The organism is Sporosarcina sp. SG10008 (assembly GCF_044569405.1).
Lineage (GTDB): Bacteria > Bacillota > Bacilli > Bacillales_A > Planococcaceae > Sporosarcina > Sporosarcina psychrophila.
The window spans coordinates 4,200,343-4,315,685 of record NZ_CP172607.1 but is presented as its reverse complement, the minus strand read 5'-3'; the positions used below and the strand labels follow the sequence as shown (position 1 = coordinate 4,315,685).

Annotated in this window: 109 protein-coding genes and 2 pseudogenes (2 of these 111 only partly in view); 38 read left to right on the top strand and 73 right to left on the bottom strand. The window is 38.9% G+C overall.

Features of this window, described 5'->3' with window-relative positions; genetic code table 11:
• Positions 1-1,028, bottom strand: the 5' portion of a protein-coding gene (locus ACGLYD_RS20280) for an SNF2 helicase associated domain-containing protein (RefSeq protein ID WP_399630254.1). The gene continues 2,194 nt to the left of window position 1, outside the view; only the first 1,028 of its 3,222 coding nucleotides appear in the window; the start codon lies at positions 1,026-1,028; its stop codon lies beyond the left edge, outside the window.
• A gap of 594 nt (positions 1,029-1,622) precedes the next feature.
• Between ACGLYD_RS20280 and pgeF the strand changes: the two genes are divergently transcribed.
• The 8 genes from pgeF (at position 1,623) to ACGLYD_RS20240 (ending at position 8,375) form a co-directional block, all read left to right on the top strand.
• Entirely contained in the window at positions 1,623-2,405 is a 783-nt protein-coding gene (gene pgeF, locus ACGLYD_RS20275; RefSeq protein ID WP_187046412.1) for a peptidoglycan editing factor PgeF, read from the top strand.
• 791 nt (positions 2,406-3,196) lie between these two features.
• Positions 3,197-3,556 (top strand): hypothetical protein, encoded by a 360-nt coding sequence (locus tag ACGLYD_RS20270; protein ID WP_340741226.1) that lies wholly within the window; start codon positions 3,197-3,199, stop codon positions 3,554-3,556.
• Between the two features lie 1,115 nt (positions 3,557-4,671).
• The gene (locus ACGLYD_RS20265; RefSeq protein WP_340741223.1) at positions 4,672-4,995 is read left to right on the top strand and encodes a hypothetical protein; all 324 of its coding nucleotides are present in this window, start codon (positions 4,672-4,674) and stop codon (positions 4,993-4,995) included.
• Positions 4,996-5,445: 450 nt separating this feature from the next.
• Complete coding sequence (locus ACGLYD_RS20260; protein WP_399630250.1) at positions 5,446-6,123, top strand: helix-turn-helix transcriptional regulator; 678 nt, start codon at positions 5,446-5,448, stop codon at positions 6,121-6,123.
• Between the two features lie 232 nt (positions 6,124-6,355).
• Positions 6,356-6,589: a hypothetical protein gene (locus ACGLYD_RS20255; protein ID WP_067206596.1), complete on the top strand. Its 234-nt coding sequence runs from the start codon at positions 6,356-6,358 to the stop codon at positions 6,587-6,589.
• Between the two features lie 233 nt (positions 6,590-6,822).
• Entirely contained in the window at positions 6,823-7,386 is a 564-nt protein-coding gene (locus tag ACGLYD_RS20250; protein WP_399630246.1) for a recombinase family protein, read from the top strand.
• Between the two features lie 118 nt (positions 7,387-7,504).
• Positions 7,505-7,822 carry a toxin C-terminal domain-containing protein gene (locus tag ACGLYD_RS20245; protein WP_399630243.1) on the top strand — a complete coding sequence of 106 codons (318 nt, stop codon included), beginning with the start codon at positions 7,505-7,507 and terminating at the stop codon, positions 7,820-7,822.
• 52 nt (positions 7,823-7,874) lie between these two features.
• Positions 7,875-8,375, top strand: a complete 501-nt coding sequence (locus tag ACGLYD_RS20240; RefSeq protein WP_399630240.1) for a hypothetical protein — start codon at positions 7,875-7,877, stop codon at positions 8,373-8,375.
• A 1,301-nt stretch (positions 8,376-9,676) separates the two neighbouring features.
• On the opposite strand, the gene ACGLYD_RS20235 is transcribed toward ACGLYD_RS20240, so the two are convergent.
• Positions 9,677-10,366 (bottom strand): type 1 glutamine amidotransferase domain-containing protein, encoded by a 690-nt coding sequence (locus ACGLYD_RS20235; RefSeq protein ID WP_399630237.1) that lies wholly within the window; start codon positions 10,364-10,366, stop codon positions 9,677-9,679.
• A 74-nt stretch (positions 10,367-10,440) separates the two neighbouring features.
• Between ACGLYD_RS20235 and ACGLYD_RS20230 the strand changes: the two genes are divergently transcribed.
• Positions 10,441-10,776 (top strand): MerR family transcriptional regulator, encoded by a 336-nt coding sequence (locus tag ACGLYD_RS20230; protein ID WP_342539423.1) that lies wholly within the window; start codon positions 10,441-10,443, stop codon positions 10,774-10,776.
• Between the two features lie 405 nt (positions 10,777-11,181).
• Here the strand turns inward: ACGLYD_RS20230 and ACGLYD_RS20225 are convergent, their stop codons facing one another.
• The 3 genes from ACGLYD_RS20225 to ACGLYD_RS20215 form a co-directional block, all read right to left on the bottom strand.
• Positions 11,182-13,230 carry a histidine kinase dimerization/phospho-acceptor domain-containing protein gene (locus ACGLYD_RS20225; protein WP_399630234.1) on the bottom strand — a complete coding sequence of 683 codons (2,049 nt, stop codon included), beginning with the start codon at positions 13,228-13,230 and terminating at the stop codon, positions 11,182-11,184.
• Complete coding sequence (locus ACGLYD_RS20220; RefSeq protein ID WP_067204501.1) at positions 13,217-13,903, bottom strand: response regulator transcription factor; 687 nt, start codon at positions 13,901-13,903, stop codon at positions 13,217-13,219. Before ACGLYD_RS20220 ends, ACGLYD_RS20225 begins: the two co-directional genes overlap by 14 nt.
• A gap of 439 nt (positions 13,904-14,342) precedes the next feature.
• Positions 14,343-15,101: an SDR family oxidoreductase gene (locus ACGLYD_RS20215; RefSeq protein ID WP_067204498.1), complete on the bottom strand. Its 759-nt coding sequence runs from the start codon at positions 15,099-15,101 to the stop codon at positions 14,343-14,345.
• A gap of 191 nt (positions 15,102-15,292) precedes the next feature.
• On the opposite strand from ACGLYD_RS20215, the gene ACGLYD_RS20210 reads away from it, so the two are divergent.
• The gene (locus ACGLYD_RS20210) at positions 15,293-15,892 is read left to right on the top strand and encodes a TetR-like C-terminal domain-containing protein (RefSeq protein ID WP_399630229.1); all 600 of its coding nucleotides are present in this window, start codon (positions 15,293-15,295) and stop codon (positions 15,890-15,892) included.
• A 406-nt stretch (positions 15,893-16,298) separates the two neighbouring features.
• Here the strand turns inward: ACGLYD_RS20210 and ACGLYD_RS20205 are convergent, their stop codons facing one another.
• The 6 genes from ACGLYD_RS20205 to ACGLYD_RS20180 are packed head-to-tail and all read right to left on the bottom strand — an operon-like array spanning position 16,299 to position 23,146.
• Positions 16,299-17,123, bottom strand: a complete 825-nt coding sequence (locus ACGLYD_RS20205) for a sugar phosphate isomerase/epimerase family protein (protein ID WP_399630226.1) — start codon at positions 17,121-17,123, stop codon at positions 16,299-16,301.
• Positions 17,120-18,094 carry a DUF6005 family protein gene (locus ACGLYD_RS20200; RefSeq protein WP_354313368.1) on the bottom strand — a complete coding sequence of 325 codons (975 nt, stop codon included), beginning with the start codon at positions 18,092-18,094 and terminating at the stop codon, positions 17,120-17,122. Before ACGLYD_RS20200 ends, ACGLYD_RS20205 begins: the two co-directional genes overlap by 4 nt.
• Positions 18,095-18,107: 13 nt before the next feature.
• Complete coding sequence (asbD, locus tag ACGLYD_RS20195; protein ID WP_354313370.1) at positions 18,108-18,365, bottom strand: petrobactin biosynthesis protein AsbD; 258 nt, start codon at positions 18,363-18,365, stop codon at positions 18,108-18,110.
• Positions 18,362-19,600, bottom strand: a complete 1,239-nt coding sequence (locus ACGLYD_RS20190) for an AMP-binding protein (RefSeq protein ID WP_399630224.1) — start codon at positions 19,598-19,600, stop codon at positions 18,362-18,364. Before ACGLYD_RS20190 ends, asbD begins: the two co-directional genes overlap by 4 nt.
• On the bottom strand, positions 19,597-21,351 hold the full coding sequence (locus ACGLYD_RS20185) for an IucA/IucC family protein (RefSeq protein ID WP_399630222.1): 1,755 nt from the start codon (positions 21,349-21,351) through the stop codon (positions 19,597-19,599). The genes ACGLYD_RS20190 and ACGLYD_RS20185 overlap by 4 nt, the downstream gene beginning before the upstream one ends.
• Complete coding sequence (locus ACGLYD_RS20180; protein ID WP_399630219.1) at positions 21,323-23,146, bottom strand: IucA/IucC family protein; 1,824 nt, start codon at positions 23,144-23,146, stop codon at positions 21,323-21,325. The genes ACGLYD_RS20185 and ACGLYD_RS20180 overlap by 29 nt, the downstream gene beginning before the upstream one ends.
• A gap of 756 nt (positions 23,147-23,902) precedes the next feature.
• Here ACGLYD_RS20180 and ACGLYD_RS20175 point away from each other — a divergent pair.
• Positions 23,903-24,056, top strand: a pseudogene (locus ACGLYD_RS20175) (IS3 family transposase); the annotation flags it as partial.
• Positions 24,057-24,397: 341 nt separating this feature from the next.
• Here ACGLYD_RS20175 and ACGLYD_RS20170 read toward each other — a convergent pair.
• Together ACGLYD_RS20170 and ACGLYD_RS20165 are read right to left on the bottom strand one after the other, a co-directional pair.
• Positions 24,398-25,522 (bottom strand): plasmid pRiA4b ORF-3 family protein, encoded by a 1,125-nt coding sequence (locus ACGLYD_RS20170; RefSeq protein WP_399630216.1) that lies wholly within the window; start codon positions 25,520-25,522, stop codon positions 24,398-24,400.
• A 126-nt stretch (positions 25,523-25,648) separates the two neighbouring features.
• A complete protein-coding gene (locus ACGLYD_RS20165; protein ID WP_399630213.1) occupies positions 25,649-26,836 on the bottom strand; it encodes a DUF4317 domain-containing protein in 1,188 nt (395 codons plus the stop codon).
• A gap of 256 nt (positions 26,837-27,092) precedes the next feature.
• Here ACGLYD_RS20165 and ACGLYD_RS20160 point away from each other — a divergent pair, with 256 nt between their 5' ends.
• Together ACGLYD_RS20160 and ACGLYD_RS20155 are read left to right on the top strand one after the other, a co-directional pair.
• Positions 27,093-27,401 (top strand): hypothetical protein, encoded by a 309-nt coding sequence (locus tag ACGLYD_RS20160; protein ID WP_067204488.1) that lies wholly within the window; start codon positions 27,093-27,095, stop codon positions 27,399-27,401.
• Between the two features lie 320 nt (positions 27,402-27,721).
• A complete protein-coding gene (locus tag ACGLYD_RS20155; RefSeq protein WP_399630210.1) occupies positions 27,722-28,510 on the top strand; it encodes a helix-turn-helix domain-containing protein in 789 nt (262 codons plus the stop codon).
• Positions 28,511-28,684: 174 nt separating this feature from the next.
• Here the strand turns inward: ACGLYD_RS20155 and ACGLYD_RS20150 are convergent, their stop codons facing one another.
• Both ACGLYD_RS20150 and ACGLYD_RS20145 read right to left on the bottom strand, forming a co-directional pair.
• The gene (locus ACGLYD_RS20150; protein ID WP_399630207.1) at positions 28,685-30,379 is read right to left on the bottom strand and encodes an alpha-keto acid decarboxylase family protein; all 1,695 of its coding nucleotides are present in this window, start codon (positions 30,377-30,379) and stop codon (positions 28,685-28,687) included.
• 300 nt (positions 30,380-30,679) lie between these two features.
• Positions 30,680-30,958: a hypothetical protein gene (locus ACGLYD_RS20145; RefSeq protein ID WP_187046395.1), complete on the bottom strand. Its 279-nt coding sequence runs from the start codon at positions 30,956-30,958 to the stop codon at positions 30,680-30,682.
• 184 nt (positions 30,959-31,142) lie between these two features.
• Between ACGLYD_RS20145 and ACGLYD_RS20140 the strand changes: the two genes are divergently transcribed.
• A complete protein-coding gene (locus ACGLYD_RS20140) occupies positions 31,143-31,502 on the top strand; it encodes a carboxymuconolactone decarboxylase family protein (protein ID WP_338654159.1) in 360 nt (119 codons plus the stop codon).
• Positions 31,503-31,623: 121 nt separating this feature from the next.
• On the opposite strand, the gene splB is transcribed toward ACGLYD_RS20140, so the two are convergent.
• The 3 genes from splB to ACGLYD_RS20125 form a co-directional block, all read right to left on the bottom strand.
• Positions 31,624-32,652 (bottom strand): spore photoproduct lyase, encoded by a 1,029-nt coding sequence (gene splB / locus ACGLYD_RS20135; RefSeq protein ID WP_399630203.1) that lies wholly within the window; start codon positions 32,650-32,652, stop codon positions 31,624-31,626.
• Positions 32,653-32,887: 235 nt separating this feature from the next.
• Positions 32,888-34,714: a hypothetical protein gene (locus ACGLYD_RS20130; RefSeq protein WP_399630200.1), complete on the bottom strand. Its 1,827-nt coding sequence runs from the start codon at positions 34,712-34,714 to the stop codon at positions 32,888-32,890.
• A 287-nt stretch (positions 34,715-35,001) separates the two neighbouring features.
• Complete coding sequence (locus ACGLYD_RS20125) at positions 35,002-35,619, bottom strand: CoA pyrophosphatase (RefSeq protein ID WP_187046391.1); 618 nt, start codon at positions 35,617-35,619, stop codon at positions 35,002-35,004.
• A gap of 118 nt (positions 35,620-35,737) precedes the next feature.
• On the opposite strand from ACGLYD_RS20125, the gene ACGLYD_RS20120 reads away from it, so the two are divergent.
• The 5 genes and pseudogenes from ACGLYD_RS20120 to ACGLYD_RS20100 all read left to right on the top strand — a co-directional run bounded on the left by ACGLYD_RS20120 (position 35,738) and on the right by ACGLYD_RS20100 (position 39,752).
• Positions 35,738-36,256: a TetR-like C-terminal domain-containing protein gene (locus ACGLYD_RS20120; RefSeq protein ID WP_338654168.1), complete on the top strand. Its 519-nt coding sequence runs from the start codon at positions 35,738-35,740 to the stop codon at positions 36,254-36,256.
• Between the two features lie 131 nt (positions 36,257-36,387).
• A complete protein-coding gene (locus ACGLYD_RS20115) occupies positions 36,388-37,017 on the top strand; it encodes a TetR/AcrR family transcriptional regulator (protein WP_187046390.1) in 630 nt (209 codons plus the stop codon).
• 109 nt (positions 37,018-37,126) lie between these two features.
• Positions 37,127-37,861, top strand: a complete 735-nt coding sequence (locus ACGLYD_RS20110) for a glucose 1-dehydrogenase (protein ID WP_399630196.1) — start codon at positions 37,127-37,129, stop codon at positions 37,859-37,861.
• Positions 37,862-38,329: 468 nt separating this feature from the next.
• Positions 38,330-38,439: pseudogene (locus tag ACGLYD_RS20105) on the top strand (helix-turn-helix domain-containing protein); the annotation flags it as partial.
• Between the two features lie 65 nt (positions 38,440-38,504).
• Positions 38,505-39,752: a DUF4153 domain-containing protein gene (locus ACGLYD_RS20100; protein WP_399630193.1), complete on the top strand. Its 1,248-nt coding sequence runs from the start codon at positions 38,505-38,507 to the stop codon at positions 39,750-39,752.
• Positions 39,753-39,930: 178 nt separating this feature from the next.
• Here the strand turns inward: ACGLYD_RS20100 and ACGLYD_RS20095 are convergent, their stop codons facing one another.
• Complete coding sequence (locus ACGLYD_RS20095) at positions 39,931-41,007, bottom strand: helix-turn-helix transcriptional regulator (protein ID WP_399630191.1); 1,077 nt, start codon at positions 41,005-41,007, stop codon at positions 39,931-39,933.
• 182 nt (positions 41,008-41,189) lie between these two features.
• Between ACGLYD_RS20095 and ACGLYD_RS20090 the strand changes: the two genes are divergently transcribed.
• Positions 41,190-42,356 carry a solute carrier family 23 protein gene (locus tag ACGLYD_RS20090; protein WP_082786452.1) on the top strand — a complete coding sequence of 389 codons (1,167 nt, stop codon included), beginning with the start codon at positions 41,190-41,192 and terminating at the stop codon, positions 42,354-42,356.
• Positions 42,357-42,550: 194 nt separating this feature from the next.
• Here the strand turns inward: ACGLYD_RS20090 and ACGLYD_RS20085 are convergent, their stop codons facing one another.
• From ACGLYD_RS20085 to ACGLYD_RS20055, 7 genes are all read right to left on the bottom strand, one after another.
• Positions 42,551-44,008, bottom strand: coding sequence for a sodium:solute symporter (locus ACGLYD_RS20085; RefSeq protein WP_399630188.1), 1,458 nt, complete (start codon positions 44,006-44,008; stop codon positions 42,551-42,553).
• A complete protein-coding gene (locus ACGLYD_RS20080; protein ID WP_399630185.1) occupies positions 44,005-44,202 on the bottom strand; it encodes a DUF3311 domain-containing protein in 198 nt (65 codons plus the stop codon). Before ACGLYD_RS20080 ends, ACGLYD_RS20085 begins: the two co-directional genes overlap by 4 nt.
• 99 nt (positions 44,203-44,301) lie before the next feature.
• Positions 44,302-45,663, bottom strand: coding sequence for a dihydroorotase family protein (locus ACGLYD_RS20075; RefSeq protein WP_399630183.1), 1,362 nt, complete (start codon positions 45,661-45,663; stop codon positions 44,302-44,304).
• A 14-nt stretch (positions 45,664-45,677) separates the two neighbouring features.
• Positions 45,678-46,409 (bottom strand): IclR family transcriptional regulator, encoded by a 732-nt coding sequence (locus ACGLYD_RS20070; RefSeq protein WP_399630182.1) that lies wholly within the window; start codon positions 46,407-46,409, stop codon positions 45,678-45,680.
• A gap of 212 nt (positions 46,410-46,621) precedes the next feature.
• The gene (locus ACGLYD_RS20065; RefSeq protein WP_399630179.1) at positions 46,622-47,863 is read right to left on the bottom strand and encodes a M20 family metallo-hydrolase; all 1,242 of its coding nucleotides are present in this window, start codon (positions 47,861-47,863) and stop codon (positions 46,622-46,624) included.
• 114 nt (positions 47,864-47,977) lie between these two features.
• A complete protein-coding gene (locus ACGLYD_RS20060; RefSeq protein ID WP_399630176.1) occupies positions 47,978-48,634 on the bottom strand; it encodes an AroM family protein in 657 nt (218 codons plus the stop codon).
• Between the two features lie 569 nt (positions 48,635-49,203).
• Positions 49,204-51,108, bottom strand: coding sequence for an endonuclease MutS2 (locus ACGLYD_RS20055; protein ID WP_399630173.1), 1,905 nt, complete (start codon positions 51,106-51,108; stop codon positions 49,204-49,206).
• Positions 51,109-51,657: 549 nt separating this feature from the next.
• Between ACGLYD_RS20055 and ACGLYD_RS20050 the strand changes: the two genes are divergently transcribed.
• Complete coding sequence (locus tag ACGLYD_RS20050; protein ID WP_399630170.1) at positions 51,658-51,939, top strand: FAD-dependent oxidoreductase; 282 nt, start codon at positions 51,658-51,660, stop codon at positions 51,937-51,939.
• Positions 51,940-52,374: 435 nt separating this feature from the next.
• On the opposite strand, the gene ACGLYD_RS20045 is transcribed toward ACGLYD_RS20050, so the two are convergent.
• From ACGLYD_RS20045 to ACGLYD_RS20025, 5 genes are all read right to left on the bottom strand, one after another.
• Complete coding sequence (locus ACGLYD_RS20045) at positions 52,375-52,992, bottom strand: NUDIX hydrolase (protein ID WP_399630168.1); 618 nt, start codon at positions 52,990-52,992, stop codon at positions 52,375-52,377.
• 126 nt (positions 52,993-53,118) lie between these two features.
• On the bottom strand, positions 53,119-53,565 hold the full coding sequence (locus tag ACGLYD_RS20040; RefSeq protein WP_399630165.1) for an ATP-binding protein: 447 nt from the start codon (positions 53,563-53,565) through the stop codon (positions 53,119-53,121).
• A 426-nt stretch (positions 53,566-53,991) separates the two neighbouring features.
• On the bottom strand, positions 53,992-55,212 hold the full coding sequence (locus tag ACGLYD_RS20035) for an MFS transporter (RefSeq protein ID WP_399630162.1): 1,221 nt from the start codon (positions 55,210-55,212) through the stop codon (positions 53,992-53,994).
• A gap of 796 nt (positions 55,213-56,008) precedes the next feature.
• Entirely contained in the window at positions 56,009-57,109 is a 1,101-nt protein-coding gene (locus ACGLYD_RS20030) for a hypothetical protein (RefSeq protein WP_399630159.1), read from the bottom strand.
• Positions 57,110-59,590 carry an AAA family ATPase gene (locus tag ACGLYD_RS20025; RefSeq protein WP_399630157.1) on the bottom strand — a complete coding sequence of 827 codons (2,481 nt, stop codon included), beginning with the start codon at positions 59,588-59,590 and terminating at the stop codon, positions 57,110-57,112. It abuts the gene before it with no gap.
• 609 nt (positions 59,591-60,199) lie between these two features.
• Between ACGLYD_RS20025 and ACGLYD_RS20020 the strand changes: the two genes are divergently transcribed.
• Entirely contained in the window at positions 60,200-63,100 is a 2,901-nt protein-coding gene (locus ACGLYD_RS20020) for a DUF3427 domain-containing protein (RefSeq protein ID WP_399633324.1), read from the top strand.
• Here ACGLYD_RS20020 and mutT read toward each other — a convergent pair.
• From mutT to ACGLYD_RS19995, 5 genes are all read right to left on the bottom strand, one after another.
• Complete coding sequence (gene mutT / locus ACGLYD_RS20015; protein ID WP_399633323.1) at positions 63,077-63,481, bottom strand: 8-oxo-dGTP diphosphatase MutT; 405 nt, start codon at positions 63,479-63,481, stop codon at positions 63,077-63,079. The two genes, ACGLYD_RS20020 and mutT, sit on opposite strands and share 24 nt — an antisense overlap.
• A gap of 13 nt (positions 63,482-63,494) precedes the next feature.
• Complete coding sequence (locus tag ACGLYD_RS20010; protein ID WP_399630154.1) at positions 63,495-63,863, bottom strand: HNH endonuclease; 369 nt, start codon at positions 63,861-63,863, stop codon at positions 63,495-63,497.
• Between the two features lie 56 nt (positions 63,864-63,919).
• Positions 63,920-64,249, bottom strand: coding sequence for a hypothetical protein (locus ACGLYD_RS20005; protein ID WP_399630152.1), 330 nt, complete (start codon positions 64,247-64,249; stop codon positions 63,920-63,922).
• Between the two features lie 325 nt (positions 64,250-64,574).
• Positions 64,575-64,886: a hypothetical protein gene (locus ACGLYD_RS20000; RefSeq protein WP_399630149.1), complete on the bottom strand. Its 312-nt coding sequence runs from the start codon at positions 64,884-64,886 to the stop codon at positions 64,575-64,577.
• An 18-nt stretch (positions 64,887-64,904) separates the two neighbouring features.
• Entirely contained in the window at positions 64,905-65,294 is a 390-nt protein-coding gene (locus tag ACGLYD_RS19995) for a hypothetical protein (protein WP_399630147.1), read from the bottom strand.
• Between the two features lie 239 nt (positions 65,295-65,533).
• Here ACGLYD_RS19995 and ACGLYD_RS19990 point away from each other — a divergent pair, with 239 nt between their 5' ends.
• Positions 65,534-65,674: a hypothetical protein gene (locus ACGLYD_RS19990; protein WP_399630145.1), complete on the top strand. Its 141-nt coding sequence runs from the start codon at positions 65,534-65,536 to the stop codon at positions 65,672-65,674.
• Positions 65,675-65,807: 133 nt separating this feature from the next.
• On the opposite strand, the gene ACGLYD_RS19985 is transcribed toward ACGLYD_RS19990, so the two are convergent.
• The 3 genes from ACGLYD_RS19985 to ACGLYD_RS19975 form a co-directional block, all read right to left on the bottom strand.
• Positions 65,808-67,118, bottom strand: a complete 1,311-nt coding sequence (locus tag ACGLYD_RS19985) for a serine hydrolase (RefSeq protein ID WP_399630142.1) — start codon at positions 67,116-67,118, stop codon at positions 65,808-65,810.
• A 64-nt stretch (positions 67,119-67,182) separates the two neighbouring features.
• The gene (locus ACGLYD_RS19980) at positions 67,183-67,485 is read right to left on the bottom strand and encodes a hypothetical protein (RefSeq protein WP_187046368.1); all 303 of its coding nucleotides are present in this window, start codon (positions 67,483-67,485) and stop codon (positions 67,183-67,185) included.
• Between the two features lie 6 nt (positions 67,486-67,491).
• On the bottom strand, positions 67,492-67,719 hold the full coding sequence (locus tag ACGLYD_RS19975) for a helix-turn-helix transcriptional regulator (protein WP_149581802.1): 228 nt from the start codon (positions 67,717-67,719) through the stop codon (positions 67,492-67,494).
• A gap of 305 nt (positions 67,720-68,024) precedes the next feature.
• On the opposite strand from ACGLYD_RS19975, the gene ACGLYD_RS19970 reads away from it, so the two are divergent.
• Positions 68,025-69,389: an FAD-dependent oxidoreductase gene (locus ACGLYD_RS19970; protein WP_399630138.1), complete on the top strand. Its 1,365-nt coding sequence runs from the start codon at positions 68,025-68,027 to the stop codon at positions 69,387-69,389.
• A gap of 182 nt (positions 69,390-69,571) precedes the next feature.
• On the opposite strand, the gene ACGLYD_RS19965 is transcribed toward ACGLYD_RS19970, so the two are convergent.
• Both ACGLYD_RS19965 and ACGLYD_RS19960 read right to left on the bottom strand, forming a co-directional pair.
• Positions 69,572-69,892, bottom strand: coding sequence for a DUF4183 domain-containing protein (locus tag ACGLYD_RS19965; protein ID WP_067204413.1), 321 nt, complete (start codon positions 69,890-69,892; stop codon positions 69,572-69,574).
• Positions 69,893-69,981: 89 nt separating this feature from the next.
• Complete coding sequence (locus ACGLYD_RS19960) at positions 69,982-70,395, bottom strand: DUF4183 domain-containing protein (protein ID WP_187046366.1); 414 nt, start codon at positions 70,393-70,395, stop codon at positions 69,982-69,984.
• Between the two features lie 276 nt (positions 70,396-70,671).
• Between ACGLYD_RS19960 and ACGLYD_RS19955 the strand changes: the two genes are divergently transcribed.
• Positions 70,672-71,298 carry a flavodoxin family protein gene (locus tag ACGLYD_RS19955; protein ID WP_067204408.1) on the top strand — a complete coding sequence of 209 codons (627 nt, stop codon included), beginning with the start codon at positions 70,672-70,674 and terminating at the stop codon, positions 71,296-71,298.
• 123 nt (positions 71,299-71,421) lie between these two features.
• On the opposite strand, the gene ACGLYD_RS19950 is transcribed toward ACGLYD_RS19955, so the two are convergent.
• On the bottom strand, positions 71,422-72,273 hold the full coding sequence (locus tag ACGLYD_RS19950; protein WP_399630133.1) for a dimethylarginine dimethylaminohydrolase family protein: 852 nt from the start codon (positions 72,271-72,273) through the stop codon (positions 71,422-71,424).
• A 132-nt stretch (positions 72,274-72,405) separates the two neighbouring features.
• On the opposite strand from ACGLYD_RS19950, the gene ACGLYD_RS19945 reads away from it, so the two are divergent.
• Entirely contained in the window at positions 72,406-73,143 is a 738-nt protein-coding gene (locus tag ACGLYD_RS19945) for a YqcI/YcgG family protein (protein WP_067204404.1), read from the top strand.
• Positions 73,144-73,244: 101 nt separating this feature from the next.
• Here the strand turns inward: ACGLYD_RS19945 and ACGLYD_RS19940 are convergent, their stop codons facing one another.
• The 3 genes from ACGLYD_RS19940 to ACGLYD_RS19930 form a co-directional block, all read right to left on the bottom strand.
• Positions 73,245-74,555: a D-serine ammonia-lyase gene (locus ACGLYD_RS19940; RefSeq protein ID WP_399633320.1), complete on the bottom strand. Its 1,311-nt coding sequence runs from the start codon at positions 74,553-74,555 to the stop codon at positions 73,245-73,247.
• Between the two features lie 66 nt (positions 74,556-74,621).
• The gene (locus ACGLYD_RS19935; RefSeq protein ID WP_399630130.1) at positions 74,622-75,509 is read right to left on the bottom strand and encodes a D-alanyl-D-alanine carboxypeptidase family protein; all 888 of its coding nucleotides are present in this window, start codon (positions 75,507-75,509) and stop codon (positions 74,622-74,624) included.
• Positions 75,510-75,619: 110 nt separating this feature from the next.
• Positions 75,620-75,790 carry a hypothetical protein gene (locus ACGLYD_RS19930; RefSeq protein WP_156475935.1) on the bottom strand — a complete coding sequence of 57 codons (171 nt, stop codon included), beginning with the start codon at positions 75,788-75,790 and terminating at the stop codon, positions 75,620-75,622.
• A gap of 296 nt (positions 75,791-76,086) precedes the next feature.
• On the opposite strand from ACGLYD_RS19930, the gene ACGLYD_RS19925 reads away from it, so the two are divergent.
• A complete protein-coding gene (locus tag ACGLYD_RS19925; protein ID WP_399630128.1) occupies positions 76,087-76,458 on the top strand; it encodes a hypothetical protein in 372 nt (123 codons plus the stop codon).
• 80 nt (positions 76,459-76,538) lie between these two features.
• Here the strand turns inward: ACGLYD_RS19925 and ACGLYD_RS19920 are convergent, their stop codons facing one another.
• The 6 genes from ACGLYD_RS19920 to ACGLYD_RS19895 all read right to left on the bottom strand — a co-directional run bounded on the left by ACGLYD_RS19920 (position 76,539) and on the right by ACGLYD_RS19895 (position 83,293).
• The gene (locus tag ACGLYD_RS19920) at positions 76,539-78,155 is read right to left on the bottom strand and encodes a BCCT family transporter (RefSeq protein WP_399630125.1); all 1,617 of its coding nucleotides are present in this window, start codon (positions 78,153-78,155) and stop codon (positions 76,539-76,541) included.
• 129 nt (positions 78,156-78,284) lie between these two features.
• Positions 78,285-79,367 (bottom strand): tartrate dehydrogenase, encoded by a 1,083-nt coding sequence (locus tag ACGLYD_RS19915; RefSeq protein WP_399633318.1) that lies wholly within the window; start codon positions 79,365-79,367, stop codon positions 78,285-78,287.
• Positions 79,368-79,378: 11 nt separating this feature from the next.
• Positions 79,379-80,830: an aldehyde dehydrogenase family protein gene (locus ACGLYD_RS19910; RefSeq protein WP_399630123.1), complete on the bottom strand. Its 1,452-nt coding sequence runs from the start codon at positions 80,828-80,830 to the stop codon at positions 79,379-79,381.
• Positions 80,823-81,914, bottom strand: coding sequence for an aromatic ring-hydroxylating dioxygenase subunit alpha (locus ACGLYD_RS19905; protein WP_399630121.1), 1,092 nt, complete (start codon positions 81,912-81,914; stop codon positions 80,823-80,825). Before ACGLYD_RS19905 ends, ACGLYD_RS19910 begins: the two co-directional genes overlap by 8 nt.
• A 73-nt stretch (positions 81,915-81,987) precedes the next feature.
• Positions 81,988-82,236, bottom strand: a complete 249-nt coding sequence (locus ACGLYD_RS19900) for a ferredoxin (RefSeq protein WP_399630118.1) — start codon at positions 82,234-82,236, stop codon at positions 81,988-81,990.
• Positions 82,237-82,258: 22 nt separating this feature from the next.
• On the bottom strand, positions 82,259-83,293 hold the full coding sequence (locus ACGLYD_RS19895) for an NAD(P)/FAD-dependent oxidoreductase (RefSeq protein WP_399630115.1): 1,035 nt from the start codon (positions 83,291-83,293) through the stop codon (positions 82,259-82,261).
• Between the two features lie 402 nt (positions 83,294-83,695).
• On the opposite strand from ACGLYD_RS19895, the gene ACGLYD_RS19890 reads away from it, so the two are divergent.
• On the top strand, positions 83,696-85,048 hold the full coding sequence (locus tag ACGLYD_RS19890; protein ID WP_399630112.1) for a sigma-54 interaction domain-containing protein: 1,353 nt from the start codon (positions 83,696-83,698) through the stop codon (positions 85,046-85,048).
• Positions 85,049-85,537: 489 nt separating this feature from the next.
• On the opposite strand, the gene kynA is transcribed toward ACGLYD_RS19890, so the two are convergent.
• The 6 genes from kynA to ACGLYD_RS19860 all read right to left on the bottom strand — a co-directional run bounded on the left by kynA (position 85,538) and on the right by ACGLYD_RS19860 (position 91,735).
• Positions 85,538-86,356, bottom strand: coding sequence for a tryptophan 2,3-dioxygenase (gene kynA, locus ACGLYD_RS19885; RefSeq protein WP_187046360.1), 819 nt, complete (start codon positions 86,354-86,356; stop codon positions 85,538-85,540).
• Positions 86,353-87,000, bottom strand: a complete 648-nt coding sequence (gene kynB, locus ACGLYD_RS19880) for an arylformamidase (protein WP_399630109.1) — start codon at positions 86,998-87,000, stop codon at positions 86,353-86,355. Before kynB ends, kynA begins: the two co-directional genes overlap by 4 nt.
• Positions 86,997-88,262, bottom strand: a complete 1,266-nt coding sequence (kynU, locus tag ACGLYD_RS19875) for a kynureninase (protein ID WP_399630106.1) — start codon at positions 88,260-88,262, stop codon at positions 86,997-86,999. Before kynU ends, kynB begins: the two co-directional genes overlap by 4 nt.
• Positions 88,263-88,844: 582 nt before the next feature.
• Positions 88,845-89,456, bottom strand: coding sequence for a response regulator transcription factor (locus ACGLYD_RS19870; protein WP_067204387.1), 612 nt, complete (start codon positions 89,454-89,456; stop codon positions 88,845-88,847).
• Between the two features lies 1 nt (position 89,457).
• A complete protein-coding gene (locus ACGLYD_RS19865; RefSeq protein WP_187046357.1) occupies positions 89,458-90,588 on the bottom strand; it encodes a sensor histidine kinase in 1,131 nt (376 codons plus the stop codon).
• A gap of 94 nt (positions 90,589-90,682) precedes the next feature.
• Positions 90,683-91,735, bottom strand: a complete 1,053-nt coding sequence (locus ACGLYD_RS19860; protein ID WP_187046356.1) for a fatty acid desaturase — start codon at positions 91,733-91,735, stop codon at positions 90,683-90,685.
• Between the two features lie 428 nt (positions 91,736-92,163).
• Here ACGLYD_RS19860 and ACGLYD_RS19855 point away from each other — a divergent pair, with 428 nt between their 5' ends.
• From ACGLYD_RS19855 to ACGLYD_RS19835, 5 genes are all read left to right on the top strand, one after another.
• Positions 92,164-92,709, top strand: a complete 546-nt coding sequence (locus ACGLYD_RS19855; RefSeq protein ID WP_399630100.1) for a helix-turn-helix domain-containing protein — start codon at positions 92,164-92,166, stop codon at positions 92,707-92,709.
• Positions 92,710-92,733: 24 nt separating this feature from the next.
• Positions 92,734-94,776 (top strand): hydantoinase/oxoprolinase family protein, encoded by a 2,043-nt coding sequence (locus ACGLYD_RS19850; protein WP_399630097.1) that lies wholly within the window; start codon positions 92,734-92,736, stop codon positions 94,774-94,776.
• Position 94,777: 1 nt separating this feature from the next.
• Positions 94,778-96,514, top strand: a complete 1,737-nt coding sequence (locus tag ACGLYD_RS19845) for a hydantoinase B/oxoprolinase family protein (protein ID WP_399630094.1) — start codon at positions 94,778-94,780, stop codon at positions 96,512-96,514.
• Positions 96,515-96,530: 16 nt separating this feature from the next.
• Positions 96,531-96,845, top strand: a complete 315-nt coding sequence (locus ACGLYD_RS19840; RefSeq protein WP_399630091.1) for a cupin domain-containing protein — start codon at positions 96,531-96,533, stop codon at positions 96,843-96,845.
• An 81-nt stretch (positions 96,846-96,926) separates the two neighbouring features.
• Positions 96,927-98,255, top strand: coding sequence for a purine-cytosine permease family protein (locus ACGLYD_RS19835; RefSeq protein ID WP_399630088.1), 1,329 nt, complete (start codon positions 96,927-96,929; stop codon positions 98,253-98,255).
• Between the two features lie 80 nt (positions 98,256-98,335).
• On the opposite strand, the gene ACGLYD_RS19830 is transcribed toward ACGLYD_RS19835, so the two are convergent.
• The 5 genes from ACGLYD_RS19830 to ACGLYD_RS19810 form a co-directional block, all read right to left on the bottom strand.
• The gene (locus ACGLYD_RS19830; RefSeq protein ID WP_399630086.1) at positions 98,336-99,589 is read right to left on the bottom strand and encodes a GGDEF domain-containing protein; all 1,254 of its coding nucleotides are present in this window, start codon (positions 99,587-99,589) and stop codon (positions 98,336-98,338) included.
• A complete protein-coding gene (gene fabG / locus ACGLYD_RS19825; RefSeq protein ID WP_187046355.1) occupies positions 99,586-100,326 on the bottom strand; it encodes a 3-oxoacyl-ACP reductase FabG in 741 nt (246 codons plus the stop codon). The genes ACGLYD_RS19830 and fabG overlap by 4 nt, the downstream gene beginning before the upstream one ends.
• 241 nt (positions 100,327-100,567) lie before the next feature.
• Complete coding sequence (gene ytxJ, locus ACGLYD_RS19820) at positions 100,568-100,897, bottom strand: bacillithiol system redox-active protein YtxJ (RefSeq protein WP_399630083.1); 330 nt, start codon at positions 100,895-100,897, stop codon at positions 100,568-100,570.
• A 19-nt stretch (positions 100,898-100,916) separates the two neighbouring features.
• Entirely contained in the window at positions 100,917-102,530 is a 1,614-nt protein-coding gene (locus ACGLYD_RS19815) for an aminotransferase class V-fold PLP-dependent enzyme (protein WP_399630080.1), read from the bottom strand.
• Positions 102,531-102,534: 4 nt separating this feature from the next.
• On the bottom strand, positions 102,535-103,107 hold the full coding sequence (locus tag ACGLYD_RS19810; protein ID WP_399630078.1) for a glycerol-3-phosphate acyltransferase: 573 nt from the start codon (positions 103,105-103,107) through the stop codon (positions 102,535-102,537).
• 154 nt (positions 103,108-103,261) lie between these two features.
• Between ACGLYD_RS19810 and ACGLYD_RS19805 the strand changes: the two genes are divergently transcribed.
• Positions 103,262-103,921: a phosphatase PAP2 family protein gene (locus ACGLYD_RS19805; RefSeq protein WP_399630075.1), complete on the top strand. Its 660-nt coding sequence runs from the start codon at positions 103,262-103,264 to the stop codon at positions 103,919-103,921.
• A gap of 95 nt (positions 103,922-104,016) precedes the next feature.
• On the opposite strand, the gene ACGLYD_RS19800 is transcribed toward ACGLYD_RS19805, so the two are convergent.
• Together ACGLYD_RS19800 and ACGLYD_RS19795 are read right to left on the bottom strand one after the other, a co-directional pair.
• Positions 104,017-104,298 carry a hypothetical protein gene (locus tag ACGLYD_RS19800; protein WP_399630073.1) on the bottom strand — a complete coding sequence of 94 codons (282 nt, stop codon included), beginning with the start codon at positions 104,296-104,298 and terminating at the stop codon, positions 104,017-104,019.
• Positions 104,299-104,360: 62 nt separating this feature from the next.
• Positions 104,361-104,858 carry a hypothetical protein gene (locus ACGLYD_RS19795; RefSeq protein WP_399630070.1) on the bottom strand — a complete coding sequence of 166 codons (498 nt, stop codon included), beginning with the start codon at positions 104,856-104,858 and terminating at the stop codon, positions 104,361-104,363.
• Between the two features lie 113 nt (positions 104,859-104,971).
• Here ACGLYD_RS19795 and ACGLYD_RS19790 point away from each other — a divergent pair, with 113 nt between their 5' ends.
• Positions 104,972-105,301: an MGMT family protein gene (locus ACGLYD_RS19790; RefSeq protein WP_340741184.1), complete on the top strand. Its 330-nt coding sequence runs from the start codon at positions 104,972-104,974 to the stop codon at positions 105,299-105,301.
• Between the two features lie 189 nt (positions 105,302-105,490).
• Positions 105,491-105,877: a large conductance mechanosensitive channel protein MscL gene (gene mscL, locus ACGLYD_RS19785; protein ID WP_340741183.1), complete on the top strand. Its 387-nt coding sequence runs from the start codon at positions 105,491-105,493 to the stop codon at positions 105,875-105,877.
• Positions 105,878-106,984: 1,107 nt separating this feature from the next.
• On the opposite strand, the gene ACGLYD_RS19780 is transcribed toward mscL, so the two are convergent.
• The 7 genes from ACGLYD_RS19780 to ACGLYD_RS19750 form a co-directional block, all read right to left on the bottom strand.
• A complete protein-coding gene (locus ACGLYD_RS19780) occupies positions 106,985-107,935 on the bottom strand; it encodes an ABC transporter permease (RefSeq protein ID WP_340741182.1) in 951 nt (316 codons plus the stop codon).
• Positions 107,904-108,827, bottom strand: a complete 924-nt coding sequence (locus tag ACGLYD_RS19775) for an ABC transporter ATP-binding protein (protein ID WP_399630065.1) — start codon at positions 108,825-108,827, stop codon at positions 107,904-107,906. The genes ACGLYD_RS19780 and ACGLYD_RS19775 overlap by 32 nt, the downstream gene beginning before the upstream one ends.
• Position 108,828: 1 nt before the next feature.
• Positions 108,829-109,527, bottom strand: coding sequence for an ABC transporter ATP-binding protein (locus tag ACGLYD_RS19770; RefSeq protein ID WP_187046346.1), 699 nt, complete (start codon positions 109,525-109,527; stop codon positions 108,829-108,831).
• A complete protein-coding gene (locus ACGLYD_RS19765; protein WP_187047744.1) occupies positions 109,520-109,888 on the bottom strand; it encodes a GntR family transcriptional regulator in 369 nt (122 codons plus the stop codon). Before ACGLYD_RS19765 ends, ACGLYD_RS19770 begins: the two co-directional genes overlap by 8 nt.
• 2 nt (positions 109,889-109,890) lie before the next feature.
• Positions 109,891-110,661, bottom strand: a complete 771-nt coding sequence (locus ACGLYD_RS19760; RefSeq protein WP_399630063.1) for a hypothetical protein — start codon at positions 110,659-110,661, stop codon at positions 109,891-109,893.
• Positions 110,662-110,666: 5 nt separating this feature from the next.
• A complete protein-coding gene (locus ACGLYD_RS19755) occupies positions 110,667-111,449 on the bottom strand; it encodes a hypothetical protein (RefSeq protein WP_187046344.1) in 783 nt (260 codons plus the stop codon).
• Positions 111,450-111,584: 135 nt separating this feature from the next.
• Positions 111,585-112,319 (bottom strand): sulfite exporter TauE/SafE family protein, encoded by a 735-nt coding sequence (locus tag ACGLYD_RS19750; RefSeq protein WP_342539368.1) that lies wholly within the window; start codon positions 112,317-112,319, stop codon positions 111,585-111,587.
• Positions 112,320-112,491: 172 nt separating this feature from the next.
• Between ACGLYD_RS19750 and ACGLYD_RS19745 the strand changes: the two genes are divergently transcribed.
• On the top strand, positions 112,492-112,860 hold the full coding sequence (locus ACGLYD_RS19745; protein ID WP_067204336.1) for a VOC family protein: 369 nt from the start codon (positions 112,492-112,494) through the stop codon (positions 112,858-112,860).
• A 327-nt stretch (positions 112,861-113,187) separates the two neighbouring features.
• Here the strand turns inward: ACGLYD_RS19745 and ACGLYD_RS19740 are convergent, their stop codons facing one another.
• Positions 113,188-114,138, bottom strand: a complete 951-nt coding sequence (locus ACGLYD_RS19740) for a hypothetical protein (RefSeq protein ID WP_399630058.1) — start codon at positions 114,136-114,138, stop codon at positions 113,188-113,190.
• 190 nt (positions 114,139-114,328) lie between these two features.
• On the opposite strand from ACGLYD_RS19740, the gene ACGLYD_RS19735 reads away from it, so the two are divergent.
• Entirely contained in the window at positions 114,329-114,808 is a 480-nt protein-coding gene (locus tag ACGLYD_RS19735) for an immunoglobulin-like domain-containing protein (protein ID WP_399630055.1), read from the top strand.
• A 47-nt stretch (positions 114,809-114,855) separates the two neighbouring features.
• Here the strand turns inward: ACGLYD_RS19735 and ACGLYD_RS19730 are convergent, their stop codons facing one another.
• Positions 114,856-115,343: the 3' portion of a 5-methyltetrahydropteroyltriglutamate--homocysteine S-methyltransferase gene (locus tag ACGLYD_RS19730; RefSeq protein ID WP_399630053.1), read on the bottom strand. 625 nt of this gene lie beyond the right edge of the window; the window shows 488 of its 1,113 coding nt (coding positions 626-1,113); its start codon lies off the right edge, out of view — the gene reads right to left on this strand; the stop codon is at positions 114,856-114,858.

The following is a 115,343-nucleotide window of genomic DNA, read 5'->3' as shown; positions in this document are numbered from 1 at the left end:
TGATTCGTTCCTGAACCATCAAGCAACTCCTTTAGGTCCGAGAGACGTTTACAATCCTCACTTTTCAGCTGGATTAGTTTCCCTTCAGATAAGACAGAGCTGTATGAATTCAGCACAACCATTTGATTCAACCCTTTGATCTTCAGTTGATAGCCTTTGCCCTCAGCTTCAGCAAAGTCAAACTGTAAAGAAAGTGGTTCGTTCGATACACGAAGACCGGCATACATATTCCCGCCATATTCCAATTTAATCGATGGTACTCTCTCAAGTATGGGAAATAGCCTGTCCCAAGAAGATGGAGGAATCAGTAGTGTATGATGATCGCTGACATAATTTGATTTCCCCAACAATTCATCAACATATACATCTTCATCATGAATTACTTGGATAAGCTGCTGGATCAAAGCATTTGTTTCTTTTTGAAAGCAATGAAGATTAGGGTTAAACGTGAATGAATTAGAAAGCACGCTAGTATGTCCGTCTTTCACATGCTTCAGAAAGTCCCTGATATTCTGCACATTAGTCGGACCAATCCTCACCTTTATTCCAAATATATGCCGCCCCTCTCCTAGGGTAACGGCTTTGCACGTAAATTCCACATCAAGCACTTGCCTGTTTTCAAAGTGAAGCTGATGACCGCTAGAGCGTTTAGGTTGGGCATTGAAAAGTGTCAGTAAGCCTTCCGTTAGTTCTTGATTTGTTAATGAATCAGACTGGAATCCACTTAGACTATTGGGGATTTCCTGACGCTGAAGTGCATTAATCGATAGTAAAACGGCTGCAATATGCTGACAATCCATTTGAAAGGAAGCTAGTGCAGGACAGCTACATTTCGTAAGTAAACCACCTTTTTCATCCTTTTTAATGGTGACATGGAAATCATCCATTCCTGCAACTGTTGCTTCACAACCATTAGGACCGTAGTTTTTAACTGTCACTTTATTAGCCCGATAAAAAGCTTCACCTCTTTTGAAGGAGACTGTACCGCACTTGTCTTTAATTAACTCTCGGTTTAATTTTATATTCATTGGTCTGCCTCCTCCCTCGTTTCGGATTCCAGGTTCTCGCTTATTACCTTGAGTATACCAAACAAGCTTTCGGTAATGTAGGGGTTCTGGAACAGTTTGAAGTTTAATGAGAACTCGTCACCAATATAGGTGATTTAACTGAGATTCACCTTTAAAGACAACCAGATAGCGCAAGGTAAACAGACATCCATTTGAAGGACAATTATATCCTTTAATGGGTGACCATATTTTCACATTCTTGCAACTAGATACTCGGTACTTAACAAAATGGAAGCAAGTTGTTTTTTTGTGCTTAATACTAGGGAGCATTTTCCAATACCGCTTCGTCGCTTGGTGATGGCCTCCCGTAATGAGCCCGCCAGAAGATCACTGTCAGTCTCATTACTTCGGCTCACACTTGTCGCTCCTTCGCTAGAATCATTCGTCGTACAAGGAGATTATTAAAGTTTCTATTGAATTCTAATTATAAATTTAAAGTGCCTAGTCTATAGCGGTAAGCCGCAACATAAAATTCGTGAATTTCTTCATCAACATTATCGATAGCCATGATTTTTTTTGAATAGATAGTAAGGTATAGTAAAGCTAGGTGATGATATGAAAACAAAGATTTACGTAAACAATGACAAATTTATAGCAGGGATGACCATGAAAGATGGAGCCGAACTTGAACACAACAACATGGCGCTCCATGCCTGCAAAAAAACCGATAATATAATCGAAAATCGCAAAAGATTAGCCGTTTCCTTACAACTCGAGCTGAGTGACTTCGTTTGTGCCACTCAAACACACAGCGCCAATTTCTATCGCGTGACGCTCAACGATAAAGGACAAGGTGCCGAGCGAATGGACACCGCCATTGCGGACACAGACGCCCTGTATACCTATGAGCCCAATCTTGTATTGTGCAGCTTTACTGCTGATTGTGTACCCGTGATTTTTTACAATGAAGTGAACGGCCTCATCGGCGTGATCCATTCTGGATGGCAAGGCACAGTCAAAGAAATCACGTCGAAACTATTCGAACATTTAACACAAGTTGAACGCTGTAATCCGAGCGATTTTCACGTCCAGATTGGTGCAGCGCTAAGCCAGGAAAAGTTTGAAGTCGATGAAGATGTCTATTTAAAATTTAAAGCGCTTGGCTATGCGGATGATTTTATGTATTACAATGACGACACTCACAAATATCACATCGATAATCAGCTCGTCGTGAAAAGGCAATGTGAGTTGGCGGGAATTCCAGCTGAGCGGATTGCGATTGATCGAACTTGCACGTATGTAGATCCAGATGGTTTTTCTTATCGAGAGGATAGACAATGTGGGAGGCATTTGGGGTTCGTTGTAAAAAAGGACATTGACCAAATGGAGATAGAGTAACAATCAATTACATCAATGCAAGCTATCCGAAAAAGCACATCAGCTTTATACGTTGATGTGCTTTTTCGGATATTACTGTTTTCTCAAATAGCGAAACTTCCCCCTTGCGGCAGGGTCCACCCTAAACTCGCAAAACCTTGTGGCTCTAGGTTCATGAGTCTGTTAAAGGTTACTAAGTCTATTAAGTCTTTAAATAAAATCATTATATAGAATTCGCTAATTAACATGCATTTCTCTTTTTCTATAAAAAATCAAGACGAATTATTACACTTAGACACAAAAGGATCTTACTAGAAAAAAAGAGGATAAATCCTCAAAAAGGACAAGTCCTACTCTCTCAGACTATCAAATATAGCCACGGAAACGCACAGGTTGCTCATAGACAAATGATAAATGGAAATAGGTGTATGTTTTACCTCTTCTTTTACGGATGATTCTAGACTATCTGTGAGCGTTTTTAGAAAACCGAAGAAGATCAGCGGAAATGGCGAAAGGATTTTGTATAATTATTCGTTTAGACACGTCTAGCGTCCACCAGAAAGCCCGTTAATTCAACGATGTATAAAAATTTGATGCATAAAAAAGGGAAGGGCTATAGGAGAGAAACTGAGGCATGACAAGGGGTTGCCTGTTGGAAACAACTGCCGAGAATTGGTGTTATGTCAACCTGCTGTGTATGGCGCATGCAAGATTGTTCAGCGATCAATTCGAAGGTTTGCAGATTGATCTCATGTAGCGAATCCAATTTCTTGTTCAACAATCGGGCCATTTTATCGAAAAGAGGTAGTAAGATGACAAATTATTATTATTTAGCCTCAGATAAAATAATGAGGTTAGGCAATGGTTCAGTTGACTTTACTGAGACACATGCAGGTGTAATCCCAGGTTTTGATTATCCAATTCAGTTGGAAATTTATAATGGCATTGAAAAAGAACGGGAATCGCGGGAGCTATTGCAATATATTCGTAACCACACCGCACCTTATAAAGCGTGTACAGTGCAAGTAGCTAATTTATTAAACTCAAATAAAGTGGAGCTGAGAGTACAGAAGAAACATAAATTACTGCTACACGAAATTATTGATCCAAAACAACTTTTATTGCAAGAAGGGCATTTGTTGACTATTGAAAAAGTGCCAGTTACCCAATGATTTTTATAGAAGTTTTTAGAAATAGTCTTTACTCTATCTAACGGGCGCGATTGTTTAATATGCGTCTCTTTTTTTTTCTTCAACTAACGGGTGATTTAGTTCAAGTATTGGCTGCCTTTCATGGCAGCTGTTTTTATTGCGTATTGAGTCCCTAAATTTTCTACGGGATTAAAATCTGTCTTCCTCTCCCAACTTGCAAGCAATCGTCTAGTGTGAAAAGCGTCAAGGATAAAGTCAAGTAAATAAGGTCAAAAGATATATATACCAAACATGTAGAGTATAGGGGGGCGTAAGAAAAGAATGTAAGTATCTTATTTATTGCATTGCAGCTGGGACTCAATGTTTCCACTATTAGGTGGCATATCGAAAATGAATCCAAAAGTGAACTGGAAAATGAATTGGTGAGTATAACGAGGGGGTAAACGAAGAATAACGGTATGATAATGGAAATTATTCCACCGTTTTCGTAACATAATTTCGATAACCTCTACAACTGAAGTGAGCATTCCCAAAAAAGGTTTGGATTTCCCCACCGAAAAAATTATTTTTTTAATGGCTGCTATTGAATATTGAAATTGAAAGTATACCCTTCCTTCTATTTAGCGGTTAGATGGGTAGGACATCGAGAAGTCGTTCCTATATTGACTGTAGGTATGCTGTTTGTGGTGTTTATGTAGTATTAATCCCCCGACGAGGTTCTCAAATTTACTATGTATGCAAAAAGTACAGGAGACAGCCACCCCCCAGACAAGGTACCTCGGTGGGTATCCATTCCGACTATGACAGTGATTACTAATCTAATGGTAGTGGTTAATCGTTAATCGTCGAATCCGTAGCATTGGCCCCCCCTACATTAGACATAGACTTTAGATAGTACTGGAACCGCGTAGGTAGTGGGTTCTTGTTTGACCGTCATATGTGTTGGGTTGTGACAATCTCAGCCTCGCGGATCTCGCGTTCTCTCTCGCTGCTGCTGTTGGTTTGGTGGGCTGTCATCGTCTTACTGTCTAGCTGTCTGCCTTTCCATCTATCCGTGGTGTGGTGGTGCTAGTGGTGTCGCCGCAATTATGGTATAATAAGGAAAAAGATAATCGAACAAAAACGGAGGTGGAAAAATGAGTTTGAAAAGAAAGCCAGTAATTTTCTTTTTAACGTGTTTTGTTATAGGATCTGCACTATTTTGGTATTCACAAAAAGAGTCATATAGTGCAGAGAACGTTGTTGTGTCTGCAATGGACAGATATGAAGTGCAAAGTATCCAAGTTGGTGAAGAAGGTGTAATTGATGAAGTTGATAAAACGAGATTCGTAATTCGGATAGATGTTTACGATAAAAATGATATACCTAAAGTTGAATCATACTTACAAAAAAAATTATCTAAAGTAGATTTAGCACAATATGATATACAAGTGTTTTCTAATAAAGGGATAACTTATTAAACAGGACTGTCAATAGACCGTCTTTTTTTTATTCTCTTTAGGTGTCGTAACTTTTGAGTTTCGACACCTTATTTTCGTAAGTGCTGAATCTTTGAATACTATTTAAAATAATCAGAAAGTCATGTTAAAATGAAGGGTATTACGAATAAACCTTGTTCAACTAACGGGGCAGGTTAGCTTAATAAGAGAATCGAATTAAGGACGGTTTTTTAATTGAAAATAATTTGATACAACAATTAAATGTTAGTTTCTTTTGGTGGAGAAAATCATTAAAAATATAGCAATTATATGCAAGAAATAATTTTAATAATTTATTTTATTAAAGGTTAAAAAAACGTTGATATATCAACGATGACAAAAATCTTGGCGTTGGAAAACTAAGATGTGAAAAAGCTTATCTAGTTATTTAAATGGATCTGAAATATCCTAATTTTAGACAGGAGACGAGTTATGAATTTATCTGGAAAAATTAAAAAACTGAGAACAGAAAACAATTTAACTCAAGAGCAATTAGCTGAAAAATTGCAGGTATCAAGATCAACTATATCAAGTTGGGAAACGGGGAGGAGTTATCCTGATTTAGAAATGGTAATTGAAATTTGTGACTGTTTTGATGTTTCTTTAGATTTTTTACTAAGAGAGGACGAAAAAATGGTGCGAAAATTGAATTTTGGAGTCAAACAAAAAAGAATTTTAATAGGGCTAATAATTATTTTGGATGTATTGTTAATCAATATATTTGTAAGTGCAACAGCATTCCAAGCTAATCCAAATAGTTTGAAAATTAGTGACGTTAATATGATTCGAGATTTAAGTTATAACGGAGAAGATCCAAACAGAGATTGGAATTCAACAATTAATTTGAATGTAAAATCTAAAAATATATTCTTTAAACCTATAGGGGACGATTTATTAGTGTTCAATGACAATGGAAATTTAACAGTACAAACAAATTGGTCATTTAGCATTTTTAATATTTTTGATACGCAGCGAACTGTTAATGTTGACCAGTCTGTTTTTATTGATGAAAATGTGTCAAATGAAGATATTACGTTGAAATTGCATAAAGACGAATCGGATAATATAATTCCTTTTGAAATTTATAATTTAAATAATGGTAATAAATAACGGTAAAATTTAACGTAATTAATTTGTTGTCCTTATTCAACTAACGGGTGCTTTACTTGAAGATCGTTGAGATGCTTAGACGGCTCTTTTTTCTTCTTGAACTAACGGGGCAGGTTAGTTGAATAAAGTACATTAGGATGAATATGGTAAAATGAAAATAAACAATAACTCAAATGTTTTTGTTCAGCTTCCTCTATTGAGCTAAGAACGTTACATTTTAGGGGGATTTTAAATGGAGAAAATCTTAGTGAAAACAGGGATATATTCATTGGTTTTATCTTTCTTCTTATTCGTAGTCTTTATGAAAAGAGAAGTAAGCACAACTGATTTTGAGGGGATGACTTCATTTGTTGTAACGCCTTATCCAGAGTTTTTCTTTCAAATTATTAGATATTCTATTATCACTTCAATCATTGCAGTAATATGCGTATTGCTATATATACTGTTAAATAAGGAAAAAGAGTAACAAACTCAACAGGTGTATTACTACTTTATAGATATTGTGAAGGTTTGTACTTAAACTAACGGGTGCTTTAGTTGAACAAGAAGGCCGACCCTTTTATCGGCTATTTTTACACCATAACGGAGTCATAACTTCTAAGTATTGACACCAAAATCAGGATGCAGTAATATCAAGGCATCAATCGGTGTCGTAACTAAGTGTCATAAATAGACCGCAAAAAAGGGGGGCAAATACATATGAAATATGGTTATGGTCGCGTAAGTACAGCATCACAAGATTTACAGTTACAGCTACAGACATTGAAAAGTGAAGGTTGTGACAAAATTTATTCCGAGAAATTCACTGGAACTAAAGCGGATCGCCCCCAATTTGTAGAGTTACTTTCATTGCTGAAAAAAGGGGATACATTGGTAGTTACGAAGCTAGACCGTTTCGCAAGATCGGCAGAAGATGGGGTAAATCTAATCAAAGAATTGCTTTCAAAAGGAATCAAGGTTCACATATTAAATATGGGACTTGTAGAAGATACATCAATGGGCAGATTAATTTTAAGAATGTTATCAGCCATTGCGGAATTTGACAGGGATATGATAGTTGAACGATTAGCAGAGGGTAAAGCAATTGCGAAGCAGAATCCTGATTTTCGTGAAGGTAGACCGAAGAAATTCACTAAAAAGCAAGTAGCACACGCTTTACAGCTATTAGAAACAAATTCCTATACGCAAGTAGAAGAAATTACAGGGATTTCTAAAAGCACACTAATCCGTGCCAAAAGAGAAGTAACAAAAGGGTTGCTTTAGTTTAAGTATCGGCTGCCTTTACAGGGCAGCTTTATCTTATTGAGTAATGAAGTTAACTACTTCCGAGAAGAACAGTTATGGTACTTGTAACAGGTGCTGTTATTATTGGAGATGTGATGTGGGAAGCCACTACTTCAGTTGCAAAGAATACATAAATTTACTTTTTTCTAAAAATGATCCTGTATACAAGACAGATAAGGAAGCAGAAGCAGCTGCAAAAAAACTTGGTTATAAAAAAATTAGTGAGAAATGTGGTAAAGCCGCGATTTTTGATAAGGTGAAAAAATCCACAAAAGGGCCTGGTTATATATCTCGTGATATAGATAATCATAGCGGTAAGGCTGCTTGGAAAGGTGGCACTTCGCCGCAAAATCTCTGTTCAAAAGATAGAAGGAGTGGTACGTATGATACGAAACTCGACAGGGTCGCCGACTAAATCCATTAATACTAAGTCCGGGGTTCTCCTAACTGAACCGTGGAGTTCTTCTATGTATTTTGATGCACCCGTGGAGAATCGTGTTAGATTCTCCACGGATTTTTTTAGTGAAGTTCGAGTAAAAGGTATTCAAAAGTTTATTAACGACCTCACGTTGGGTGAGCCAACTATCGATCTATTCATTTCCCTAGAATACAATAGGAGAAAGAAATATATTGCTAAAAACTTATCAAAGCGTATATGTTTAGTTAATTGGAAAGAATATAAACTAACAAGTGAAGAGTTTGATCTTGACGATGGGTTTGGTAAGATTGCATCAATAAAAGATGTACCAGTAAGTGAGGCAATCTTATATACAATAGATGTACTTCTCAATAAAAACACTTGTGCTTTCAATGCTTTATTTATTATTGTTACGAGTAAGTATCTAATCCATTTCGGAGCGAGCGGAGACGTAATCAATATCCTTTCTAAAGACCCTAAGAATATTGATTATATAAAAATGGGTTATAAGGGTATTTTTGATACTGTTCACGATGAACCTTTAAGCTGAAATCAAAGTCAAGATGATTTGTTAAAAAGCGACCTATCCATATATCTGAACGGAAGTGCTAATTGTCTCACAAGTTATCTGTATTTACATTCTTACAAACTCCATTACTCAATAGTAATGGAGTTAACTACTTCCGTGAACGGGTGTTATGTCAACCGCATCTATATGAGAGTTAAAAGGTAACAAAAACAGGGTCGCTGTTATATTTCAAAACAATTCAATATAGCAATTGAAAACTTCGAAATGAAATGATAAACTTATTGCATATCAACTTACTTTAACTTTTAATACCGAACCCATGCGGGATCGGTGATGACTAATAGAGGTCTTTGGACCGATTGAGACACAGTTCTTTTTTTGCTGTGATTAAAAATCGGACCAGGGGCTTTTTTCATTCGATTCATGGCGAGTTATCAAAATTCGCAAGACGGAGTATCATACAAAAATCAAGAAGGATGTTCTCAACTAATTTTTAAACGTTCATTTCATAAATAGGGAACGTTTAAGTAGGAATAAATATTACTGCTTCTTTTATTTCTAAAATTATGTATAATAGAGGTAGTTATTTAATTTTTTGAGAGTCCTTATAAATCCCACGTAGAGACGTGAGCAGATTAAAAAGGGCATGAAGTATTTTGCATTGCCTATTCCCGTATTCATACGAGCAGAACAGGCATACTGAAAAGTTTTTTTAAGGCGAATCCAAAGGCACACTTGCGCATTTTTACAATGCACTTGGAGTGTATTTTTATATACAATATTAAACAGGAACCGATCGTAAAGAAACCTTTACGGTTTGTTGTGAAGCCATTCCTGGATAAAAAAGAGAGCATGAAGGAACGATATCTCTGCAAATCCCGTCTTTTGACGAGCAGATTTAAGTAGAGTTTCACCACAGTGATCAGTGTATCAAAAAAACTAAACAGGTAAGAATCCAAAAGACGTTTCATGCGCAAAATTGCGCCATAGATGCGTCTTTTTTGATTATAAAAAAGTGTATATTGGGAAGAAGTTGCTCATTTCCACAATACACTCGGAGTGTATTTTTATATATGAAAATTAAATGAAAGCAACCGTAAAGAAACCTCGGATTTTTATTGTTTTCTATTAATCAGTTACTGGAAAACACATCACACCAACTACTTAGAATATAATCCAATTAAAGCATCTACTATTACAGTCGAGGACCCTAGCTTTCATTAAACCGAAGTATTTTAGCGCCGTTTCGAAAGCAAAAAAAAGCACTTCCTTGATCAATAAATGATCAAGGAAGTGCTTTTTTCAGAAGCTCGAGTGTTATATTATCGTGCTGATTTCAATAATTTTAATACCCCTTTGGCAACTGCACCACCTGATGCTGGATTTTGTCCAGTGACAACACGGTCATCAACTACAGCGAACGCTGCCCAGTCTTCGCCTTTCACGTAATTGGCTCCTCTGTTAACAAGTTCATCTTCTGTTAAAAATGGAACTATTTTATCTAATCCAAGTGCGATTTCTTCAGTGTTTGCAAAACCTGCAACCTTTTTGTCGGCAATTAAATAGTTACCTACCGCATTTTTAATATTTAATAAACCAACAGTACCATGACAAACAGCAGAGACAATCCCGCCATTTTCATATATTTTACTAGCAATGTTTTGTAACTTTTCATCATTAGGGAAATCCCACATTACACCGTGTCCACCTGTGTAATAGATGGCATCATAATCTTCAGGATTAACATCTTCTACCGATAAAGTAGCACCTAGCTTATTTAAAAAATCATCGTTTGAATAATATTGCCAATCTAATTCAGTCATTTGATCTGGTTGTAAGCTGTGTGGATCAATCGATGTATATCCACCTTTAGGGCTAACGTAAACTATTTTATATCCCTCTTTTTCCATCTCATCTACAAAGTGAACAGCTTCTCCTAACCATAATCCTGTTGCACGTTCCAGATTTGGATATTTAGAAATATTAGTTACAACTACTAAAATGTTTTTCATTATACATGCTCCTTTTTGTTTGATACTATGAACCTTAAAGGTTAAACCATACTTTAAGTCAAGGAGGACGTGCTGTGTATTCTATTCAAAAAGCTAGCCTATTAGCTCAAATTCCTTCAAGCACGATCAGATATTATGAAAAAATAAATTTAATTCCTCCAATAAAAAGAAATAAACAAGAACATCGTACATTTGATGATAAAGACATTGAAATTCTTAATTTAATAAGATGTTTCCGACATCTAGGAATGTCGATTGAAGATATAAGAGTAAGCATTTCAAACATAAATTTAGAATATGAAGATATGAATACTAAAGCAATTTTATTTCAGCATAAGAAAAAATTAGAAGAGCAAATTGGTATTTTAAATTCATACATCCATGAAATCGAAGAAAAAATAGTTATATAAAAATTTCAAAAGTTGATTCCATTTGAGCTGCCCCTGTCAAATAGACAGTGTGAATGTCTTCAATCAAGTGACGGCCAAATGAAATGGGTAATTTTTTAATTATCTTACTTATGATACGGCTCTCCATGATGTGGCTAAGTGCGGTTTTTCATGAAAAAAAGTACCTTGTCCATTTCACATGAATAAGATACTTTTACAATTTGATTATTATTTTCGATTTGCACATCAATACTTACCTTCAGTATTCTTTCTAAATATCCGCAATCCTCTAATTCTCTAGCATAAGCATGTTTTTTAAACTTGAAGAACGTTGAAATTCTTTAACAACATCTCTATCACTTTTATTAGCTACATCTATACACAGAAAAAGAATAGGACACTCACATATCCTATTCCCTTGCTACGTTATTCATTTGGAAATTTCGGTAGATAAATCATCGACTTAAATAAATCGCCATCTACTTGAACTAAGAACCGTCCGAGCTGGATGTGAATCAGGCTTTCAGCAATCGACAACCCTAATCCGCTACCTTGACTTGATCTAGATTCATCCCCTCGTTTAAAGCGTTCCATTAGTTCATCGACTGAAATATTTAATTCATATGCTGAAATATTTTTAAATGTCACGAGTATTTCATTCCCTAAATCTTCAACATCAATATAGACCCTTGATGCAGGCTGTGCGTATTTAAAAATATTCGAGAATAAGTTTTCGACGGAGCGCCATAGGAGTTTACCATCAGCCTTCACATACACCTTTTCTGTTGGGTGAGCTAACTTAAAATCTAATGACGACGCTTCAATTTTTTCATCCATTTCTCCTATTCCTTGCGTTAGTAATGATACGATGTCAATCCGTTCTAACTGAACAGGCATACTTCCGCTTGACGCTTTAGCCGCTTCAAATAAATCATCCGTTAAGATCTTAAGTCTTTTCGATTTTTGATCCAACACGTCTACATATTCTGCAATTATTTCAGGGTCGTTTTCTATTTTTAATAAATCGACATACGTAATGATTGACGTTAATGGCGTTCTGATATCATGCGAAACATTTGTAATGAGCTCTGTTTTTAAACGCTCGCTCTTGATCTCACTATCCACTGACTTTTTTAACCCATCGTTAATACTATTAATATTCGCTGCGAGTCGGCTAAACTCCCCTTTTCCGTCTACTTCAATTCGATGATGAATATCCCCATTCTTAATTTGCTCTACGCCCTCTTTAATGCGGTTAAATGACTTCACCTTTTTCATCGCAAACCAGGCAGCTAGACCAATGGTAACGGGAAACATGAAAAACGTTGCTGCAACTACTATTGGATAACCGATGACAAGCAGCACAGTTTTTACACCTATACTGCCACTATCAAATACATTTTTCACCGAAAGAAAAACCTTTTTGAGAATTTGATAGATGAGTGTATGCTGAAGTAATGATCTATTTTTGATATGCTTTACGAGCGATAAAATCATCAGTAAGGCAATGATAAAAATAGGTGCCGTGAGAAGCGTGTGCATATCGTGCAACACTTCAACAATCATCGCTATCCACATCGCTGTTAAAGAAACGACTATCACAATATTGAGATCATTATATAGTTTGTCAATGACATGAAAATGAATTTCTTTATCTTTAAATGACGTTCTTCCAATAACCATGATTAGATAAACAAAAGATAAAATAAATCCTGCTAGAAATACAATTAATTCATTAAGAAAACTTTTGGCAATCGCTTTGTCTTTTTCCCATCCCTGCATTTTTTGTTGTAAGAAAGATTCTTTAAACGCCACAAAAATGACGTCTTTTTGTGGATTCAACTTTTCAACATTGTGTGTAAAGTAATCGAGGTATTGACTTTCTTTCACTTCATTTGGATAAAGCTTTTGTTGATAATCCTCAAATAGCATATATGCACCAAATGATTCAAATTGCTCTTTCTTATTTAGTTCACTATTGGAGAATACATGTTCACCATCACTCGCATAATACACGCTTCCTTCATATGCTTCTAGTGTGCTGAGTAACCGATAAAATTCTCTTACCTGTTCTTTCATGCGTTCATCTTTTTTACGATTGATGTCATCTGCATATTCTTCTTTAAAGATGCGCTTATTGTCCGCTTCACTTAAGTCGTAATCATATCCGTTGTAATGAAATTCATTGAATAACTCGTTTTCAATTCCTCGTCTATCTTCTTTAGTCAGTGCCTTACCACCTAAAATATATTCTTCACTTTTATACTTTCCGATTAATTGCGTTAAAGAGGTAATAAGATCGTAACTTTCATCAGCAAATACTCGGCTCTCAAAATAATTATCTTGATTTATACTACTAAGATGAACCTCATTAAATTCCATGTTGATAATTGCCTTCGCTGCACCAGTTAAACAAACGATGGCAATCAGAAACACAACCACTTTCGTAATGAGTGCATGACTAATATTTCTCAACTTTATACCCAACTCCCCATACAACTTTTAAATACTTCGGCTCTTTCGGATTAATTTCAATTTTTTCTCGAATCTTTCGAATATGAACCGAAACCGTATTTTCTGGATTAATGGCCCTTTCATTCCATACCTTTTCATAAATCTCTTCAATCGTGAATACTCTCCCAGCATTTGCTGTGAGAAGCTTTAAAATTTTATACTGCACTGGTGTCAAATAGACCTCTTGTTTATCAACGGTAATGATTTTCTGTTCATCATCAATCATGAGCCCGCCCGTTTGAAGTACATAACTACTCGCCTCAAGACTCCCGAATGTCGTATACCTTCTTAGCTGCGATTTCACTCTAGCCACAAGTTCTAATGGATTAAACGGCTTGGCCATATAATCATCTGCTCCGATATTTAATCCAAGTATTTTATCATAATCCTCAGACTTGGCAGAAAGCATAATTACCGGAATCATATTATCTTGTCGAATCTTCATCGTCGCCGTAATCCCATCCATTTTTGGCATCATAATATCCATAATAATTAGGTGAATAACGTGATCTCGAATAAGATCGATTGCCTCTATCCCATTGTAAGCTTTGAATACTTGATAACCCTCATTTTCCAAATAAACGCTAATCGCTCTTACAATTTCTTTATCATCATCACAAATCAAAATGTTCAACTACATTCATTCCTCCATCTCTTTAGGCTCATGTGATCACCCCTATAGGATCTGTATAAGGATATGATACTATTTAAATCTTAACAAACATGCACACCAATTCTTAAGACTTTCTTAGTTTTTTTCCTAAGTAAATATAATTATGCCGAATAGACGATTCTGTGTTTCCTGATTCAATATAAAATCTTAGAAAATTATATAACTTGAAGTACATGAAAAAATCCGTAAACGATTTGTAAAAGCCGATTTTCTGTTTGCTCAGAAAATCGGCTTTATTTTTGTATTCATATCTAATTTGAAAAATTTAAAGCAAAAATATCACTTACTTATGGTACGACTCCCTGCACCTGAAATTTAGTCTCCATAAACCGCTACTAATAAAAATACCTGGATCCGAAACGGTTTAGAGTCGTTTCAGATCCAGGTACCTATATTTTATTTAATAAGCGGTCCATCCTGCATCTGCCGTTATGACCGTACCATTGACGAAGCTCGAATCGTCTGAAGCTAGGAACAATGCCACCTTCGCAATCTCTTCAGATTTGCCCGTACGTGGATTAATGGCAAGTCCCGGTTGAATACGTCCCATCCCAAACGCATTGATGGATGTCATCGAAGCTCCGATGTTCGTTTCTACTCCCCCCGGTGCAATGGCATTACAACGAATGCCTTGCTTAGCGTACATAAAGCCCGTATTTTTTGTAAAGCCAACAACAGCATGCTTAGAAGCCGTGTATGCTGCACCCGCACGAGCACCGTATAATCCTCCTGCTGAAGCTATATTAATAATCACACCTTGCTCTTTCGCCAAAAAGATTGGCAATACTTTACGAGTTGAACGCATAACACTCGTCGTATTTATCGCAAAAATCCGATCCCATTTGTCATCTTCAATATCACCCGCGGCTTCAAAATTGTCCATGATACCCGCATTATTCACCAACACATCAACCGTGCCATACGTGCTGACAGCTGTGTCTATTAGATTTTGAATGTCCTCTTCTTTAGCAACATTCGCAACGACACCAATGGCTTCCCCACCATTTGATTTAATTTCTTCTACCACCGTATTAGCAGAATCACCGTTAATATCGGACACAACCACTTTTGCCCCTTCTTGCGCATAGAGCATAGCTATTGCTTTCCCCATGCCTGAACCAGCTCCTGTTACAACTGCTACTTTGTCTTGAAGTTTCATTTTATTCCCTCCTATTTTTAACTGAATGTGCTTACACAATTACGATAATGAACAGATGTTTAATATCTTTCAATTATAGTATAATCAATTCAAGCTACTTCATTCAATCAGCAAATCAACATCGACTTGTTGACTACTAGACAATCTATCCGAATTTTGTTCGTTTATTAAAAAAATGAGGGGGTTTACTAATGTCTACTACACCACCAAGCGTGGATAGAAGAATTCGAAAATCAAAAGTAGCACTAAAAAACGCGCTTTTAACCTTAATGCAATCAAAAGACTTCAAACATATTTCAATTACAGATATTGTCCAACTTGCCGATCTTAATCGGGGAACATTTTACAAACACTACCCAGACAAAGAAGAACTGTTGGAAGAAATAATCGATGAAGTCATGAAGGATTTAATCACATCATACCGTGCACCTTATGAAAGTCTGACTGTTTTCGAAGTCAGCAAGCTTACTGCTTCAGCCATTAAAATATTCGAACACGTGGCTACTAACGCCAATTTTTATACATTACTAGGAAAGTCAAATATATTAACAGGTCTACAAGCCCGTATATGCAACGAATTATCACAACTTGTCCTTCAAGACATAACCAATAGAACCCTACACACAAATATCAACATCAAGATGTTAGCCAATTACCAGGCATACGCAATTTGGGGGATGATTACTGTTTGGATAGACAGCGAATTCTTATATTCACCGGATTATATGGCCGAACAATTACTCGCAATTCTCCATCAAAACTCGTTCAATGATACGGAATCGCGGGGCTAAAATAACAAAGAAAAAACGTACCTTGTGCTTTTCGAACTCTTTGGGAAGGCTTTGCTTAGTGTTATTTTTCTGGAGTACCATATATCGAGGGGTTATTGGCGATAGGATAGAGATGATAAATCGAGTGGATAGAATCATTCATTCTTCTAATTTATAAAGCAACCCTGCCACAAAATCGGACAACGTTGCTTTATATGTAACTGTCTACACAGAGTTTGTTAGATAAACTTCCATATTACGCAAAAGACCATCCATCTATTATCTCGTTAGACTCCTAAACCCTTTTGTTAATCTCAACAAAAGGGATCTTTTTAGCAAACATTCATGAATATTTCTTACATAGGTACCAAAAACTAAATTTAGATTGAATCAAGCGATTCTCATATATGTTTTAAACAAACTTACGTTATACTTGCACCAACTGCAACGCCTTCTTAACCTCCTGAACATCTTTTGCTAATACGCTCTTCACATTTGATCCGAACCATTCCAATGACGCATCTACCTCCTTCAGTGATAGTACTCCTGCTAGGAATTCATCATAATCAATTGCACCTTCAAACAATGGGACCATCCCTTCTCTAGACCCTGATGCAGCATAAACATTGTTTGGAGAAAAAACACCAAGTTGTGCACGTGAGGCAATATTTTTAAAGTGGAAATGTGAGATATAAGGACGAAGTTGCTTCATGGCGACAATAGGGTTTATCCCTGATTCCCATATATGCAAAACGTCAAAGTTCACTCGTAGGCTTGAGTGATTCGTTTCTTCGAGTAACTGCATCGTTGAAGGTAGATTATCTGTCAATGTGTTCGGATGAGTTTCAACAAGCAAATCTTGTCCTTTTGACTCAAGATAATCACAGAGCATTCTGAGCCTGGAAATCAGTTCTTTCCTTTCTTTCTTACTCGTGTCTAAACTGCCCTGTTTTCCTACAAATGTACGAATCTTATTCGTTCCCCAGCGCTTTGCAAGTGAAGATAACTTTTCTGTTTCAGCCATCATCTCAGAAATTGGTGCTTCTAATGGCAAATAATCACTAAGCATGCTTGTTTCCAAACCGTAGGAGCTTAGCCAATCTGCTCCATAATGAAGTTCATCTGCCAAGTTCTTTGCATGAACACCCCAGAGCTCGATTCCTTGAAAACCTTGAGTTTTTGCAAAGTGAGCTAATTGATCAATCGAGTGGAGATGGTGCCGAAACGAGATCGTACAGATAGATAGTTTCATAGTGCAACCTCTTTCCTGTGCTGTAATGTCAACCATGCTTGAAAACAATCTTGTAATCCTTGCTTAATCTTGAACTCAAGGAGATTTTGTTCTTCTAACTTCGCGAAAATATCTTCAGCTAATAACAAATCTTGCGTCATCGCAAGTTTCATCGCTCGATAGTGAATCGTTGTATAACCATTCACTAGACGCTCAATTTCATCACACCAAGTTTCAAAGCCTTCCTCATCGCGTCCAAGAGCTTCCCAAAAATAGGCGAATGCATGTTCATATGCATACTTTCTAATCGCTAAAACCGGCAATTGTTTTAATGCAGTTGGAAGTTTTGACATACTTTCTTTTTCTTTTCCTACGGTATACTCTTTAATAATCTCGGTAATTGCGTCTGTCACCGGATTACAATGAAGCTTTATACATGTATTAAAATAGGCTTCAACCGCCTCTGTAGTTGGAGCAATAATTGTCTCTGAATCAAAGTAATAGCCACCACCGACAGTTGGCTCTTGGATTGCACCTATAATCCTCTCCTTCGGCAAAATCCCTTCCCAGCGAAAATCAGGATCATACATAAACCACTCTGCTTCATTTTCTGTCGATTCTAGCATCACATAATGTGGAAATGGACGTTGATGAAATTTATTCTCTCGCTCTGGAAGCATCGATAAATCCAGCATCACCATCACATGTTGATGTGGAGATTTATTTTCTAATAACCTTAGCAGCTTGTTTATATTTTCTTGTTTTGATTGTTCTTCGTCATACCATTTGTAAAGCTTGATTCCATAGAGCATTTCATACCATGTTTGAAAGAAATGATGATCAATTCGATCTGAGTGATATGTTAGCACTCCATTATCGAGCACATCAAAATCTGCATCCCATACCCCAAAATAGTAGGGCCTATGATCAACGCCTTTCGTTTTCTTAATAACTTCACAAACACAGCTTACAAAACAATGTACTTTTATCATTTTTCCCCTCCGATTATTGTACTTTTTGCTGTTTTTCTAGAAAGCTTGCTAGTGTTCCTACTGTTTTGAAATCTTTAGGAACGAGAATCTCATCGGGAATGGCAATGCCAAGATCCAACTCTAAATGAAGAATCAGTTGAAGGACCATAATTGAATCCATATACAAATCCTCATTTAACCGAGCATCTTCACTAAAAGAAGACAGTGTCTGCAACTCTAATGAATTCTCCATAATGTCATAGATGCCCTTGATTAATTGTTGTCTCGTCATACTGGTATGCCTCCAAGTTTTTTTCTACTTACCTTTCCATTTGGCAGTTTTTCAATTTCATGAACAAATACAAACTCCATCGGAATTTGATGTGGAGCGAGAAATTTCCGACACCATTCTCTAAGTTCCATATTATCGATTGGTTCAGTAGATACGTATTGTGCGCATACTCGCTCTCCCGATAGGTTGTTTTGTTTCTTATAGACGACCGCTTCGACTATTCTTGGGTCATCCATTAACACGGTTTCAACTTCTAGCGGATACACATTCAAGCCTGCTACATTAATCGTGTCATCCATTCTTGCAAGAAAAGAAAGAACATTATCTTCTATATAGCCAAGATCTTTTGTATAAATCGTTTGTGAAGACAATTCAATGATAATTTCGCTCGGTGTTTGTTTGTCACCAGCTGTCACCTTCACATGAGGAAGGGGATAGCCCATTTCTTTCGGATCCTCCATATTAGGGTGAATCGCAACACACCCGGATTCAGAGCATCCATACTGCTGTAATACTTGGCGAGATTTCTCTCTTAATAATGTCAACCAACTATGCGGCATCACAGTTCCTGACGTCATCACACGATCAAATTGTTGATCAATAGGCAATAATCGACTTAATGTATAAAGTAACGCTGGAGCCGCATAGAGTATGTGCTTAGGATATTCTTTTAGCTTTTTCAGAATATATTTAGGATTACTATTCGTAATAATAACCGGCTTTGCTCCCCTTCTTATGCAGGCTAAGACACCACAAATGAATCCATAAGAATGAGTAACTGGACAAGCGACAACAGAATTTGTCAAGGAATCGACAGGTAATGTCTTCACATAGCTTTCAATCTCTTCTTCCACTGAACTCCACGTTCGTTCAATACATTTCGGAGCTCCTGTTGTACCTGAACTCATTTGAATTAATACTCCTTCTTGGTTATTGGAATGATTTGATAGTTCGATGAAAGAATCGATCGATTGGAACAACAAAAGATGACTACCTGCTGAAGAAGCAAGCCGCACAGCTCCCTCTTTTGGCGTCGCTGAATGGATTGGGACGACTGATCCACCTTTTTGGCGAATATATAAACAAAGAGCTATATATTGGAAAGTATCATCCGTACAAATTGCTAGTCTGCGATTATTACACTCTCTTAGATGAGATAAGCTTTCATATATTTCATATTGCTTCTCGATATCTTCTACTGTATAAAATTGATCATTGACATAAAACATCATCATTTCCCCTTCTTATTCGCTTGCGCCAATGTATTGCTGACGATATGTCGAAAGTTACCTTCTTCTTGATTTCGAAGTTTTTTTGTTAACAAAGATTCAACATAAATATGTATGTTAGTATGCTGAAGCTGTTCATTTCTTGAGCATAATGATGGAAACCGTTCAAAGTGCTTTTGTATTCCGTCCCTAACTTGATTCCAAAAACATGTTTCTGCAAATCCATACTGCTCTTCTAGCAAATTAGATAGTTCACTTAAATGAAACACGAATAATGTATCCATCACTAACTCTCGTAAAGCCTCTACAGAAGACATCCAATAATAATGATCGACAGGTGCATCTTTAAAACGTTCGTGTATCGTTTCAAAGTCTGGAATGAGGCTTCTGTCCGCAATAAATTCTTCAGTATATTCGATACTGTCATGGAAATCCCTCAGTACAACCCGAGTCGGCCAGCCATTTTGATGTAATAAAATCATATTTTGCGCATGGGCCTCAACAGCAATACCGTGAGCGACAAGCAAGTGCCACACAGGAATAACACTCACTTCGATCAAGCGTTTTACCCACTTCTCCGTTCCATATCGGAAAAGCCAATCATCTATAAACGGACGCCCATCTTTCTCCATCATCATTAGCACCGTAAATGGTACCGCTTCTTCATCATCCTTCATATACGAGCGCACACTTTCTCGCCATATCGAGCCAAGCTGACCTTCTAATTTTTTGCTATGCTCTTTTGCATTCGGTTCAAAAATAATCCCTGCATATTCTTCCAGTACAATAAGAGACGCTTCCTTTTGTAAATAGGAGTCTAATTGAATCACCTGTTTAAGCCATGTTGAAATATGAGGAGCGGCACAAACAGCATGAGAATGCAAATTTCGTAATGAAGAGGTATTCACCATATTCATCGAGCATTTTAATTGCGCCTTTTCAGGATTTGAAAAATTCCATAATGTTCGCACCGATTGGGATGCCCGATAGTAATCTCCTTTCACTTCTAGAGGAATTAGATCTTTTTGCTCAATTAATTCAGCTAGTTCATGTTTCAGGTTATGCCACTGCCAAGGATGAACCGGTAAAAACGTATATTCTTCATATGTTCCATTGAATACCGCAAGCTTTGCAAGAAGGCCTTCCCACATCAAATGCCCTAGCTCTCTTTTCCAAAAACTCTCTTCCTCTTCAAGAACAGTGATTCGTACGTAGCTTCTTCTCACTGCAACCCATTGGAGGGTAAATGATTGCTTTGCCTCAGGGCCGTAGTCTTTATGGTCGTCGATTGTAAAACCGGTTCTTGATTTATAACAAGGGTGATATGGATGTCCTTCAATGATTTCTGATTCTAATTCTTCATAACTCGAATTTCTTCTCGACATTGGCATTTGTAGATGACGATCATTCCATTCACAAAGCTTACTCGTTAAATAAAGTTCTTTCAGTAATCGAACTTTGTCACTAAGAGTCGAAAGTAATTCATCTACTAGATCCTCAAGCGTCGCCTCTAGTAACGTTTCATCTCTTCCTACTTGAAAAATGCTGTCTCCCTTTATTCGGATGCGATCAAATGCCATTCTTCGGCCTTCACAACGATAGGTGTACTTCTGTCCAACAAGAGTAAGGATTGAAGTCCATTTATCTAGACGAGTTTCTTCATATTTGATTAATCCTTCAAAAATCATTGCTTCCACAAGCTGCCGTCTTACACGTAGCTCTCCTTGTTTAGAAGCTAAAGGCTGTAGCTGCTGCATATTCTGCCTCCTCATACTGAAGCACAAACGGATTTGGAATTTTCGTGTATACCGCTTGTTCAAGCTCGGCTTCTAGTTCATCTACATCATGAAACCTTGTTAATAAATTTGCTTTGAACGCAAGATTTTCTTGTTTTAGAATGTTACGAACAAATGCCTTCCCGTGACCTGTAAATTCTTTTTCTAATAAGTGCAGTTGATCGATAGACCACTTCAAAAGAACTTTTTCATCGACTAGCTGATCTGCTCCAAATCGGGAAATAACGGGAAATAATTGATTCATAAACAAATAATAGGAAAATCTATCATGAATAAGGGCATCTTCGTAAAATAGCTCTTCTGTTTCATGTAGAGAAGGCTCTATTGAAAGAAGTTCTTCTTTATACGTTTTTGATAAGTAATATCCTTGGTTATCACGATAATAATAAGTAGTTGGATAACCTGAAGAAATGTCTAATACACTATTTTGCTGATGTGCTTCGAGAGCTATCCCATACTCATCGTATAACCTTAATAATGATTCAATAGCACATTTCCAATAGGCTTTAAACCAATCTAAACTTACACTTTCTAATGAGCGGAATTCTGATTGAGCGAGTTTCATGATGAGCTGACACAGTCTCGATTTTTCTTTTGGCAGAGGCTCTTGAACTAGAGCAGCGATCATGCAGATTCCTTCATCATGTCCTTTAGGAAATATGTTTGAGCGAAAAATAACTTCAAACCCTGATTCCGTCTGATTTGGAAACTCTACAGTCATATAGGCTGGGTCATCAATCATCTGAAAAGATGAATGGTTCTGTAAGAAATCAATCTTATTCATTAACCGAGCCATAACAATTCCCGCTTTTAGTTCATGAGTTCGATTTACCCTCAATGAATTCGTTATTTTGACTGGAATTGAAAACTTATACATCATTTCCTCATTTGAGCTATATACCGTTCTTATCGAAGAGGTTGCTGTATAAAATGCTCCAAGCGCACCTTCGTATTTTATCAATCCTTCGGCAATTGCTTTTTTTACATACTGTTGCTGTAAGAGCCACTGTGCTTGAAGCGGGTGCATCGGAATGAGGCAATCCTTCTCTGACTTAACAAAATCAGGTTGTGATTTTGTTAAAGACTGAGAAATGAGTTCACTCGCACTTCTTTCTAATACAGAGGACTCTTTCACAATTTTACGGTCGACACGAAAATAGTGAAGCTGGAAAGAACCTTGTAGCTCTGGAGCAAAACTCGTTTGTTGCCAATTTGCCATCCCTTGTCTACTTTTAGGTGTCGGATGAAGCCAATGTCCAAATAAGAGAGACTGCTCAGCTTCAATAAACGTATCGTTAGCTCCATTTGGTTTCTTATCTTCCAAACTCTTTTCAATATAATTTGCCATCGTTTGATAGCTCTCAATTATGCGAAGAATGAGTTCATCAAAACAGGAAGAAAGTTCAGAACATCCATCTGCCTTAGCCATTAAATGTAGTTCTTGAATGAGCGTGATGAGTATCGTTAATTTATCTTCAAGAAGCCATTGTTTTTGTTTCGTACAATACTTCAACGCGACACCAAATGTATGTCTTCCAACAAGAGATTTGTATTCCACACCAAATGCAAAACGGGTGTTTTGCATCGGCAACTCAAGCTCTAACATATGTGCCTCTGTAATCAGGATAGATAGTCGCTGTTCTTTTATCCACTCCTCCTTTTTGACCCAGTGTCCGCTACTCACTTCTCGTATATAACAATTCATAAACGCCTGAAACGTTGCATTTTCTGCAATCTGTTTAGCAACCTGTTGCATGTAATTTACCATCCTTTCATAGAGCCTTTCACTAGTGAATGATAACTATTATCATTTACCGCCAAAAAAATTAGTCTTCCTAATTAGAAAGACTCATATAAGAAGTAAATGGAAACAAATTTGTTGCTGACATATGATATACCTTCCTGTTAATTAAAAAGAAAATTAAGAATTTACAGGATAACAATAGACTAATAGCTACACATCATACTCATAAATGATAATGATTATCATTATCATTTATGAGTACATATTACATGAATATTGAAAATGTCTCAACTGTCAAAGGACCTATTGATCCAAAACAGGTCACAGTAAAAAATGATGATTACCATTTTGATAGGTGCAGGGCACTCTAAGAACAAAAGCATAAGCAGAAACGCCCTATTTAATAACTTCTATAAATCGGGCGTTATGTTCTACTTTTTAAGTTACTGACGCATCAAAATACTTTTTTTGACTGCGCATATGATAAAGCTCTTGACGGATATCGATAATATAAGAAGGTGCTGGTTTGACTCTGTTGGCACGATGACCTGCAAAACGATCACCCATTTACTCAGCATTGCCCTCTGTTACTTTAATCGTTTTTACTTGAATAAATATTTTTGTTCTTCCTCCATTATTATTTTATTTATTATCTGCTATCCTAATTAATAATGAATATTAGTGAACTACAAAATAGCGCATCGATCAAAGGGTGGATTTATACAGCTGAAGAAAACACATTCATTGTAGGTGCTTTTTCTATACAACAAATTAGCTGAAGGTGTGATTGTGGATTCAGATCAAGGAAGTATTTACACGTCATATGCGCGACCTTGTCAGCAGTATGCCGCGTAGAGGAAACTGTTGGGACAATGCGGTGATTGAATCTTTTCATTCGAACTTGAAGTCTGAGGAGTTTCAATATGTTAAATTTAATTTATTACGCAATCAAGACGGAACTAAGCGGGTAATTACTCGCAATTCTCCATCAAAACTCGTTCAATGACACGGAATCGCGAAGCTAAAATAATAAAGAAAAAGCGTACCTTGTGCTTCATGAACTTATTGAAAAGGTTTTGTTTAGTGATGTTTTCCAGGAGTATCATGTGCCAGTGGAGGGGTTTTATTGGCGATAGGATAGTAAATCGAGTGGATAAAATCATTCAGACTTCTAATTTATAAAGCAACATTGCCATAAATTCGGCAAGCATTCATCTCCCACCTACGCTTTGCGTTGAGGAAGGAGACTTCTGCCTTAGTCGATTAAAGTCCCTTCAACCCTCTATTTATAGAGTCAATAGCAAATTCCTGATAACGCTGCATCCGTCCCCAATTAACCATATGCTCATACTCAGGGTGGTCGGGATCAGCAAGAATCTTGAGAAATTCTTCATAACCATACTCACCACCTACATCTTCTGGTGGTGTATTCCCTTCACCTTCCAAGCAAACAGAATAGTTGGACTCATAGTTCTCTATAATGCTTTCTACTTCGATATCATGGTTCCAGTCATCACCAAAATCATAATTGTATGTCAGCTTCTCGTATGCAGGAATATATTCCGATAGCTTCACGTCTTTTTCAAGCTTCATGTTTACTTGCCCTGGATAATCAAAAGCCTCTTCGGTGCAAACAAGATTGATGATTGGTTTTTGGATTTTTTCATTATGCCCTTCAGTGATGTGATTCCCCGTATTGTCCGCCTTACCATAAACAAAAAAGTCATGAAGATGGTAATCTTGCCATCCAAAGGCCGTCTGTATAATTTGGTGTAATTGGTTAAATGTTTTATTTACAGGGACCACAAGTCGCCGCCATACTTGACGATTTTCGAACCTAAGTGTAACTTTCAGGACTGCGGCTTTCGCTTCAAAAGTTGATTGGCCAGCAAAAAGGTTGAGATCCTTATATATCTCTTCATGCGGTAGAAAATAACTGTTCTTTCCGTCTCCGACTAACATGCGACTAATCTTGATACCCATGTCCGGCTGGAAAATAGAATCTACATCCCATAACTCATCAAAAAAGTATACATTATCACAAGCCTTATTCATCCTTGCCACAGAAGTCCGATTCTTTGTCTTTGTAATGCAAACTTCACCAGTATGAAGTAAATACTGGTCAATCACCTTGTCCGATATCCCTTCTGCCTGAAATGTTTCGCGGATTCCTTGCAAGGCAATCTCGTTGAACCTTTTAAAGTCTTTTGCTTTCAGTCCGTACAACACAACGGCATAACGATTAGGATCATTCACTAACACAACCGCTTTCCTACGATTAACCGTGATTAAATTTGCATGCCAAGAGAAAAGTGGATTGTCCTCGGTAACTGATTCAGGTTCGACTTTGAGTTCAACTAAAAGTTTTTTCGTACAACGGATATGCATAATTGACAACTCCTTTGAATGAGGGGTACCTGAAATTTGATAGTACTAGTATTTTTCTCAAATAAGAGACCTCACCTACTAATGATAAGGCTACCATAGCGCATCAAAATGAGGTTATTGTCTTGTCTACTCCAACAATTCTTCTTCAAGTAGCGTAAACCCTTCAATTATCGTGTCTTCTTCCACCTCAATCAATATGCAACGTTTTCCATTAACAGTGACCTGCCTCACATACCTCAAGTCTTGCGGGCTGATAGCAATATTTGCTACTTTCGTTTCAATCTTGATGGACTTGGATGCGTAACTTGGAAGGATGTGGCTTGCCTTCATTTCATATGTTTTGTCTTCGATTACTTTCTGAAATGCTCTTTCCACTTTTTCTGCGCTCACATCTTTCACTCCACTTGCCTTCAGCACACGCTCCACTTCTTTAGTATCCAAAGTAGAAAGGCTTTCATCTTCTTCCTCGTTTTCCACAAGCAACATACTGTTTAATTCATCATATACACTGGCAAGGGTTTTTGTATTCATCTCATTACCAGCCACTTCTTTTACGATTTCTTCAAAGACGGCTTTATCATCCTCTGCAGTCATAATCTCTTCGCCGTCCAGCACATTCTCAATGAAGTGGTAATCTGGCTTATTCGCTTTGCCAGCAGCATACAAGATGTGATTGACGTCTGCTGCATTGTCAGTAAAGCAAGGGAACACAAATCCACCAATTGGAGAAGTTAAATTGATAATCGGATCAAGCATGTCACGCGACTTAAATTCCTTCTCATTGAAATCAAATATAAGTGACCGTTTCGGCAGTTCAGTCTGATTCATGCTGCAAAGAATGAATGGGTTCTTGTACATTTCATCCTGCTTTGCGACTTCCTCTTCATCATGATTCCTTTTCGTCGGTTTATAATAATTACCGCGAATAAAAGTCACTACGACGTCCTTTTCATATTGAGCGTCTTGCACCATCTTTCGGGCGATGCTTTCCATATTCGTTTTCCACTCTTCTACTTCATTCGTATGGAGACCCTCATATAAAAGCCGTTGCGTATGGTCCGTTTGCTCCTCCGCTTGCTCTTGAAACTTCACCTCAAATAATTTTAAACCCAGTTTTCCACCTAACACTTTTTTAAAGTTAGTCAGAAACAACTCTTGTTGCTCTCTGTCCAATAGGGCAAATGGTTGGCTTTCCTCATGATAGAAATCACTGCTCTCCTGCTTAATATACACTTTGTAAATGTCAGTGATTTTCAGTAAATCCGTATCCAACTTAAATTGCTTGCGAATCGCTGCAATGTCCTTCTTATTCATCTCTATTTCAACTCCCCAACTAGTATAATCTGTCATGTCGAATGTAAAACTCACATTATAAACTTAAAAAGAGCGTCAATGCTTTGATTCAGCATTTGACACTCCCTTATTATAGCAATGTTTTTGATGATGGTAGAACCACAATCAACTTCGAATGATACGGCGACGTCTTCCACATGATTAAGAGATTAAAATCGGGGTATAACAAGGACATGCTTCACTTATAAAACTAGACAAAATTTTGGAGGAGATTATAATGGCTTTGAAACTCACAGGAGAAAAGAAATGGTTGAAACTTGGTGCAGCAACAATCCTGTCTGTCGGGATGCTTGCAGCGTGCGGCGACGGTGAAGACGACGTCGACGTGGATGTTAATAACCCTGTAGAAGATGTCGATCCAAATGACGGTACAGATACAAATGTGGATGTAGATACTGACGATGGTACAGATGCGGATGTGGATGTAGACACTGACGAGGGCACAGATACCGATGCAGATACGGATGCGGATGTGGACGTAGATACTGACGAAGGTACGGATACTGATGCCGGCACAGATGGTTAATAGCAAAACCACTAAGCGCTGAGCTTATAAAAGGACTGAATGGCCAATGTGCCATTCAGTCCTTTTTTCTATTCAGAATATATTTTTCAAATGAACATCACTACGATTGTAGAACGCTCAACAATCATGGCAGACTTTAATCCAATTTAGTAAAAAACGATTTACATCCAGATCTCACTATTTTGACTGAATAGATGAGTCCAGGCAAACAAGTTTAAATTTGCTTGCGCTCTTCTGATAAAATCACAAAAACTTTTTTCACAACATTGTCCCCTAAACCTCAATTCCCTTCTATATAAAGAATAAAGGGGATATTCTTTATGACAACTTACCTAACGGAATACGCACACTTCACAAACAAACACGATTTAGACGCGGCGACTAGGCAACATGTACTCACGAACTGGAACGACATGAATCAAACAGAGCGGGCTGTTCTTGATATGATTCGTCGCTACTCTGTTAAATATGGCGCTGCACACTTGAAACACGAAACAATCGAAAAGGCTATCAAGAAATCCAACGCAACTGTACGACGCGCCATCCGTAAATTAGAAAAGCTCGAAATCATCGAACGCATTCACTATATCCGCCCTGTTATGAGCGGTCTAGGCGCTAACATTTATGTCATTAAACCTACTAATGACCAGTCGAAATTGAACACCCCAGAGAATGACGAAAAGCCTTTTAGCAGTAAGTTTGAACCCGCTAATCTACAAACCGAAGCTTTTCTTTCTAAAGCGATAAAACCTAAAGACCTTAAAAGAACGTCTCCTACGGAAATTGTGCCTACTACACTTTTCGGCAAGATGAAATCTCTTCTTTCTTCAACAATCGGGGAAAGTAAATTAGCGCGTAATTTTTACGGCGTCTACCGGAAACAGTCCCTGCAAATGCTAAAGTTCAGCATTCACGAAGACAAAGGAGAACTGTTCGAGCAATTAGCCATGCATGCCCTTCGTATTGCGGTTCAAACAACCAAACAGAAAAAAGTCCGGAATCTGCCCGGCTATTATTCAGGCGTCTTGCGCGAACTCATCGGCAAGGCCTTATTCAGCGAGGCTTTCATGGATTATGACGTGCCAGTTGAGGGGTTTTTCTGCCGGTAGTTGTAAATCGATTGGAAAAATAATTGGGATTACTTATTTCCCCATGTTTTCACTTAGGTTTATGCATTGTTGTGTTGCGTGTTGCGGGTAACGTTCTTGTAGTCTAATAAACATAAAAGCGCACTCCGAGAAGTGCGCTCAATGCAATTCCTTATTTGAAATATCAGCATACAGCTACTCTTTCAGACGTTCCTGTTCTTCTAAGTGCTTGCGAAGCCGGATTAAATAATCCGGTGCATCCATCGAGTCAGTGACAATCATTTCAATCATGCACAGCTGGCTCGTCTGTGCTTGCTCCGCTGCGGAAATCGCCTCATCCAACTCTTGGTTTGTGCGCACTTCAACCGTGAATGCCTTTCCGCCAAAGGCTTCAGCTAGCTGCGTATAATGCCAGTTTGGAATCTCGTTGTACTGCTGGTTAGACGTCTTGATATTTAAGTATTTTTCAATTGTGTAGCCGCTGTTATTGAGGATGAACAGAATGGGTCGGCAGCCATTATCCAGCATCGTACTGATTTCTTGAACCGTCACCTGCAGCGAACCTTCCCCAGTAAACAGCAGCACACGTCTGTCCGGTTCCGCGATGCATGCCCCGAATGCAGCTGGTGTTGCATAACCGATGCTCTGCCAACCTTGCTGGCTAATATATTCGGCTCCTGCCGGCAGTCGCACTTGTGACATCCCATACCCAAAGGTTCCAGTCTCAACCACAACAATGTCTTTGTCCTTCAACATCCGCTGGAAGCGTGGATAATAAGATGCTGCTCGAATTGGCTTCTCCGGCTCACCAGATAGTTCATCATAAGGGAAGGAAACTTGAGGTAAAGCCCCGCTTTGGGTCCACCCGCACGTGTTTAAGGCAGCGACGAGATCTGCCGCCATCACCTGCTCGTACATGGATTCCCCGACCCGTACAAACTCAGGCTGAATGTCGATGAGGCGAAGCTGATGAAGCATTGCCGTTTCCTTCGCGGAATTCGTGTCGTTCCAAATCATGCCAATCGCAATCACACAGTCCGCGCTTTCAACGATTGTTCTGACCTGTTCACTTCCTAATGCTCCGCCATACACGCCGATATAATTCGGATGCCGTTCGTCGAAGCTACTCTTGCCCATCATAAGCGAAGCAGCCGGTACGTTTAAATCCGACGCCAGCTGGTGAACGGAATCTCTAAGTCCATAACGGAGCGACAGCATATCCGATAAAAGAACTACATTGTTCGTACCGTTCAACAATCTCGTTATATGCTGAATCGCAGCCTCAAGCGCTGGTTTGTATGTCGTGACTTTAGTGACTTCCGGAACACCTCGCTGTACGATGGGCTTCGTGACCAAATCCATAGCTACCATCAAATAGACCGGCTTGCGTTTTTGTTTAGCTATGCGGATTGCTGCTGAAATCTCCTGTTCGGCATTTTCCGGCGTCACGATTGCTGTATAGGCGCACAGATGCGTAGACACTTGCCGGAATACGTCAAAATCGCCGTCCAGTAGGGAATGGTGCGCTAATTTATGCGCCTGCTGATCCATTGATTTGGGAGCTCCGACGATATGTATGAGTGGCACATATTCACTGTTCGCACCCGCGATAGGATTGCAGGCACTCATCTCGCCAACACCAAAAGTTGTAATGAACGCTGACAAGCCACGAAGTCGTCCGTAGCCATCAGTTGCATATCCCGCCCCCAGCTCGTTGCGTGCATTTATGAAACGAATTCCATCATATTGCTCCAACGTATCCAGAAGGCTAAAATTATAATCGCCTGGAACGCCAAAAACCTCGGTAATACCCTCCGCTTTTAGACTGTCGAAAAGATACTGCCCGAGTGTGGGCGGGTGTGTTGGTATCGGCTGTTGCATTTTATCCATTTTAGTCTATTCCTCCTTTGCGTTTTTCAAAGGTTAGCTGTTTCCGAAACAATGGAGCGTTTCGGTAGCTACTCTATTATCTGAATTACCCCATCTCCCCCTACTTACTCCTAATTATTCGCCAGGTATTTCCGTTCATACGAAAGAAACACTACAGCAAGTCACTGTAGTGTTTCTTTCGTAATTTATCCCATGCTGTTTTTCATCCTATTTGAAGGGAAACACTAAACTAGGTACGTAAAACGAGGACTGTTTCTCCCCCAAAAGCTTTACGGAACCTGTGGGGGTGATTGCCTCATTTTAATGATCTTTCACAATCCCATTGGCTTCGTTTAATTGCCCCTTTATCAAATCTAGCTGTTCTTTGTTTTGCTGGACTGAATTTGCTGGCTCATCCTGCTGTTCTGCATGTAAGCGTGCCTTGTCAGCGCGTGATATCGAATTGAAAGCATGCTCAACTGCAATCTCTTCTGGGTGCGTCATGGCTTGCTTCACTGCACGATCCGCTTTTTGAACAGAGTTGCTTAAAAATGTGTTTGGATTATCCTTCTTCCAACTTGTATCAGAACGCTTAGCCATTTATACCTCTTCCCTTCCTACAAATAAAATAAGTTACAGCGCACTTAGTATTGTGAAATATTCTAAAAGTATGCACGGCAGAGGCTATATCAATTTAAAAGCAAGGAATTTATTTATCTTAAAAACAATGCATGCATGCCTTCCTCCGTCTCGCTAATACTACCTTCGAATAGGAGGGTACTAAATGGATGAAATCACTTATTCAGAAGCCGTATTACAGGAATACAAAGTTGGAATGGGCAGTTTCTCAGAAAAATTGCCGGAGGTGGCTAGGGCGTTTCATGCATTCACTGAGTCGTGTTTCGAAGACGGCAAATTGAATCAGAAAGACAAACAGCTAATCGCTCTCGCCATTAGCGTGCACGCAAATAACGAATATTGCATCCTCTATCATACAAAGGGTTGCCTGGATGCGGGTGGCACTGAGGAAGAAATGATGGAGGCAATTGGGGTGGCTGCGGCTCTAGGCGGCGGTTCCGCAATGAGCCAAGGTGTAACCATTTGGCAGGATGCACTCGAAGACTTTATAGGAATAGTTCAATAACATGGAACAGCCACCTGAATCAGGTGGCTGTTTTCTTGTTGCACTCAATCTATATCATCCATATTTCATACAAATCCCCGTAAAGCCCCGGTTTACCTGGGCCCTTATACTATTTGGTGGCTCAAGTAAAATACTCCAACTTCGCATTCGGAAAGTACTTTTCCATGTAGCCGTATAAATATGATTTGATTTCATCCTCTTCGTCCTTTTGGTAAATATACTTACCGATTCCATACTTGCCCCACTTGTAGCGCCTTTTATCTTCATCTAACTCCAATTTTGTCTTCGGGTAGTTCTTTTCAATTACTTTTTTCGCAGACTTCGTAAATCGGTGTTGAATGAATTCAAAAGTAATATCCTCTCTTGCATCTTGCGGCAATTCCTCGTCAAGTCGCTCAAACAAGTAGCGGTAGCCTTCCTCCCAGCCCTCATGAAGGTAAATGGGAGCAACTATAAAGCCTAGTGGGTAACCAGCTCTCGCGACTTTCCCTGCAGCCTCGATTCTTTTATCCAGAGGAGAAGTGCCGGGCTCGAAGTTCTTGATAACATAATCAGCGTTTACGCTAAATCTGAATCGCGTATTGCCATTATGCTTAGCATCCAATAGATGGTCTACAAAATGGAATTTCGTCACAAAACGCAGCCTACCTAATTCTGTTTGACCAATATGTTCAATTGCTCTTTTTAATGAATGTGTCAAATGATCAATTCCTACAATATCGGATGTACACGCAGCTTCGAATCGGGTAATTTCAGGCGCACGTTCTTCGATGTAGCGATCAGCCGCTTCTAAAATCTCCTCCACGTTAACGTAAGTTCGAATATAGGGTTTGCTGCCCATCGTCGTTTGCAAATAACAATAATGACAATGCCCCATACACCCTGTCGCAAGCGGGATTGCATATTCGGCTGATGGTTTCGACGTCTCAAATTTTAACGTTTTCCGAATGCCTACGACCAAGGTAGATTTCGCGATACGGTATTTTTGAGCGTCCGTATCACCCGGCAAGTCCCGAATCTGATTATGTGAGGTCGTAAAGCGCGTTTCAATCCCCATTTTCTCGAACTTTTCCTTTAATTCTTTTCCAAGCGGATATTCAAGTGCATTAGGCTCAAAATAGACAAGCTGTGGTGTGAAGGGTTTATTCATACTGCGAACTACCTAATCCATAATTAATATCCATTTAATCACCTTTCTCCTTTTATATAGCTTGTCTTAAAAGCGAGAAATTATGAAAATGGAATTAATTTCAAAAAGGTACCCGATACTAATACAATTCGGAATTGCATCTGAACCAGGTACCTTAAATTACAGTGAATGAAGGTAATTCACCAATTGCAAGAAGCGTCAAGGAAATCGAGGAATACTGAATAAATCTCTTTTATTATTTTACCAATAATCTATTTGCTAGCTGGCGGTCTTCTTTATCTTTTGTCGTAATTGCAATATTTTTAATGCTTTTCTGCAAAGCAGGCTGTTGGGAAATCGATGGAGACCACCTTTCTAGCACACTGAGTGCATGGTATTGCAAACTCCCATTATCTGATGCAAGAGCAGCTTGAATCAGTGGTAATCCCACTCCTTCATACCCATACAAATCTTGAACAATGCATTGCAGACAATGTTGTTGTTCATTTGACAGACTTGATAACGATAAATGCGTTTCTGCAAATATGCAGATGTCTTCGATATACTTATGATTTTTTGTATCCATAACCACTACATATAGTTCACTGTTTTCGGGATCTTTCTCTAGCATATCAAACAAATTCTGTGTAACGTCTACTTGATAAAAGAGAGCGATTTTAAGTGCTTTCATATTGTTTTCTTGCTGTAGTGCTTCCAATACAAGCTGTGACCATTTAGGTTCATTTATAATAGGTTGAATCGCTTGCTGAATGGAAGCGTACTCTTGTTGTTTCCACTGATCGTTAAAACGTTCTTCCCAAACTTCACTATCGGCATTTAAAAATTCACTTATTTTCATTAACGGATAAAAATCCTCAAGTGTTTTACAGTGAGTACGTGCATGGTAAACGAAGCGTGAAAGAACCGCGCTTGCATATGGATAATCTTCGATACTTTCTGGAGCACGCTCATTAAGAAGGGCTTGGATGATAAGACCTGCTCCATCATATAGCTCTTTCGAAATCGTTTCTTCATATAGAGCTACGTCAAGCTCTCCTTTTACGGCACAACTATAGGCTAAATACTCATCCATAACTTTATTTCTGCAGCCCTTTGTCAGTAACCATTGTTTTATTTCTGGCGTTGTTGCTTCCAGTTGGCCAACAGCCGCAATCTTCCCCCAACCATGAACGGATTGAGCAAGTTGCCAAACTTGGTTGTTTGCCCGCATTGTACCATTCTTCAATGCAAATAGGACATAGGGTGTAAACTCTTCATGCATACCCAATGTGAATAATAGCTCTTTATATTTTTCACAATCCGTACATCCAAGTACGGTGATTGAAAATTTTACAACCTCCCTATGTGCTGCATGCTCTAGAAGCCATAATGCCTCTTGTTGTACACGGGATTCGTCAAATTCGGCTTGCTTGAATCGTTCAATGAATTCATCACTGTAGTTGGCCATATTGTCAAAAATGATTTTTTCATATGTACCTTTTCGTGTTTTGGTAGAAGGACGATTTAGCTGCTCTTCAAAAAGCTTCAGTAGTTTTTTCACGTAAAATGGTGTAGGTATATCATCTGCAACATTATCGAACATACCTGAAGCCATTCGTGGATGATTTTCATCATACAAATATTCTTCATCTGGTAAATGATCATCTACTATTTTGTTGTGCGTTTGAATTTGTTGTTGAATAAAGGCCACAATTTTTTCTTTATTATCCCACGGAAGAAAATCTAACTTCAGGGAGTCGTCTAAAACCGTTTCATTATCTATTTTCACAATACAATTAAGTTTTACATAACCACCGAGTTTAACGGAAATGACATGCTTTCTGCCATCTTGCAGATCAAGTATGCCTGATAACTTGGAATACGGGATAATATGAGAAAGTAAAGATTTTCGTTTATTTCGATCAACTGTTACACCATCAATGATAAGTAACTCTTCTTTCATCTGGTTTATAACTTCAATCCGATGCCCTTTGTAATCCATCTCCCAGGTTTTATGTACTTCTTTTTCTACGTCTTTCTTTATGTTACGCATCTCACGTTTAAAATCGTCTTTAAAGCCCATAAAGTCCTCCTTGAAATAGGAATGGAATACAGTATAATTTGTACTCGTTTCCGATTCCTTTTTGCAATTCTATATTTATAAAGTTATGAAAGGTGCTAATGCAATCGCGAATTGTATCAGAACCAGGCACCTGAAATTTAATACTATTACATGCAGTTTCCAGATGAATTGACTCCCTCGGCAGATTCATAGTCAACATGTGATTACATTGAAAAGACTCTCCATAATGGTACAAAGTGAGGTTATTTCAATGTAATAAGTAGTTCCTTCATAATTAAAAACATCACTCACTTTATAATTCCTATAAAATGTTTCAAAATCCTAGCCGTTAAACCCCAAATTGTATAGTTTTCATAATCAAAAAACCATTCTTCCATTGAACGAGCTCTCCATTGATACTGCGTACCATTCATTATTTTTTCATAGGGAAAGCTTGGCAAAGGCACTGGTTCAACGGATACTACATGCATATAAGGCTCATAATTCAATAGCCATTTAATGGGTATTGTAAATACCTCTTCAACTTCTTCTTTGTTATACGAATGAATAATTTGATTGTAATCAATGGTTGCTACAAATGGATAAATAACAAATGAAGATGAGGCAACATAAGGGCTTAATGTCCCTACAATCGTAACCATCTTTGGGTCGACACCTAATTCTTCATGCGTTTCTCGTAAAGCGGCAGCCATTGGGGATGGGTCTGTGGAGTCGATTCGACCACCAGGAAAACTAATATCACCGGGCTGTTTTCTCATAGTGAATGAACGTACTTCGAAAAGGATATGCCATTCTTCATCCACTTGAACAAGTGGTATTAAAACCGCTGAACGAAGAGCTGTTTCCTCCCCTATAAACAGGGGCTGATTTTCATTTAACTGGTTTTTTAGTTGATCTAAGAACATGAAATCCCCCTCTCCATAGTTGGTTATATTCTTTTTATCGTACCATGTAAAGATTGACAATTAAAGAATCCCATAGAATCTGCTGTGGTTCTCGATAATGAGAGAGTTGTAATTCGAGGTGTGGATTGTAGAACGTTTGGCGCTTTGGGGATGCCTCAATCACGCCTCATATAATCGCAGTACGTTTTATGTACATTATCAAGATAAAATTCAATTGGCAGAAGACTTACTTGAATCGATGCTGAAAGGCTTAGAAAATTCAGTGGGAAAGCCATATATACCTGGTCAAAAATTTTATACAACAAAGCTAAATACACCTTCTTTTAATATCATTTCTTACATATATGAAAACCGGAATTTTTTTGAGCTGATCAAATATGATGAGCCTTTACCAGGATTGCATACAAGATTCCCACAAACAATTTTAAAAATTTATCAAGAACAATTCATTTTCCAAACGATTAACAATATCCCTGTAAACTTGGATTATTTTAAACGTTATACTGCCTTTGGATTTTACGGACTTATTCTGAATTGGATTAACAGTGACCTCAAAGAATCTCAAGAAGAATTTATCGAAGAAGTTATTGCGTCAACGAAAACTCACATATTTCCAATTGAATATATTGGGGAATAATCGAACCACTACCCTATCAACTTCTTTAAAATATCATGCTTAAATTTTAGTACTTACCCCGATGCGATTACAAGTTGATACCAAATAAACATGTTACAATCAATGCATGAAAAACAGTTGGAGTGACGAAAATGAGTAAACGAGAACAACAAAAACAGCAACGTCGTCAAAACATCATCCTAATTGCAAAGGATTTATTTTTGGAAGAAGGTGTGCAAACTATACAAATGCAAGATGTTGCAACTACTGCTGGCATTGGGATTGCAACGTTATTCCGCTATTTCCCTAAAAAAGAGTATTTAATGATTGCGGCGACGAATGCTATTACAGATGAAATGGCCACGGATATTGGGCAGATTGTCGAGCAGCCGGTGACGGCATATGAAAAAACCGAGCAAATTTTGGAGTATTATATAGGCATAACGAAGGATCTACAACTGCGTTTAGCAAAATATTTCGAGTCCTTTAATTTATATGAAAAAATAGCAGAAGAATCGCCAGAAGACTATGCTGAATACTTATCTGTACGGAGCAAATTAGCTCGTATTTTATTAACAGTAAGTGAACAGGGCAAGCGAGACGGTTCGTTAAGATCGGATGTTGATTTGGATCTATTCATCATGACAATGGTACAAAATTTCAGCTTATTCACTTATAAATCAAGCCTAACAAAGCATGATACCAATCTTTCGACATTGCTTACTTCGGACAAGCAGCTGGCGATGATGAAGGATGTATTTTTACGCTATATTCAGCCATAAAATTAGGGCCATATGAATTGACATTCGCATGAGAAAGCTGTTTACTAGTAAGTATAAAAGTGATAGTCGACTATCACCTTTTGCGAATCTATTCTAGGAGGAATTTTATATGAGTCGGTTATCAGGTAAAGTAGCGATTATTACAGGAGCAGCACAAGGTATGGGTGCATCACATGCAAAATTATTCATTGAGCACGGTGCAAAGGTTGTTTTAACAGATTTAAATGAGGAAAAAGGATATGCATTCGTAGCTGAATTAGGTGAAAATGCACTTTTCATTAAACAAAATGTAGCATCTGAAGAAGATTGGGCGACAGTTATTGCGAAAACAGAAGAAGCTTTCGGTCCAGTAAACGTATTAGTAAATAACGCCGGTATTACAATGGCGAAAAATATGCTTGATATTACAGTAGAAGAATACCGTCGTATCGTGGACATTAACCAAGTGTCAGTATTCTTGGGCATGAAGACTGTAGCAGCTTCAATGATAAAAGCTGGCGGTGGTTCAATCGTCAATATTTCTTCTATGAACGGCTTGGTTGCTGGCGCTGTAGGTTACACTGATACAAAATTTGCAGTACGTGGTATGACGAAAGCAGCTGCCATCAACTTAGCGCCAATGGGTATTCGTGTAAACTCTGTACACCCAGGCGTAATCGCCACACCAATGGTGGTTCAGGAAGATACAAAAGCAGCTGTAGAAGCATTCTCTAAACATATTCCACTAAAACGCGTAGCACAACCAGAAGAAGTATCTAACATGGTACTATTCTTAGCTTCTGATGAGTCTAGCTATTCAACAGGTTCAGAATTCGTTATCGATGGTGGATTAACTGCACAATAATATTAGTACATGAAAAATCCATATAAGGTTTGTAAAGGTCGATTTTCTATTAACATAGAAAATCGACCTTTGTTTTTCCATAAATAAATAACCTCATTACTTATGATACGGTTCCCCGTAATGCACCTACATTAGTTACTTTTATTTTAACTTTCTTTATAGCCTTCAATTTTATCTTGAATCCATCTTTTATGCCTCAAAAGTTTAATTCCAGTTTAGCCCTTATTCATTATGGAAGTCACAGACAGGTTAGTTGCATGAGTTTTATTTGTAATGAGGAATGTTTTATATTTTGTCTAATTCATACTATAACAACAATAATATCGCTAAAGTTAATAAATATTTATTGATAAACAATAAATTATGCGTTAAAATGAAACATACAATATATATATGAATTGCTTTTCATGAAACCAGAAATGATTTAACGATATGCGGTGTAATCAATAGATAACCTTGCTATATTGAAAATATGGAAAGGCAAAACCCATTCGATTGTTAACTCTAGAGGCGATTCGTAAGGCTTTAGAATGTCACCTGGAGATATTTCAGAATACAAAAGTGACGAAGACATTTAAGTTTGTTTATATGCATCGTGGAGGAAAGTAGGACTTGTATGACAATTATTAGAGGAGGTATAACCGTGGAAATCGACAATTCGATTAGTAAAAATATTGCTAATCCCCGTGAGCTGGAGAGAATGTATAGAGAAGACCCCAAAGCTTTTAAAAAGTCATTCTCACACGCCTGGGAACAAAACCCTGATTCGCCGGTTCTTGCTGCTTGGTATGAAAGATTGAATTTCAAGGAGGCGGCACATACAGAAAAAACTTCCTTGCTTCAGAAAGGTTTCTTGTTCATGGGCATTTTAGCCATTTTGGCGGGGATAAGCACCAGGATCATTTTCCATTTTGTCGAACAGGAAGCAATTGCCCCAATTAACCTTGCTTTTGGGATTCTTCCCTTCATTGCAGCTTATTTTGTATACAAAAATAACCCCCAAAAAAAGGTTCTTTACACCCTTGCATTGATGTTCCTACTCTCTGGGTTGTATCTTAATATGCTGCCATCAAATCATAATGACAGTATTATCCTTGCTTATTTACACCTTCCCATATTTTTATGGGGATTGATTGGGCTTGCATTTATAGGAAATGAATATGGTATGGGCAGCACAAGATTAGCCTATCTTAAATTTAATTTGGAATTTTGCATACTCTACGCCAGCATGGCAATTAGCGGAATGTTGCTAGCAGCATTAACCATGCAGTTATTTAGTTTTGTCGGTTTGGATATAGAAGACTTCTATTTTAGAAATGTCGTTTTATTCGGTGCTGCCGCTCTCGCTATTGTGGCTACATACCTGGTATCGATGAATCTTAAACTTGCTAAGAATATTACACCCTATATCGCTAAAATTTTTAGTCCTCTTGTTCTGGCCACATTGTTGGTCTATCTTATAACGGTTATTTGGGTCGGAAAAAATCCATTCTTGGATCGCAATTTCCTGCTAGTCTTCAACGGGATACTCTTTAGTGTATTGGCCGTTACCATATTTTCCATTACCGAAAGCGGTACAGACAAGAAAAAGAACATTTCTGATTATATAAGCTTCGCCCTAATTATTCTTGCTCTTATCATTGACAGTGTGGCTTTGTCAGCCATAGTGTTCAGACTTTCTTCTTATGGGATTACACCCAACAGAATTGCTGTTTTAGGCGTAAACATACTTATCTGGGGAAATCTAATCTGGATCATGGTCTCCTATATGCGTTTTCTACAAAACAAAACCGGGCCTTCAACCATCCAAGATGCGGTTACTAAGTATTTGCCGGTCTACGTACTTTGGGCCGCTTTCGTTACATTTACTTTTCCTTTAATTTTTAATTAGAAAGGCTTTACTATTGTAACAAATGCTGTTCTTCCTTATAAATGCCAAAAATGAGCAAGGTTCTATTCATAACTTGTTCATTTTTGGCTTTTTATTTTTCTGAAAAAACCGCATTTACTTCTGATACGGTTCACCGTGATGTAACTAATTGAAGTTTTTGTATAAAAATTATTTAAGTTCACTTAGCTTTATTAATAAGCTCTATATATTGCGAATCTCCGTATCCTATTGTGGGAAAAAGATCAAATAACCTATTAACTAATTCCGCTGTTGAAAGATCTTTATTTTTGGAAATATATTTTACTACTTCATTATTTTCTTTTAACATATCTAAAAATATATCTATTGCCTGATACATTACTGGGAGTAATTCAATCGATGGCTTTCTATGGTTTATCAATACTTCTTTGTATACAGATTCATAATCTCCTAATTGAAGCTCAGTTTGGCTGACTTTAAATTCATCCTCTCTAAAGCTATTTAAGAATACTTTTCCTTTGTATCCGGACTGTTCAAAGTAAGTAAGAATTGTAAGAAGATTCATCTGACAAAACATGTCTTCACCAAACCATAGAACGATATATTTATACTCCTCCTTAAAAATAGTATTGAAGGGATAAATAACCTTCCTGATGTAGTTTTCTACTGACACATGATGTCCTAATGCTCTTGTTTGAATAAACTCGTCGTCAAAAACTTGTGCCGTCGTCGCATGTACACACATCGCCTCATTGAATGGTACATAATCAGAATCCCCCATCAGTTTTTCTGCTTTAAACTCTTCATACATAACTTGACCATTCAATACGTTAAGTACGTCTTTGTCAAACAGTTCTCTCTTCACTTTTTGTAACTGTTCAACCTCATTTTTTCTAGACATATACACGCTATCCCCATCCTCGCTTTGATCGACAGTAAGTTTAACAAATGACTGTACAGGCAACTTATTTAGTTGAAATTCTCTTGGAGTTACACCAAAAACCTTTTTAAAGGCTCTACTATAAGCCTCTTGAGATGAATAGCCATATTCAAAAGCTATTTCAATTACCTTCTGATTGCTCGACAAATCTGCTGTAGATAAATATAGCCTTCTTAAAAGAACATAGCGCCTAATACTGATCCCTGTTACCTGATGAAATTTAAAAGAACAGTAATAAGGGGAATAACCCAAGTAATTAGCCAATTCATCTAGTGAAAACTCTTTGTTTAAATGTTCTTCAACCCAATCTATCATAAGCTGTATATACTCATTCATTTGTCTCACTCCTGAATAAAATTATAAGTGATATCCTTTTCTTTCTTATGATAGTTCTTGTGATGTGAAAATCACTTTTCCATGTAAGCGTAAAATATTATTCGGTATTACTCTTTAATTCTTATTCTAAATATTAAATAGGAGAAATATCATGTATTAACACTAGTAAAGGGGGGACACATTTGAAAGGTTTTTTGAAAGCTATACCATTATCCTTACAGCATTTGTTTGCAATGTTTGGTGCGACAGTTTTAGTTCCAGCACTAACTGGTCTTGATCCAGGGAGTGCACTTGTTGCCAGTGGTGTAGGAACGTTAATTTTCCATCTTATTACACGAGGAAAAGTTCCTACTTATTTAGGTTCATCTTTCGCTTTCATTGCTCCTCTAGCATTGTATGTAGGTGAGTTAAATTCACCCGGTCAGGCGGTTGCAGGTCTTATCGGTGTTTCCATTGTTTATGCCATTGTATCTATTATCATTTCATATGTCGGTTTTGAAAAAGTTCGTAGAGCAATTCCTCCAGTTGTTGTTGGACCAGTAGTCAGTATCATCGGTCTTGCACTAGCAAGCACTGCGGTGAACAACATGGCTGCTGTCAATTGGGATGTAGCTATCGTCAGCCTTCTTGCAGCAATCTTTGCTACGCTTGCAGGTACTAAGATGATCCGCCTTTTCCCACTCCTCATTGGTCTTGGAGTAGGTTATGTCTATGCTGCGGTGCGTGGATTAGTTGATTTTGGTACCATTGCCAATGCACCAGTGTTTGCCCTTCCACAGTTCGTAATGCCAGAATTCACATGGGTCGTCATCTTGGGGATGGCGCCGATTGCCTTGGTTACCATCATCGAAGACCTTGGACATATGATGGTACTAAAAGAGATTACAGGTAAAGACGTAACAAAGGATCCTGGGTTTTCAAGAATCCTATGGGGGAATGGTCTTGCAACATTAGTCTCCGGTTTCATCGGCGGGCCTGCACAAACGACTTATGCGGAAAACCTCGGCGTTTTAGCCATCACACGCCAATTTTCCAGTAGAATCATTCAAGGTGCTGCTGTTATTGCGATTATTCTAGGTCTGTTCGGTAAAGTTGGAGCTGCTATCCAATCCATTCCAGTTGCCGTGATGGGCGGCATCTGTATCTTGTTATTCGGTATGATTGCAGGCATGGGGATCCGTCACATCATTGAGGAAAAAGTTAATCTGGCGAATATGAAAAACTTGGTCATTGTCGCAGTTATCTTTATCATCGGAGTTGGATATGCTCATGGTATCGCCTACGCGACGATCGCTGGATTGCTCATTTATTGGCTCGTACCTGATTTTACGACAAAGAATGAAAGTTAATATGAAAAGGCTGCTCCACTCATCTTTATCGTATTAGTCTGTAGCGGCATGACAACAAAGAATTTAAATGTTAATTTGCTTGACTTGCTATATACGCTGAAGAGTTATATTACGTCAAATCAAAAAGAAGAGGATTCCTAATTAGGAATCCTCTTGCATTATTATCTCCTTCATTTAATAAACAAGGGCTTTACTTAAGATTTTAATTCAATACCATTGGACTTTTGAGTAAAAAAGCTCACTGAAAACATAACGATTATATTGGCAAATAGCGCTATAATCCCAATATTTAAATCTTGAATTACACTTGGTAGGGTTGGAAATAAGCCAGCCATTGTTGTTTTAGTAAATGTGACATAAATAACGATTGCTACACCAACAAACATTCCTAATCCAGAACCATATTTTGTAATTCCATTTTTCTTTCTCAAGCTCAAGTATAGTGAAGGCGCCATTTGAGTAATTAAACTGAAAGAAGTTAAATACAGAGTTGCCAGTGTATCACCTCCACTCATTGAAAAGAACGCACATGCGATAGATAATAAAACAACAAATCCTTTTGCTGAAAAAGCTTTGTTTTTCTCAGAAATAGTTGGGTTTAATGGTTCAATAACATTCGTAGTAATCATTGTTGCCGCTGACATTAACATCATAGATCCAGGAACGAGTGTAGCTAATAATCCTGTTGCTCCAATAATACCAACAAACCACGGATCAAATGATTTTATTGAAAGCTCTAACAATGCAAAGTCTCCATTTTTCAAACCTGGAAGCTCAACGATTGCTGTAAAGCCAACGAAGTAAACAAACAATATCATTAAGGCGTAAACTGGAAGAAGTACCGCGTTTAATCGAAAAGCTTTTGCATTTTTGGATGCAAAGACTGTTGGTGCAACATGTGGCCACATAAAATATGCAAATGCACTGATAGCAACAGTAGATATAAACCAAGGAACACTTAAACCTTTGTCAGGCAGGGTTAACGCAAGAGGCTTGACTTCATTAACCGCTTGGAATAATCCTCCTATACTTCCATGATAATGGACTGGTAAATAAATCCCCAAGAAGACGATGACAAAAAGTATTAAAACGTCTTTAACCGTAGATGTCCACGCTGACCCATGAATTCCTGAGGCCATGACGTAAACTAACAACGCAATCATTCCAACCCAAATGGCTACAGTTGGAGAAATGGCACCGTACGATGTTGCCGCTACTAATATCCCCATTGATTTAAACAGGATAGTGATATACGGAATTAGAGCTAAAACACCTACTACCGCAACAAATACTCCAAGCCCATTACTGTTATACTTTGTTGAAAAGAACTGGGATTGCGATACGATATTATTTTCTTTTGCATATTTCCAAATTGGTGGTAATATCCAATAAGATGTCATGGTACCTAGAGCAGTAAAGGCTAATAAATAAAATGCTGCAGCGCCATTGTTAAAGGCCAAACCGCTAGTTCCAAGCAATGTAAAAACTGAATAGGTTTCGCCGGCTAATAATATGAATACGAAAAGTCCACCAAAACCTCGGCCACCGATTGCCCATTGTTCCATGCTCATGTCTTTTCCGCGCTTTGCCAAAAGTCCCAATGCAATACTTAGGAACAAAAATAGTGTGATAATTACCAGTGCTATATTCATTCTTCACCCTCCTTATTGAGAGGATCCAAACGATAAATAACGAACATGATGACTGAGCTCATAACAGACCAAAAAATAATCCAAGATAAGAAAAATGGTATGCCAAAAATATAGGGTTCAACTTTATTTACAAAAGCCGCGCCGCCAAGTATTGCGATAAAGGGCAATACGGCAAGTAAGTAGTATGGCTTCATAACTTCACCTTGCCTTTCAAATTTATATTGGGTTAAATAGTGCGAAATCAGATGGGATTGCTTGCCCATCTAATTGAACACTCTATTCTAGAGAAATAATTATTTTGCTGCCGATCCAGGGACAAATTTTCCGTAACCAGGACCTTTAGTTACGTTTTTTCCATCGAATACTTCTTCTCCACGCAAAATGGTAGAAATGACTTTACAATTTAATTCTTGTCCATTGTAAGGAGTTAATTTTGAATACGATTTAAATGAATTTTGGTCAATAACTGTTTTTTGAGTTGGATCGATCACTGTGAAGTCAGCGTCATATCCCACACTGATTTGTCCTTTTCCAGGTATAGAGAAGACTTCTGCTGGATGAGTAGACATTAAATTTGCAAAGTCATTCGGTGATAATTTCCCATTTGAAACGGTACTATTAAACATTAACGGTGTCATAATTTCAACACCAGGCAACCCAGACGAAGCAAGGAAAATATTATCGTTGCCTTTCTCTTTTTGCTCTGCACTCCATGGAGCATGATCGGAAGAAATCAAATCAATGCTTCCTTCTTCAATATGTTTCCATAGCCCTTGAACTTCCTCCTTTTCTCTTAATGGAGGATTATTTTTAGCAATCGGTCCGTATTTATCTAAATCATCTACATTCATTAGTAAATATGGATAACATGTTTCACAAGTCACTTTTACACCTTGAGCTTGGAACAATTTAATCATGTCAATGGTTCTTGGGTGACTAACATGTACAATATGGAGCTTTACATTTGTCCAATAAGCAAATTCCAATAGCTTCAAGACAGCACTTGTTTCCGTAACCGGTGGACGCGTTTCGTTATGGGCTTTAGGATATACTTTTCCTTCTTTTTGATATTGCTCAATCATATCGACTATTATTTCATCATTTTCTGAGTGAAAAGCAGCACGTAGGCCCGTTTCTTCAATTAGCTTCATTGCCTTCAATATTTCTGGATCTGGAATTCTTGGAAAACGATATGCATCCGTTTCAAAGGTGGACATTTTAAAAGCAATTGCTCCAGCTTCTGCTAAAGGAATGATTTGATCTGTTCCACCTGTTTTCGAAATGGTACCCCACAAACAAATATCGACAATTGCTTCATCCTCTAACTTTTCAACTTTCTTTTTAAATTGCTCCACATTGTTAACCGGGTTCGGTAAATCATATGGCATATCCAGGAATGTGGTAATACCACCTGCCGCTGCAGAAGAACTCGTTGTCACAAATCCCTCATCCGGATTACTAAAGCAATGAACATGTACATCTATCACTCCTGGGAACACAAAGGAATCACCAAAGTCTTTGCAGTTCTCAGATTCCAGATTACCTGTCCCCTCATAAATGCTAACTATTTTCCCTTCTGTAATCCCCACTTCACCTTTGATTACTTTATCTTTTAAGACGATTTTCCCTTTAATAATGCCATCTACTTGTCTCATAATAATGCCTCCTTTTATAATTGTTTTTCGATTTTTTTAACTGCCCTTTGAATTTCAGTTATAATTTCTTGACTGTCTCTTTTTTCTATTCTTTCTTTTGGCCCCGCCACACTCAAGGAAGCAACTAGTCTATGATCACTATCAAATATCGGCATCCCATAGGAGATAACACCTTCATCAATTTCACTATCCGAAAATGCATACCCTTTTTCACGGATATCCTCTAAATGATTTAACATCTCATCCAAATCCAACATTGTATGATCCGTATGCCTTTCCACTATTCCGCTTTTATAAATTTCCTCAACAGTTGGCTCACCCATATAGGCCAATAAAGCTTTAGAAGAGGCCCCCCCGTAAAGCGGGACTATATTTCCTTGTTTCGAAGAAACTTTTATTGGATGACCTGAGGGAACTGCGCCTAAACAGACAGCTTGCAAATTGGAAGGGACCAATAAAATTGAAGTTTCTCCCGTGGATCTTGTCAACTCTCTCATGGCTTCTTGAGATATAACAGGGAGATTGGTATCCATTTTCACAATTTGAGCGAGCTTTAGAAAAATGTAACCCAAACTATACAATCCTGTAGAGTGCTCAATGATGTATCCTTTTTCTTTTAATACCCTCATATGTCTATACACTGAACTTTGTGGTTGTTTCAATCTTGCTGCAAGTTCAGGTACAGAGAGAGCTCTTGTTTCAAAATCAAATTGCTCCAAAATATCCAAAGTTTTTTCGGCACTCAATAAAATTCCCTCCGTCAACTAATTTCTAATAGAATTCTCAATTAATTATCACTTTTTGATAACGCGTTATCTATAATTGATAATATACACACAAAACACAATCCTTGCAAGCGCTTTTATTCAGAAATATCAAATAACAAAATAACCCATTAATTATTTAATCATAATTAACGGGTTATTTTATGTTCTATGAAATTATAGAAGTTGATACCTCATTGTTCTTGTTTCGAAAAAGCCAACACGGCATTTAGCAATGCCTTTGCACCTAAATATAAATCTTCCTTCTCCGCCCATTCTTCCGGACAATGACTTCTACCATCTTTGCATGGAATAAATACCATTCCCACAGGAGCAAGCAATGACATTTGATTTGCATCATGACCTGCGCCACTCGGTAATTGAATTACTTTATCTGTTATAGAACTACATGACTCAATTAATAACTGTTTAATTTTATCGCTGATTACAATGGCACCTGAACGTGAGACATTTTCAGTTTCTACTTTCACATCTCGTTTTGAAGCAATAACGTAAACTTTCGATAAAAATTCATCTGCCACTGCATCAATTGCTTCTTCAGAAATACTACGAATTTCAACTATGAATTCTACTCTGCCAGGCACTACATTCGAAGCATTGGGGAAATTATTGAAGACGCCAACTGTCCCCACAACAGGCTGATCAAATTTCCCATTTGCTACACTCTCTAAAGCAAGTGTCATCTCAGAAGCTGCTGTAAGAGCATCATTTCTCATATCCATAGGGGTTGTACCAGAATGGTTTGGTAACCCATCAACAGAAATTTTATAGCGTTGAATTCCTACAATCCCAGTCACAACACCCAAGTTTGCATTTTTTCTAAGCAAAACAGGTCCTTGTTCAATATGCAATTCAAGGTATAAAGCGATTGAACCTTTGTCTTTTTCACAATTTTTGATGTCATTCGGCTTCCCACCAGCATAAGAAATTGCATCTCCTAAGGATTGCCCTTCCGAATTTGTATAAGACAACATTTCTTCGGTTAAGTTACCGGACCAAGCCCGGCTTCCAACTGTAGATAAACCGTATTCAGATGGTTCTTCTGCTGTAAAATCAACAACTTCAATCGTATGCTTAACTGGAATATTATTTTCTTTTAACGCCCTAACAATTTCTAATCCTGCAAGAACACCAGCAATACCATCAAATCTTCCACCGTTTGGTACAGTATCCGTGTGAGAACCAATCACGATGGAAGGTAAATTAGGCTCGGTTCCAATCAATCGGCCAATAACATTCGAGCCTTCATCTACCTCTACTTCCAGACCACTTTCTCTCATTTGTTTCATCAACCATTCTCGTCCTTCGTTATACTTTGCAGTAAACGACCTTCTTGTCCATGGTTGATCCTCAATCGTTATAGCCGCTAAATCATTAATCGTACTCCACAATCTTGTTTCATTGATTAAATCCATTTTCTCACCTCGTTTATATTTTTATAAAGCGGATTATACTCTTGCGCTTCTTAATTTTAAATATTCAGAACATACCGGTTATGATTTTTCCGTTTTTTAGTAATAAAACCTTTATCATTTAGTCACTATTGTTAGATCCCGCAATTTTTTTACGACTAAATGCTGAGCATTATAGCAAGTACACTTGTGATTACTTTCAATTTTATCTACCAGTTCATACTCATACCCATAGCAATCTAAAATTACATAGTTTGGGCGATGCAGCATAATTTCGTTGTTTAGCTCATCAAGGACACTTTCAGATTTGGGATGCACCACGACAAATGTTTTGTCTCCCTTTACACTTCCCCATTTCAATTCGGCTGATTTCAATTGTTCTTTTATCGGAATGAATATGATGGTTGTATCATGGTTCTTTATATCTCCCGCTTTTTCATGAAGCTCTTTTATTGGATAAATGATTGTGGTCTGATCGGATGTACACGTAAACTCGCTCATACAAAGCAGTACAATGGCATCAGATGAATCTTCATATTGTGTAATTAGCATTCCAACCCTATGTTCAATAATATCGTGATTTATATTTGCTGTCCCATTTTTAAGGACAACGTATAACTTTTCTTCACCCGGTGTTTTTTTCAACATATTAATTTCATCATTTGAAACACCATCAAGTGCACCTACTAATTGAACGTCTTGAACACCCCCTATATTAATGGCTTTCATCAAATCTTCTCTAGGGGTTTGGCCAATCGTTATTAAAGTAAACATATTTCCCTCCCACTTTTTATCATTTCTGCTACAGATGCTTTTCATTCTACTGAAGCATGATGAAGATATTACCTAACAAGATTTAGATTGTCAATTCACGTTGTGTTGCGAAAGACTGCCAGGAAGAGTGTTTTCACCGTCAATTCACCTATACTTATTTTTAATACGGCCTTAGCATATACTACTTTTTATTAGTTTCTCTTTAAAATCGTTACCTGTGCAACAAACACCAACGAACAATTCATCAAATCGGATAAAAATCCAAATAGGAGTTAGATTTTGATGTAAATATCTAACCCCCACCTTATAAATATGCAATTGTAGTGTATGTCAGAATGGTGCCATGCACTGGTACCTGACACTCGTTAATAAAAAACCTCATTTACTTATGATACGGTTCCCCGTGATAGTGCTAAATGAGGTTTAATACTTAGTACAAATTTATCAATCGGTCCAAACCTTTCAATTTGGTCCACAAACTAATTAATGCTAGCTTTGCCCATGATTATCTGCAAAATCAGTGCCTCAAACCCTATTTATTAATTGCCGATTTCACTTATGAAAGCTAATTATTCAATCAAACCTTTCTTAATCTCTTTGGAAACTTTCTTTAACGCATTTTTGGAACCCCTATCTATATCGTGTTGAAATTTCCTTTCGCTATAACTAACGAATAATGTTTTCAAATCATAGTCATCAGGATATAAATCCGTAGCTTTCCCTACAAGTATAATTCTTTTTATATTTACTTTTATCACTTCGTTTTGATAAAACACAAACACATTATTAAGACTGTCCTTTTTCTCGTAAACAATTCCAAAATCATCTAGTTCTAATAACTTCACTCTGTCTCCAATTTCGAAATCATACGTTACTTCTTCTTGAATCGTAAGCTGGATTGGCTTTTTAACTTTACTTACTTTCACACGATCTAAGTCATAATTTTTATTGTCTATATAATGCTGTGCTTTTTGTAGTACCTTTTCTCGTAGATTCATTTTTTTAGAAATCCAGAGCGCATTACTGTCCCCTGACTTACCGATTAATAGTTTATACATAGGTGCTAATACTTCACTATCGAACAGCATGGCTGCATTCATGAAGTCACTATGAATTTCAGAATAACGCTTAATTTCTCCATAGTGGGTGGTCGCAACTGTCATACATCCCATTTGATAAAATTCTTCGAGTATAGCAATGGCTAGCGCTGCCCCTTCATTTGGTTCAGTACCACTTCCTATTTCATCAAAAAGAAGTAATGTGTTATTCGTAGATGCGTTCATAATTTCTGAGATGTTTTTCATATGAGATGAAAAAGTACTTAGTGAATTTTCCATGCTTTGATTGTCACCAATATCAACAAATATATGATCGAAAACAGCTATTTCTGTTCCTTCATTTGCTGCAATATGAAAACCTGACATAACTGCAAGTGTTAATATTCCTATCGTTTTCAATACAACTGTTTTACCCCCAGCATTAGGTCCTGTAATAATTAAACTGCGGTAGTCCTTTCCTATTTCAAAATCTAGAGGAACAATATTTCCAGACAAAAGAGGATGCTTACAATTTCTCAACTTAATAAAACCGTGATTATTTAGCTTTGGCTCCATTCCATCTAAACTTTTACTGAACTTCGCTTTCGCAAAAATCATGTCATACTGCGCAATTAGTTCAATATTAATGTAAATTTGTCTGATGTGCTCCAATATACTTCCTGTAAGAGTCGCTAAAATTTGATATTCCTCAATTGCTTCTTCTGCTTTAAGAATGGCTAATCCTGCATTTAACTTGGAAATTGCAGCTGGTTCAATAAATACCGTGGACCCTTTAGATGAGATTTCAACAATTGTACCGGCAACTTGGTTTTTATACGAAGCTTTAATCGGTACCGTAAATCGATCGTCTTTCTTACTAATAAAGAATTCTTGGATGTACTCCTTATTGGCACTACTTTTCAGAAATTTATTTAAAAGTTCTTCTATTTTTTCTTCTGCCTTTGCAATATGATTTCGAATTCGCTTAAGTTCTTTACTTGCTTCCGAATCTATTCGACTTCCTTTAATGGAGTAATTAATTTCTTCTTCAATACTTTGAAAATCAATCATTGAATAGGCAAAGGAATGTAAAACAGGCGCAAAAAACTCTTTCCCCATCATAAACTTCTTTATTATTCTACAGCCTCTCAAAAAGTCAGATATCGCGATTAACTCGGTTGGACTTAGAATCATTCCCTTTTCAAGCTTTTCCATCAGATGATTGATATTAGATATTCCTCTAAGCGGAAGATGACTTTCCGCATCCAATAACTTTCTTGCCTCAGTCGTCTCATTTAGTCTATTATGAACCACCTTCAAATTAGTGCTAGGCTGTAGCTTATCAATCAATTCTTTCCCTAAACCACTTACACAGTGGGATTTCACTATTTCTTTTAGCTCGTTATATTGTAATTTATCAAATGTCATCATATTCATTTTTAGTCCTCCTCATATAGAAAAAAATGCCCACAAAAAACTCTCCTACCTTTCCATTTTTACGGTTTAACCGTAAAAATGGGTAGAAAGCTCCCGCGGGCATATGCTTTGTGGTCATAACAAAGCAATTTTATCGTTAACAAATAAAGGTTTGGATAAAAAGAGCACGACAGAACAAAACCCGCCATGCTCTTCATCTTAACACCCAATGATGTTAAACGAATATATGGAAAAGGAGGCAGTCTTCAGGTAGGTATTCACAATGTTTCATAAACACTGTGAAAAAAGGCACATTAAATAAACCAGAATAAATCCAGTCAAAAAAAGCCTTATTAAACTAAATTTTGATTAGTTCATACCTACTTCTAACAAACCCACCACACCTTTAATTAAGAATAAATTCAATATAGCATTTTAATGAAACGTAGTCAATTTTCTACTATTTGAAATAAATATTTAAATAATCTGCGCTGGGTGCATATACAGTATCTTACTTCCCTTTTCGAAGAGGAGCTTTTCACCAATCACCCAGTTACAGCTATTCACAAGATGAATGATGGCTATGAAGTTCATACGAAGAAGCAAATATTTTATGCCCAAGCAGTCATTATAGCCGTTCCTCCAACGATCGCTAGCCAAATTCAATTTAGTGAATCGTTGAATACGCACTTTATGCCAGCGCTTCAAAGCTATATGGATGGGACGATAATCAAAATAACATGGCTTTACCCTCTAAAATTTTGGCAGGATTCACTGCCACTTCATGGAGTCATTTATACAAGTATGCATGGCGTTTCAGTTGTGGACTCATCAATGCAACTAAAATTTTAAGAACACTGCATCAAAATGTCGTTTTTGCTAGTAGAGAATTAGCACTCAGATTCACAAACTTTTTGGAAGGTACTATTCAAGCAGGATACACTGCTATGGACGAGTGAAAATTAAAAGTAAGTTTCCGCCTCTACAAAAAGGAAAACTAACCTGATTTTTTAAACCATCTTATGTTCCATTTAGATTCTATTTTTATTCTCAATAAGGTTTGTGTGAAGAGACTTATGGGCTTGTCGTATGTTTATATGAGACAGCCATAGTTCTCTCCAGTTTTTAGGCTTTCACTTGTGCGACGTCGACAACCTATGCTTTTCCATTCTTTTTGAAGCATAGCTAAAAAAACCTCATTTACTTATGATACGGTTCTCCATGATGGTACTAAGTGAGGTTTATTAATTTTCATAATCAGCGCTTCTTCAAGATTACAAGTTACACTCATTTTATGATTTCTATAAAATGTTTCAAAATCCTAGCCGTTAAACCCCAAATTGTATAGTTTTCATAATCAAAAAACCATTCTTCCATTGAACGAGCTCTCCATTGATACTGAGTGCCATTCATTATTTTTTCATAAGGAAAGTTTAGCGAAGGCACTGGTTCAACGGATACTACATGCATATAAGGCTTATAATTCAATAGCCATTTGACAGGTATCGTAAATACCTCTTCAACTTCTTCTTTGTTATACGAATGAATAATTTGATTGTAATCAATGGTTCCTACAAATGGATAGATAACAAATGAAGAGGAGGCGATATAAGGACTTAATGTCCCTACAATCGTAACCGTTTTTGGGTCGACACCTAATTCTTCATATGTTTCTCGTAAAGCAGCTGCCATTGGGGATGGGTCTGTGGAGTCGATGCGACCGCCGGGAAAACTAATATCACCTGGCTGTTTTCTCATGGTGAATGAACGTACTTCGAAAAGGATATGCCATTCTTCATCCACTTGAACAAGTGGGATTAAAACCGCTGAACGTAAAGCTGTTTCCTCCCCAATAAACAGGGGCTGATTTTCATTTAACTGGTTTTTTAGTTGATCTAGGAACATGAAATCCCCCTCACCATAGTGGGTTATATTCTTTTTATCGTATCATTAGTGATCAAAACGGAAAACAATTCATCGCAGTCACTATTTATAAGGACCCCTTTACCTACTCATAAAATCAGACTATCCCTACGAATTTTTCCTGTACGGCAGACACTCTTTTCCTTGCCGAATGGTTGCTGTACCATTCATTGTTGTATAAGGCGGAGTTTCCGGAAAAACGTTCATGACTAAGAGCCGAATCGAATGATTTTTATAAAATAGTTCATCAAATGAAGGAATAATGTGTGGGTCTGTATTTTCAAATACCCTTTTTTCTAATTCCTTTATGTCTACATCAAATGGAATCCCTATTAAAACATTGTCTATTCCCCGCACTTTGTCGGCCACGCCAAATACAACGCTGCCCCCGCCGCCATTCGCCATGCAAACAGCATATTTAATCATTTTATTGACATTTTCCTCCTCAGCACTATAATTCCACTGTTTAAAGTCTAGGTCCTGCGCTTCAAAATCATCTGCAATATGATGATCCAATTGCTGAATAATCGTCATGATTTCGCTTTTATTCTTCACTCGAATATCCTCCTTTCCAGCAAAATTAATCTATATCACATGTAATGACGTTAACCAATGCTTATACAAAAAAGGCAGTCCCTTATCACAAATGTACTTGTGGGAACTACCCCTTATTGTATTTATATGTTTGTTCCGTCATGGCTGTTTATAAAACCTATTAAAATTGCACGCTGGCCCCATACTTGCAGAAAGCCCTCCGTGGTTCATTGATCCATTCAATCAGCTTTATCATGCATTTGTCAGCATATATAATTCCAGACTTACTCTAAACTGGTACCTAAAATAAGGTGCCTTCGCTTAGTTAATGCAGATATTCATTTGTTCAACATATAGTTTTGAAACGTCGCCTGCTTACTAAGCGCACTTTCACTATCATGAGCTGATCTCTTCAGATGCTTCCTTGCACCTAGGCTTCACTGTAGTTTATACAACATTACTCGCTTTTATCGGTTGCAATCCTTTAAAGTCCATTGCCTTTTTTCTAAAGTAAAAAATGACGGCCATTAAACACGCAAGAATAAAGGTACATAATACAAGTGACCATTGGGTTACACTGATTGGGTATCGATCTATCAGTTCGCCAACAATTCTTGGCAGGAATGCACCGCCTAATCCCCCCATTGCCATCAGTATGCTTGTTGTCCATTCCTCTAATCCTTTAGACGTTTCATTAATAATCAAGAGACCAATTGAGAAAACCCCTCCCATTAATAAACCCGTTAAAAATATGGAGATAAAGCTAAACATGACGGTAGTTGAATAAGCAAACATCAAGAGGGTGAAAAACTGACCCACACAGCAAATAATAAAGAGCTTGCTATAGCCTATTCTATCTATAATACCAGTCATACTGATACGTCCAAGTGTCATCGCTGCCCAAAAGACCGTAATGCTTAAAGCCAGCGTGGAAGCATCTAAATTCGTTGTTTTGCTCAAGATTGTTGGCAAGTAGTTTGGCAAAACCATTTCCGTTCCCACATACATAAAGAAAAACAACGCACCCGTCGCAATAATCGGCAATTGCCTCTTAGAGTAACGTTTTCTTTCAGGTTTATTCCCGTCTTCAGGTAAAGCCTTCATCTGTCTTGTTAAAATCGGATCCAATTCTCCAAACGAAAGAAATAACCAGAGTAGCATAATGACCGAAGCAAACACGGCTACAAATGTAAACGAAAAATTCCATACACCTGTCATAATCAAAAAGGCAGAGATGACTGGAATCGCCAATGCGCCTACCCCAAAAAAGATTTCAACTATAACAAGTGTCGTAGCTTTCTTTTCTTTTAAATGGCCAATAATAAGGGAAGCAACAATTGTTTCGGCAATCCCTATTCCCGCCCCACCAAATGGAGCGATAGCTAACATCACAGTCCAATTGGGTAAGACGCTAAACACAAACTGGGAAAGCGCAAAAATGAGTAAGGCGAGAAAAATCGTCATTCTCCGCCCAATTCGATTGACGATAAGCGGCGCGATCATTACTCCACCTAAAAAACCTAAAAATTGATTCATAATCAACTGTCCGCCATCCTTGTAATGAATCCCATACGAATCCACCATAGGTTCTAAAACGGTCCCAATAATAATATGACCAAACCCATTCAAACAATAAATTAAAGAAGCAATCCATACAAATTTCTTCATTTTATTCTCCATATCTGCATTATTTCGCGTTATTTGAAAGTAGTCTTACTTTTCTCATAGTATCAATGATGGTTAGTGCCGTCTATATGGATCTAGGGTTTATACCGCTAGGGGTTATGTGGAATGAAATAAGGTGCTTGGTTCTCACCGGTGTGTAGTTGTTGGGGATCAGGTACCTTACTTTTTTATGGTAAGCCCGAAATACCAAAAAGTGCACCCTTTGGGCAGGCATGACAAATAGCCGTCTATGACGATTTTTCAAATCGAATTAGGGAAAGGTACCAGGTTATGACTCCATTCTGAATTGTGTCGGTACCTGGTACCCAAGACTAATGTCAGTGAAAGGAGAAAAGTGAAATCATTAATTTGACCAGCTCATATAGCAAGTTTATATTCTTCCACAATCGCTTGGTTGGCACTTTAGTCAGCAGTACCTAGTGCCTAAATTATTTTATGCCTCTCTTTGGACATATTATAAAGGTTGAGGTTATTTCAGGGGACGCTAAATATCGGAATAAGAGAAAGTCGAGAAGTGTTTAAGTGGTATCTTTTTTCATTCACGGTTCCCCATGCCCGACCATACTCTCATTCCTGTACATTTGCCATATACGATTCACCGATTTCCCGTTCTAACCAACCCATCACTTCCCCAAGTGATTGGATGATTTGTATTTGGGTTAGGGCCAAGGGAATTCTTTTCCTGTCGTTTATTTTAATTTTTCGATTTATGAAAACTCGGCGAAGTAGACGCTTCTTGAAGCCTTATGTACTAACAAGGATTCTCTCCTAACACTTTTCATTTTCTAGAAAACCCAAACTCCTTTTTCAAAATATCATTTTGTAGTTTTGAGAGGATATTATTATTAATATCTGTATTAATAAACATACTGTCGAAACTCTCATTCTCATCAAATAAACATCTATAAGATTCATGTAATCGAAAACTATATAATTCATTGTATATGAGCGCTTTTTTTATATTTTGATTTAATAATTCCTTAAATAATAGGTACCTTCCCTCTATTTTAAACAAGTCTTCAAATCCCTTTATCTTCTTCTTAAATAAAATATCATTTGATTCTAATTTAATTTTATAGGAGGTACCTCTCCCTACGATCGCGCTGTAATAATCGAGAGTTTCTAAACCTACCTTTGTAATTGGCGTTTCAAATTCTCTTCTAAAGTATCCCATTTCATCCAAATCGTCTATATAGGGATGAATTTGTTCTTCGAGTACACAATTATAATCCCTCTTTAAACTCGAGTTACATGTATAACAAGAAGGTATTAAATTATATACTGATAATGCCAACATCGGATGTATACTTTTGGCGAAGAAATGATCTAAATGTGGGCGAATTGAAAAGGGTTCATTTTCAATTTCTAAGTCCCTTTTAACAGTAAAGGTGAACTGAGCATTACAATAAGGGCAAATGGTTTGATTTAGATTAATTATAAAATCGTAAGGACTCCAAGTATAACCACCACTTTTATTCGAAAAACTATCATAGTTAAAAATGTATTTCAAAAACTTATTAGAATACGTTTTTATATAACCAAAATCTACTGGGCTTAAACCCTGTATACAAATTTCTTCATTATATAGTAGTAAATAAAAATCTTTTTCAAAATTAATTAGCTCTTTAGGTTCAGATAAAATTATGTCGTCAAAGTTATCGCACAAAAAAACCGCCATTGACTTACGTGTCGAAAATCCTAATTTTATTTCAATAAATTTTTTACCTACCTTAATCATTTCTGGGCAATTTTCATTCTTATATTTTATTATCTTACCGAAAACACCTGAACTTCGATATCTTTTATTAGACTTATTTATGGGCTTACAATAATCTAAATGCCGATCTAACATATCTTTAGCAAACTCCATTTTTTTCATTCAAATGCCCTCCAGATATTTTAATCTGTCTTTTAACTCTTTGATTTCCTCTTCTCTGTCTTTAGGTATATTCTTATAACTTTGAATAGCCTCATTCAATATTTCCATACATCGATTTCTAACCAAAGGTTCTCCTATTAACATAAATAATCTTTTATAATCATCTTTTTTCATATAAGCATTTTCCGGGTTGTCTAATATTTCGTTAATCGCATTATTTATTACTTTTTTAGAATATTCACCCGTCAATCCCCCTTGAATAAAAAAGGCGTTAGAAAATAGATCCTGTATATTCCCACCAAATGTTCTCTCTAACTCCAAGCCCTGCGTACTGTTCAATGAATCTGTATTACCCTTTTTCAGTAAAACCAGATTATAGTGAGGTAGGTCAGAAACTACAAAGGGTGAATGCGACGTTATTAATATTTGCAAACGATTGTTAGGTAGTAAATGATTAAACATATTACACAATATATCAATATACCTTTTTTGCCACTGAGGATGAAAATACAACTCTCCTTCATCAATAACCACTAAAATGTCAGCATTTGAATTTAAAGATAATTTTAATTCATAAAATCTAGTGAAAAAGTTTAAAATTGAATATTCTCCACTACTCAGGTCTCTCCACTCAAGATTAAAAAATTTATCCTCACTATATTTTTCAATATATATTTTTAATAACTCATCATTAGTCATAATGCGAATCAGTCCCGCTTTAACACTAATATTATCAATTAATCTATCAACTATATGTAAATGCTCAATCATTGGGGTATAATAACTTTTAAACATGTCCATAATTTTGTTTATATATTCTAATTTAGTTTCAAGAAAGCTCACATTATTTAATGCAATTGAATTATCGATATCATTATTAAATGTAAGATCGCTCTCAATGTTATTTAACAAGTCTATTTCTCCATGGGAATCGTAACTATCAAACAAATAGAAGTCCTCATTAAATTTATTTATTAAAACTCTAGCAACTCTTTCAGAATCCATCTCGCCATATCTTAAATCAAATTCCTCACTTATCGACTCGTAACTATCATGACCTTCGTAAAAGTACGGGCTTTCACTATCTTGAAATACATAAATCTCTTTTAAAACAGAGTTTGCCTCCAATAAAAGGATGAGTTTCTGTTCAAGATTTTCCAGGAAGAATTCAAAGGAGTCGACATTAGCAGTGTTCCCTAACCACTCATGCAATTCCTTCTTTATTGTGTCGACATTAAAACTTATATCTTCCAAAATATCTTTCAGCTCATCTATTTCGTCATCATTTAACAAAAAGTCAATATCCAAGTTCTCTGATAAAAACTCCTTTGATTTTTTTTTTATTAATCCCATTTCCGTTACGTGAATATTCAAATAAGAACCTTGTATGTATTCCTCAATATTAATGATTATTGTATTAATGAGTTCATCAACTGTTTCATATTCTTTATTAATCTCATTCTGTGATATATTAGATATATTATTTTTTATTAGGTCAAATTGGGCTGTCGTTATCGAGTCAATATTTCCAGGTGACTTTATCGAGTCAATACTTCTTTCAACTTCTAAATCACTTTGAAGTTGATTCCAAAATAAATCAAATTTTATTTTATCCCATTGAATCTCTCCTCTTAAAAAGGTCTCATTCTCAATAGCATCTAATAACTTTTCAATCCATTGGATAACTTTGTTGTATGTGAAATTAAATATCTTAAATAAGAACTCTTTCTTTTCTTCGCGTTCATGTTTGTGTTCCACTATTTTCGAACCATTATCAAATAGGTATTCGATATATTTTTCGATTCTATTGCCAAGAATCTTTTGATAGTTCCGGTCTTCCTTTGACCTTTTATTATATATTGACTCTGTTACCGACTCATTTAGTTTTAAATATACAAATTCGGGTATTTTGACAAAATCACTTAACTCCAACTTTTTCTGATTAATAATTGTAAAAATAATTTGTGATTGAATGTTCTGGTATCTATAATTCATAATTCCGCTAGACTGCGTATTAAATGAATCCAACATAGCATTTGTCGAAATATTATGTACTCCAGAGACGTATTTTATTAAATTATTGGCATCAAAAATATTAGAGTAAAAAATTAACTCGAAGTCTTTTATTCTCTCAATTGGTATTCGACCATTTATACCATCAACACTTAAATTATCTATGTTTGTAGAAAAAAAGTACTCCCCCTCATCATTTCCGACAATAATATACATGTGGGAAGTGGCCCAACCTCCCTTCAATACCTCCATAAGAACTTTTAAAAAAGTTGATTTCCCTGCACCGTTTTCCCCTATTACAGCAACAATATTTTCTATATTAAGCCCATATAGATTCGGAATATACTCAATATTCTTTTCCACCCCTAACTTTTTTTTCATCAGGTTAACGGTATAGTTGAATTTCCGATTTAAGTGTATAGAATACGTGCTCACTTCTGTTTTTATCCATACATAATCTATAATCAAAATTACAATCTCCTTCTTCATTTAAGTGAAAGGTACCAGGTTATGACACCATTCCGAATTGTGTTTGTATCCAAGAATAATAGACTTAAAATAATTAATTAAAAGATAGATTAGCTTCACACTGGTCTCCCTATTCGTTACACAGAATTTTGAAGTCTATTCTAGATTCAAATAACTACATTCAATATTAACATAATATTAAATATTTACGCGCAAATACTATAAAAGGAGATAATATACCGTAAACCCAAGTTTATACACCATTAACTCTTCTATAGTTTGATACAATGATTATAATAAATTTTCTAATAACACCTAACTTAATGTTCTATAACTCATAAAAAAGGAGTCACCATTTTGCAAACTAAACCAAAAGGGATCGTAGAAGAAATCTATCTCTCCGAAAAAGAATATCCTTCATCAAACTTCATTCAAAAGTTATCTGTAGATGAATATGTAGAGACCTTAACAATGCATGCAGCAAACATTATCGGCGATAAACTAAAAGGGTTAGCTGATGCTGATAAGTTCGATGAAATTTTCAAATTGATTGATCAAGTGCATGATCTTGCAGGACAAGACGAAAGGGAATTTAGTCAACCTTTATCAATGATTACTTATAGCGAAGGCCAAGAGTCGATACCTATCAAGGAAGACTTATTTTTAACACGGGTAGATGTCCTATATAACGATTCTCACAAGATTAAAAACTTCTTTAAAACACTCGCATATGAAATGCAGACTTCGGATGAGGTTTTCTTTCTCGTGAGTTTTGTTAGAATGTCTGGTGCTCAATTATTAACTAGGGAACTATTGGAATTAGAAAAAAGAAATGTACCTGTTAAAATTTTGACAACAACTTATTTGAACATTACGGAAGCAAAAGCTATTCGCCATTTATTAAAGTTCAAGAATGTGGAGGTGAAAATACTTACCTTAAAGAATGAGTCCTTCCATACAAAAGCTTATTTATTTAAGCGTAATTCCAATCAAAACACCGTGATTATTGGATCTTCAAACATTTCTCACTCTGCTCTCATTAATGGCCATGAGCTCAATGTAAAAATTCCACATACACAGCACATGCCCGCATACGAACAAACAATGGAATTTTCCAATAAAATGTGGACTCATGAACAAGCAGTCTTTCCTACCGAAGATTTTCTAACTAAATATGAACAGCATCAAAAGAGTGAAGCCGCATTAATGCCCTCCTTTACTTACGAAACTAGTGCGACGTATCCAGAAAGCACCAGTGTTCGTCCTAACGAAATGCAAAAAGAAGCATTAAAAAACTTATTGTTCACTAGAAAAAACGGACACACAAAAGGTGTCATAATTGCCGCTACCGGGACCGGTAAAACCTATTTATCGGCATTTGACGTACAACAATTCCAACCAACAAGGCTACTTTTCATCGCACATCGTGAGGAATTATTAGATAACGCAATAAAAACGTTTAGCTCACTTTTTCAAGATGGATTTCTCTGTGGAAAAGTTACAGGAACTACTAAGGAATACGATAGACGTTTTATTTTCAGCACAATTCAATCGCTATCAAAAGATGGGACATTAACGAACTTTAGGATCGATGAATTTGATTACATTATTATTGACGAAATTCATCATGCAGAATCCCCTACATACAAAAAAGTAATCGAGTACTTCGAACCTAAATTTCTTTTAGGGTTAACTGCAACTCCAGAAAGAATGGATGGGAGAAATGTATTAGAACTATGTGACAATAATATCGTTTATGAAATACGACTGCGGGATGCCCTTGAAGCAAAACTGTTAGCCCCTTTCCACTATTTTGGGGTATCAGACCAAACCATTGATTACGAACGGGTAGATGTTTTAAATGGACATTATGAAGAGAATTCACTTGTCAAAGCCCTCTCAACATTTTCTAGGGTCGAATTTATTATCGAAAAGATAGAAACTTATGGTTATGATGGAGACTCATTACACGGACTAGGCTTTTGCGTGAATATTGAACATGCCATTTTTATGCGTGACGAATTCAACAATCGAGGTTATGTCACGGAATGTTTGACTGGGGAGGATTCAGTCAAGCATCGTGCTAAAATAATTAAGAGGTTGGAAGACCCAGGGGATGCACTTTCGATTATTTTTACTGTGAATATTTTCAATGAGGGCATCGATATTCCGAAGGTTAATCTTATGTTATTTTTAAGACCCACAGAATCATCTACTGTTTTTATTCAGCAATTAGGACGTGGACTACGTAAGATAGACAATAAAGAGTATGTGACAATTCTCGATTTCATAGGAAACTATTCAAAGTCGTTTCTCATCCCTTTAGCACTCTCAGGCCAATATAATGCAAAAGCATTTGACGCAGATTCATTACGCGTGGCAGTTTCTCATGAATTTGCGGATGCGCCGGGTGGATCTGTTGTCCAACTAGACCCAATTGCACAAAGAGAAATTCTAGAGAGACTCGAAAATATTCGACTCAATCCAAAAGAAGTTCTGAAAGAAATGTATTTTCAATTTAAACGCGAACTTGGCAGATCACCTGAATTGGAGGACTTTTTGTATATCGAGGAAGCACCTAGTCTAACGTTCTTTTTATACAACAATAAGTCATGGGTTAAAACAAAGAAGTATATGAAGGATCTTAGTACTTTTGATGAGTGGATTTTAGCGGATGATTTTAGATATGAAGTTATCGAAAGAATCGAAAGTGCGCTACCTATTAAGTGGCCGTATGAATACGCGATTTTGTATCTCGCTAAATTTAATACTGAAATTACTCTAGATGATGTTGCACGCTGGTTGACAAGCAGGTTTGATTTTGAAATTACGCGCGAACAACACGACACTCTAATTTTGCGGGCCATGGATCGGTTATCAAAAGGGTATAAAAAACAAACGTGGAATTTCGGGGAATTAATAAAAGAAACGCTGTTTGTAAATCCAAAAGTCATTGAACTGTTCAATGACGATAGGTACTTTTCTTACATTAAAGAACGATTGGAATATGGATTAATCGATTTCAGAAGAACATTTCGTACTGAACTTATTTTGGATCAAGAGAAAAAATTAGCACTTTATCGAAACTACTCCAGAAATGAATTAATGTTTATTTTTGAAGCTAAAGTACCCGAAGGTTCTTGGCGTGAAGGCATTAGTAAAGTAGATAATCACTATTTAATATTTATAAATCTTAACAAAGCTGACGACACAGAAGAACATTTACAATACAAGGATTTCTTTAAAGACCCTACTACCTTTCATTGGCAAAGCCAAAATAAAACATCTCATACTTCCGGCCAAGGACAAGAGTATGTGAATCATGTAAAGCGAGATACCCATGTTCATTTGTTTGTCCGAAAGTTTCCGGAAATGCATAAGATGACATTACCATTCATGTATTTAGGAGAAATGGATTATATAAGTAGTCATGGGGACAAACCGATGACGATCCTTTGGAAATTACATCAGTCTGTCCCTGAAGATTTATATCACGATCTCATTAGATAATAGCTTTTCAATAGCAGGAATATCCGCGGGTGCCCAATTGAGTGTAGATAGCTCTTTTCTGGGTGCCCATTTTATTTGCGCATGTTCAGTTGCAACAGGTGTACCGGATACGATTTTAGCCATAAACGTCTCTAACCTTACAACAACTTTTTCATATTCATATGTTGTATCTTCAACTTGATCAAAAACTTCTATCGTACAGCCCAGCTCTTCTTGAATTTCACGTTTCAATGCCTCTTCTTTTGTTTCTCCCGCTTCAATCTTGCCACCCGGGAACTCCCAGTAGTTTGGTAACGTCATTTCTGGTCCTCGTAGTGCACAGAAGATTTCCTTCTTTTCATTCTCAATAATTGCGCCTACAACATGTACTGTTTTTTTAATTTCTCTCACCTTTTCATTCGTTTTTAAAGTAATTTCCACGGTGCCACGCCATGTACTCTTTCTGCCGATCATTTAAACTTATTTTGACACTTTCTTTTATGTTCATATTAGACTTAATCACTTGATAATTATCTGGATTAATCATAATGTCGCCATTTCCCTCAAATGAGATGTATCCCTTATCAAATAGCCAATCATGATTAGGACAGAGCAAAAGATCATTATCTAGATCTAATCTTTCACTCGAAGTACAGTCTTTCCATGGCTTAATATGACTGGCTATCAGGAAACCCTCCACATCAACAAGACAGATTGCACACTTTGCTTCCCTGCTTTTTAGTCCTTGCTTAAATTTAGATTGACCAATTCGACCTTTCACCATTTGATTTTTCTCAGTCTCCGAAAGGTCCTCCGACTCAATATTCTCAAATTCCAATTTTAGCTGTTTGCTAAATCCTGTTTTTCCCGTGTACTATTTTTTGAATCAATCAGTACAAGCTCCTTCCCAGAGCAAATTTCATCGTATAAAAAATATACATGGTTATTATAATTTTGCAATGGTCGGGGTTTGTGTAAAAGCTCTTTCTCCTCTTTTAATATCCAGAACATGAAAATCGATTTCTCAAAACCAAATTCAGCTTCTCTTCCTCCAAAATAACCTTCTATCCGTCCAATTATATTTTCATCCAAATAGCCAATACTTTCTTTCCATTTTAGATCACTCATATCTATTGTAATCGTTTTTTGAACCGAATAAAGGAAATCCATAATACCGCCCGTTTTACGAAAAGTGACCATACCTGAAAAATCATAGGTACGTGGATGCGGAAATGCATGGATTCAGTATTTTTTTATTAATTCAAATGTCCCACTTGCCGGAATTGAAACCACTCTCATAGAAATCCCCGTCTTTTCTGACTGTCTTAGTCTTTATCTAAGCATATAGTACCTTTTTTAAATTAGAAATGAAAGGTACCATATACCTTAACAGTTCTTCACTACTTAACTGTTTAGATAGTACTTTTCAACAATCATACCAATCCGTCCAATAAGCATCTCCATCGCCATTATCATGTATCACTAAATAATCCTCCTATGTAATCACTTTCGTTAAACATTCCACACTACAATACTTCGTTCCATCGGATTCGAAACAAAATCCTTCTCGCATCGACGTGTGGCATTCTGAGCATAGACGTTCCTCTTCTTCTGGGTCTTTCATGCGAAGATCTTGGGTAGAGAGTGCGGTACTTAATTCGAAACGTGTTGTATAGACATATTTAAAGTGCTCTTTGTCTATATCGTATATCGTGCAAAGTTCAACACTTTCTACCAATATCCCATTTTGAATAACTTTAACTCCACTACCATCTACTACTTGAATGTCTAGACTCCTAAAATTCAATTTCAGACCTCTTTCCACTTAATTAATCAACTCCGACTCTGGAACAATCCGCAAGCTTACACAATCACAGATCTGGCATATATCCGTTTCATCTGCATGCATTCCGTGACACTCATTGCAGACGTAAAGCATTCTTTCATCACATTTACCTTCATGAACTACACACTCCTCATTGCCAATGCTACCTTCCCAATTACCTACTTGCATCGATAGACCTTGAGTCGAAAGCGTATGATCCAAATCATGATTTAGAGTACAAACAAACGGAAACGACTCTTCATCTAAATCATAAATCGCACAGAGTTGCTCCCCTTCCATTAAAACCCCATTCTTAACAACAACTTCCCCGTTGTCATGAATCACTTGGACTGGCGTTTCTTTAATTCTATACTGGATAATTGGTTTCAAAAAAGCACCTCCCTTTTCTACTTATCTATCTGATCCCCTACAATAGTTTTTTAAAACCACATTTTCCAGTACAGTTTATTATGATTTTATTCATTCAAAAAGGGAATGAACTATAAAAATCCATTCCCTTCATCACTCCTTTAACTATTCAATTCCCCCGTAAACCAACAGGTCAATTTACAACGTATAATCCCATTCACATCGGATACAATATGTCTAAATTGGAAAGGGGATTTGATATGTCACTTGAAAAAGTTAAAGTAGCGGATTTGAACCATGAACAATTAGCTGCATTAAATATCTTCGAGGATAAATTAGGTGTAACTTTAGTTGCTTATGAAAATGCGGCAGGGTCTACGGATACAGTTTCAGAGCAGTAGAGGTGTATGCAGTTGGATGTATTGAGTACTACAAAAAAGATACCTATTTCACATTACGTTAAGTTTAATTAAACAAAATAAGGATCAAATAAGGTACGCTAACGTACCTTATTTGGTCCTTATTCTTGATGCATTACATTCCAGAGAGCTCCCTCTGAACCTCGTGTCGATAATCTTCACTGTCGCGCAACTTTGATTCGAATGAACTTGCATTTTTTCTGACGAGTATTCCTTGCCAGAAGTTCAGGTCGTCTATCAGGAAGACGATTTCGATTTTATCCCCATTGTGATTTTCTGCATACAATGCGTCGTTCAGTATGAATGCGGTCGATCCTCCCTTTGCGCCTAGGTGGACAAAGCGGTCATGATTGCTCTCGTTTAGCTGCATTGGCCATTCAAGTAAATCTCTTATGGTTTCAGCAGCTGTCGTCGGAAGTTGGTCGTTCGAAATTACCGTTAGTAACTTCCCGTAGTCGCTGGCGGATGCACCAATTAAACGATCTGACCACACTTTTTGAACACCCCTAGACGAATTATATTTCATATCTCCAGTTTGGATTGTTCCCTCTTTCATTTGTTCACTCAGTTCTTCAGCTAATGTACGATATTCATCCATCGACATGGCCTCGAGTTTTTTGATTAACTGCTTATCGTTCATCGATTCACTTTTTATTTGATTTGGAATTAAGACTGCGCTGACAATTGGGTAGACTTCCTCATGCTGTGTTAGCCCGAGGGCCTTTGCCCGCTCATTGATGGCAGATATTCCGAGCAGGTCGATTAGGTAGTCCGTGTTGGCGTTGGAGCTATAGGTGGCCATCCCTTTTGCAACATCATGCAATGTCACTTCGTTATTTTTGATTTTGTCTTCACTTTGCATCGCTTTTAACCACTCTTCATGAGCCCCGCCATCTGAGTTTTTTAAGTAGTAGCGGTTTAAATCCGCAAGCGGTACGGAAATGTCTTTGTTCAGCTGGCCTGCATTGATTTGCATAGCGTATTCGGCAGCAATCAGTATCTTCACGGTACTTGCCAGCGGTCGCACTACATCCGATTGGTACGTGATCAATTCCACACCGTTTTCAGCTAGGTACAGGGAGGTCGTTTGTGGATTGTCCTTCAGATGGTTTAAGACATACTCCGGATTGTCTCTCAATATGGCGAAGCCCGCGATTCCTAGTACTAAAATAATTGATCCATAGATAATTAAGCGCTTTTTTGTATACGTTTTTTTATCGAATACAATCATTGCAAAGAAACCGACTATCAATGCAAGTAAGTAATTAACGCCGAAAACTAATACGGTGATAATGATGCCGAGTACAATCGCTACCGTTACTATTGCTTTCCGCATCTCCTCTTTTGTTCTGTTCTCTTTTTTGACTAATGGCAAGAGTGTAAGACTCACGATTCCAACCATCCCAATCCACGAAAGAGTATTCACACAACAACTCCCTTTCTTACAATCTTAGTTTTTCACGTACATTACGTGTGAGCGAATAGCTAACTTAATACTTTCTTTTTAATACCGATAGGATAGTTGCTTGAAGAATTAATAATCCTGTGACTAAAAACCAAATTGCCAATTTATACGCTTCGTAATCCAGGGTGCTGATGAATCGATTATACAATTCGAGGAAAAGCCACCCGAGAGGCAATAGTGGAAATACTATACTATATGATTTATTCGAAATACTTTTTCCACGTTCGTCTTTGTATTCTTCACCCCATTCAAATTTCAAAGAAATAAATATTGCAATAAAGAAAATTACTACATAGACAAGATTAAACACAGCAAATAAAATATCCATAATTTCTTACTCCTCCTCGACTTCATATTGAAAAACTTCGTGTAAATCTACCCCAAACATCAGTGAGATGTCATATGCTAATTTTAAAGATGGATTGTACCTATTTTTTTCCAGAGAAATAATTGTTTGCCTGCTCACCCCCAATTTATCAGCCACTTCTCTTTGTGATAAGCCTCTTTCGGCCCTTAGTACAACAATTCTGTTTCGTATCTTTCTTTCATTAGTTAAAGTCATTTCATCACCTCTTATAAACAGAGTGTAATATATTTCATTCCTAAAGTAAAGTTTTTTTAACACATGGTATGAAATATATTACCAACCCCATATTAATATACTAGAAAAGAGCACCCATGAATTAGGGGATTTAATTAGCCTATTTAGTCCTGGTTTACGCACACCAAGCTACATTACAACCATGGTGCTACGAGTGTATGGACCGTTGTTAGTAGCACATCCATAGTCATCCTCTTCATAGTTCTTAAAAACCGTCTGTTTACACTTCCACGAACAAGGTAATAGATAGACAAGGAGGGTGAACAATGAAGAAATTTGATGCAGTCATTATTGGGTTTGGTAAAGGTGGAAAGACATTGGCGGCAATGCTGGCGAAAGAGGGTCAGAACGTTGCAATGATTGAAAAGTCGGCAGAAATGTATGGTGGAACGTGCATCAACATTGCTTGTATTCCAACGAAATCACTCGTTTTTCAATCTAATAATCGTAAATACTCACAAGTACCTAAAATGAAATTTTATAAAGAAGCGATTGAAGAAAAAGATCATTTAACTTCATTTCTGCGCGATAAGAATTTTCATATGCTAGATGACCTTGAAAAGGTGACGGTCTTTACAGGGGTCGCTTCCTTTTTAGACGATGATAAGATCCAAGTGAAAACTGACAATGAACAATTCGAGTTAACGGCAGATAAGTTCTTTATTAACACAGGATCTTCCCCTATCACTCCGCCAATTGAGGGATTAGAGGGGGCTGATTTCATTTATAATTCGACTACTCTTCAACAATTAGATACACTTCCCGAAAAATTGGTCATCATTGGTGGAGGTTATATTGGTCTGGAGTTTGCTTCGATTTATGCGAGCTTCGGTTCAGAGGTGACGGTTATTGACCATTCACCTGAGTTTTTACAGAATGATGATCGTGATATTGCAGAAGAAGTGAAAAAAGTGCTTGAGGCAAAAAATATCACGTTTGTAGTAGACAGCAGCGTTGAGTCAATTGAAAATCTTGATGGCGGTGTGGTCGTTTCTTATAAGACGGGTGACGCTGATCATGCGGAAGCTTACGGAAATGCAGTTTTACTGGCTACAGGCAGAAAGCCAAACACTGCAGGATTAGGTCTCGAAAACACTTCTGTAGAAGTAAATGATAGAGGCGCAATTGTGGTTGACGATTCATTAAAAACAAACGCTAAAAACATTTGGGCATTGGGTGATGTGAATGGTGGACCACAGTTTACTTATATTTCACTAGATGATTTCCGTATTATCAAAGACCAATTAGTTGGCGATGGTAACTACACAAGGAAAGCCCGAAGCAACGTACCCTACTCTGTTTTCATCGATCCGGTTTTATCGCAAGTAGGGTTGAATGAAAAAACGGCTAAAGAAAAAGGGATTGCCTACAAAGTGGTCACACTTCCGGCAGCCGCGATTCCTCGTGCCCGTATCGTGAAACAAACGGACGGATTATTGAAAGCCCTTGTAGATCCAGACACCAAAGAGATTTTAGGTTGCACACTATTTTGTGCTGAATCCAGTGAGATGATCAATACAGTACGGATTGCGATGGAGGCAAAATTGCCGTATACATTTTTGCGGGATACCATTTTCACACATCCCTCGATGAGTGAGGCGCTGAATGATTTGTTTTCTAAAGTGGAATAGCATGAGAAATAGAGAAGATACCCATCACGGATATCTTCTCTTTTTGATAGCTGAAATTGGCAGATTCGCGAGGAAAATTACTTTTTGAGGATTGGAATTTCTTCCTGTGAGGAATTTAAATCGGGTATAGGTTGGTACCCATATCCATCGATAAGCTTGTCCCAAATAGCCAAAAGTTCCAGTTAAGTTACTGTTACTAACTCTACTGCTTCTATAACCAATGGAGTTCCAGCAGATATACTGCCGGTGACAGTATTAAAGGTCAATTCTGTTGCAGAAATTGTATACGAATCGCCCTCTTGTAACACACCATTTAAATAAAAATTATAGTAGCCATTTGTTACTACAGGAAAAGCCGTTGCAGCCGTTCCACTGTCATCCAAAAAAGTAGTTGCAGCGACAGTAGTACCATCTTCGACAACTAAAGGTGCTGCCAATACATTAAAAAACCTCGTCGAAGTACCTGAAACGTTCACGTTAATATTAATAAGGGTAAGCGCCATTTGATTCACCTCCTTTCGTCTTTAGTATAGTAAATGCAGAATTCGATAAGATGACAGGGCTGTCCATCTAAAAAGCTAAACTAATTTCACTAAATTAGTTTAGTCGAAAATGACAGCAATTCAACAATAATGGGCGTACGCGCATAAATTATGGCATTAGCCGGGCTAATCGTTAGGCTATTCGTACTCACTTCATACATTCCACCTTCTTGCATTAATGCATTGATGTATAAATTAGCATAGCCATTTGGGCTGAAATTCATAAATTCAATCGTTGGACTCCCATCATCGTTATAAAATAGATTTGCTGGAATAGTTACCCCGTTAGTCACATTAATGTTAGCTACGGGAATATAAAAATATCTTTTCACAGTCGGTATGATACTAAATTCAGAGTTATTTGTTGGGATAACTTCTATAGGTGTCTGGCATACAATCTTTTTGCTATAGTTTTTGTAATCAATCATTCTTACTACTTTTTTACACTTTTTATGTCTCTCCATGATCTTATTGCCCCCCTATCATACTATATGATGATAGGTAGTTAGCCGACTGACCGTTTCGCCCTGTACGGCAGACAATTATTATTGGCTACTTTGACGTACTATCTTTATCATCGCTCAAAATTTAAAATCCCGCTTAGCTGTGGCGTTTATGATCCTTTTTTTGCCCAATGGGTAGGACATTCGCGCCTATTATGGATTGTTCTTCAAGACGTTTTTGATTGGCCCCACAGGGTACTCATAGAGTAGAAGACAAAATTACAGAGGAGGATTTTGATGCGCCCGTTGAAAGCACTAATTTTGAATGCGTCGTTGAAAAGTTCGGAGGAGGAATCGAATACGGAGGCACTTGCGAAGAAGGTCTGCCAAATTTATGACAATGAAAATATCGTGGCAGAGGTCGTTAGACTGGCAGATTACGCGATCTCCTACGGAATGAGTCCTGATATGGGAGATGGCGATGAGTGGCCACAAGTATTTGAAAAGGTCAAAGAAGCCGATATTCTTATTATTGGTACACCGCTTTGGCTTGGAGAAAAAAGTAGTATAGCAACGCTTGCCATTGAAAGATTGTATGGAAGTAGCGGAGAGACAAATGATAAAGGACAAGCCATTTATTATAATAAAGTAGGCGGTGTTGTTGTAACAGGTAACGAAGACGGAGCAAAGCATGCCGCCGCTTCCATTCTTTATGGGTTATCGCATATTGGGTTTGTCATTCCTCCGAATGTCGATACATATTGGGTTGGAGAAGCAGGACCAGGACCATCTTATATCGCTGCAGGTCAAACAAATGATTTCACAAAAAAGCATGTTGAATTGCTTGCTTATAATACGATCCATCTTGCTAGAATGCTGAAAGAACATCCAATTCCGGCACAAGGGAATTTGCTTGATAGCTGATGCACAAGAAAGCACCCTCGATGGGTGCTTTCTTTTTGATTTTAAGACAATGGCTATGTAGGAATACCTTTATATTCCCTAACAATCAAAAAACCCCACTTCACAGCGAGGTTCACAATCGTTCTATTCCCTATTGACAGGCATTGAACAACACCTAAAAGAGCCACCGGATTTAATGATTTCATCGAATTCGACTTCAATAACTTCGAATCCGTGCGCACGTATTTGTGCATTGACTTGTTTGTTTTGAGGAAGGCTGAATACTTTTTTATCGCCGATTGACAAGACATTGGTACCCATTGTGAATTGTTCTTCTTCGGAAACCTCAATGAGCTTGTATGTTGCTGTCAGCATATCGACAATGCTTGGATCAAATGCTTTCAAAAAAATAAGTCCTACTTCGGGTGATAGGATGTTAAATACGCAGTCTAGATGCAGGTATTTTTCATCGAAAGGAACAGGAATAATCGTGTAATCTGGAAGATCATCTTTTAACTTTTCAGCTGCTTCTATGGATGTCCGGCTACTAATGCCAACAAACAATGTGCCGCGATCGACGATGACGTCTCCACCCTCTACATGATCAGTTGTAGTTTGGAATGAAATATCCTCGTCTTCAAGCCATTCCTCGAGTGCTTCTTCTTCCCCTTTACGAATATCGCTTGCCATTTCGGAGACAAAAATGTCATCTCCTACAGTAAATCCGATATCCCTTGTGAATACTTGTTCCGGAAATTTTTTGGATGATGGCAGTTTGATGACTTCAACTCCGTGTTCTTTGAGGAGTTCTTCAAATTGTTTATGTTGTTTCATTGCCAATTCAACATTTATATTTTCATCTTCGTATTCTTTCTGTACGTCGTTAATCACTTCTTCAATAGCCATAAACCTAGGCTGGCATAGGATTACACGGCGTAGCGTATCATACTCTGTATTGCATTTTGTAGTGTCTGAATTTTCTATAGGGGAATTCATGCTGGATCCTCCAATTATTTTTTGTCTTCTTTACACTTCCCCATCAAATTCTATTTAAACATTTTAATGGTTTTGTCCCCCGCCTAAGGGGAATGGGTATATATAGAGATTGAGATAAATGGAGGGGAAACAATGATTCTGAAAGATAAGTTTTTATTGACAAAAGAGGATTTTACGGAGCGTACCGATCTGCCTAATTGGCTGTTGAAGGAATACCAAACGTTCCATGAGACGGTGACGGATAAGACGTTTCCTTGTTATTTCGGTATGGGAGGAGAGCTCAAGGGCGAATTACGCTATGGATATGTGACACAGAATGACTGGTCCAATTTGCCGGAAACGTTGAAGTCGTTTTTGGCGCTTTTCGACAACCCCGCGCATAAACGGCATGGATTATTCGTGTTTGTTGAGCCATTTGAAACTGAAGGTTCTTTGGATGAGTATCGGCAGCAGTTCTGGGAAATGTTGCAGTACTTGCACGGAGTGGATGAAATTGAATGGCCTGCCGATAGTCCCCGCGATCCCGCTCATCATCTATGGGATTTCCGTTTTCATGGCGAGCCGATTTTTGTGTTTGGCAATGCACCTGCCTACAAGCAACGGAAGACGCGGAATCTTGGCAATGCAATGGTACTCGGTTTTCAGCCTCGTCGCATATTCGAGGGGTTGAAAGGAACGGAAAAAGGCGGGGTCATGTCGCGGGAAAAAGTTCGTGAACGCGTCGAAGTGTGGGATCAGTTACCAAAGCATCCGGATATTAGCCATTTCGGAGATCCAGAGCACAACGAATGGAAACAGTTTTTCATTGGGGATGATGTGGAACCGATTCAAGGACAATGTCCATTTTCACATAAAGAGAAGATGAGCTAGTTGGTACCCAATAAAGACAAAAAACCTCACACAAGTGTGAGGTTTTTTATTATTCGCAATTATTTCCCAACTTAATGTCGATTTCCCGGGAAATAACGGGATTATTTCCCGCCCATATCATAATACGAATTCATCTCTGCTTCAGGGACCATACTGCCACCTGTTGCCCAGACAAGATGGGTAGCATTTGCTGAATTAGCACCCTTTACATTTTCACGGATAGCTTGTATTGGACCAGTCATCCCCGCAAGTGCGGACGGCTCGAGTCGAATATTTTCTGTGTCTGCGATCAGTTTCAATAACTTGAACATCGTTTCGTCCGCAATCGTATAACAGCCAGATAATAACGGTTCCATTGTCTTGCCAACAAAACCAGAGGCTGTACCAACTGCGAGTCCGTCTGCAACGGTTTTATTATCGAGACCGAAGTCTTGAACTGAAATCTTGTCGTGAAGACCAGTCATCATACCAAGCATCATGCACGGGGAATGCGTCGGCTCCGCGAAGAAACAGCTGACTGCATCGCCGAACACGAGCTTCAGTCCAAATGCTACACCTCCAGGGCCGCCACCGACTCCGCAAGGCAGATAAACGAACAACGGGTTGTCTTTGTTAACGATTGTGCCACGCGCTTTCAACTGTGCTGCAACACGTTCCCCCGCCACTGCATAGCCTAAAAATAAGTCGAGTGAGTTTTCATCATCAACGAAATGACAAGACGGATCTGCATCCGCTTGGCGACGCCCTTCTTCAACAGCTTTACTGTAGTCGTCGGCGTATTCAACAACTGTGACGCCTTTTTCGCGCAGCATATCCTTTTTCCATTGTTTCGCATCTGCGGACATATGGACAGTGACATCGAAACCGAGCTTGGCGCTCATGATGCCGATGCTTAGGCCCAGGTTTCCTGTCGATCCGACAGCGATTTTATGTTTTGAGAACAGGTTGTGAAATTCAGGCTCTGCAAATTTAGCATAGTTGTCAACAGTTGTGATCAATCCGTGCTCAATCGCAAGTGCTTCGGCATGTTTTAGGATTTCGTAAATACCACCGCGCGCTTTGATTGAACCTGAAATCGGCAGTGCGTTGTCTTCTTTCAGGAGAAGTTCACCTGAAATAGCTGCTTTGTATTGATTGGAAAGCGCTTCTTTCATGTTTGGAATAGCGGTAATCGGTGATTCGATAATACCGTTCGAAACTTTTGTTTCCGGGAAGACACGCTCGATATATGGCGCGAAACGTTTCAGACGGTCTGATGCATCTTTGACGTTTTCTGCAGTCACACCTGTTTTTTGAAGACCAGTTGATGTTGACTCTTTTAAGGGATTGAGCCAGAGCACTTCTTCACGTGCTGTCATCTGTCCGATGAGTGGAAGCTTCTCTTTCCATTCATTTACTTGTGTTTTTTCCATCATTTTTATCGCCTCATTTTTTTGAATGTTGTATGAATAGTATAACATGTGAGGTGATTTACGAAGTTAATTTAACACAAATCGTTCAATCAGCTCTCTCGTCAAATCAAATCGAGGAGTTGCGGTATCTCCGCCCTCTGCTGCAACATCTATGACAACTGAAATAATGCGTCGTCCATCAAAGACTCCAGTACTAGCAAAGCAGGAACCCGCCTGATCTGTGAAGCCGGTTTTCAATCCGTCTATTCCCGCCAATGCTTGAGGCATACCCGCCAACATCAAGTTGGTGCTCCACAACGTAGTGCCATTACCCGTTTTGAAGCTCGGCAACTTTGTATAGTCGAGCACTTCGGGATGCTTGACAATTAGCTTTTGTGCAATTACTGACACATCACTTGCAGAGGCATGATTCGTTTGCTCATACCCTTTGCCAATATAATCGCCGTCAAGTCCGCTGGCATTGAAGAAAGTCGTCTCTTTCAGACCGAAACTTTTCGCCTGTTTATTCATCAATTCCACAAACGCTTCTTCCGTTCCGCTAACCATTTCGGCAAGCGCCATCGCCGCGTCATTTGCAGAGTTGACCGTCATCGCAGTAAACAATTCTTTCAATGTATAAACGTTTCCCGCTGTCATTCCTAGTTTGACGGCAGCTGATTGTCCTGCAATTTGTTGTAGCGCCTCACTTGGCTTGTATGTGTTTTCCCATGCTAAATTACCGCTGTTGACGGCATTCAGCACGAGATACTGCGTCATTAATTTGGACATACTTGCGATTGGTAATGGTTCTGCACTATTTTCTTCGTAAATTACTTTACCCGTATCCGCATCGATAAGAATGATCGCTTTTGCAGCAGTTGCTAAATCTACTGTCTCCAAGGTTTTTTCTTTGTTATTCATCACAACTGTAACGCTCAATATAATGATCACTAGTATAAAGATCAATTTCTTCATGTTTTCCACACCTTTGCAGTAATAAGAGTTCATTACCTTAATTATGAATGATAATAATGAAGAATCGCCTAGTATAAACATGAAGAATTTCTTAAGTTTTAGTACACGGGTTACTTATAAAAACGATTAATTAACCAAACTATTATTAAAATTGCACCGAACACAAACCAAATACGTGCAAGCAATTTTTCCCTCTTCTGCTTATCTTCCATATTTCTCGTCAGAAAACGTACAAATAACTCTACCGCAATTGCCAAGATAATAATTAGTATCCAACGCATGTTTATTCCCCCATTTCTATATGTTAATCCTATCATTACTTTCAACAACTAGAATAAGTGATTCCTATGCATTTTACATTTCAATTATACCCATCTAAAAATTCAGTTTTATCATTATAATAAATACTATATCATTGATAACAACCACAGTTTTCATTAGTTTTTATAAAGGAGGAACTTATATGAAACATGTTCTCCAACAAAAACAACAACTAACTACTTTAATGACTCACAGCGCCGAAATACTATTGTTAAAATCATGAAAGTCCTTTTAGAAAGGCAAAAAAAAATTCTAAATGAAAAGTCTTCATTTAAAGCCACTTACGCTCAAAGAGGTAGCAGAAGAGATTGATATGCATGAATCGACTGTAAGCCGGGCGACGACGAACAAAGTGATTCAGATACCTTTTGGTTCCTTTGATCTTCGGACACTTTTCACTTCAAAGTTGGAGACAGTCGACGGAAACAACATTTCCCAAGCAAACGTGAAAGCCCTTCTGCAAAGTTATATTGCTGATGAAAATAAATTCATACCGCATTCGGATCAAAAAATAGCGGAGTATTTTAATTCCGAAAAAGGGAGTACAATTTCCAGACGCACAATCAGCAAGTATAGAGAGGAATTGAGAATTCCTCCCTCAAGTAAACGAAAAGAAATCTCGGTGTAGGTAATATATTAATTACTTACAATAACCCATTTTCATTTTAAAAGGCTGTCCCATTTTACATGGGACAGCCTTTATTATCTTTAGTCTATTTTCGCTAAAACCTTGCCTTTATCTCCAATCTTCTGCTTTCCTTTTTTAATTTTAGAAACTTTTCCTTTACTAACAATTTCAATAACGGTATTTTGTTGTTCCAACATCACTGTGTCGTAATCCACTCTCACCCATTTCATGAAAGAGGCAATCATCAATAGAATGATGAATACTAAAGGCAAGGCTGTAATAATCGATAACGTTTGCAAGGCCTCCAATCCATCGCCATACATTAATATGATTGAAATACTAGTCAATACAATTCCCCAAAATACACGGTACCAACGTACTGGTTCTTCTCCCTCTTTCAAGTTTACGGACGCTACATCTGCCAATGTATAGGCCGCCGAATTGACTGTAGTAGCAAGAAAAATTGCCGCGATGAGCAAATATAGAACCACAACAATTCCGCCAAGTGGAAGAGCATTTAATGATGCTAAAATTGCTGCAGGTGCACCTTCATTCTGTAAAATATCAATTACGGGTACAATGCCGCTAATTTCAAAGAACATACTCGTGTTTCCGAATATCGCAAAAGCAAGCCAACATCCTAACGTTCCGCCAATCAATTGACCGAGAATTAGCATTTTGATGGTTCTTCCCTTCGAAATACGAGCCGCGAACATGCCAGTAAAAGGTGCGTAAGAGAACCACCACCCCCAATAAAACAGGGTCCATGTTTCACTAAATCCTGACTTACCAACAGGGTCCGTATATAAACTCATTCTAAAAAAATTTGAGAAGAGCACACCGACACTATCTGTAAAGCTTGCAATAATAAAAGCAGTTGGACCAAAAATGAAAATGAACACTGCGATTGCTACATATAAATAAAGATTCCAGTCGCTTAGCAACTTCAAACCCTTTTTCAGTCCGAAATATAAACAGATTGAAAAGAAAATCATAAGCGCAATTACAATACTCAAATCTAATGTAAGCGTTTTCTTCACATTAAAGATATGATGAATCCCTTCTGCTAACAGTGGCGTTCCAAGGGCTAAGCTAGTTCCGATACCACCAATTAATCCAAACATAAAGCAAACGTCAATCACTTTTCCGAGTACCCCATCCGCGCGGTCACCAATAATTCCCCTACATGCTGTACTTAGCCTAAATGACTTTTGTTTTTTTATGTAGACTGCATATGCAATTGGAATCGATGGAACACAATAAATTGCCCAAGCCGAAAATCCCCAATGGAACATCCCGTATGTTGATGCAAAACTTGCTGCCCCAACACTTTTAGAATCCATATTGTAAGGTGGACTGGTATAATAGAACGCCCATTCAATGATTCCCCAATACATAATTCCAGAACCGATTCCTGCTGTAAAGATAAGAGCTAACCAGCTGAAAGTAGAAAATTCAGGATTACCTTCACCTAACTTAATTTTTCCGTATTTGCTAAAGGCCAACCATATCAGAAATCCAAATATCCCAAGACAAGCCCACAAGTATAAAGGGCCGAAACGTCCGGTAATGAAATCCAATATTGTCTTCAAAAAAGCGGTCCCCTGTTTAGGGTTAATCAAAATCGGAACAACCAATAGCGCTACCATAGATAATGCTATAGCCAATATTTGTTTATCAATCGTATTGGTTTTCATGTATTTCCCCCTAATCAAATTCTACCTCCTAACAAATTCCCGAATAGTACAATAATTGTTAGCGGAAAATGGGCGGGATTTTTGTAAAAAGTCTATCGGTGTTATCTGCATTACACCGATAGACCTCACTCACACGTGTGCAGTTATTGAGCTATTCATACTATTAACTAGTCGATCTCCCACTTCAGATGTGGAAGCTGTACCTTTCATATCAGGTGTAAGTGTGCCACCCTCTACTAAAAGTTGTTCAATAGCGTCTACAACAAGTTTGCCATAATGTTCATAACCAAAATAATCTAGCATTTGGCTCGCCGACCAAATCGAGGCAAGCGGGTTCCCGATTCCCTGACCAGCAATATCAGGCGCTGAACCGTGTACAGGTTCAAACATCGATGGGAACTCTCTTTCAGGATTAATATTTGCACCTGCAGCAAGCCCGATTCCTCCAGCAAGAGCTGCCCCTATATCTGTAAGGATATCGCCAAATAAATTGGATGTAACGACAACTTCAAATCGCTTAGGGTCTGTAATCATAAGCATCGCTGCTGCATCAACAAGATAAGATGCTGTTTTTACTTCTGGATAATCCGCGCTCACTTCTTCGAATACTTGATCCCAGAAAACCATTGAATAGTTTAGTGCATTCGCTTTACTAATACTCGTTAAGCTACGTCCTCCTTTTTTAGCTGTTTCAAACGCATAACGAATAATTCTTTCTGTTCCTTTTCGAGAAAACACACCATTTTGCAGCACGACTTCATTTTCTTTTCCTTTGAATAACCAGTCCCCTGCACCCGAGTATTCACCTTCCGTATTCTCCCGGATAAATAGCATGTCAATGTCCTCACGCTTTACGTCAGATAACGGGCAATGGGCGCCTTTTAATAACTTGATTGGACGAATATTGACATACTGATCGAATTCCTTACGGATGATTAATAATAAGTCCCATAAGGAGATATGATCGGGAACACCTGGAAAACCAACAGCCCCTAAATAGATTGCGTCAAACTCTTTCAGCTGCTCTATACCATCATCAGCCATCATTTTCCCATGCTTCGTGTAATACTCACAGCCCCATGGAAAATGCGTAAAATCAAAATGGAAGTTCCCGTCGAGAATAGCAATCTTATTTAATACTTTGATCCCTTCATCGATTACTTCAGGACCAATTCCGTCGCCAGCTATTACAGCAATTTTATATTTTTTCATCATAATCTCCTTTACCCTTGATTCCAAACGACTAGTTTTAATTCCGTCATTTCTTCTACTGCATATTTAATACCTTCACGGCCCGTACCACTGTCTTTTACTCCACCATATGGCATTTGGTCAACCCTAAACGTTGGAACGTCATTAATGATAACGCCGCCAACATGTAGATTTTTCGATGCGTAAAAGGCATTTTTTACATTGTTCGTGTAAATACCAGCTTGCAACCCAAAACGGGAATCATTTACTAGTTCTATAGCTTCTTCTATTGACTTCACTTGATTCACGATAACAATTGGTGCAAAGACTTCTTGACATGAAACTTTCAATGACTGATCCGCATTCGTAATAATTGTCGGTTCCAGAACATTATCCCGTACCTTACCGCCTGTTAAAATTTCTGCATTACTTTGTTTTGTTTCTTCAATCCAGCTAATGGCACGCTCTAACTCTCCCTTAGTAATTAAAGACGAGACATACGTTTCCGGATCAAGCGGATTACCCAGTTTTAGTTGTTTTGTCGCTTCTGCAAATTTCACAATAAACTCTTCATATTTTTCTTCGTGAACAAATACCCGTTGCAATGAAATACATACTTGCCCCTGATTGGAAAAGGCACCCATCGTACAACGGTCAATGATACCATCAATTTCCACATCTTTATCAATAATTAACGCTGAGTTTGAACCTAATTCTAACGTTGTTTTCTTTAATCCAGCCTTATTATTAATACCGATACCTACGTCAGGACTTCCTGTAAATGTAATCATGCTTACTCGGTCATCTTCTACTATTGCCTCTCCAACAACACTGCCAGGCCCAGTCACTACATTCAAAACGCCCGCTGGAAGACCCGCTTCTGCAAAGAGTTCTGCAATATAAAGAGCACTGAGCGGTGTTTGCGATGCAGGTTTTAATACAATCGTATTTCCAGCTGCAATTGCAGGCCCAACCTTATGTGCGACAAGGTTTAGTGGAAAGTTAAACGGCGTAATAGCACCGATAACACCGATTGGTTCTCTTAGTGTATAACCAATTCTACCGACACCACCTACCGCTGCATCAAAAGGAATCATTTCACCATGAATTCTTTTCGCTTCTTCCGCTGCAAATTTATACGTTTCAATTGTTCTTGCGACTTCCGCTTTTGCAAACATAAGTGGTTTGGCCGATTCAAGGGAAATAATTTCCGCGGCTTCATCTGCTCTCTCTTTTAATAATAGAGCAACATTCTCCAGAATCTCCGCACGCTTGTAGGCTGGCATTTCACCAATTAGTTGACGAGCTTCATGAGCGGCATCGATTGCTTGTATCGTTAATTCTCTATCCGCCATCGCAATTTCAGCAATTTTTTCCTGCGAGTATGGGGAGTAAAGTGATACATAGTTTTTTGTTTCTACCTTTTCTCCGTTGATGAGTAAATACTTTTTAATTTCATTCGTTTTAATTCCTAAATTATTCATTGAGTGCCTCCAATACCATTTCATGAAATTGTACGATTGCTTGTTCAGACGAAGCATAATGCCCTTTGTTAAATGCACGGGAGCTGAAACCTATTTGTTCCAGTTCCACGAGATCTATATCTTCCGCACGAACTTGTTCCGCAAATGTCATTAAATCCTTCTCATCTTGACTCAAGGCTTCCAGATTATCCTCACGGAAATAATACGTATATACCGCCAGCGAGGTTTCGTGATCAATTGGTACCATCTCTATGGACGCCATATTCCCAGGTCCCGGATAAATAGTCAACATCAGGTTCGGCCACAGCCAGAAGAAGGAACCACCTTGCATTTCCGCCTCATTCAAGTTTACTTCACCATATTGCTTGTCAGCTTTGACAACGGACCCTTGAACAGAATAATTTTCACATGTGATTATTTGGTAATCATCCATATCCAATGCTTCTACAAAACTCGGATGCGCGATATGACAGTGATCACACTCTAAATAGTTATCGATATATGCTTTCCAGTTTGCTTTAATAACACGTGTTTTTCTATGAGTTCGTTTTAACTCACTAATGAATGGGAACTTGCTTAATCTGTCAAAGAAATCCCCATATGAATCGATTAAAGGTGTAGCGTTATCATCCAAGTTAACAAAAATTAAAGATTCCAACACTTCCATCCGTACAGATCTTAGACAAGCATCCTGAACACAAGCCGCGTCCTCTCCCTGGAAGTTAGGTGCTTTATTCAATTTGCCGTCTGTTTTAAACGTCCATCCATGATACATGCATTGTAAAATCTTCTTTTTTCCGTTCTCACTTTGTTCAAGCTTAGTTGCACGGTGTGGACACACATTGTAAAATGCACGGAGCACCCCATCTGTACCTCTTATTATAATGAGTGGTTCATTAGCTACATCAGCCGTAAAGAAAGCACCCGCTTTTTCTACCTGGCTTACATGCCCCACAAGTTGCCATGATTTAGAGAAGACTAACTCCATTTCTTTTTCCAATACTTTTGGATCTGTGTATTTGTCATATGTCATCGTTCTCTCGAATGTTCTGTTCGCTGCATTTTCTACTTTATTATAAGCCATTTTCCATTCTCCTCTATAGCATAGTTTTGTTTCATTTTGAAATTCAATCAATAAATGTTAAATATTTTTTAATTTAGCTTGCTTCTTCCTTCTGACAATTGAAAGGTGTATCTGCCATCTTGATTGAATTTGTTGGACAGCTATCGAATGCATCTTCCAAATCTTCAATATAGTCTTCAGAAACTTCTGTAACTCCTGTGTTGTCGTCAAGAATGGAATAAGAAATACCGTCGTCAGTATAATCGAATAGATCAGGTGCTAGTTCACCGCAGACACCGCAAGCAATACATGTACTTTGATCGACCATCGTAAAATTGGCCATATCATCTCCCCCTTTTCCTTTTTCACCCTATAACAATTGCTTCTTTTTTAGACGCATTCTCTTTGTCACCCATTACACTCGTACTATGAAGTGGCTGTAGCTTCGCTGTGGGATCCACAAACACTTTTGCATTACTTACAGCAATGGGCGCTTCCCCAAAACCAGTGGCTATTAATTTTACTTTACCGTCATACGTGCATATATCTCCGACTGCATAAATGCCTTCTATACTTGTTTCCATTCTAGAATTCACAACAATTGAGTTTTTCTCAATTTCAAGCTCCCAGTCTTTAATAGGTCCAAGAGTAGAAACAAATCCATAATTGACGAGCACATCATCCGCTTCAAGTTCAATTGATTCACCACTCTTAATCTCTTGAATAATTACCTTGTCGATTCGTTCGATTCCCACAAGTTCTATCGGAGAAAATGGTGTTAGAATTTCAACACTTGATTGTTTTAATAACTCTACACTGTGTTCGTGAGCACGGAATTTATCTCTTCTATGTACAAGAGATACTTTCTTCGCAATAGGCTCTAGCATTAATGCCCAGTCAACAGCTGAATCACCGCCACCGAACAATACTACTTTCTTACCTTTGAACTCGCTTACATTCTTTACAAAGTAATGTAAGTTCTGATTTTTGAATTGTTCTTCCCCAGGTATATTCATTTTTTTCGGCTGAAAAGCTCCATTTCCAGCAGTAATGATAATTGTTTTTGTATAATGAATACCTTCATTCGTTGTAAGTTTGAATACACCATCTTCTTCTTTTTCAACAACCTCTACTGATTCTCCTAAACAGACTGCGGGTTCAAACTGATTCATTTGTTCTATTAAATTATCGACCAGTTCCTGTGCCCCTATTTTGGGGAATCCAGCAATATCATAAATATTCTTTTCTGGATAAAGTGCGGATAATTGGCCTCCTAATTGCGGCAAACTTTCAATAACTTTTACCGTGGCTTGGCGCATTCCTGCATAAAAGGCGGTAAATAATCCAACAGGGCCACCGCCAATTATTGTAATGTCAATTACTTCAGACGATCTATTCATATTCCTACCTCCGTATCCATTTAGCAGGATTTCTTGTATGATAGAATTCCTGTAGACTTGAAACCTTTTTGAAATTCTTATTGAATCCTCAATCTATAAAGTATCGACCAATTGAACACTTACACCGAAATTAAAGAATCAGTTACCCTATCGCACATCCTTTCACTTATTCCTCCTCCATTTCAAATGCTTCTGGTATTGACGTGTCAATCAGGTTAGACCTATTAGATCCACGTTACTTTATATATGCAATTTGCGTGCCAAGTTAAAAAAATCTTTAAATATATACATTCATATCGCCACTTCCTAAAAACCCTGCTATAATCGAGTTGTCTTTGACTCAAAAAAGGAGTCTAATAGTTTAAAATTAACTCAATATTCAATCAAGGGGAGGGGTAGTAAATGTTGGACAACTTAGTATTAAAGAACGTTGATTTGACTTTGGAATCCATGCTAAAGATATTAGATTATTCTTCTGATGAAATCTATGTCATGGATAGTGAAACACGAATTGTATATGTCAACAAAATTTGTGAAAAACATTATGGTCTTAAAAAAGCTGATGTCATAGGAAAGTTAAATGGTGAGTTGTTTGAAAAAGGTTATTGGAGTCCCTCCATCGTTCCCGACGTTTTTAATAGCAAAGAACCAGTTTCTCTAAGGCAACAGACATATATCGGAGCTGAATTATTGACGAGGGCCATCCCAATCCTAAATGAGGCCGGGGAAATAGAGTATGTCGTTACGACAGCAACCGAACTTAAAAGCTTTAATAGGTTAATTATGAAAAGGGAGCAACAAGAAGAGTCAGTTACAAACAACAGTCCTGCGAATACAGTTATTACAAACAGTGAAAAAGTCAAAAGTATATTAAAGTTTTGCAAAAAAATTGCCCCAACTGACTCTACAATTCTAATTCATGGCGAATCAGGGACGGGTAAAGGGGTGGTAGCCCACCACTTGCACAGTATAAGTAAAAGAAAGGATGGTCCTTTTTTGACTGTCAATTGTGCTGCAATTCCTGCTGATTTATTAGAATCGGAACTGTTCGGCTATACTAACGGAGCATTTACCGGAGCAATTAAAGGCGGTAAAACTGGTTTGCTTGAAGCAGCACATAATGGGACCATTTTTTTAGATGAAATTGGGGAGTTGGCATTACCTTTACAAGCAAAAGTACTACAAGTAATTCAAGATAAACAATTTATTCCAATTGGAAGTAATGAAAGCAAGACCGTTGATATCCGCATTATTACCGCCACCAATCAAGATTTACTAAAAATGGTTGAAAATAAAACCTTCAGGGAGGATTTATATTATCGACTAAACGTTATTGATATCCACATGCCACCTCTATCAGACCGTAAGGAGGACATTGTTCCACTTACTTATAATTTTTTAAATGGCTTCAATAATAAATATAATATGAATAAGCTAATCTCCGAAGAATGTCTAAATATGCTTTACTACTACTCATGGCCCGGTAATGTACGGCAACTTGAAAACCTAATCGAACGATTGGTTATCACTAGCGATTCCCTTATTGAAGTGGATGATCTACCAGATGTCATTAGGGAAAGTGTGGAAAATACCGCTGAGCTTATTCATCCACATTCATTGAACGATGCCTTAAACGAAGTCACAAGGACATTGGTAAGAAAGTCTTACCAAAAAAACAACTCCTCAAGAGCAGTCGCAAAAGATCTCAACATCAGCCAATCAAAAGCATCAAGATTAATTCGTGAGTTTTGTTAAAATTCAATACTTATCCTTGATTGGATTAAAGAGGTTATATTTCACTAAACCATTCGGTCGGCCATTTAAAAGACTTACCTTTGCCCTAAATGAGTCGTTTCAACCGCACACACAACCCCCGTCCTTCCGGAATATGCTACTATAACAACTCAGTAATGGTGGTGCTTATTAATGGAATTAACAATGAGTCCACCTATCGATGATTGGTAATTTCATTCACAATCATCGATAGGAAAACATAAATTCAAGCACATAGTTCGCTTACTGGATATTTCAAGGTTGTGGCAATGAACCACAGCGGTTCGCGGAGGGGAACTACTGTCGACGGGCAATCAGTTCGACAGGTTTATTGCTGGCACACTTGCCTCCAATTAGTGAACAAGAAAATTAGATTTGAAGTTGTTATAAATACAATACTAAAACTCCGCCAACTATATTTGTTGGCGGAGTTTCTAGGGCTATTTTTTTTGATCATCATTCTTTGCTCTGTTATAACTTCGTCCGCACATCCCATAACTCCGGAAAGAACTGATGATCAAGGACAGACTTCAAATAATTCACACCTGACGAACCGCCCGTCCCCATTTTAAAGCCGATAATCCGTTCAACAGTTTTCATATGACGGAAGCGCCACTGCTGATGACTGTCTTCGATATCGACAAGCTTCTCCGCCAGCTGATATAAATTCCAGTGATCATCGACGTTGCGGTATACTTCTAGCCACGCATCCGCCACTGTCGTATCCCCTTTGTATGTAACTGAGAAATCGCGTTCGAGTAGTTCTGGGTTTATCGCGAAGCCGGCACGTGACAGCGCACGTATTGCCACATCGTAAATCCCCGGTGAACGGAATGCGGCCTCTAAATCACTTGCGAGCTCGGGATCTTTCTCGTAAATCTTCAAAATATGCGGTTGCTTATAACCAAGCGCGAACTCAATAAGCCTGTTTTGGTAGGATTGAAAGCCAGATGCACGACCTAAACTGTCCCGGAACTCCATATATTCAGCAGGCGTCAATGTCGACAGCACATCCCACGCCTGGATAATTTGCGTCTGTGTTTTTGACACGCGTGCCAGCATTTTGAATGCTTCCGGCAATTCATCTTTTTCGATTAAGTCGATGGCTGTATTGAGCTCATGCAAAATGAGTTTCATCCATAACTCACTCACTTGATGAATGACGATGAACAGCATCTCATCATGATGTCCAGACAAACGTTGCTGGCTCGACAGCAATTTATCGAGATTCAAATACTCGCTATATGTCATATTATCTTTAAAATCCGTGTGAATTCCTTTTTCAGTCATGATTGATATGCCCCCCCTGCCATTGATCGCAATACGGCACGAACTGGGCTACCATCGCCGTCTTTTAGCGGAAGCGGTAATGCAATCAGTTCATAATCGCCCGGTTCCACTGCGCTGAGGACGATGTTTTCTAAAATCATCACGCCGTTTTCATTGAGGGAATGATGGGTACTGACTGTTTTGCTTGTTTCAGGGTCAACAGATGGCGCGTCAATACCGATGAGCCGAACCCCTCTCTCTTTCAATAAAGGACCGATATCCTCACGCAAATACGTAAAATTTTCCGGAAATACATTCGGATCAGGACGGCTCCCAGTTTTCAATAAAATCCGTTCTGCTCCACCGAAATCAAGGTCCTCTAGATCAGCCCTTCCAATACTCTCTTTTCCTGAAACATCGAGTACACGCGCCCGTCCGATGTATAAATCAATTGGTAAATCGAGCACTTTTAATCCGTTATCATCGAAGTGAAACGGTGCGTCGATATGCGTCCCCATATGCGTACTTGTCGTTAACTTACCAATATTGACTGAACCTGTTTCTGCTTTAGAGTAGGCAACTTCATATGAAAATGGTGTGTCACCAGGCCATTCGGCAATATTATTTTGCAGCGGTTGTGAAATATCAATCCATTTCCCAGTCATGCGACGACACCTCTTTTATTCTCAAATTTTTCATAGCGTTTTTCATCCATAATCCGTTTTAGTTTCTGCACAGTATGCCAGACGTCTTCGAAGGAATTGTATAACGCAACCGGCGCAAGTCGAACACCATTTGGCGCACGGAAGTCCGGGATGACGCCATCTTCTTTCAACGCTTTACAAATACGTGCAGCCTCGACATGTTCAAGCAAGATATGGCCCCCACGTGATTCGTCTACTGGGTTGCCAATTGTGAAGTCGTGGTCAGACAGTTCCTGTTGAATTAACGCCAGCATATAGTCCGTCAGCTGAAGTGACTTTTCACGGACTTTTTTAATGCCTACTTCTTCAAACAATTCCAGCGCACCAATGACCGGCGCTAAACTGAGTACGTGAGGCGTCCCAATTTGATAGGCAGCGACGTCCAGTTCCGGATCCATTGTATGATCCATATCGAATTGCGATTCCTTTTTCGAACCGAACCACCCTGCCAAACCTGGCGTTGTGCCGAAATGCTTGTCATGGACGAACAGTCCTGCGACGGACCCTGGCCCCCCGTTCAAATGCTTATATGTACACCAGAAAGCGAAATCCGCGCCCCAATCATGCAAGGCGTGTTCAACTGCACCAATCGAATGACATAAATCAAAGCCAATCGGGATACTTTTTTCATTCGCAGCTTTCGAAAGTTTCTCCATATCGAGGATTTGCCCACTCCTGTATAAAACAGCTGGCAAAACGATGAGTGCGATGTCTTCTGTCATCGCTTCGATGATATCGTCTTCATTTAAAAATCGACCATCCCTGCTTTTCACCTGGACAAGATGTTCATCTGGATTAAAACCTTTCAGTGCTAACTGGCTTTTTAGCGCATAAATGTCCGAAGGGAAATTGAGTTCATCGGCGAGAATCTTTGTTTTAGTCCCTGATGGGTTGTAGAATGTTGCGGCAAGCTGATGCAAGTTCGTCGTTGTCGAGCCCGTTGCAATGACCTCACTTTTTGTTCCCCCAACAAGTGGCGCCATCTTTTCTCCGACCGACTCAGATAGGTAAAACCACGGATTATCACCTTCTGTCCAGCCGTCGATGCCCAGTGTTTTCCATGAATCGAGTAAATTATGCAGCGTCCGCTCCGCTCGTTTTGACAGTAATCCGAGTGAATTACCATCCATATAGATGGTGTTTTCGAGTAGATAAAACTCGTCTTTATATTTTGCGAGATTGTCTTTCTCGTCGAGTTTTCTTGCGTAATCGATACCAAACATGTTCGGTTCCCCCTTGTGTGAACTTTCCGTCTTTGGTAAAAGTGTAACATATTTGGGTTGTGCTCGTAACGAGGTTTATTGCTGGGGTAAGGGTGGGGTTATGATTGGTTTGGGGTGGGATATGATCGGGATGGCGGGGATATGCTTGGGGGCCAGCGGATATGATCAAGTTGACGGTTTTATGCTTGGGTGCAGGCAAGATATGATCGGGTCAATGGTTTTATGCTCGGGTGTCGGCTAGATATGATCGGGGCGGCGCGGATATGATCGGGTCAACGGGTATATGCTCGGGGGCCGGCGAGATATGATCGGGTCAACGGTTTTATGCTCGGTTGCCCGCGAGATATGATCGGGTCAACGGTTTTATGCTCGATTGCCGGCGGGATATGATCGGGTCCCCGGCTTTATGCTCGGGTGCAGGCGAGATATGACCGGTTCAACGATTTTATGCTCGATTGCCAGCGGGATATGATCGGTTCGACGAATTTATGCTCGGTATACATACTTCACCCCCACCACACCAACCCCAAACGACAAAAAACCGACATCACTGTCGGCTTACCGTCTTCTTATATACTCAATTCACTTAAACCAGCCCTTCTCCTTAAACCGAGATATTGCTTCAATCCGGTTTCCAACGCCGAGCTTATCTAAAATTGTGGAGATGTAATTTCGCACTGTACCAGGCGTCAAATACAACTCGCCAGCGATTTCTTTCGTGGTCTTCCCTTCAGCAATAAGTCCGAGCACTTGGCTTTCACGCTCCGTCAGCGGATTTACCGTCTCATCCCCGTCCCCGTAGGCAATGTCAACGAGTTCTGGCGCGTAAATCCGTCTGCCGTCCATTATCGTTCGGATTGAACTGACAAGCTCTTCAATCGGACTGTCTTTCAATAAATAACCACGTACGCCTGCTTTCCTCGCACGTTCGAAGTAACCTGTTCTGGCAAATGTCGTCAGGATAATGATCTTACAAGGTTCATCATGCAGCGCTTCTGCTGCGTCAAGCCCAGTCATAACCGGCATTTCAATGTCCATGATGCAGACATCCGGCTGATGTTCTTTCACCAGCGCAACCGCTTCTTCCCCGTTTTTTGCTTTTCCGACGACTTCCATATCATCTTCCATATTCAATAATGATCCAAGTGCTCCAAGCATCATCCCTTGGTCTTCCGCTATGACAATACGTATCACATCAATCACTCTCCATAATATGTTGTATGACCGCAGGAACACGAATCGATAATTTCGTTCCTTCGCCACCTTCGACTCGAAGGCTTCCATTAACAAATTCAAGTCGCTCGCGCATGCCAGTCAAGCCATTGCCAGGTGACGTTTCTCCGCCCCTAGTAATGCCGATTCCGTCGTCTATCACATTGATGACAAATTCATTCGGTAGTTGTTCAAACGACACGCAGCAAGTCTTGCCAAAACTATGCTTCACAACGTTTGTCACGGCTTCTTTCAAACACATACTTAGCACGCTTTCAACGATGGCCGGGATGTTGGTGAACGATGGATTCCCCTTAATGGTGTACTCCATTTCAGCTGCCTTCAACATCTGCTTAATGCGAATCACTTCATCTTCCAATTTCGTTGCCCGCATGCCCGCCACTAACTCCCGAACTTCCTTCAGCGCTGTGCTGGCCGTCTGTCTTATATCCTGTAACTCTCTTTCGGCAGCTCTAGGATCACGAGACACTAGCTTGCCAGCTAAATCACTCTTTAAGCCAATCAATGATAGCTTTTGGCCAAGTGTATCATGTAAATCACGAGAAATCCGTTCCCGCTCCTCCACTATAATTAACTCCGAAATCCGTTCGTTGGCATGTTCCAATTGACCTACCAAGTTTTCACGCTTATTTCGGTTGTATAAATTGAATGGCAATAATACGATACCAATCACCGAGATGAGGATGAAATGAACTTGCGGAAGAAATAACTCGAGTTCGATGAAAAAACCTGCGACAATCGCAATGATTGTAATGGCAATATGTAGCCCGTATATAATGAAGAATCCAACTTGATTGCGAATATTGCCTATAAAAAACGCAGTGAATATGGATAAATACACATAGCCGAATAACAGTGTCATAACGACGTTAATCACAATTTCAAAACTGATCCACATATAAACAAGTCCGCTTTTCGATTTGAATGAAAATCGATACGACAGGAAGAATAAGAATAACAATGAAATTCCAATGGAAATTTCAATGGGCGACGATGATCTGAATATGAAAAAGAATGGCAGAAAACAAAATACTGCCCACGCATAAATACTAAGCCAAGGGTTTTTCGGGAAAATACTATACCAACTTTGCATATCTTTGTTTCACCGTCCTGTCTATACTTTCCATTGTACCAAATAGTGAGACGAAAAAAACAGCCATCCTCTGAAGAGATGGCTGTTTTAAGTATTATTCTGCGTCGAAACTTGTGCGTTTCGGTTTCAAATCGATTGAAGAACTTGCTGATTTCAGCATATGCTTCACGTCTTTAAACGCAATAAACCTTTTTTTCTCAGGATCATATAAACGGTAACGGATTGACGACAAACTTTCTTTAATCGTAATCGTTGTTGCTTGGTGAAGAGGTGGTGTCGATTCATGTGCTATTTCCAAGTTGTAATTCGGAACACGTGGTGACAAGTGATGGACATGATGGAAACCGATGTTTCCTGTCGCCCACTGCAACACACGCGGTAACTTGTAGTATGAACTGCCATCAATAGCAGCTTTCACATAATCCCACTCAGATTCCTCTTCAAAATACGAGTCTTCAAATGTATGTTGAATGTAGAATAACCAGATACCTAGTGCTCCTGCAACGAACATGGTTGTTCCTTGTATAAGAACGAATGCCTGCCAGCCGATAAGTAAAATCATACCTGTGTAAAGGGCAACAAGTATTGCGTTCGTCAAATACGTATTGTTACGCTCTTTCTTACGTGCATCTTTACGGTTGAAACGGCTTGAGATAAGTACAAGGAAAAGCGGTCCGAAACCAAACATAACGATTGGGTTACGGTATAAACGGTAAGCAAAACGCTGCCATTTTGATGCTTCAACGTACTCTTCAACCGTCATGACCCAAATGTCACCTGTACCGCGCTTGTCGAGATTCGAACTTGTTGCATGGTGAATCGAGTGTTCACGTTTCCATTTTTCATAGGCAAACAGTGTAAGAACACCAGTAATGGTACCGACAATATCATTTGTTTTTTTGTTTTTAAAGAATGAACCGTGCGTGCAATCATGGAAGATGATGAATGTCCGAATGACAAATCCTGCTGCAATAACACAAAGTCCAAGCGTTAACCAAATTGACACCGACAAACTTTGGTACGCCAAGAACCATAGGACTATAAACGGTATAACAGTATTGATAAGCTGCATTATACTTTTCTTTTTATCTGACTTAGCAAAAGGGGCAACGTCTTTGTGTAGCTGTTTTGTTTTTTCTTTAGACATGTTGTATTATCCTCCTTCAATCTTATGTTCTTTTTCTGATTCGCTATCTTGAATCTAATGATAAAGAACTTTCGGACTTCACAGAAGACATAACTGTCATGATTTTCGATATGACAGGTGTCACTTATTGTGAATTAATTCACAAGTGTATTCACTATTATTTTTCGTCGTCGGAACAAGATGGATTTTCCTTCCCCTCTCATACAAGACTTAAATTGTATCCACACAGTAATCTCCATTGCGTTGTTATGCTATTTTCCAGTCTAAACCGCGCCAAGTTGACAGACTCTTGTAAATAATTCTTCCATTCGGAATTTAATTGTGTTATATTCAGAATTATTACAGTACAAACATAATTCATTCCGGAGAATTACAGTTTGTACAGAATACTTATTGTCCCACTATAAATTATTGAGGAGTTTTAAGTTATGGAAGAAATTCATACCAAGATTAAATCCCTACGGTTACAAAAAGAACTTACATTGAAAGAACTCAGTGAAGTGACTGGGCTATCGCTCAGTTTTCTTTCGCAAATTGAAAGAGGCGCTTCCTCTTTATCTATTACCTCATTAAAAAAATTAGCAGAAGCATTAGATGTATCGATGATTTACTTTTTTGAAGAAGAAAAATCAGAACAAAACTTTCTATTAAGAACAGATGAGCAAAAAGATTTCAAAATGAATGGCGCCGAACAAATTTACAGACGTTTGGCAGGTACGTTTCACGATCGAAAGCTTGAGCCTTTGAAGGTCACACTTCCACCAGGATTAAAAGAAGAACACAGCTATAGCCACGCTGGGGAAGAATTTTACTATGTTTTAAAAGGCGAAGTTGTCTTTCATCTAAATGAGGTGCAGCATCATTTACGAGAAGGAGATACAATTCATTTCCCTTCAGAGTTACTACACACATGGGAAAACCTAACTGATGAAGAAACAATAATATTAACTGTCACAACACCAGTAATCTTTTAACTATAAAAAGGGAGAGTGTAATAAATGAGAGTAGCTACAGATATCGGAGGAACGTTTACAGATCTTGTCTATGTTGATGAAAATGGTCACGTAGGTATCGAAAAAACGAACACGACTCCACCCCATTTTGAAAAGGGTGTATTGGACGTCATAAAGAAAGCACAAGTCGATACCAAGCAACTTTCCATGTTTATTCACGGAACTACCGTGATTATCAATGCACTAACTGAACGCAAAGGAGCTAAAACGGGGCTTATTACAACAAAAGGATTCCGGGATGTGTTGGAAATTGCTAGGGGTAACCGGCCTGACCTATTTAATATCCGCTACCAAAAGCCAACTCCATTCGTTGAAAGGTATTTGCGACTTGAAGTAGACGAGCGCTTGAACTATAAAGGTGAAGTTCTCTCGCCCCTAAATCGTAAGGATATTGAGACATGCATCCAACACTTTAAAAAAGAAGGTGTTGAAGCCATCGCTGTCTCTTACTTACATTCCTATGTAAACCCGTCACACGAACAGAGTACAGTCGAAATCATTAAAGAGCTCTGGCCAGAAGTACATGTAACTGCATCGAGTGATATAACAAAAGAATGGCGTGAGTATGAAAGAACAAATACAGCTGTCTTAAACGCTTATGTTCAACCAATTGCAACAAAGTATATCGACAAATTGGATAATCAACTGCGTGAGTCTATCGAAATCGATCAAAGTTACATCATGCAATCAAATGGTGGAACGACTAAATTCGAAAACGCAAAAGCAGCTCCTATCAATATGGTTGAGTCCGGACCTGTAGCTGGAATCTTCGGTGCAGCTGTTCTAGGCGAACTGATTGGCGAGAAGAATATCATCGCATTTGATATCGGAGGGACGACTGCAAAATGTTCCCTAATTGAAAACGGTGAAGTAAAAGTATCCACAGATTATTATATTGAAAAAGATAATCGCAATGCCGGTTATCCGATTAAAGCGCCAGTGGTCGATATTGTAGAAATTGGAAATGGCGGAGGTTCCATTGCGTGGATCGATAATGCGGGCTCATTAAAAGTAGGACCACAATCTGCTGGGGCTAGTCCGGGTCCTGTCGCTTACGGCTTAGGCGGAACAGAACCGACAACAACAGATGCAAACCTACTGACCGGCCGTCTGTCCCCTAAAAACTTTGATTATGATGTCAACATGAACAACATTAAAGAGGCAATTCAAACTAAAATTGGCAATCCTTTTGAAATATCAGCCGAGGAGGCGGCACTTGGAATAATCCGCATTGCCAACTCAAACATGCTTAATGCACTGAAGCTAATTTCTATTCGTAAAGGACATAATCCGCAAGATTTCACATTACTTGCGTTTGGCGGCGGCGGTTCCATGCACGCTCCAGCACTCGCAATCGAACTTGGCGTAAAAAAGGTTGTTGTTCCAATCGCTTCACCAGTATTTTCAGCTTGGGGAATGTTGATGACAGACTTAAGACATGATTATATCCAAACATATATCAAGCGTTTAAATGAACTTTCCCTTACGGAAATGGACACTAAATGGGAAGAAATTGAAAGGAATGCGCTAGATCATTATAAAGACGAGGGGATGGCAGCAAAAAATATTGAGTTCCACCGTTTTGCAGATATGCGCTATCTAGGACAAGAGCACACAGTAAAAGTTCCTGTTCCGAACGGAAAATGGTCTGAAACTGATAAACAAACAATCATTGAAGAATTCCATACACTCCACGAAAAGAATTACACATTTAAACTTGAAGATTCACCTACTGAAATCGTAAATGTTCACGTAACTGCTTACGGAAAGGTGCCTAAGCCGACAATTGGTAAAATCACACGAACCGGAACGGTTGCAGATTCTAAAAAAGAAGACCGCGATATTTACTATGAACACAAAGGCTGGATAAACACACCTGTTTATGACCGCGAAAAACTTCCTTCAAATGAAGTGATTCACGGACCAGCAGTTGTAGAGGAAAAAGCCGCAGTCACTGTTATCTATGAAAACCAGCAATTGTATCTAGACGAATACGGAAATATCATTATCGAAATGGAGGGGAAATAATATGACAACTTCTGTGAAAGTGGATCCGTTTACACTGGAAATTGTTAAAGACTCACTGTTGGCGGTTGGCGACGAAATGTTCATCGCACTTGCCCGCACATCAATGAGTCCAATCATTTATGAAGTACTTGATTACGCAAGTGGTTTAACTGACGCAAAAGGAAATCTTCTTACACAAGGAAACGGTGTTACCGGCTTTATCGGAATGCTAAGTTTCATGGTAAAAGAAACACTTCGCAAGTATCCCGGAGGTAAGATAAAACAGGGCGACGTGTTCATTATTAACGACCCGTATAACGGGGGGGGCTCTCATCTTTCAGATGTCGGACTTGTCATGCCGATTTTCCATGGAGGGGAACTTGTGGCATTTTCTGCGAACAAAGCTCACTGGACCGAAGTCGGCGGAAAAGATCCGGGCTCATTTACAAATGATGCAGTAGACATATTTCAAGAAGGACTTCAATTCCCTTGTATCAAACTCTATGACGAAGGCCTTATAAACGAAGGCATCGTTGAAATTATCCGCTCTAACGTCCGCTTCCCCGACCTCTCATTGGGAGATATGTGGGCGCAAGTCGCTGCATTACGCACCGGTGATCGCCGTTTGAATGAGCTTTGCGACAAACATAGTAGACAAACAATCTTAGCGGCAATTAACTACTTATTGGATCACGGGGAAATCATTTCACGCCAAGAAATCAAAAAGCTTCCAAAAGGCGTTTTCGAAGCTGAAGATTATATCGACACAGACGGCTTGGGCAATGGACCATTCAAGATTAAGGTAAAAGTAACGATTACAGATGATGATTTCATTTGCGATTTCCGTGGAAGCCACCCGCAAGTTCCAGGTCCTATGAACTGTTCTTATACAGGTCTTGTGTCAGCAGTACGGGTCATTTTCCTGGCAATGACAAACCCTGAACAAGACGTGAACGACGGCGTATTCCGCCCTCTTCAAGTCATCGTTGATCCGAAATCGATTATGTCTGCTGAACGTCCAGTTCCTGTTTCCAATTACTTTGAAACACTATTAGGCAGTCTCGACCTAGTGTGGCAAGCTCTTGCACCACATTTGCCAAACCGCCTCGCGGCAGGACAACATTTGTCTGTTTGTGCAGTGACATTGTCCGGTAATCACCAAGATACAGACGAACCTTTCCTTATCGTAGAACCTTCAGTTGGGGGCTGGGGTGGAGCAGATGGCCAAGATGGAGCTTCCGGTCAATTCTGTATCGCCGATGGTGAAACCTACAACGTTCCTGTAGAAGTAGCCGAAACCCGTTATGGCGTTATGCTTGATGAATATAGTTTACGTCAAGACGGTAATGGTGCGGGTGCCGGTCAATATACCGGTGGAAAAGGGGTTGTCCGCTCGTACCGGGCATTATCTGATAACCAGGCTGTAACGGTTACCTTCGGCAGAAATAAATTTTACCCATGGGGAATGAACAAAGGTCGCCAGGGCTCCCCAAATGAATTTTATGTCTGCAAAGCAAGCGGTGAAGTAGATGGACCTTATGGGGTTTACCCGCGATATAAGCTTCAAACGAACGACGTTGTGCGCTTAATGACCGGAACGGGCGGCGGATGTGGCGATCCCCTTAGTAGACCGGCAGAACAAGTCGCAAAAGACGTCAAGAATGGTTATTTCACTATTGAAGAATCGAAAGAATATTTCAAAGTAGACGTAGATTCGAAGTCGTTCGACTATATAGAACTGCCAGGAAGAACTTCATAATTTAGGAGGAAGTAACATGAAAATTGAACAACCCAAAATAACGGATGAAATTGTACAATCACTTTTTAAAGATAAATTTGAAGGTACTGAAGTGAACTTTGGTTTCGTTTCTATTCCAGCAGGTGAACGCCTTCCAATAGAAGGAACAACTTTCCATGAGGAGCACGAGTATTCTTTTATCGTTAAAGGGGCTTTATCTGGTGTAAGCGGTGGAAAACCATACACAATCAATGCAGGAGAGGCCTCATATATTCCAGCAGGTGAAGCACATTGGTGCACCAACGAAGGCGATGAGGCTTGTGAATTAGTATTTGCCTTGGTAAAAGTTTAATTTTGCAATAGCATCGCAGAATAGGAAGGCCTTATTTCTTCCTATTCTATTTTTTATAACTAAAATAAGGATGTGAAGAAGATGAGTCAAAAGAAAGTGCAGGATAATAAGGGGAAAGAACACACTGGGGGATTCATGGATCAGGATCAGGCACTATTGCCAATTCCTGAATCAGAACGCCAACATTGGATGACGCCTACTATGATTTTTGGTGGGCTTGAATTTACAATTCCGGTCTTAATGGTTGGTGCCGCATTGACAGCAAGCTTCGGATTATCAAAAATTCTTTGGTTACTCATCATTGCATTATTTGGTTTCCAATGGATTGGGAATACCCTAGCAGGATATATCGGCGCTAAAACAGGCCGTTCATCCTCCGTTATCGCCCGTTCAAGTTTCGGTGCACTTCAAGCAAAATTGATTGTAGGTTTAACAATCTTCATTGTTTCACTTGGATGGTGGGCCTTACAGACAGCAGTAGCCGGTAACGCAATTTCAGCAATGTTCGGCATTGATTACAAAAACGATTGGATGGGCTGGGCAATCGTAACCGTTATTTGTGGCCTACTCTTTGCATTGCCATCCATTATTGGTTACAACTCAATGAAATGGACAGATTATATCGCTGTCCCCGCTGGTTTGATCTTAATCGCTGGCGGTATCTATTTATCCTTTAAAAATATAGGCTGGGATACCATTACTTCTTGGCATCCTGAACCTACTATGACCGTATTTGCGGCACTCAGTTTAATTATTGGCGTTAACGTTTCGCAATGGCTTATCGCGTCGGACTATACTCGTTATGCCAAACCGACGTTAAAAGACAATCTAATTATTCCAAGTGGAATCGTACTCGTTGGTTTACCCCTCTTTATGGTCGGTGCAATCATGGCTGTGGGAGTCGGAGATGCTGACATCGTTAACGTTATGATGGGACTCGGTTTCCCAATTTGGGGCTTTTTGATTCTTTGGTTTGCGACTTGGACTTCTCAACTAGTCAATAACTACAGCATGGGGCTCGCACTTGCAAATATATTTAATGTGAACTCCGGAAAAGGTCGGGCTTTACTGACTTTCCTTGGAACAATCCTGGCAATCGTTGTTGCATTGATGGGAATACTTGATCATTTTATGGATTTCCTTTATTTTACTGCTTTGCTTTACCCGGCAATCGGGGGCGTCGTAATGGGGGACTTCTTTTTTATCCGCAAACATCAGTGGAAAGATAATACTGGTTGGAACTGGATGGCAACAATCGCAATGGCTGTGGGAATTGTAGTCGGTTACGTGACACAATATCTATACCCAATTGGTCTGCCGGCAGTTCAATCTTTAATTGTATCCATCGTCGTCTATGTAATTGCCATGAAAATGAAAAAGAATATGGCTCCTGATCAGTTTACAGTTTAGGAGAATATCATTAACGGTAAATCCTTATAAAAAGACTGAACCAGCTCTGCATAGTTCAGTCTTTTTACACATTCCTTCATTTAACTACCATCTTCAGCAGTCACACGATTACGTCCCGTCCGTTTTGAATCGAACAATAAGTCATCTGCATATGTATGGCCCTTTTCGATGCTTGTATGATCTGTAAAACGCTTGTAGAAAAGGCCGAACGAAGCAGTATATGAGATATGTTGTGGCTCGCCTTTGAACTCAGCTTTTACAAAACTTCTTTCCACTTCCAGACGCAAACTTTCGACAAGTTCCTTTACCCCGTCATAGTTACGATTGCGTATAAAGAGCGTGAATTCTTCACCACCCGTCCGGAACAGGCAATCATCTTTTGCTAGATGATTCTGCAGCAGCTTTGCAAAATGGATGATTACAGTATCACCGACCGCGTGGTTAAACGTATCATTCACCTTTTTGAACTGATCGATATCACATACGACTACCCCGAATGGTGCATCGTACAATTTAGGCTGTCCCATTTGTTTATCCATAAACGCCCGATTTCTAGCCCCTGTCAGGAAATCTGTGTATGCCATTTCTTCAAATTGGTTGCGCTCCAATTTGTCTTGCATATTTTGCGACTTCAATACAAACGAACGACTGACAATGTAATTCAGCATGAACAGTGCAATGAGTGATTCCCATCGTCCTTCTATCAGAAAAACGAATAGCAAGGCATTTGTAAAACCCGTTTTCCAGAGATCAAGTATACTCCGATCCTTTAGGAACGCCCATGCAGCTTGACGGGTTTGAATACTTTTTTCCAAGTACAGCAAAGTTAATAACGTCAAATCCGATATATACATCGTTATGCCATTGAGTAAAAGGATGAGCAACCAGAAGCCAAATGGGAACGGGGTAAAATAAGGGATGAATGCGTAAAACAAATAATACCCTGCCACATTCGACAACGTGAACGCCCCGATATTGTACAGTGTATCAATGACTGAATCTGAGCGTTTTTCATTCTTTATTTTCCTTAGCAGATAGACAGACGTCCTGTATACGACCTGATAGAGAAATACACCATATGGACCAGCAAAAAGAACGAATGCCAAGCCATAACTGATGCCATATTCAATATTAAGTTTCCCTGTTTTCGTCCAGGTTTGTAAATGATTATACAATATCGAAAATAACCAAAATAAGAAAAGGCCGAAGTAGAAATGCTGCGCTTCAATCTCCACTTTTTCCGCGGTGAGAGACAAAGCAGCTGCAGCTAGAAAAAGGGATAGGTTGAAAATAGCATTCGGTTTCACGCCCCATCTCTTTTCCTTCACCGTCATTTCAACATACCACCATCTACTTCTAGGACGGTCCCGTTTATAAAATCAGATTCATCGGAAGCTAAAAACAGATAAGCATTCGCTACGTCTTCTGGCGTACCAAGTCGAGTATACGGCGTCATCATCTTAATTTGCCCTAAGATCTTTTCTGGAATCGTATCAATCATATCTGTTTCGATGAAACCGGGAGCGACAGCGTTTACATTGATGCCCTGTCGACCAAATTCCTTCGCCCACGTTCTTGTCATACCAATGACGCCCGCTTTTGCTGCGGCATAATTCGTTTGACCGATGTTACCACCCGTTCCCGCAATCGAAGACGTATTAATGATTTTCCCTTTCCCTTGGCTAAGCATTGTCGGAAGGAACGCTTGCGTACAATTAAAAACACCCGTCAAATTCACGTCAATCACTCGCTTAAAATCATCCACTTCAAGCTTCAGCATCATCGCATCTTTTGTAATACCAGCATTGTTAATGAGGATATCCACTTTGCCAAACTGTTCAATCACTTTTGTGGCCATCTCTTTGACATTTTCACTATCGGACACATCCGCCTGGAAGAAAGCGGCCTCGATTCCCAATTCATGCAGTTGTTGCGCTTTCGCCTCTCCAGCCTTTTTATCAAAATCAACGATAGCAATCTGTGCTCCATTTTTCCCAAAAAGCTTGGCAGCGACTGCACCAATTCCATTTGCTCCACCTGTTATGACCACGGTTTTATATTGTAAACGCATGTAAAGAACCTACTTTCGCTTATGATTTAATAGACTATTTTAATAACTCTTATATTACCATATTTATTAGCACGCCATAAGGAAATTTCCAAGAACATAAGCGCAAGCGTTTGTTCAACCCTATCTAATAGTAAGGATGCAGCTCAATCTCTCCTGGAAAGCCTCATACAGGACGAGATTGTATAATTTCCTAGACAATAAAAAACAGATACCCCTCGAATGGAGTACCTGTTCCACATTATTAACTTCCGTAGTTTTCCACTGCTTTTTTAATGTGGGGGCCGCTAATCGAGTAATGAGTCGCCTGCCAGACTGCTGCACCGTCTTTCAATAAAAACAGTTGCGGCGATTGGTGTTCAACGTGCAGATTACTTTCGATTTCATTGGAAACGGGCCGACTTTCCTGTACTTTAAGAAAATATTTCGGTACCTCCTCTGCGGATGACTCAAATGCATTGTAGGCTGCTGCACTAACTGGACATGTCGTACTATGTTTTAAAACGAACAAAGGATTCTCTTTCGATTGTTCCAATACGTCATACCACTCATTAACAGTGCGTAATTCTTTCATGATCATCAGCTCCTTCTATTTAATATGTTTTCCCGTTAGAGTTAGTCGTAAACACTTGCTCATCTACGGATGTTAACCAAGAGAGCAGTTCAAGCATTCTGTTTAACTCTTTTTCCGCTACATTGTTCATACATGAAATTTGAAGCCAATTTCTTTCGCGTAAATAAGCGCTCTCGTAATGAACATTGAAACCATTCAAAAACAGGTTATCCCCCAGCTGCATTGCGGATAAACCTTTTGGTAAAGCAATCGTAACAATTGCATCTGCAGCATATTTCTCCGACGCTAAAATTGTCAAACCTGCTTGTTCAACGGCGTTCCTGACTTTACGCGCACGGTTTGAAATAGCCGCAAAGACTTCTGCCGGTTGCTCAAATGTCAGTAAAGCCATGTCGAGCGCAGATACCAAGTTGGATGACTGGGTATACGGAATCCCTCGTGCTGCTGCATAAGTACCTAAGTCCAAATAGCGCGGCAAGTTATCATTTGCGGGGATTTCTTCATTATGAAATACGAAAGATAGACCTGTATAACTTAATAGCCCTTTGCCACTGACACCTGTTGCATAAGCAACTCCAGTGAGATCAACTGCTGTTGTCCCAATCGCACTCACACAATCCACAGCGAGTGTAATGCCGAATTGTGAACAGAACGATTTGAATAAATTCAAATCGTTCAGCACACCTGTCGACGTTTCGCAATGGACAACCCATAACCAACTGTAGCGACCCGAGCATAATGCAGCTTCAATTTCATCGGCATCGAAAGGGGTCCCCCACTCGATTTCCATTGTGTCAAACCCCATTCCAAAACGCTGGGCATGATCAGTGAGTCTAAAGCCAAATTCCCCGTTCACAAGTATAAGACCTTTACCACTGTGCATACTTAACTGAGCCGCAACAACGTCATTCGCAAGCGTACCTGTCCCTTGAAGGAGTTGGACGTACTTTGCACCAGTCAGCGCGGTCAGCTTGTCCTTCACGCGTTGCAAAACACTTTCAAATTCAGATGAGCGATGTGAGAATGGTTCTGTCATCATGGCCTTTCTTACGTCTTCAGAAATTGTTGCAGGACCTGGTAGGAAATTGACGAGTGGTTTTGAAATCCTTCCCGCAATGCCCGCTTTAAATGTTTCTTGCGTCAAATACATCGGCTGGAAGGCGGCTTCCGCTGTCCCCGTCAATTGTGCAAATGGTAAAAACCCTAGTTGTCCATATAATTTCTGTTCTCGAACCGTTCCCGAGATGAGCGCAGCATCATAGCCCGCTTTAAGGCAATATTGGACTAACGCCTGGGTAAGGCCAAGAAATGCCCTGCCATTCCGATAGTCCTGTTCAATCGCAAGAAGCCTGATTTCTACAGGGTTTTTGGATTGAAACGGTAAGTGATGTTCAACTGGACCAATTTTTCCATCGAGCGAGAATGGACGTTCACTTCGTATCGCGATCATTCCGACGACCCGATTATCTTTCTTGCAAATTATATATGTATTTTCATCATGAAATTTGTCGACAAGCTTTCTTGATTCGTTTTGGTCATGCTGCGGAATCTCCTCGGCAAACGTACGGTAATTCAACTCATGAATCTGTTCGAATTCCAAAGCCGTTTCTGCAATTTTATAAATAAAACTCATTCTATCAACCCTTTTCTGGCATAAGTTTCTGCTTCAAGTCAGCTCGATGTGTAAATAAAAGAAGTAGCGATAATAAGCAGGCTGCTATGAATACAGGAATTCCATATGAAAATGCTAGTACTAAAATCGGCATCAATAGGACCGCAGTTAGTCCGGCTAATGTGAAGCTTTTTAGGAACGGATAGAATACGAAGAATAAGCCCACAAACACAGCAAACAGTAGTGGATTGAATGCAAGCATACCGCCTATGAAAGTGGATACTCCCATCCCGCCACGAAACTTCAAGAATAGTGGATACACATGTCCCAAAGTCACAGCGAATAGCGCACAAAGTTCTACGACCACTCCGAATCCAAGCCACTTGGCAACGAAAATAGCCAGTGCCCCCTTCAATGCGTCTCCGATGAATGTCGCAACGAATGCTTTTTTGCCAAGCACCCTCCCGGCATTACGCGCTCCAGGATTTCCGCTTCCTTCTATTCGTATATTCTTCTTAAAAAAGAAATTACTAATAATCGAGCCTGTCAGCACATTTCCCAATATGTACGAGCCAACTACTAAAAGTATGAGTGTCATAATCGATCCTTTATGGTAAATGATAGGTTCTTTCTAGTGTAGCATCTTTCTTGAACTTTTATAAAAACTTTTCAACTTGTCCGTCATGATTATTCTTTGTCGTTTTCACTTAGAAGTAGTATACAATTATAGTTAATTGAAAGGAGTGCATTCAGTGCGTGAACTATCATTTCGTCTTCTAGTAGCATTTGTTCTTTGCATCTTCTTCGGTATAGCTTTTGGATATATCGCTGCCGCTGTCGGGAATGAATCGATTGTACATTTCGATACTGCTGTTATTGGATTTGTCCAAGGACTGGAAGCACCATGGCTGACATCTATTATGAAAGTATTTACGTGGATTGGTTCAGGTTACGTCGTTGCTCCAATTGCCTTGATCGGATTTATTGTCTTATACTTTGTACTGCGCTACCGTCATCAGGCGTTTCTACTGATTGCTGTGATTGCCGGAACCGTCTTATTAAACGGCGCGCTCAAAATTTATTTCAAGCGAGAACGACCGGAAATCCATCGCATTATGGACGCAAATGGCTTTAGCTTTCCGAGTGGTCATTCGATGATGGCATTCGCTCTTTACGCAATTATTGCGTATATCGCTTGGCGTAATGTAAAAACAACAACGAGCCGTGTTGTTCTTGTTCTATTCACTGCCGTTATGATCATCATGATCGGCACAAGTCGTATTTACCTTGGTGTCCACTATCCAAGCGATATTGTTGGAGGATACGCAGTAAGTGCACTTTGGGTAACGATTGCCATTTCAGCGTACGCGTATTTTCAGAACAAACTTAAGAAGACCGTTTCACGTCGATGAATGACGTGAAGCTGTCTATTTAAGCTGCACGACTAGTCAGTTGAAGAGACTGGCCTTTTTTAATTCATTTCCTGGGAAATCCCCATAAGGTAGTACTATGCTCCAAAACCACCTACCCCAACTATGACAATTAGCAATACATAGCCTATAATAATTAGCGAAATAATTCCCATTCCAATATATTTTAAAGAACCAATTTCTTTTGATTTAATTGCTTTAATACCTACTATATAACTCGCTATCCAAGTAGCTATCCCCACAAAGAAGTAAGTTCCTATAACTCCATTTCCGCTAAATGTGCTCATATAAAACAACATCAGCCCTAAAATACTTAAAATGGCTGACAGTGCACCATATTTCCCCTTCACGTTTTTCAACGGCTCTCACTCCATTCCACAAAACACGTATTAAACTCCGATTAGGAAAGCTTTACTACAATCTATCCAAAATACCTGGTTGTTTCTTCCTCTGAAAGTATTTTTGGCGTAAGCCCTCCAAGTTCAATGTACTCTGTGCGCCCATTTATTTTTATAATGAAAACATTACTGGTTTTCGTAGGCGATATCGAGTCGACCCAGATGTTTTTAGTCGAATAATAATCTTTTATTTCCTGCGCGATAGATAAAGGGATTGACGCGTTAGCAACAGTGAGCGAGTTATCTTCCTTAGGCTGTAACGCCTGCGCTTTCGGGTCATTCTGGTCATGAATCTTTTGCAATAAATCAATGACCTCACCGAAACCGATGATTAGAATCCCGTAAATAGAATATGTGAAAATGGGATACAGAAAACTACCTATCCCGATTCCATTCGAAAATACCCCACCGAACGTCATGATAAATATAAATCCCTGAATAATTCCCCATGCAATCACAGCCAGCCCGACAACTTTTAACGCGAACCCAATACCTGTGCGCTTTGCGAATAATTCGCCCATACAAGTCAATCCCTTCCATTTCCGAACTCTTCTATGTAACTATACGTACGTTAATGGAATTAGTTTCATTCGGATTTTGGTACAATGAAAATAACGCGAGGAGGCTGTTGTTTATGAATTTATTCACAGAACGTGTCATCAGAATCATCCAAGGTATACCTGCTGGCCATGTCATGACGTACGGCCAAGTTGCAGCTGCAGCTGGGAGTCCACGCGGTGCTAGACAAGTCGTGCGGGTATTGCATTCAATGAGTAAAAAATATGAGTTACCTTGGCATCGGATCATCAATGTGCAAGGCGGTATTTCAGCTCCCGCCAATGCGGAAAGCAAAGGGTATGACCAACGGGGATTACTCGAGATGGAAGGAATTAAATTTAATGAGGATGGAAAGGTAGATTTAACTGTATATCGCTGGTTTCCTCTTGACGGCGAGGAAGGTTAAAGAGGGATTGGTACATTCTCAGCATCTCTTTTTGTAAATCTGTAATCGATATGATAGGATGTGTTAGGGAACTTTCGTTTATCTACATTAAAGTTCTATGGAACTAACTTATACTGTTTCCATAGGGGGTATTAACGTTTTACAGCTTACCCGTGTTATGAAATTATGAATAGATAGGGAATGAAAAATATGCTAAAAGACTTTAAAGAATTCGCACTCAGAGGAAACGTATTCGACCTCGCCATTGCGGTTGTAATTGGTGCTGCATTCGGTAAAATTGTATCCTCACTCGTTGAAAATATTATCACTCCGCTTATAGGAGTAATTTCTGGTGGTATTGACTTTTCAGGTATGCATCAGAAAATCGGAGAAGCAGATGTTACATACGGCGTTTTCCTCCAATCGATTTTCGATTTTCTCATCGTCGCATTTGTAATTTTTATGGTAATTCGTCTGATGGCGAAGTTTAAACGTAAGGAAGAACCTCTAGTTGAAGAAGCAGTACCTGAAGTGGACCCTAAAGAAGCGCTACTCATAGAAATCCGCGACTTGCTGAAAGAAGGAAAAACACTTTAAGATTTATTTTGAAAAAGGACAACCCCGACGGTGGGATTGTCCTTTTTTTGATTATAGTGAGAGATAGTGTTCTACGATTCCAATTATCAAAAGCCAAAAAATCTTCCTCCAAACAACAGATTGTCAGGCATTTGATCGGTTTGAGGTTATTTATGATCGGTTGGCAGATGGATATGCTCGGTTTGGGCCAGATATGATTGTTTGGCTAAATATATGATTGGTCTAGCAATAGATATGATCGGCGGGAGCTGGATATGATCGGTTTGAGTCAGATATGATCGAGTTGCTAAATTTATGATTGGTCTAGCAATGGATATGATCGATTGGCTAAATATATGATTAGTCTAGCAATAGATATGATCGGTTAGAGCCAGATATGATTGATTGGCTAAATATATGATTGGTCTAGCAATGGATATGCTCGGCGGGAGCAGGATATGATCGTTTTGATAAATTTATGATTGGTCTAGCAATGGATATGATCGGTTGGAGTCAGATATAATCGGTTTGATAAATTTATGATTGGTCTAGCAATAAATATGATCGGTTGGAGTCAGATATGATCGGTTTGATAAATTTATAATTGGTCTAGCAATAGATATGATCGGTTGGAGTCAGATATGATCGGTTTGATAAATTTATGATTGGTCTAGCAATGGATATGATCGGCGGGAGCAGGATATGATCGATTGGCTAAATATATGATTGGTCTAGCAATGGATATGATCGGTTGGAGTCAGATATGATCGATTGGTTAAATACATGATTGGTTTAGCATGGATATAATCGGTAGGCGACGCTTATGCTCGGTCAAGGTAGATAATATAATCACTCACCAAGCAGGAACAGATTTAGTCCAATAACCAATCCGCCACAATTGGCAACACCAGGCCCTAGATAACATTGCCTGTCAATCTCAGTGGTGGTATAATGGAAACAGGATTTATTGTCTAAAAGGAGTGATAGTCAATGTGGTTCATATACATCATGTTCGCACTGTTTGCATTCGTACTCGTTGGTAATATCGCAGGTCTAATTCGTACATTCAGCAGTCATAAATAAGTACATGAAAAAAGCCCTCCATTATCGGAGGGCTTTTTTTGCATGTTACGCGGTTATATCGCGTTTGATGAATGTTGTATAACTGATAACGAGGAAAATCACGATATAAACTGCAAGAACGGCGAGTGAAAACGACATCGTAATGCCTTCTACAATCCGAAAGTCCGTTTCATAGATTGTCAAATCCATATGCGTAAAGACAATGTATTTCACGACTTCATATTTTGCCAGCAGCATAACCAATGTCGAGCCCATAAAGTAGATGAATAATGACAGCCCGATTGCAAGTGAGCTGGAACGGAAGACGCTACCAATCATGAATGCAAACGTTGCTGTCACAAAAACATTTCCGAATGACAGGAGCAATATATAGAGCCCTTTCCCCCAAACAGATACTTCAACAACTTCTTTACCATTCCAAACAAGTTCTTGCCCTTGGCCGGATTGGAAGAAGAGATATGCGCCAAGTATAGATACAATGAACCCGATGAGCATAAGTAGAATACCGAACAAGATGACTGTCACATACTTCGACGTTAATATTTTCCATCTCTTTACAGGACGGGATAATAACATCTTAATCGTTCCTTGCGTAAATTCAGAAGCGACAATCCCCGCAGCAACAATAACCGTCAGTAAAACAGCGATGGAGCCGATACCACTTGAATTCATAATCATACTTTCCCGACTATTGCCGTTCAGCGGTTCTATTGAATTCGCAAGGCGGTATTCAAGAACTTTCTCTTTGTCTTCTAGACGTTCCCGTTCGCTGTCCACAAGTGTTGTGGTTCCGAGCTGCTCTTTTGTAATGGTCAATTCGCCTTGCACAGATGTTTTCCAATCTGGTTCATCGTAATTAGACATCGTGTCGATCCATTTCGTCAGACCTAACATTCCTAAAATCGCAACAACGAGTAGACCGGTCATAATCCAAGTTGCTTTTTTACTCCATAGTTTCATCCATTCATTTTGTATGAGCTTCAGCAATCTGGCCACCTCCAGTCATTTCTAGGAATTGATCTTCGAGCGTCTTGCGGTGTGGCTGAACTGCAAACAATTGCATCTCATGTGCCGCAATCTGCTGGATGAGCCCTGGAATTTGTGTTTTCTCTGCATTGATGATAAATCCTTCTTTGTGCGCTTCCACATTGAACCCTTCAGCTTTTAGCATACTTTCCGCTGTTTCCACTGGGAATGCTTCAATATAATAATGCGATTCCTGTTCCTCTGTCATATCACGAATATCAATTAGTTTGCCATTCTGAATGACCGCAATCCGGTCACACATAAGTTCAATTTCCGACAGCATATGGCTCGAAACAAAAACAGAAACACCTTCTTCTTCCGCAATCATTTTGAGATACGTCCGGAACTCGCGAATTCCCGCAGGATCCAGTCCGTTCGTCGGCTCATCGAGGATCAGAAACTTCGGACGGTGCAAAAGTGCCTGCGCAAGCCCCAGTCGTTGCCTCATCCCAAGTGAATACGTCGAGACCTTTTCATGGATACGGTTCTGCATGCCCACTTGGTTAATAACTTCTTCGATTCGTGCCTTCGTAACGCCATCGTGCATACGTGCAAAATGCAATAAGTTTTTATAGCCGGACATGAACTTATACATTTCCGGGTTTTCAACGATAACGCCGACTTTGGAAAGCCCCTCTTCAAAATCATCAGCAAGTAATTTTCCGTCGATGATGATATCCCCGCCCGTCGGCTCCATCAGTCCAACCATCATACGAATTGTCGTCGTTTTCCCCGCCCCGTTTGGACCGAGGAATCCTGTAATTTGTCCCGGATACAGTGACAAACTCAAGTTGTCGATAATTTTTTTCTTGCCAATCGTTTTCGATAAATTCTTCAATTCGACTATCGGTTTCATTTCCATGTCAACTTCCCTCCCTAAACAGTGACACCATCCACGAGGTGGCATCTTTCCCGTACGTATCGCGGATTACGTCAACCGCTTCGTGCGCGATTATTCGTCCCCCTCTTAGTACTACGATTTCATCGAGCAATGGTTCCACTTCTTTTAATTCATGCGTCGACAAAAGGACGGTTTGTCGCTCCGGATCAGTAAAACGGATAAGCCCTTTCGCGATATCATCACGCACCATCGGATCCAGGCCGGAGAACGGTTCATCTAGCAAATAGTAATCAGCTTCACGCCCAAGAGTCACTGCAATTTTGACACGTCCACGGTTCCCTTTTGACAAATTTTTTATTTTCGAATCCAGAGATAAATTCAAAAACTGCGCAATTTCTTTAGCTTTCGCCGTATTAAAATCAACGAACTGAGATTCATAAAACTCAATAAGCTGACCTACCGTAAAATACGGATAGAATAGATCCGCGTCTGGCATATAAGCAATATTGCTTGCCACTTTGCGCGTAATGCGACTTCCGCTGAACGTTGCCCTTCCCGAATCCGGCGTCACTAACCCAGAAATCAGTTTCAACAGCGTCGTTTTTCCACTACCATTCTCTCCGACAAGGCCGATGATTTTTCCTTGCGGCAAGGAAAGCGTAAGGTCTTCAAGCGCTTTCCTCCGGCCGTACTTTTTCGTTATATTCTTCAGTTCAATCATCTTTTCCACCCCGTTCTTGTAGGTGCTGCAGCATTTCAGTCGTCGTAAAACCCAGTGCTTCAACACTTTGAATGAATGACGTCACAAGCTGTTCCTTCATTTCATTACGAAGCATAGCGATCTTCAATTCATCTTCCGTCACAAAAGATCCCTGGCCCCTCTTCGTTTCGGTGATTTCCATCTGCTCCAGCTCCTTATAGACGCGTTGCATCGTATTGGCATTCACACCGGCTTCAACAGCATAATCACGAACGGATGGCAATTTCTCCCCAGGATTCAGCGTTCCACGAATAATATCGCCCGTAATCAGGTCGATGAGCTGCTGATAAATTGGTTTGTCTGGAAGAAAATCTATGCCCATCATTACAACCTCACTTTCTTTTCAAACAACATTGCTCCAGCAACGAAATAGAGAGCCGTCAACAAACCGTAGAGGATAAGACTGCCGATTGTTAAAATCGATCCGCTCGGGACAATATAATTGTTAAACATTAAGAAATCTACCGTTTTAATCGGGCCGTGCATTGGCCCCATTTCCATTACTAGTTGGAGTGTTTCCGTAAACCAGACATATCCCCATCCAATGATCCATATGTTGACCAAGGCAATAATCACGATGATTGAGAACAAGCCAATACGGGAACGAAACACTTGGTATATCGACCAGAAGAAAAAAACGATTGCCATTACATAAATAGCGTTCAACAAAATGACAACACCCACACTAAGATATAAAAACAGATCATCTACAAGAGGAACCGCCCCATCGCGTGCGTAATTGGAGATAGCTGCAATCGTCCCGCACAACAAAAGCGAACAGCCGACAGTTAGGACAATCAGTGAGAACTTTGCGTAAACAAGCTGCCGTATTGATGCTGGGGAATGAAGCCAAATGTCTAGACGCCCCATTTCCTTTCCAAGGCTATCGAAAAATAACGATACCGCCATAATCAAGTGGAGCATGAAACAAAGGGCAATCATCGGTTGAATTGAAGCGTAAAAGTCTTCCGGCAACCCATAAGCTATGCGATTTACTCCCAAGTATTGAATCACACTAGTGATTAATACAAAGATAACAAGTCTCCATTTCATTTGCGCCCATTCTTTTCGCAATAATCCTTTCCATTTTTTCATATAGTCTACAACCTCACTTTCTTCTCAAAAAGGACAGCTGCAATGATGAACATTATGAACGTGAAGAAAATATCGAATACAATTTCACCCGTGTAAAAAAAAGTTTCAGCATGCTCGAGGTAAATAAAATCCACATTAATTTTCGGATTTTTGATTTTCATTAAATCAATAGGGCCTATTAGAATTAGTTTCTCATATAGTTCGGAGAGGACAAATAAACTATATAGCCGAGAAGCAACAAGGAATATAATAATCGTAGCAACAATTGAAAATCCCTTTAAATATGGCTTCATAAGTCGGTCTATGACCCAGAAGAAAAACCCGATACTCATGAATATTATCGATACTGCAAAAATCATGACTATAAAAATACTTCCAAAGAAAAACAAATCATCAAATGTAGCCATTGTCGAGCTGAATAATACGTGTTGAACCGCAAGAACTAGTGTTGGAATTAACAATCCCACAGCACCAATAAGGGATGCAAAAAATGCTTTCGCTCCAACCAATTTAAAAATGGACGCCGTCGAATGAAACCACACATCCGGACGTTTTATTTCCCTTTCCAGCATTATAAACAATGCAATAACCGGTGCTAATACACTTGCACCCGCCCAAATAAAACAGATAACAAGCACCACTTCAAAAACATGTACTTCAAGACCAAAAATGTTGGCTATTAAATGTGGAACAAACGACATTACAATAATCCCAAGCAATGCACTAACGAGTAACGGCCACTTCAACGTCACCCATTCTTTTTTCAACAATCCATTCCACTGCTTCATCAGCGTTCCCCCTCTACATGTCGGTGTATTAGTTAAATAGTACACTATATGCAAGGATGTTGTAAAGGGATTTGTTGGGATAAATTCACCCATTAAAAAAACACCTCTTCCTTTCAAGCGGATGAGGTGTTTTAGTTAAAGAAAACTATTGACGATAAGCTGGACGATCAACGCTATCGTAATAATGCGCAATAATATTTTAACGTGATCCGGATTCAACCTTTCAGCAAGTCGCACACCGATTTGCGCGCCCGATAAGGAACCAGCCATGAGTACAAAGGCAATTGGCCAAATAATCTTGCCCATGGCGATATAGCTGATGGCTGCACCAAACCCACTCGAAAACGTTGCAAGACGACCAAAGCCAATTGCCCGAATGTACGCAATTCGTAAGTGACCGAACAAATACAGAAGTAGAGTGCCTTGCCCCGGTCCAAACATCCCATCGTATATTCCAATTCCGAGTAATCCCGGAATCGCTACTTTCGTCGGCCTTAAGCTTTCTTCCCCTGAGAAGTCTACTTTGGAAAGGAATGATGTAAGAAAAGCAATGATAAGAAGAATAACCGCTATAATGTACATTGTACTTTCCGTCAAGCGTGTTGCTATAAAACCACCTGTAAATCCACCGAAAAGTGATATAGGTATAATCCAAAATGATTCTTTAAATGTAACCTGCTTTTTCAGTAGGACTGTTATAAAAGTAGAAAACGAACTAACTGTTGTTGAAATCTTCCCAGCCCCAAGGACAGAGTGAATTGGGATACCCATGAGCAACATAGCCGGGACCGTAATCAGGCCACCCCCACCTGCAAGCGTTCCAAGTGTCATCGCAGCCATTCCAATGAAAAATATAAGTATGTAATCCATTCCCCACACTTCCTTCATTTATAGTATACGATTATTTAACCAATTGGGAAAATCAATCGCTTTCATTCAAGCTGATAAGTATTCCTTATGTACTAGTCTCGGAAAATGGTATTAGTGAAACAGCTGAATGGAGATTATACTGAAGGTATTACGTTCAGAGGAGTGTTGAGCAATGAGCAAGTTTCTAACAGGAATTGATCATATCCAAATTGCAGCGCCGCCCGAGTCTGAAGATAAAGCACGGAAGTTTTACGGGGAATTGCTCGGTATGGAGGAGATTCCAAAACCAGAAAACTTGAAGGGGCGCGGGGGTTGCTGGTTCCTTTGTGGCTCACAAGAAGTGCATATCGGTATTCAGCAGGATTTCATGCCTGCGAAAAAAGCGCATCCCGGTTTTACAGTGAATGCACTGGAGCAATTGAAATTACGGTTGGAAGAAGCTAATTATCCGTTTAGTGAAGAACTTCCAATCGAAGGGCGATCACGCTTTTTTACACATGATCCTTTTGGCAACCGAATTGAGTTTTTGGAATTTGAATGAAGCAATACGGAAGTTGCTCAAAATTCGTTTCATAGCGCAGCAGGATGCATAAGCTGCGTCCTGCTGTTTCAAGAATGAGGTGGTTTTCACTTATAGTTTTAGCGGTTGCCATGACAGTTTGTTGGATTGTCCTTACAGTTTCTTCGATTGCCATGACAGTTTGACGCGTTGTCCTCACAGTTTGCGCTTGCCATGACTGTTCCATGGATTGTCCTCACAGTTTGACACGTTGCCCTCACAGTTAGCGGTTGCCATGACTGTTCCACGGGTTGCCCTTACAGTTTCTTCGGTTGCCATGACAATCGTCCTAATTACCTTTGCAATCCATTACGCTTCAATAATTTCTCGCTCCTGTACATCTAGCCTCTCTAATTCATGCAACAATTCATCACGCTTTCTCGCAAGTCGGTCTTGAACCTTGCGCACATCTTGAAGCACATCGTTCAGCTTACTTTTCGCGTCTGTAATGCGGGAATGAATCATCCAATCTGAAAAAATATTATCGAAAAACAGATCTGTAAATGTAAAGATGTCACTTTTGTTCACCGTGAATGATTCAGTCGCGGCATTTTGGACATCCATCAGTTCCGTCTCAAAATGGCGGAGGGTACGTTGCGCGCGATGGACAAGATCATCGGAGCTATTAATTTCGGAGTATTTAAGAGCCGATACTAGCAAGCCACCGCCAAGGAATGTATCCCATACCGACAATCCTTCTGCCGCCCCAAGCTTCTCCAGCGCCGCATCGAGTGCCCGATTTGCCTTGTTACCTGCATCGCAGGCTTCGTCAATTTCACGCAGCATTGAACGCAGTCGTACTCTATCATCTGCTATTTTTTGTAACGTCCCATTCGCAATTGTGTCATTGAATCGAATCCAAGTCTCTTTCTCCTTCAGAAAATCCGCCCACTCTTCCTCGATATAGTCGAAGTCTGGATTTTTAATCTCTTCACGTAATCGGACCGCTTCCGCTTCCAAGTCCGTCACTACTTTTTCTGCTTCATTATAATGGAGCTCCGCATCCGCTGCTTCTGAAATCTCCTTCTCCATTTTTTCATCCCACTTGCCTGTCCACTCACTTATCTTATTCATAAAAGAAAACTTGCCAAGCTTCACTACATCCTGTTGTTCTTTTGTCAGTTTTTCATGCAAGTTATCACGTTGTATAATTGCGTCTTTAAGTTTTACCTCCGTGCCCTCAAGACGCCTTTTCACTCGGTTGCGCTCAGTACGTATCATCGTCAATCCCATTTGTCGTTCTTGTATTTCCTGTCTCATTGACTCCACCCCTTTCTCTGTTATACGAAAATAAGTGGATGAAGTTTCATTTACACATTATATTTTACCCACATGTGGATAACAATCAATGAATTTTCATGGGAATTAACTTATCCACAGCTATTTATTGATATCAATCAAGGTTTATCCACCCTTAAAGGTATATGCTAGAAGTGGAGGTGTTTCCATCATGAATAAACTGCTGTTAATTGCAATCGTTCTTATACTCCCCCTCTCCGCCTGCGGAAAAGAACCCGCAGTTTCTACACTGCCCGATCCCGTGCCTGACCAGGAAATGTTTTCATCAGAAGAAGGTTTATCACTTGTATTGGACGAAGATTCATTCGTTGGTTCGCCATCCATCATTAAGACGCTTGTACGAAATAACAGCTCATCCGATTACCAGTTGGGCGAATTTTATCATATTGAAGTAAATAAAGATGGCCAGTGGTATATTATTACGTATTCAGATGCCGTATTCTTAAAGAACCCGTCCTTCAAAGACTTTGGAAACGTGTTGTCAGCCGGCAATAAAGCACGGCAGACCTTTTCGGTCGACGCGCTCGGCGTGACACTGATTCCAGGTGAATACCGTCTTGTGAAAACATTTATTTCAATAGGCGAGCCCATGCACGAATTATCCGTTGCTGTGCCATTTACAGTGGAATAAGGAATAAACCGGAACAAAGCATATGAGCCTTGTTCCGGTTTATCAGTTTAACCCCAAACTTCCTTTGCCACGTCCACAATGAATTTCAACTTTTCCCATTGCTGCTCTTCTGTTAGCTTATTGCCGTGATGCGTTGAAGCGAATCCGCATTGCGGACTTAAGCATAGTTGTTCAAGTGGCACGTATTGTGTGGCTTCTTGAATACGCGCAATGACCGCATCCTTGTCTTCCACTTCTCCATTTTTCGAAGTAACAACACCAAGGACAACCTTCGCTCCGCCATTTGGCACATGATCCAACGGTTTAAAGTCTCCTGAACGCTCATCATCATATTCAAGGAAGAAGCCATCCACTTTTTCTTTTGCAAGAAGTGTGGGTGCAATCAGTGCGTAGCTTCCCTCAAACGCCCACGTCGATTGGTAATTTCCGCGACATAGGTGTGTTGTTACGAAAAGATCTTCAGGTTTATCTTCCAAAACGCCATTAATGACGCGTAGTGCCAAGTCGATTAGTTGTTCTCTTGAATAGGCTCCGT

Bases quoted from the DNA above. Each gene is read 5' to 3' on its own strand.
- pgeF (WP_187046412.1), top strand. From the start codon at position 1,623: ATGAAAACAAAGATTTACGTAAACAATGACAAATTTATAGCAGGGATG.
- ACGLYD_RS20270 (WP_340741226.1), top strand. From the start codon at position 3,197: ATGACAAATTATTATTATTTAGCCTCAGATAAAATAATGAGGTTAGGC.
- ACGLYD_RS20265 (WP_340741223.1), top strand. From the start codon at position 4,672: ATGAGTTTGAAAAGAAAGCCAGTAATTTTCTTTTTAACGTGTTTTGTT.
- ACGLYD_RS20260 (WP_399630250.1), top strand. From the start codon at position 5,446: ATGAATTTATCTGGAAAAATTAAAAAACTGAGAACAGAAAACAATTTA.
- ACGLYD_RS20255 (WP_067206596.1), top strand. From the start codon at position 6,356: ATGGAGAAAATCTTAGTGAAAACAGGGATATATTCATTGGTTTTATCT.
- ACGLYD_RS20250 (WP_399630246.1), top strand. From the start codon at position 6,823: ATGAAATATGGTTATGGTCGCGTAAGTACAGCATCACAAGATTTACAG.
- ACGLYD_RS20240 (WP_399630240.1), top strand. From the start codon at position 7,875: ATGTATTTTGATGCACCCGTGGAGAATCGTGTTAGATTCTCCACGGAT.
- ACGLYD_RS20235 (WP_399630237.1), bottom strand. From the start codon at position 10,366: ATGAAAAACATTTTAGTAGTTGTAACTAATATTTCTAAATATCCAAAT.
- ACGLYD_RS20215 (WP_067204498.1), bottom strand. From the start codon at position 15,101: ATGAAACTTCAAGACAAAGTAGCAGTTGTAACAGGAGCTGGTTCAGGC.
- ACGLYD_RS20210 (WP_399630229.1), top strand. From the start codon at position 15,293: ATGTCTACTACACCACCAAGCGTGGATAGAAGAATTCGAAAATCAAAA.
- ACGLYD_RS20205 (WP_399630226.1), bottom strand. From the start codon at position 17,123: ATGAAACTATCTATCTGTACGATCTCGTTTCGGCACCATCTCCACTCG.
- ACGLYD_RS20200 (WP_354313368.1), bottom strand. From the start codon at position 18,094: ATGATAAAAGTACATTGTTTTGTAAGCTGTGTTTGTGAAGTTATTAAG.
- asbD (WP_354313370.1), bottom strand. From the start codon at position 18,365: ATGACGAGACAACAATTAATCAAGGGCATCTATGACATTATGGAGAAT.
- ACGLYD_RS20190 (WP_399630224.1), bottom strand. From the start codon at position 19,600: ATGATGATGTTTTATGTCAATGATCAATTTTATACAGTAGAAGATATC.
- ACGLYD_RS20185 (WP_399630222.1), bottom strand. From the start codon at position 21,351: ATGCAGCAGCTACAGCCTTTAGCTTCTAAACAAGGAGAGCTACGTGTA.
- ACGLYD_RS20180 (WP_399630219.1), bottom strand. From the start codon at position 23,146: ATGCAACAGGTTGCTAAACAGATTGCAGAAAATGCAACGTTTCAGGCG.
- ACGLYD_RS20170 (WP_399630216.1), bottom strand. From the start codon at position 25,522: ATGCATATCCGTTGTACGAAAAAACTTTTAGTTGAACTCAAAGTCGAA.
- ACGLYD_RS20165 (WP_399630213.1), bottom strand. From the start codon at position 26,836: ATGAATAAGAAGGACATTGCAGCGATTCGCAAGCAATTTAAGTTGGAT.
- ACGLYD_RS20160 (WP_067204488.1), top strand. From the start codon at position 27,093: ATGGCTTTGAAACTCACAGGAGAAAAGAAATGGTTGAAACTTGGTGCA.
- ACGLYD_RS20155 (WP_399630210.1), top strand. From the start codon at position 27,722: ATGACAACTTACCTAACGGAATACGCACACTTCACAAACAAACACGAT.
- ACGLYD_RS20150 (WP_399630207.1), bottom strand. From the start codon at position 30,379: ATGGATAAAATGCAACAGCCGATACCAACACACCCGCCCACACTCGGG.
- ACGLYD_RS20145 (WP_187046395.1), bottom strand. From the start codon at position 30,958: ATGGCTAAGCGTTCTGATACAAGTTGGAAGAAGGATAATCCAAACACA.
- ACGLYD_RS20140 (WP_338654159.1), top strand. From the start codon at position 31,143: ATGGATGAAATCACTTATTCAGAAGCCGTATTACAGGAATACAAAGTT.
- splB (WP_399630203.1), bottom strand. From the start codon at position 32,652: ATGAATAAACCCTTCACACCACAGCTTGTCTATTTTGAGCCTAATGCA.
- ACGLYD_RS20130 (WP_399630200.1), bottom strand. From the start codon at position 34,714: ATGGGCTTTAAAGACGATTTTAAACGTGAGATGCGTAACATAAAGAAA.
- ACGLYD_RS20125 (WP_187046391.1), bottom strand. From the start codon at position 35,619: ATGTTCTTAGATCAACTAAAAAACCAGTTAAATGAAAATCAGCCCCTG.
- ACGLYD_RS20115 (WP_187046390.1), top strand. From the start codon at position 36,388: ATGAGTAAACGAGAACAACAAAAACAGCAACGTCGTCAAAACATCATC.
- ACGLYD_RS20110 (WP_399630196.1), top strand. From the start codon at position 37,127: ATGAGTCGGTTATCAGGTAAAGTAGCGATTATTACAGGAGCAGCACAA.
- ACGLYD_RS20095 (WP_399630191.1), bottom strand. From the start codon at position 41,007: ATGAATGAGTATATACAGCTTATGATAGATTGGGTTGAAGAACATTTA.
- ACGLYD_RS20085 (WP_399630188.1), bottom strand. From the start codon at position 44,008: ATGAATATAGCACTGGTAATTATCACACTATTTTTGTTCCTAAGTATT.
- ACGLYD_RS20080 (WP_399630185.1), bottom strand. From the start codon at position 44,202: ATGAAGCCATACTACTTACTTGCCGTATTGCCCTTTATCGCAATACTT.
- ACGLYD_RS20075 (WP_399630183.1), bottom strand. From the start codon at position 45,663: ATGAGACAAGTAGATGGCATTATTAAAGGGAAAATCGTCTTAAAAGAT.
- ACGLYD_RS20065 (WP_399630179.1), bottom strand. From the start codon at position 47,863: ATGGATTTAATCAATGAAACAAGATTGTGGAGTACGATTAATGATTTA.
- ACGLYD_RS20060 (WP_399630176.1), bottom strand. From the start codon at position 48,634: ATGTTTACTTTAATAACGATTGGCCAAACCCCTAGAGAAGATTTGATG.
- ACGLYD_RS20055 (WP_399630173.1), bottom strand. From the start codon at position 51,108: ATGAATATGATGACATTTGATAAATTACAATATAACGAGCTAAAAGAA.
- ACGLYD_RS20050 (WP_399630170.1), top strand. From the start codon at position 51,658: ATGAATGATGGCTATGAAGTTCATACGAAGAAGCAAATATTTTATGCC.
- ACGLYD_RS20045 (WP_399630168.1), bottom strand. From the start codon at position 52,992: ATGTTCCTAGATCAACTAAAAAACCAGTTAAATGAAAATCAGCCCCTG.
- ACGLYD_RS20035 (WP_399630162.1), bottom strand. From the start codon at position 55,212: ATGAAGAAATTTGTATGGATTGCTTCTTTAATTTATTGTTTGAATGGG.
- ACGLYD_RS20030 (WP_399630159.1), bottom strand. From the start codon at position 57,109: ATGAAAAAAATGGAGTTTGCTAAAGATATGTTAGATCGGCATTTAGAT.
- ACGLYD_RS20020 (WP_399633324.1), top strand. From the start codon at position 60,200: ATGATTACTTATAGCGAAGGCCAAGAGTCGATACCTATCAAGGAAGAC.
- ACGLYD_RS20010 (WP_399630154.1), bottom strand. From the start codon at position 63,863: ATGGTGAAAGGTCGAATTGGTCAATCTAAATTTAAGCAAGGACTAAAA.
- ACGLYD_RS20005 (WP_399630152.1), bottom strand. From the start codon at position 64,249: ATGGATTTCCTTTATTCGGTTCAAAAAACGATTACAATAGATATGAGT.
- ACGLYD_RS19990 (WP_399630145.1), top strand. From the start codon at position 65,534: ATGTCACTTGAAAAAGTTAAAGTAGCGGATTTGAACCATGAACAATTA.
- ACGLYD_RS19980 (WP_187046368.1), bottom strand. From the start codon at position 67,485: ATGGATATTTTATTTGCTGTGTTTAATCTTGTCTATGTAGTAATTTTC.
- ACGLYD_RS19975 (WP_149581802.1), bottom strand. From the start codon at position 67,719: ATGACTTTAACTAATGAAAGAAAGATACGAAACAGAATTGTTGTACTA.
- ACGLYD_RS19970 (WP_399630138.1), top strand. From the start codon at position 68,025: ATGAAGAAATTTGATGCAGTCATTATTGGGTTTGGTAAAGGTGGAAAG.
- ACGLYD_RS19965 (WP_067204413.1), bottom strand. From the start codon at position 69,892: ATGGCGCTTACCCTTATTAATATTAACGTGAACGTTTCAGGTACTTCG.
- ACGLYD_RS19960 (WP_187046366.1), bottom strand. From the start codon at position 70,395: ATGGAGAGACATAAAAAGTGTAAAAAAGTAGTAAGAATGATTGATTAC.
- ACGLYD_RS19955 (WP_067204408.1), top strand. From the start codon at position 70,672: ATGCGCCCGTTGAAAGCACTAATTTTGAATGCGTCGTTGAAAAGTTCG.
- ACGLYD_RS19950 (WP_399630133.1), bottom strand. From the start codon at position 72,273: ATGAATTCCCCTATAGAAAATTCAGACACTACAAAATGCAATACAGAG.
- ACGLYD_RS19945 (WP_067204404.1), top strand. From the start codon at position 72,406: ATGATTCTGAAAGATAAGTTTTTATTGACAAAAGAGGATTTTACGGAG.
- ACGLYD_RS19940 (WP_399633320.1), bottom strand. From the start codon at position 74,555: ATGGAAAAAACACAAGTAAATGAATGGAAAGAGAAGCTTCCACTCATC.
- ACGLYD_RS19935 (WP_399630130.1), bottom strand. From the start codon at position 75,509: ATGAAGAAATTGATCTTTATACTAGTGATCATTATATTGAGCGTTACA.
- ACGLYD_RS19930 (WP_156475935.1), bottom strand. From the start codon at position 75,790: ATGCGTTGGATACTAATTATTATCTTGGCAATTGCGGTAGAGTTATTT.
- ACGLYD_RS19925 (WP_399630128.1), top strand. From the start codon at position 76,087: ATGAAAAGTCTTCATTTAAAGCCACTTACGCTCAAAGAGGTAGCAGAA.
- ACGLYD_RS19920 (WP_399630125.1), bottom strand. From the start codon at position 78,155: ATGAAAACCAATACGATTGATAAACAAATATTGGCTATAGCATTATCT.
- ACGLYD_RS19915 (WP_399633318.1), bottom strand. From the start codon at position 79,367: ATGAAAAAATATAAAATTGCTGTAATAGCTGGCGACGGAATTGGTCCT.
- ACGLYD_RS19910 (WP_399630123.1), bottom strand. From the start codon at position 80,830: ATGAATAATTTAGGAATTAAAACGAATGAAATTAAAAAGTATTTACTC.
- ACGLYD_RS19905 (WP_399630121.1), bottom strand. From the start codon at position 81,914: ATGGCTTATAATAAAGTAGAAAATGCAGCGAACAGAACATTCGAGAGA.
- ACGLYD_RS19900 (WP_399630118.1), bottom strand. From the start codon at position 82,236: ATGGCCAATTTTACGATGGTCGATCAAAGTACATGTATTGCTTGCGGT.
- ACGLYD_RS19895 (WP_399630115.1), bottom strand. From the start codon at position 83,293: ATGAATAGATCGTCTGAAGTAATTGACATTACAATAATTGGCGGTGGC.
- ACGLYD_RS19890 (WP_399630112.1), top strand. From the start codon at position 83,696: ATGTTGGACAACTTAGTATTAAAGAACGTTGATTTGACTTTGGAATCC.
- kynA (WP_187046360.1), bottom strand. From the start codon at position 86,356: ATGACTGAAAAAGGAATTCACACGGATTTTAAAGATAATATGACATAT.
- kynB (WP_399630109.1), bottom strand. From the start codon at position 87,000: ATGACTGGGAAATGGATTGATATTTCACAACCGCTGCAAAATAATATT.
- kynU (WP_399630106.1), bottom strand. From the start codon at position 88,262: ATGTTTGGTATCGATTACGCAAGAAAACTCGACGAGAAAGACAATCTC.
- ACGLYD_RS19865 (WP_187046357.1), bottom strand. From the start codon at position 90,588: ATGCAAAGTTGGTATAGTATTTTCCCGAAAAACCCTTGGCTTAGTATT.
- ACGLYD_RS19860 (WP_187046356.1), bottom strand. From the start codon at position 91,735: ATGTCTAAAGAAAAAACAAAACAGCTACACAAAGACGTTGCCCCTTTT.
- ACGLYD_RS19855 (WP_399630100.1), top strand. From the start codon at position 92,164: ATGGAAGAAATTCATACCAAGATTAAATCCCTACGGTTACAAAAAGAA.
- ACGLYD_RS19850 (WP_399630097.1), top strand. From the start codon at position 92,734: ATGAGAGTAGCTACAGATATCGGAGGAACGTTTACAGATCTTGTCTAT.
- ACGLYD_RS19845 (WP_399630094.1), top strand. From the start codon at position 94,778: ATGACAACTTCTGTGAAAGTGGATCCGTTTACACTGGAAATTGTTAAA.
- ACGLYD_RS19840 (WP_399630091.1), top strand. From the start codon at position 96,531: ATGAAAATTGAACAACCCAAAATAACGGATGAAATTGTACAATCACTT.
- ACGLYD_RS19835 (WP_399630088.1), top strand. From the start codon at position 96,927: ATGAGTCAAAAGAAAGTGCAGGATAATAAGGGGAAAGAACACACTGGG.
- ACGLYD_RS19830 (WP_399630086.1), bottom strand. From the start codon at position 99,589: ATGACGGTGAAGGAAAAGAGATGGGGCGTGAAACCGAATGCTATTTTC.
- fabG (WP_187046355.1), bottom strand. From the start codon at position 100,326: ATGCGTTTACAATATAAAACCGTGGTCATAACAGGTGGAGCAAATGGA.
- ytxJ (WP_399630083.1), bottom strand. From the start codon at position 100,897: ATGAAAGAATTACGCACTGTTAATGAGTGGTATGACGTATTGGAACAA.
- ACGLYD_RS19815 (WP_399630080.1), bottom strand. From the start codon at position 102,530: ATGAGTTTTATTTATAAAATTGCAGAAACGGCTTTGGAATTCGAACAG.
- ACGLYD_RS19810 (WP_399630078.1), bottom strand. From the start codon at position 103,107: ATGACACTCATACTTTTAGTAGTTGGCTCGTACATATTGGGAAATGTG.
- ACGLYD_RS19795 (WP_399630070.1), bottom strand. From the start codon at position 104,858: ATGGGCGAATTATTCGCAAAGCGCACAGGTATTGGGTTCGCGTTAAAA.
- ACGLYD_RS19790 (WP_340741184.1), top strand. From the start codon at position 104,972: ATGAATTTATTCACAGAACGTGTCATCAGAATCATCCAAGGTATACCT.
- mscL (WP_340741183.1), top strand. From the start codon at position 105,491: ATGCTAAAAGACTTTAAAGAATTCGCACTCAGAGGAAACGTATTCGAC.
- ACGLYD_RS19775 (WP_399630065.1), bottom strand. From the start codon at position 108,827: ATGGAAATGAAACCGATAGTCGAATTGAAGAATTTATCGAAAACGATT.
- ACGLYD_RS19770 (WP_187046346.1), bottom strand. From the start codon at position 109,527: ATGATTGAACTGAAGAATATAACGAAAAAGTACGGCCGGAGGAAAGCG.
- ACGLYD_RS19765 (WP_187047744.1), bottom strand. From the start codon at position 109,888: ATGGGCATAGATTTTCTTCCAGACAAACCAATTTATCAGCAGCTCATC.
- ACGLYD_RS19760 (WP_399630063.1), bottom strand. From the start codon at position 110,661: ATGAAAAAATGGAAAGGATTATTGCGAAAAGAATGGGCGCAAATGAAA.
- ACGLYD_RS19755 (WP_187046344.1), bottom strand. From the start codon at position 111,449: ATGAAGCAGTGGAATGGATTGTTGAAAAAAGAATGGGTGACGTTGAAG.
- ACGLYD_RS19750 (WP_342539368.1), bottom strand. From the start codon at position 112,319: ATGGATTACATACTTATATTTTTCATTGGAATGGCTGCGATGACACTT.
- ACGLYD_RS19745 (WP_067204336.1), top strand. From the start codon at position 112,492: ATGAGCAAGTTTCTAACAGGAATTGATCATATCCAAATTGCAGCGCCG.
- ACGLYD_RS19740 (WP_399630058.1), bottom strand. From the start codon at position 114,138: ATGAGACAGGAAATACAAGAACGACAAATGGGATTGACGATGATACGT.
- ACGLYD_RS19735 (WP_399630055.1), top strand. From the start codon at position 114,329: ATGAATAAACTGCTGTTAATTGCAATCGTTCTTATACTCCCCCTCTCC.